At 70.8% G+C, this 115,343-nt stretch carries 88 protein-coding genes and 6 pseudogenes (2 of these 94 only partly in view); 53 read left to right on the top strand and 41 right to left on the bottom strand.

Translation table 11 applies throughout. The features are described from left to right. Positions 1–680, bottom strand: the beginning of a protein-coding gene (gene eccB / locus K3769_RS01010) for a type VII secretion protein EccB (protein WP_267024488.1). It extends 898 nt beyond the left edge of the window; 680 of the gene's 1,578 nt are visible here — the first part of the coding sequence; it begins with the start codon at positions 678–680; its stop codon lies off the left edge, out of view. A 57-nt stretch (positions 681–737) separates the two neighbouring features. Continuing rightward, on the bottom strand, positions 738–2,144 hold the full coding sequence (gene eccD, locus K3769_RS01005; RefSeq protein WP_267024487.1) for a type VII secretion integral membrane protein EccD: 1,407 nt from the start codon (positions 2,142–2,144) through the stop codon (positions 738–740). 475 nt (positions 2,145–2,619) lie between these two features. Here eccD and eccCa point away from each other — a divergent pair, with 475 nt between their 5' ends. Further along, positions 2,620–6,657, top strand: a complete 4,038-nt coding sequence (eccCa, locus tag K3769_RS01000; RefSeq protein ID WP_267024486.1) for a type VII secretion protein EccCa — start codon at positions 2,620–2,622, stop codon at positions 6,655–6,657. A 124-nt stretch (positions 6,658–6,781) separates the two neighbouring features. On the opposite strand, the gene K3769_RS00995 is transcribed toward eccCa, so the two are convergent. The 4 genes from K3769_RS00995 to K3769_RS00980 all read right to left on the bottom strand — a co-directional run bounded on the left by K3769_RS00995 (position 6,782) and on the right by K3769_RS00980 (position 13,673). Next, positions 6,782–8,047 carry a S8 family serine peptidase gene (locus K3769_RS00995; protein WP_267024485.1) on the bottom strand — a complete coding sequence of 422 codons (1,266 nt, stop codon included), beginning with the start codon at positions 8,045–8,047 and terminating at the stop codon, positions 6,782–6,784. After that, positions 8,044–11,361: a right-handed parallel beta-helix repeat-containing protein gene (locus K3769_RS00990; protein ID WP_267024484.1), complete on the bottom strand. Its 3,318-nt coding sequence runs from the start codon at positions 11,359–11,361 to the stop codon at positions 8,044–8,046. The genes K3769_RS00995 and K3769_RS00990 overlap by 4 nt, the downstream gene beginning before the upstream one ends. 165 nt (positions 11,362–11,526) lie before the next feature. Further along, the gene (locus K3769_RS00985; protein ID WP_267024483.1) at positions 11,527–12,897 is read right to left on the bottom strand and encodes a ricin-type beta-trefoil lectin domain protein; all 1,371 of its coding nucleotides are present in this window, start codon (positions 12,895–12,897) and stop codon (positions 11,527–11,529) included. Next, on the bottom strand, positions 12,894–13,673 hold the full coding sequence (locus tag K3769_RS00980; protein WP_267024798.1) for a type VII secretion system-associated protein: 780 nt from the start codon (positions 13,671–13,673) through the stop codon (positions 12,894–12,896). The genes K3769_RS00985 and K3769_RS00980 overlap by 4 nt, the downstream gene beginning before the upstream one ends. 405 nt (positions 13,674–14,078) lie before the next feature. On the opposite strand from K3769_RS00980, the gene K3769_RS00975 reads away from it, so the two are divergent. Both K3769_RS00975 and K3769_RS00970 read left to right on the top strand, forming a co-directional pair. Continuing rightward, positions 14,079–15,203, top strand: a complete 1,125-nt coding sequence (locus K3769_RS00975; RefSeq protein ID WP_267024482.1) for a mannose-binding protein — start codon at positions 14,079–14,081, stop codon at positions 15,201–15,203. A 193-nt stretch (positions 15,204–15,396) separates the two neighbouring features. Next, positions 15,397–16,317 (top strand): Sco1979 family transcriptional regulator, encoded by a 921-nt coding sequence (locus K3769_RS00970; protein WP_267024481.1) that lies wholly within the window; start codon positions 15,397–15,399, stop codon positions 16,315–16,317. A gap of 15 nt (positions 16,318–16,332) precedes the next feature. Here K3769_RS00970 and K3769_RS00965 read toward each other — a convergent pair whose 3' ends face one another. The 6 genes from K3769_RS00965 to manD form a co-directional block, all read right to left on the bottom strand. Further along, a complete protein-coding gene (locus K3769_RS00965) occupies positions 16,333–17,148 on the bottom strand; it encodes an SAM-dependent methyltransferase (RefSeq protein ID WP_267024480.1) in 816 nt (271 codons plus the stop codon). Positions 17,149–17,371: 223 nt separating this feature from the next. After that, positions 17,372–18,415 (bottom strand): sugar kinase, encoded by a 1,044-nt coding sequence (locus K3769_RS00960; protein ID WP_267024479.1) that lies wholly within the window; start codon positions 18,413–18,415, stop codon positions 17,372–17,374. A gap of 51 nt (positions 18,416–18,466) precedes the next feature. Then, complete coding sequence (locus K3769_RS00955) at positions 18,467–19,519, bottom strand: L-idonate 5-dehydrogenase (protein WP_267024478.1); 1,053 nt, start codon at positions 19,517–19,519, stop codon at positions 18,467–18,469. After that, positions 19,516–20,910, bottom strand: a complete 1,395-nt coding sequence (locus tag K3769_RS00950; protein ID WP_267024477.1) for an MFS transporter — start codon at positions 20,908–20,910, stop codon at positions 19,516–19,518. Before K3769_RS00950 ends, K3769_RS00955 begins: the two co-directional genes overlap by 4 nt. Positions 20,911–21,004: 94 nt before the next feature. Next, on the bottom strand, positions 21,005–22,501 hold the full coding sequence (locus tag K3769_RS00945) for a mannitol dehydrogenase family protein (RefSeq protein ID WP_267024476.1): 1,497 nt from the start codon (positions 22,499–22,501) through the stop codon (positions 21,005–21,007). Then, positions 22,498–23,706 (bottom strand): D-mannonate dehydratase ManD, encoded by a 1,209-nt coding sequence (gene manD / locus K3769_RS00940; protein WP_308216242.1) that lies wholly within the window; start codon positions 23,704–23,706, stop codon positions 22,498–22,500. Before manD ends, K3769_RS00945 begins: the two co-directional genes overlap by 4 nt. Before the next feature lie 90 nt (positions 23,707–23,796). Here manD and K3769_RS00935 point away from each other — a divergent pair, with 90 nt between their 5' ends. Beyond that, positions 23,797–24,507: a GntR family transcriptional regulator gene (locus K3769_RS00935; protein WP_267024475.1), complete on the top strand. Its 711-nt coding sequence runs from the start codon at positions 23,797–23,799 to the stop codon at positions 24,505–24,507. An 83-nt stretch (positions 24,508–24,590) separates the two neighbouring features. Here the strand turns inward: K3769_RS00935 and pgm are convergent, their stop codons facing one another. The 3 genes from pgm to K3769_RS00920 all read right to left on the bottom strand — a co-directional run bounded on the left by pgm (position 24,591) and on the right by K3769_RS00920 (position 27,723). Next, positions 24,591–26,231: a phosphoglucomutase (alpha-D-glucose-1,6-bisphosphate-dependent) gene (gene pgm / locus K3769_RS00930; RefSeq protein WP_267024474.1), complete on the bottom strand. Its 1,641-nt coding sequence runs from the start codon at positions 26,229–26,231 to the stop codon at positions 24,591–24,593. Between the two features lie 219 nt (positions 26,232–26,450). Beyond that, positions 26,451–27,101, bottom strand: coding sequence for a CHRD domain-containing protein (locus tag K3769_RS00925; RefSeq protein ID WP_267024473.1), 651 nt, complete (start codon positions 27,099–27,101; stop codon positions 26,451–26,453). 199 nt (positions 27,102–27,300) lie between these two features. Further along, a complete protein-coding gene (locus K3769_RS00920; protein ID WP_267024472.1) occupies positions 27,301–27,723 on the bottom strand; it encodes a secondary thiamine-phosphate synthase enzyme YjbQ in 423 nt (140 codons plus the stop codon). A 167-nt stretch (positions 27,724–27,890) separates the two neighbouring features. Here K3769_RS00920 and K3769_RS00915 point away from each other — a divergent pair, with 167 nt between their 5' ends. Continuing rightward, complete coding sequence (locus K3769_RS00915; RefSeq protein ID WP_267024796.1) at positions 27,891–28,994, top strand: NAD(P)-binding domain-containing protein; 1,104 nt, start codon at positions 27,891–27,893, stop codon at positions 28,992–28,994. A gap of 137 nt (positions 28,995–29,131) precedes the next feature. Here the strand turns inward: K3769_RS00915 and mltG are convergent, their stop codons facing one another. Then, positions 29,132–29,980: an endolytic transglycosylase MltG gene (mltG, locus tag K3769_RS00910; protein WP_267024471.1), complete on the bottom strand. Its 849-nt coding sequence runs from the start codon at positions 29,978–29,980 to the stop codon at positions 29,132–29,134. Between the two features lie 43 nt (positions 29,981–30,023). Continuing rightward, the gene (locus K3769_RS00905; protein ID WP_267024470.1) at positions 30,024–31,823 is read right to left on the bottom strand and encodes an ABC transporter ATP-binding protein; all 1,800 of its coding nucleotides are present in this window, start codon (positions 31,821–31,823) and stop codon (positions 30,024–30,026) included. Positions 31,824–31,918: 95 nt separating this feature from the next. Here K3769_RS00905 and K3769_RS00900 point away from each other — a divergent pair, with 95 nt between their 5' ends. Both K3769_RS00900 and K3769_RS00895 read left to right on the top strand, forming a co-directional pair. Beyond that, entirely contained in the window at positions 31,919–32,437 is a 519-nt protein-coding gene (locus tag K3769_RS00900; RefSeq protein ID WP_267024469.1) for a MarR family winged helix-turn-helix transcriptional regulator, read from the top strand. 155 nt (positions 32,438–32,592) lie between these two features. Then, complete coding sequence (locus tag K3769_RS00895) at positions 32,593–34,059, top strand: Gfo/Idh/MocA family protein (protein WP_267024468.1); 1,467 nt, start codon at positions 32,593–32,595, stop codon at positions 34,057–34,059. A gap of 43 nt (positions 34,060–34,102) precedes the next feature. Here the strand turns inward: K3769_RS00895 and K3769_RS00890 are convergent. Beyond that, positions 34,103–35,791, bottom strand: a pseudogene (locus tag K3769_RS00890) (peptide-N4-asparagine amidase); the annotation flags it as partial. Between the two features lie 587 nt (positions 35,792–36,378). Between K3769_RS00890 and K3769_RS00885 the strand changes: the two are divergent. After that, on the top strand, positions 36,379–36,657 hold the full coding sequence (locus K3769_RS00885) for a TnsA-like heteromeric transposase endonuclease subunit (RefSeq protein WP_267024795.1): 279 nt from the start codon (positions 36,379–36,381) through the stop codon (positions 36,655–36,657). Positions 36,658–37,384: 727 nt separating this feature from the next. Here K3769_RS00885 and K3769_RS00880 read toward each other — a convergent pair. Continuing rightward, positions 37,385–38,278, bottom strand: a complete 894-nt coding sequence (locus K3769_RS00880) for a helix-turn-helix transcriptional regulator (protein ID WP_267024466.1) — start codon at positions 38,276–38,278, stop codon at positions 37,385–37,387. A gap of 223 nt (positions 38,279–38,501) precedes the next feature. Here K3769_RS00880 and K3769_RS00875 point away from each other — a divergent pair, with 223 nt between their 5' ends. The 18 genes and pseudogenes from K3769_RS00875 (at position 38,502) to K3769_RS00795 (ending at position 56,563) form a co-directional block, all read left to right on the top strand. Continuing rightward, on the top strand, positions 38,502–39,518 hold the full coding sequence (locus K3769_RS00875) for a zinc-dependent alcohol dehydrogenase family protein (protein WP_267024465.1): 1,017 nt from the start codon (positions 38,502–38,504) through the stop codon (positions 39,516–39,518). A 43-nt stretch (positions 39,519–39,561) separates the two neighbouring features. After that, a complete protein-coding gene (locus K3769_RS00870) occupies positions 39,562–39,972 on the top strand; it encodes a (R)-mandelonitrile lyase (protein ID WP_267024464.1) in 411 nt (136 codons plus the stop codon). 148 nt (positions 39,973–40,120) lie between these two features. Next, positions 40,121–40,804: an SDR family NAD(P)-dependent oxidoreductase gene (locus K3769_RS00865; RefSeq protein WP_267024463.1), complete on the top strand. Its 684-nt coding sequence runs from the start codon at positions 40,121–40,123 to the stop codon at positions 40,802–40,804. 185 nt (positions 40,805–40,989) lie between these two features. Further along, on the top strand, positions 40,990–41,340 hold the full coding sequence (locus K3769_RS00860; RefSeq protein ID WP_267024462.1) for a cyclophilin-like fold protein: 351 nt from the start codon (positions 40,990–40,992) through the stop codon (positions 41,338–41,340). Positions 41,341–41,398: 58 nt separating this feature from the next. After that, positions 41,399–42,649: an MFS transporter gene (locus K3769_RS00855; protein ID WP_267024461.1), complete on the top strand. Its 1,251-nt coding sequence runs from the start codon at positions 41,399–41,401 to the stop codon at positions 42,647–42,649. 47 nt (positions 42,650–42,696) lie between these two features. Then, positions 42,697–43,470 (top strand): glucose 1-dehydrogenase, encoded by a 774-nt coding sequence (locus K3769_RS00850; RefSeq protein WP_267024460.1) that lies wholly within the window; start codon positions 42,697–42,699, stop codon positions 43,468–43,470. Positions 43,471–43,528: 58 nt separating this feature from the next. Then, complete coding sequence (locus tag K3769_RS00845) at positions 43,529–44,296, top strand: SDR family NAD(P)-dependent oxidoreductase (protein WP_267024459.1); 768 nt, start codon at positions 43,529–43,531, stop codon at positions 44,294–44,296. A 165-nt stretch (positions 44,297–44,461) separates the two neighbouring features. Further along, positions 44,462–45,109, top strand: coding sequence for a (2Fe-2S)-binding protein (locus K3769_RS00840; RefSeq protein WP_267024458.1), 648 nt, complete (start codon positions 44,462–44,464; stop codon positions 45,107–45,109). A 12-nt stretch (positions 45,110–45,121) separates the two neighbouring features. Then, a complete protein-coding gene (locus K3769_RS00835) occupies positions 45,122–46,102 on the top strand; it encodes an FAD binding domain-containing protein (RefSeq protein ID WP_267024457.1) in 981 nt (326 codons plus the stop codon). Continuing rightward, positions 46,099–48,285, top strand: a pseudogene (locus K3769_RS00830) (xanthine dehydrogenase family protein molybdopterin-binding subunit). The gene K3769_RS00835 and the pseudogene K3769_RS00830 overlap by 4 nt, the downstream one beginning before the upstream one ends. A gap of 143 nt (positions 48,286–48,428) precedes the next feature. Beyond that, positions 48,429–49,586, top strand: a pseudogene (locus K3769_RS00825) (XdhC family protein). A 449-nt stretch (positions 49,587–50,035) separates the two neighbouring features. Beyond that, positions 50,036–50,470: a VOC family protein gene (locus tag K3769_RS00820; protein WP_267024456.1), complete on the top strand. Its 435-nt coding sequence runs from the start codon at positions 50,036–50,038 to the stop codon at positions 50,468–50,470. A 351-nt stretch (positions 50,471–50,821) separates the two neighbouring features. Continuing rightward, entirely contained in the window at positions 50,822–51,580 is a 759-nt protein-coding gene (locus K3769_RS00815; protein ID WP_267024455.1) for a TnsA-like heteromeric transposase endonuclease subunit, read from the top strand. Beyond that, positions 51,580–52,671, top strand: a complete 1,092-nt coding sequence (locus K3769_RS40830; protein ID WP_308216241.1) for a hypothetical protein — start codon at positions 51,580–51,582, stop codon at positions 52,669–52,671. The genes K3769_RS00815 and K3769_RS40830 overlap by 1 nt, the downstream gene beginning before the upstream one ends. Positions 52,672–52,674: 3 nt before the next feature. Next, on the top strand, positions 52,675–53,709 hold the full coding sequence (locus tag K3769_RS40825) for a TnsB C-terminal domain-containing protein (RefSeq protein ID WP_493660835.1): 1,035 nt from the start codon (positions 52,675–52,677) through the stop codon (positions 53,707–53,709). Beyond that, the gene (locus K3769_RS00805) at positions 53,703–54,770 is read left to right on the top strand and encodes an ATP-binding protein (RefSeq protein ID WP_267024454.1); all 1,068 of its coding nucleotides are present in this window, start codon (positions 53,703–53,705) and stop codon (positions 54,768–54,770) included. The genes K3769_RS40825 and K3769_RS00805 overlap by 7 nt, the downstream gene beginning before the upstream one ends. Beyond that, the gene (locus K3769_RS00800; protein WP_267024453.1) at positions 54,767–55,900 is read left to right on the top strand and encodes a TniQ family protein; all 1,134 of its coding nucleotides are present in this window, start codon (positions 54,767–54,769) and stop codon (positions 55,898–55,900) included. The genes K3769_RS00805 and K3769_RS00800 overlap by 4 nt, the downstream gene beginning before the upstream one ends. 144 nt (positions 55,901–56,044) lie before the next feature. After that, positions 56,045–56,563 carry a hypothetical protein gene (locus tag K3769_RS00795; protein ID WP_267024452.1) on the top strand — a complete coding sequence of 173 codons (519 nt, stop codon included), beginning with the start codon at positions 56,045–56,047 and terminating at the stop codon, positions 56,561–56,563. 77 nt (positions 56,564–56,640) lie between these two features. On the opposite strand, the gene K3769_RS00790 is transcribed toward K3769_RS00795, so the two are convergent. Next, entirely contained in the window at positions 56,641–57,384 is a 744-nt protein-coding gene (locus K3769_RS00790; RefSeq protein ID WP_267024451.1) for a hypothetical protein, read from the bottom strand. 188 nt (positions 57,385–57,572) lie between these two features. Between K3769_RS00790 and K3769_RS00785 the strand changes: the two genes are divergently transcribed. The 4 genes from K3769_RS00785 to K3769_RS00770 all read left to right on the top strand — a co-directional run bounded on the left by K3769_RS00785 (position 57,573) and on the right by K3769_RS00770 (position 62,359). Further along, the gene (locus K3769_RS00785) at positions 57,573–59,399 is read left to right on the top strand and encodes an ABC transporter transmembrane domain-containing protein (protein WP_267024450.1); all 1,827 of its coding nucleotides are present in this window, start codon (positions 57,573–57,575) and stop codon (positions 59,397–59,399) included. Beyond that, a complete protein-coding gene (locus tag K3769_RS00780; protein WP_267024449.1) occupies positions 59,396–61,186 on the top strand; it encodes an ABC transporter ATP-binding protein in 1,791 nt (596 codons plus the stop codon). Before K3769_RS00785 ends, K3769_RS00780 begins: the two co-directional genes overlap by 4 nt. Before the next feature lie 365 nt (positions 61,187–61,551). Further along, complete coding sequence (locus K3769_RS00775) at positions 61,552–62,022, top strand: DUF5709 domain-containing protein (RefSeq protein WP_267024448.1); 471 nt, start codon at positions 61,552–61,554, stop codon at positions 62,020–62,022. A gap of 55 nt (positions 62,023–62,077) precedes the next feature. Next, positions 62,078–62,359, top strand: coding sequence for a type B 50S ribosomal protein L31 (locus K3769_RS00770; RefSeq protein WP_267024447.1), 282 nt, complete (start codon positions 62,078–62,080; stop codon positions 62,357–62,359). A gap of 101 nt (positions 62,360–62,460) precedes the next feature. On the opposite strand, the gene K3769_RS00765 is transcribed toward K3769_RS00770, so the two are convergent. Further along, on the bottom strand, positions 62,461–63,255 hold the full coding sequence (locus tag K3769_RS00765) for a metal-dependent hydrolase (RefSeq protein ID WP_267024446.1): 795 nt from the start codon (positions 63,253–63,255) through the stop codon (positions 62,461–62,463). Positions 63,256–63,400: 145 nt separating this feature from the next. Between K3769_RS00765 and K3769_RS00760 the strand changes: the two genes are divergently transcribed. Beyond that, positions 63,401–65,914, top strand: coding sequence for a DEAD/DEAH box helicase (locus K3769_RS00760; protein WP_267024445.1), 2,514 nt, complete (start codon positions 63,401–63,403; stop codon positions 65,912–65,914). A gap of 19 nt (positions 65,915–65,933) precedes the next feature. Further along, a complete protein-coding gene (locus K3769_RS00755) occupies positions 65,934–66,806 on the top strand; it encodes an acyl-CoA thioesterase (protein WP_267024444.1) in 873 nt (290 codons plus the stop codon). A gap of 523 nt (positions 66,807–67,329) precedes the next feature. Here K3769_RS00755 and K3769_RS41275 read toward each other — a convergent pair. Together K3769_RS41275 and K3769_RS00745 are read right to left on the bottom strand one after the other, a co-directional pair. Further along, positions 67,330–68,103, bottom strand: a pseudogene (locus K3769_RS41275) (DUF6397 family protein); the annotation flags it as partial. Between the two features lie 342 nt (positions 68,104–68,445). After that, on the bottom strand, positions 68,446–68,859 hold the full coding sequence (locus K3769_RS00745) for a roadblock/LC7 domain-containing protein (protein ID WP_267024443.1): 414 nt from the start codon (positions 68,857–68,859) through the stop codon (positions 68,446–68,448). Positions 68,860–68,954: 95 nt separating this feature from the next. Here K3769_RS00745 and K3769_RS00740 point away from each other — a divergent pair, with 95 nt between their 5' ends. The 4 genes from K3769_RS00740 to K3769_RS00725 all read left to right on the top strand — a co-directional run bounded on the left by K3769_RS00740 (position 68,955) and on the right by K3769_RS00725 (position 71,667). After that, a complete protein-coding gene (locus tag K3769_RS00740) occupies positions 68,955–69,383 on the top strand; it encodes a PPOX class F420-dependent oxidoreductase (protein WP_267024442.1) in 429 nt (142 codons plus the stop codon). A 207-nt stretch (positions 69,384–69,590) separates the two neighbouring features. Then, a complete protein-coding gene (locus tag K3769_RS00735; protein ID WP_267024441.1) occupies positions 69,591–70,190 on the top strand; it encodes a class I SAM-dependent methyltransferase in 600 nt (199 codons plus the stop codon). A gap of 98 nt (positions 70,191–70,288) precedes the next feature. Next, positions 70,289–70,606, top strand: coding sequence for a hypothetical protein (locus K3769_RS00730; RefSeq protein ID WP_267024440.1), 318 nt, complete (start codon positions 70,289–70,291; stop codon positions 70,604–70,606). 182 nt (positions 70,607–70,788) lie between these two features. Next, positions 70,789–71,667 (top strand): hypothetical protein, encoded by an 879-nt coding sequence (locus K3769_RS00725; protein ID WP_267024439.1) that lies wholly within the window; start codon positions 70,789–70,791, stop codon positions 71,665–71,667. Between the two features lie 205 nt (positions 71,668–71,872). Here the strand turns inward: K3769_RS00725 and K3769_RS00720 are convergent, their stop codons facing one another. Continuing rightward, positions 71,873–72,055 carry a tail-anchor membrane protein gene (locus K3769_RS00720; RefSeq protein ID WP_210891122.1) on the bottom strand — a complete coding sequence of 61 codons (183 nt, stop codon included), beginning with the start codon at positions 72,053–72,055 and terminating at the stop codon, positions 71,873–71,875. 386 nt (positions 72,056–72,441) lie between these two features. Between K3769_RS00720 and K3769_RS00715 the strand changes: the two genes are divergently transcribed. From K3769_RS00715 to K3769_RS00705, 3 genes are all read left to right on the top strand, one after another. Next, complete coding sequence (locus tag K3769_RS00715) at positions 72,442–75,309, top strand: SCO1167/SCO6262 family helicase (RefSeq protein WP_267024438.1); 2,868 nt, start codon at positions 72,442–72,444, stop codon at positions 75,307–75,309. Further along, positions 75,306–76,589, top strand: a complete 1,284-nt coding sequence (locus K3769_RS00710; protein WP_267024437.1) for an SWIM zinc finger family protein — start codon at positions 75,306–75,308, stop codon at positions 76,587–76,589. Before K3769_RS00715 ends, K3769_RS00710 begins: the two co-directional genes overlap by 4 nt. Before the next feature lie 191 nt (positions 76,590–76,780). Next, positions 76,781–78,121: an esterase-like activity of phytase family protein gene (locus K3769_RS00705; RefSeq protein ID WP_267024436.1), complete on the top strand. Its 1,341-nt coding sequence runs from the start codon at positions 76,781–76,783 to the stop codon at positions 78,119–78,121. 45 nt (positions 78,122–78,166) lie between these two features. On the opposite strand, the gene K3769_RS00700 is transcribed toward K3769_RS00705, so the two are convergent. Beyond that, on the bottom strand, positions 78,167–78,718 hold the full coding sequence (locus K3769_RS00700) for a hypothetical protein (RefSeq protein WP_267024435.1): 552 nt from the start codon (positions 78,716–78,718) through the stop codon (positions 78,167–78,169). A 456-nt stretch (positions 78,719–79,174) separates the two neighbouring features. Continuing rightward, entirely contained in the window at positions 79,175–80,341 is a 1,167-nt protein-coding gene (gene xylA / locus K3769_RS00695) for a xylose isomerase (protein ID WP_267024434.1), read from the bottom strand. Positions 80,342–80,530: 189 nt separating this feature from the next. Here xylA and xylB point away from each other — a divergent pair, with 189 nt between their 5' ends. The 5 genes from xylB (at position 80,531) to exaC (ending at position 87,403) form a co-directional block, all read left to right on the top strand. Further along, on the top strand, positions 80,531–81,976 hold the full coding sequence (xylB, locus tag K3769_RS00690; protein ID WP_267024433.1) for a xylulokinase: 1,446 nt from the start codon (positions 80,531–80,533) through the stop codon (positions 81,974–81,976). A gap of 104 nt (positions 81,977–82,080) precedes the next feature. Then, positions 82,081–83,295, top strand: a complete 1,215-nt coding sequence (locus K3769_RS00685; RefSeq protein ID WP_267024432.1) for an ROK family transcriptional regulator — start codon at positions 82,081–82,083, stop codon at positions 83,293–83,295. Positions 83,296–83,713: 418 nt separating this feature from the next. Continuing rightward, positions 83,714–84,325: an N-acetylmuramoyl-L-alanine amidase gene (locus K3769_RS00680; RefSeq protein ID WP_267024431.1), complete on the top strand. Its 612-nt coding sequence runs from the start codon at positions 83,714–83,716 to the stop codon at positions 84,323–84,325. 153 nt (positions 84,326–84,478) lie between these two features. Next, positions 84,479–85,747: a GAF domain-containing protein gene (locus tag K3769_RS00675; RefSeq protein WP_267024430.1), complete on the top strand. Its 1,269-nt coding sequence runs from the start codon at positions 84,479–84,481 to the stop codon at positions 85,745–85,747. A gap of 132 nt (positions 85,748–85,879) precedes the next feature. Then, entirely contained in the window at positions 85,880–87,403 is a 1,524-nt protein-coding gene (gene exaC / locus K3769_RS00670) for an acetaldehyde dehydrogenase ExaC (protein WP_267024429.1), read from the top strand. Between the two features lie 373 nt (positions 87,404–87,776). Here exaC and K3769_RS00665 read toward each other — a convergent pair whose 3' ends face one another. Beyond that, entirely contained in the window at positions 87,777–88,412 is a 636-nt protein-coding gene (locus K3769_RS00665) for a hypothetical protein (protein ID WP_267024428.1), read from the bottom strand. 348 nt (positions 88,413–88,760) lie between these two features. Between K3769_RS00665 and K3769_RS00660 the strand changes: the two genes are divergently transcribed. The 5 genes from K3769_RS00660 to K3769_RS00640 all read left to right on the top strand — a co-directional run bounded on the left by K3769_RS00660 (position 88,761) and on the right by K3769_RS00640 (position 93,695). Then, positions 88,761–90,011: a lactonase family protein gene (locus K3769_RS00660; protein WP_267024427.1), complete on the top strand. Its 1,251-nt coding sequence runs from the start codon at positions 88,761–88,763 to the stop codon at positions 90,009–90,011. 300 nt (positions 90,012–90,311) lie between these two features. Further along, entirely contained in the window at positions 90,312–90,530 is a 219-nt protein-coding gene (locus K3769_RS00655; RefSeq protein ID WP_267024794.1) for a contact-dependent growth inhibition system immunity protein, read from the top strand. 263 nt (positions 90,531–90,793) lie between these two features. Then, complete coding sequence (gene thpR, locus K3769_RS00650) at positions 90,794–91,471, top strand: RNA 2',3'-cyclic phosphodiesterase (RefSeq protein ID WP_267024426.1); 678 nt, start codon at positions 90,794–90,796, stop codon at positions 91,469–91,471. A 203-nt stretch (positions 91,472–91,674) separates the two neighbouring features. After that, positions 91,675–92,895, top strand: a complete 1,221-nt coding sequence (locus tag K3769_RS00645; RefSeq protein ID WP_267024425.1) for a metallophosphoesterase — start codon at positions 91,675–91,677, stop codon at positions 92,893–92,895. A gap of 314 nt (positions 92,896–93,209) precedes the next feature. Continuing rightward, positions 93,210–93,695 (top strand): hypothetical protein, encoded by a 486-nt coding sequence (locus tag K3769_RS00640; RefSeq protein WP_267024424.1) that lies wholly within the window; start codon positions 93,210–93,212, stop codon positions 93,693–93,695. A gap of 92 nt (positions 93,696–93,787) precedes the next feature. On the opposite strand, the gene K3769_RS00635 is transcribed toward K3769_RS00640, so the two are convergent. The 4 genes from K3769_RS00635 to K3769_RS00620 all read right to left on the bottom strand — a co-directional run bounded on the left by K3769_RS00635 (position 93,788) and on the right by K3769_RS00620 (position 98,746). Further along, positions 93,788–95,005, bottom strand: coding sequence for a cobalamin B12-binding domain-containing protein (locus K3769_RS00635; protein WP_267024423.1), 1,218 nt, complete (start codon positions 95,003–95,005; stop codon positions 93,788–93,790). A 5-nt stretch (positions 95,006–95,010) separates the two neighbouring features. Beyond that, positions 95,011–96,690: a PP2C family protein-serine/threonine phosphatase gene (locus K3769_RS00630; RefSeq protein WP_282565997.1), complete on the bottom strand. Its 1,680-nt coding sequence runs from the start codon at positions 96,688–96,690 to the stop codon at positions 95,011–95,013. A 164-nt stretch (positions 96,691–96,854) separates the two neighbouring features. Next, positions 96,855–97,499, bottom strand: coding sequence for a LuxR C-terminal-related transcriptional regulator (locus K3769_RS00625; protein WP_267024421.1), 645 nt, complete (start codon positions 97,497–97,499; stop codon positions 96,855–96,857). After that, positions 97,484–98,746: a sensor histidine kinase gene (locus K3769_RS00620; protein ID WP_267024420.1), complete on the bottom strand. Its 1,263-nt coding sequence runs from the start codon at positions 98,744–98,746 to the stop codon at positions 97,484–97,486. The genes K3769_RS00625 and K3769_RS00620 overlap by 16 nt, the downstream gene beginning before the upstream one ends. Before the next feature lie 288 nt (positions 98,747–99,034). On the opposite strand from K3769_RS00620, the gene K3769_RS00615 reads away from it, so the two are divergent. Then, positions 99,035–100,312: a serine hydrolase domain-containing protein gene (locus K3769_RS00615; RefSeq protein WP_267024419.1), complete on the top strand. Its 1,278-nt coding sequence runs from the start codon at positions 99,035–99,037 to the stop codon at positions 100,310–100,312. Between the two features lie 6 nt (positions 100,313–100,318). Here K3769_RS00615 and K3769_RS00610 read toward each other — a convergent pair whose 3' ends face one another. From K3769_RS00610 to K3769_RS00590, 5 genes are all read right to left on the bottom strand, one after another. Further along, positions 100,319–101,146 (bottom strand): aldo/keto reductase, encoded by an 828-nt coding sequence (locus K3769_RS00610; protein ID WP_267024418.1) that lies wholly within the window; start codon positions 101,144–101,146, stop codon positions 100,319–100,321. A 118-nt stretch (positions 101,147–101,264) separates the two neighbouring features. Further along, positions 101,265–102,680, bottom strand: coding sequence for an NAD-dependent succinate-semialdehyde dehydrogenase (locus K3769_RS00605; RefSeq protein WP_267024417.1), 1,416 nt, complete (start codon positions 102,678–102,680; stop codon positions 101,265–101,267). A gap of 199 nt (positions 102,681–102,879) precedes the next feature. Beyond that, positions 102,880–105,243, bottom strand: coding sequence for an ArnT family glycosyltransferase (locus K3769_RS00600; RefSeq protein ID WP_267024416.1), 2,364 nt, complete (start codon positions 105,241–105,243; stop codon positions 102,880–102,882). A gap of 121 nt (positions 105,244–105,364) precedes the next feature. After that, entirely contained in the window at positions 105,365–105,568 is a 204-nt protein-coding gene (locus K3769_RS00595) for a hypothetical protein (RefSeq protein ID WP_267024415.1), read from the bottom strand. A 38-nt stretch (positions 105,569–105,606) separates the two neighbouring features. Next, a complete protein-coding gene (locus K3769_RS00590; RefSeq protein ID WP_267024414.1) occupies positions 105,607–106,212 on the bottom strand; it encodes a helix-turn-helix domain-containing protein in 606 nt (201 codons plus the stop codon). An 812-nt stretch (positions 106,213–107,024) separates the two neighbouring features. Here K3769_RS00590 and K3769_RS00585 point away from each other — a divergent pair. Next, positions 107,025–107,489, top strand: a complete 465-nt coding sequence (locus K3769_RS00585; protein WP_267024413.1) for a cold-shock protein — start codon at positions 107,025–107,027, stop codon at positions 107,487–107,489. Between the two features lie 9 nt (positions 107,490–107,498). Next, positions 107,499–108,641, top strand: coding sequence for a prephenate dehydrogenase (locus K3769_RS00580; protein WP_267024412.1), 1,143 nt, complete (start codon positions 107,499–107,501; stop codon positions 108,639–108,641). A 210-nt stretch (positions 108,642–108,851) separates the two neighbouring features. Here the strand turns inward: K3769_RS00580 and dpgC are convergent, their stop codons facing one another. From dpgC to dpgA, 3 genes and pseudogenes are all read right to left on the bottom strand, one after another. Further along, positions 108,852–110,264: a (3,5-dihydroxyphenyl)acetyl-CoA 1,2-dioxygenase DpgC gene (gene dpgC, locus K3769_RS00575; RefSeq protein WP_267024411.1), complete on the bottom strand. Its 1,413-nt coding sequence runs from the start codon at positions 110,262–110,264 to the stop codon at positions 108,852–108,854. Further along, the gene (gene dpgB / locus K3769_RS00570; RefSeq protein WP_267024410.1) at positions 110,261–111,028 is read right to left on the bottom strand and encodes an enoyl-CoA-hydratase DpgB; all 768 of its coding nucleotides are present in this window, start codon (positions 111,026–111,028) and stop codon (positions 110,261–110,263) included. Before dpgB ends, dpgC begins: the two co-directional genes overlap by 4 nt. Positions 111,029–111,039: 11 nt before the next feature. Beyond that, positions 111,040–112,196 (bottom strand): annotated as a pseudogene (gene dpgA, locus K3769_RS00565) (3,5-dihydroxyphenylacetyl-CoA synthase DpgA). Between the two features lie 201 nt (positions 112,197–112,397). Here dpgA and K3769_RS00560 point away from each other — a divergent pair. Next, complete coding sequence (locus tag K3769_RS00560) at positions 112,398–112,937, top strand: GNAT family N-acetyltransferase (RefSeq protein WP_267024409.1); 540 nt, start codon at positions 112,398–112,400, stop codon at positions 112,935–112,937. A 39-nt stretch (positions 112,938–112,976) separates the two neighbouring features. On the opposite strand, the gene K3769_RS41040 is transcribed toward K3769_RS00560, so the two are convergent. Continuing rightward, positions 112,977–114,203 (bottom strand): aminotransferase-like domain-containing protein, encoded by a 1,227-nt coding sequence (locus K3769_RS41040; RefSeq protein ID WP_372514854.1) that lies wholly within the window; start codon positions 114,201–114,203, stop codon positions 112,977–112,979. 288 nt (positions 114,204–114,491) lie between these two features. Then, positions 114,492–115,343: pseudogene (locus K3769_RS41035) on the bottom strand (alpha-hydroxy acid oxidase) (its annotated part continues 180 nt past the right edge of the window); the annotation flags it as partial.

The following is a 115,343-nucleotide window of genomic DNA, read 5'->3' as shown; positions in this document are numbered from 1 at the left end:
GCGTTGCGGGCGTCGGAGGCGCGGTCGAGGGGCAGCCTGCTGCCCCGCCACACCAGGTACTCGGTGTCGTCCGGGCCGCTCACCAGCACCCCGCGGTCCCGGCCGATGGCGCGTGAGTCCAGCGGCATGCCGGCCGCCACGGTGGTGGCTCCGGGCTTGTCGACGCCGGTGGTCGCCACGACCCCGGAGGTGTTGGGCAACGCCCCGTCGGTCCCGGTGACGCACATGTGCCAGGCGCCGTCGTCGAGCTGCCCGGTGGCGGGTACGGCGTCCGGGGCGCCGGGGATGCCGACCGGGGAGCCCACCGGGACGCCCTGCAGCGAGGGGGTGTGCACATCGGCGGTCGCCAGGTCGGAGCCGCCGATCAGCTTCGCCGAGGCGTAGTTGCGCACCGGGTGCAGGACGCCGTCGGTGCCGGTCCACAGATACCGGGCGCCGGTGTCGCGGTTGACCACGAGGTGCTCACCGTCGCGCCAGCCGTCGTTCCCACCGGGGCGCAGCAGACCGTATACGGTGGCGCCCGCGCCGATCAGGACGGTGACCAGGACGCCGAAGACCACACCGCGGGTGGTGCGCCCCAGAGGGCTCTCCGGGGCGTCCGGGTCGGCCATCAGCAGGCCCGAGCTGAGCCTGCCCATCATGAAACTGTGGGCGTGTACCTGGTCTCTCTTGGACTGCACGGCGTCTCCTCAACTCCTTCTGCGTGCCGGGCGTGCGGGGGTGTTCAGCGGGTGTGCTCAGCCGAACAGGCCGCGCAGCCAGCCGAAGAGGCCCGCGGCCCAGAGGGCGAGCGGCAGCAGTGCCACGGCGAGGCCGGTGTGCGCCAGTTCGGCCGCGCGGCCCCAGTACGGCAGCACCCGGCGGCCGGGTACGGTCCAGGCGGCGAGCACGAGGGCGGCGGCGGCGCCGAGCAGGACCGCGAAGACGACCGCGCGTCCGGTGCCGTCGTGGTCCGCAGCCCAGGCGCGGGCCATCAGCAGGAGCCCCAGGACGCCGGGCACGGCCAGGGTCAGCCGCTGTGAGATGTGCACGAGACCGCGGCAGTGCAGGAGCAGCAGCAGGGTCAGTGCGAGGGCCGTCAGCGCCTCGGGCAGGTTCGGGCCCTGGCCGAGGACGATCAGGGCGGCCAGGGCGATGACGCCGGTGGCGGCGAAGAGCGCGGTGACCCAGCGCCCGGCCAGCATGGTGCGCTCGGCGACCTCGTCGCCCGCGTAGGGCTCGATGCCCTCCTGGAGCTGGGCGGCGGAGGACGGCAGCGCGGGCAGTCGCATCCCGGCCAGTTTGAAGGCGAACGGCGCGACCGCTCCGGCGGCGAGCGCGACCACGGTGGCCACCAGCGCCACCGCGGCCTGCACGGCGAGGCCGGTGTAGCCGATGAGGCCGCCGGCGATGGCGGTGGCCACCGAGACCAGCGCGGTGGCGAACAGGGCCGGGGCACCGACCGCGGTGGCGGCGAGCGCGAGGACCGCGCCGCCCGCGCCGGCCGCGCCGGCGGCGAGCAGCCGAGCGCCCACGACCTGCCGTGCGTCCGCGCCGGTCAGGTCGCCGCCGGGCAGCAGCCAGCCGGCCAGGGCCAGGCAGGGCGCGACCAGCAGGCCGAGCGCGGTCGCGGAGAGGCGGTCGCCGACCGCTCGGCTGGCCGAGCCGGCGCCCGCGAGGAGCAGCAGGCCGGTCACGGCGGCGAAGGCGACACGGGAGAAGCCGGAGTTGGGCGTGCCGGGCCACAGCACCAGTGCGAGGGCGGCGACCACGGTGGCCGCGGCGGCGCCCACCAGGAGCGCGCGGGCGGCTTCGGGGTGCCAGGTGTTCAGGCGCCGTCCCGCGGTGTCGGCTATCCCGTCCACCAGGTCGTCGAGCCGGGCCTCGGGCAGTGCCTCGGTGTGCGGGCGCAGATAGAGCACGGCGCCGTCGGAGAGCCCCGCGTGGGCGAGGGTGGTCTCCTCGTCGAGCGGTGCGTCGCCGAGTTGCTGGAGCACCCAGCCGGCGTGGTCGAGACCTGCTTCTTCCGCCTCTTCGCCGACATAGCGCAGTAGCGTGGGCAGCAGGTCGGCGACCGGCACGTCGGCCGGCACGGCCAGATCGACGGAGACGCTGGGCGCCCGTACGGTCAGGCGGCACAGTTCGGCCACAGCGCTGTCGGTCATCAGCGTAACTCTCGTCTTCCGTGGGGGCTTTGACAGGAAAACTTCCCCGGGGCAGCGGGAGGGCCTCCCCGGGAGAGGATGTGCGAAGAGTACGGAAGCCTCGCGTGCGGTCGGGAACGGGGGTGCCCGGCCGGTGAATTTCGTCCGCACGGCCGGCGACCGCCCCTCCCGCGTGGACAGGTCGCGTTCCGTGAATGCAGACTACTGCCTACGCCCGGCGGATCGTGCTGCGGACCGGACTCATTGTCCGGTATGGAGTTGTCCAACACGGGAGTTGACCGTCCCCGCTATCCGCTCGAAACATTCACCCGGCGTTCCCCGGATCATGGGGGACCCGGAGAATGGGCTCGGTGCGGTCTTTCCCACTGCCGGGTGCGCCGGTATTCGGTGCGGGCCGGAAAGCCAGTAAAACCGGAGGTTCTGTTCCTTGAGTGTCGTGCTGTTTCGCCGGCCGGCCCGCAGACGCGGACCGCAGATGCCCGAGGGGCAATTGACCCTTCAGGAGCCACCGGTCCTCGCCGAGACCGTGCCCGACACCTCGGCGATCTGGACCTATTTGCCGATGGCGCTGATGTCGGTGTCGATGATGCTGATGTTCCTGCGCCCCGGCGGCGGCAACGGCGTCTTCATGTATCTGGCCATGGGCGTCATGGCGCTGTCCGCCGGTGCGATGCTGCTGGGGCAGCTGATGCGCCGCTCCAGCGAGCGCAAGCAGCGCCTGAAGGGCGAGCGGCGTGACTACCTCCGGTATCTGGCGCAGACCCGCAAGCGGGTCCGGTCCACCATCACGGAGCAGCAGCGGGCGCTCGCCTGGCGCCACCCGGACCCCGCCTCACTGCGCTCGCTGGCCCGCACCTCCCGGCTGTGGGAGCGCCGTCCGGCCGACGAGGACTTCGGCGAGGCGCGCCTCGCGGTCGGCGAGCAGCAGCTCGCGCTGACCCTGCAGCCGGTCTCCACCCGCCCGGTGGAGGACCTGGAACCGCTGTGCGCGCACGCTCTGCGCCGTTTCATCCGGGCCTACTCCACCATCCCCGAACAGCCGCTCGGCCTCTATCTGCGCTCCTCGGCCCGGGTTCTGCTGCGCCCGGCGGAGGCCGTGAGCCGGGCCACGTCCGGCGACCCGGATCTCACGCCGGACGGAAGCGGCGCCGAGACGGAGGGCGGCGCCCTCACCGAGGGCCCCGGCGCCGAGGCCGTACGTGCCCTGGTGCGTGCGGCGCTCGGCCAGCTCGCGGTGTTCCACGCGCCGGAGGAGCTGTGGATCGCCGTCTGTGTCAGTGACGAGCGGCGGCCCGACTGGGAGTGGGTCAAGTGGCTGCCACACGCGCTGGACCCGCACGAGGAGGACGGCGCGGGCCAGGTCCGCCGGATCACCGCCGAACTCACCGAGCTGGACGACCTGCTCGGCGCCGAGTTCGCCGAGCGGCCCGGCTTCGACGCGGATGCCCGCCCCGGGCGTGACGAGCCGTACACCGTCGTCGTCCTGGACGGGGTCACTGTTCCCGAGGGGCATCGCTGGGAGGGGCACGGCTACCGCAACGCCGTGGTCCTCGACGTGTCCGGGGCGCTGCGCTGGAAGCCCGGCCGCAACACGCTGCGGCTGACCGTCGGTCCCGACCGGGTGAGCCTGGTGCGCACCGACCGCAGCCGCAAGGAGCGTTCCGTGGCGCTCGGCCGGCCCGACCGGCTCGGCCCGCTCGGCGCCGAGTCGCTGGCCCGGCTGCTCACCGCCCGCCGGATCAGCCTCGGCACCGACATCTCGCAGCCGCTGGACACCGACGTCGAGCTGACCACCCTGCTCGGCATCCCCGACCTGCACCGGCACGACCCGCAGACCCTCTTCAGCAAGCACATCGGCGCCGCCCGGCTGCGGGTGCCGGTCGCGGTCGGCGTGGACGGGCGTCCGGTGGAGCTGGACATCAAGGAGTCCGCGCAGGGCGGTATGGGCCCGCACGGCATGCTCATCGGCGCCACCGGTTCCGGCAAGAGCGAGCTGCTGCGCACCCTGGTCCTCGGCCTCGCCCTGACCAACTCCTCCGAGACCCTGAACTTCGTCCTGGTCGACTTCAAGGGCGGCGCCACCTTCCTGGGCCTGGAGGAACTGCCGCACACGTCCGCCGTCATCACCAACCTCGCCGACGAGGTCGCCCTGGTGGAACGTATGCAGGACGCCCTGCACGGTGAACTCATGCGCCGCCAGGAGCTGCTGCGCTCGGCGGGCAACTACACCTCCGCCCTGGAGTACGAGCGGGCCCGCGCCGCCGGGACCGACCTGGCCCCGCTGCCCAGCCTGTTCGTGGTGGTCGACGAGTTCAGCGAGCTGCTCTCCACGCACCGGGAGTTCATGGACCTGTTCGTGATGATCGGCCGCCTCGGCCGTTCGCTCGGGGTCCATCTGCTGCTCGCCTCGCAGCGCCTGGACGAGGGCCGTATGCACCAGCTGGAGAGCCATCTCTCGTACCGCATCGGTCTGCGTACGTTCTCCGCCATGGAGAGCCGCGGCGTGCTGGGGGTGCCGGACGCCTACCAGCTCCCGGCCTCGCCCGGCAACGGCTATCTGAAGTCCGGTGTGGAGGCCCTGACCCGGTTCCGCGCCGGTTACTCCTCGGGCATCTACCGGCGGCGCACCGGCGCCGTCGTCCAGGCCCGGGTGGCCAGCCAGGTGGTGCCGTGGACCAGCGGCTGGGTGGTGCCCCGCACCCTGGAGGCCGCGCCCGAGCCGGAACCGGAGACCGAGGAGAGCGACGAGGACGAGGAGACCCTGCTCGCCGTCGCCCTCGACCGGCTGCGCGAGTCGGGCCCCGCCGCCCACCAGGTGTGGCTGCCGCCGCTGGACGAGCCCACCCCGCTGGACGAGCTGCTGTCCGGCCTCGCCCCCGACCCGGTACGCGGCCTCACCGCCGTCAACTGGTCCGGCACGGGCAGGCTCCGGGTGCCGGTCGGCCTGGTGGACAAGCCGTTCGAGCAGCGCCGTGACCCCCTGGTGGTGGATCTCTCCGGGGCCGGCGGCCATGTCGCCATCGCGGGTGGTTCGCAGAGCGGCAAGTCCACCCTCATGCGCACCCTGATCGGCGCCCTCGCCCTCACCCACACGCCCGCCGAGATCCAGTTCTACTGCCTCGACTTCGGCGGTGGCGGTCTCTCGCAGCTCGCCGCGCTTCCGCACGTCGGCGGCGTCGCGGCGCGGCTCAACCCGGAGCGGGTGCACCGGGCGGTCGCCGAGGTGATGACGCTGCTCGCCCGGCGCGAGCAGTTCTTCGTGGACCACACCATCGACTCCATGCAGTCCTACCGCAGGCGCCGGGCCGCCGGGGAGTTCCCCGACGAGCCGTTCGGCGACGTGTTCATGGTGGTCGACGGCTGGTCGACGGTCCGCCAGGACTACGACGACCTGATCCAGAAGTTCAACGAACTGGCCGCCCGCGGCCTCAACTACGGCATCCACCTGCTCATCACCACCACCCGCTGGGTGGAGCTGTCCGCGCAGGTCCGCGACCAGGCCGCCACCCGTCTCGAACTGCGGATGGGTGACCCGATGGACTCCGAGATCGACACCCGCAAGGCGCGTTCGGTGCCGCGCAGCGGTGGTCGCGGCATCACCGCGGACACCAAGATGCACTTCCTGGCCGGGCTGCCCCGCCTGGACGGCAGCGGCTCCCTCGAAGACCTCGGCGACGGTGTCGGCCATCTGGTCTCGGAGGTCGCCAAGCACTGGCCGGGCGCGCCCGCCCCGCAGGTGCGGATGCTGCCGCACCGGCTCCCGCTCGCCGAACTCCCGGCGCCGGAGTCCACCGAGGGCGACGGTATGCGGCTGCCCCTCGGTATCGACCAGGACGCCCTGGAACCGGTCTGGCACGACTTCAGCCGCACTCCGCACCTGGTGGTGGTCGGCGACACCGAGAGCGGCAAGACCAACCTGCTGCGCCGCATCACGGAGGGCATCACCACCCGGTACTCGCCCACCGAGGCGAAGATCATCGTGGTCGACTACCGGCGCACGCTGGTGGACACGGTCCCGGAGGAGTACCGCATCGGGCATGTGATCTCGCTGGACAACCTCAAGGAGACCATCGAGGGCGCGGCGCGGGCCATGAAGACCCGGGTGCCGGGGGCCGACATCGCCCCGGGCCGGATGCGCAAGTGCGACTGGTGGACAGGACCGCGGTTGTTCATCCTGGTCGACGACTACGACATGGTGTCCGGCAGCTCCTTCCAGAGCCCCATGGAGCCGCTCTTCGAGTACCTGACGCTCGGTTTCGAGATGGGCCTGCACCTGGTGGTCGCGCGCAGCGCCATGGGCGCGGGCCGTGGTCTCAGCGACGGCCTCATCCGCCGACTCGACGAGGCCAACAACCCGGCGGTGCTGTTGTCCTGCCCGCCCACGGAGGGCCGCCTCTTCGGCAACGCGAAGCCGCGGAACCTGCCGCCGGGCCGGGCGCTGCACATCGCGCGCCGCCGCGAGCGTCTTATGCAGACGGCACTGGTGGACGAGGCTCCGGCGCAGACGGACTGAGCAAAGGATTGCGCCGTTCCCCGCGCCCCTTTTCAGGGGCGCGGGGAACGGCGCAATCCTTTGCTTTTAGGGGCGCGGGGAGCTGCGCGGCCAGCCCCCGGCGGCCCGCACCGGACGAACGACGTCAGTCCCCATCCGCTTCAGCGGCAACCGACCGCGCGGAAGCGGAGGCAGAGGCCGGTTTCCATCCCCGCGCCCGAGCCCTCGGCAGAGCGAACGCGCCCCACAGCACGGCGAGTACGCCGCCGGTGCCGAGGACCACGAAGAGCGTGGCCCGATCGGTCGCCCGGTCGGCCGCGGTCGTGTCGCGGACGGTCACGGGATCAGCGGCCCGCTCCACCCCACCGGCCGCGTCGGAGCCACCGAGGACCGTCGTGACCGCGGCGTAGGGATCGAGCTGCGGAATGTCCGCCGGATACGCCGTGGCGGTCAGCCGCCGGGCGACCTCGTCCGGCGAGTCGTCGGGCCGGGCGGCCCGGACGGCCGCCGCGGCCCCCGCCGCATAGGCGGTCGCCACCGACGCGCCCGCGCCGAGGTAGTGCCCGTCGCCGCGCGGACCACCGGAGACCACCCCGGCGCCGGGGGCGACCAGATCGATACCACTGGTGGCCAGGGCGTTGTCCGGGCGGACCCCGGCGGGAAGCATGTCGGCAACCGACAGGACGCCCGGTTCGGCGGCCGGCCAGTAGCTGCGAGGCGGAATCTCGTCGGAGTTTCCGGCCCCCCGCGGCGGATCCGGCGTGGCCGCGGCCACCACCACGGCGCCCGCGCGCCGCGCGTCGGCGACCGCGCGCGTCAGCTCCGCGTCACGGCGTGGCAGCGCCACCGAGACCGCGATGACCTCCGCGTCCGCCTCGGTCGCCGCGCGCAGCGCCGCCACGACCAGGGCCGAACTCGCCTCACCGCGCTGGTCGGTACCGCGCAGCGCCAGGATCTCGGCGCCCGGCGCGACACCGGTCAGCTGCGCACCGCCCCCGCCGGCCCCGGCGATCAGGCCCGCCAGGAAGGTCCCGTGGCCGACACAGTCGTCACCGGCCGTGCCCTCGGCGGTGACCCGGCCGCCGAGCCCCTCGGCCCCGGTGTCGACACCGGTGTCGATCAGGGCGACGGTCACCCCCGCCCCGGTGCTGTACCCGTGCAGCCGGTCCAGATCGAGGCGCTGGCGCGACCAGTCCTGCTTCTTCGCCTTCTCGCCGGAGGCTGGCGTGCAGGCCGCGTCCGCGTCGATCGAGGAGGGCATGCCAGGCAGTTCCTGGCCCTTCTTCCCGTCGGCCGCCGGTACGCGCGACAGGGGGGCCGCCTGGGCCGTGACGGCCGTGGGCAGCAGCAGGGCGGCGACGCAGCCGACGCCGGACAGCATGCGGGCGGCCTGGCGGGCGGACGATCTCATCGGGGAGCCGCCTTCGGTGCCACCGCGACGACGTCGCCGGGAAGGAGGATGCGCAGGTCGTCCAGGGTGGGCGCGGCCAGCGAACTGAGCCGCCCCGCCTGCCGGGTGACCATCGACTCGACCACCTGGCGGGCCAGGCGGGCGTTGCCGAAGGACCGGTCCCGGGGCAGCGCCTCGAAGTACTCCTTGAGCAGCGGACCGGTGCCGGGCCCGCACTCGTACCCCATGTTGGCGGCCTGGGTCCTGACGATGGTGACCAGTTCCTCGGAGGAGTAGTCGGAGAAGGCGATCCGGCGCGGGAAGCGCGAGGACAGGCCCGGGTTGGAGGCGAGGAAGCGCTCCATCTCGTCGGTGTAGCCGGCGACGATGACGACGACCTCGTCGCGGTGGTCCTCCATCAGCTTGAGCAGGGTGTCCACCGCCTCCTGCCCGAAGTCGGCGCCGTTGCCGCGCGGGGTGAGGGTGTACGCCTCGTCGATGAACAGCACCCCGCCGCGGGCCTTCTCGAAGACCTCGCGGGTGAGCTGGGCGGTGTGGCCGATGTAGCGGCCGACCAGGTCGGCCCGGGCCGCCTCGATCAGCTGGCCCCGCCGCAGGACGCCGAGCTGGGTGAGGATCTCGCCGTAGAGGCGGGCGACGGTCGTCTTGCCCGTACCGGGCGGGCCGGTGAAGACGAGGTGGTTGCTGAGCGAGGGCACCGGCAGCCCGGCGGCGGCACGGTGGCGGGCCGTGGTGATGAGGTTGACCAGGTCCGCGACCTCGCGCTTCACCTCGGACAGGCCGATCATGTCGCCGAGGCGGGTGAGCGGGTCGTCGGCCGGGGCCGCGGTGTCGGCGGCGCCCGCGACGGCGGTCGCGGAGACGTCTTCGGGCAGCAGCAGCCGCAGATCGCGCTCCCCCACCTGCTGCTGGGAGGCGAGCCGGACCGCCTGTCTGTCGACCATCTCCTCGAACACCCCGCGCGCGGCACGGCCGTTGCCGAAGCCCTCGTCCCGCGGCATCGCCTCGAAGTGCGCGGCGAGCGCCGCCTCGGTGCCCTCACCCAGCTCGTACTGGTGCTGGGCGCACATGTTCTCCATGATCGCGACCAGTTCGGGCACCGAGTAGTTCTCGAACTCGACGGTCCGCGAGAAGCGCGAGGCCAGACCCGGGTTGGAGGCGAGGAAGGAGTCCATCTCGCGGGAGTAGCCTGCGGCGACCACCACCACGTCGTCGCGGTGGTCCTCCATCAGCTTGAGCAGGGTGTCCACCGCCTCGCGGCCGAAGTCGGCACCGCCGTTGTTGCTGTCCGAGGTCAGCGTGTACGCCTCGTCGACGAACAGCACGCCGCCGAGTGCCCGTTGGAAGGTCTCGGTGGTCTTGATCGCGGTACCGCCGACGACCTGCGCGACCAGGTCGGCGCGGGAGACCTCCACCAGGTGTCCGCTGCGCAGCGAACCCAGTTCGGCGAGGATCGCCCCGTACAGGCGGGCGACGGTCGTCTTACCGGTGCCGGGCGGGCCGGCGAAGATCAGGTGGCGGCTCATCGGCGGGGCCGACATGCCGAGTTGTTCGCGGCGCTGGGCGAGCTGGGTCAGATTGACCAGCGTACGTACCTGCTGCTTGACGTTCTCCAGGCCGATCAGCGCGTTCAGGGCGCCGAGCGGGCCCTCCGGGCGGTCCGCCGGGGGCGCGTCCGCGGCGCCGGAGCCGGCCGGGTCGGTGTTCTCGGCGCTGCCGGAACCCCAGGCGTCCCGTTTGCCGTTGCCGGTGCTGTTGAGGCCCTCCACGGCCAGCCGCTCGCCGGGGGTGGTCTGCACCAGGCCGCCGCCCTCGTTCTCCCGGGCCAGGCAGTTCACCAGGGAGACCGGCGCGGTGGACTCCACCCGGAAGCCGTCCTGGGTGCCGCCGGACACCTCGCAGCCGCTGAGCGAGGCGAGCGCGCCCTCGCGGAGCAGGAAACCGTGGCCCTTGGGGGCGTGCACGGAGGTGCGGTTGGCGGTCAGTTCGCCGCCCGCGGCGACGATCACGCCCTCCTCACCGGATATCTCGACGCGGAAGTCCCGGACGGTGACGTTGCCGCCGTCCTCCACGACCAGGCCGTTGGTGGTCGTGTCGGAGACTCCGCCGCCGGCCAGGTAGAGGGTGCTGCCGGAGGCCACGCGTACCCCCGCGCCCTTCGGCCGGACGATCTCGCAGTCCTCGGCACGGCCGCGCGCGTCCTTGCTGACCACGATGCCGTCACCGGAGGGCTCCACCAGCCGGGCCCGGCGCAGCAGCGGGTTGGCACCGCCGCGCACCGCGATCGCGGGCGAACCGCCGATCACCTCCAGGTGGTCGAGCTCCGCCGCCGAGTCCTCCTCCAGGAGCAGCCCGGTCTGGTCGCAGTCGCGGACCGTCAGGCCGGTCACGGCCGGGGAGGCCGCCCCGGCGACCCGCAGGGCCGCGCCCTGCGCGCCGTCCACCCAGCAGTCCTCGAAGGTGCCGCGCGACCGGTCGGTGACCAGCACGCCGTGCCCTCGGGTACGCGAGACGCGGCAGCGGCGCACCACCGGGTCGGTGCCCTTGGCCAGCACGATCCCGTTCCCCGAGGAGCCGGTGACGCGGACGTCCTCCAGTGTCGTACGGCCCGCGGTGCTCAGGTGCACACCGGTGCTGGTGTCGTGCACCACGGTGCGGATCACCGAGAGGACGCTGTTCTCCTCCAGGGCGATGGAGGGTTTGTCGGTGGAGGAGATGTCGCAGTCCTCGACGGTGCCGCGCGACTCGCCGTTGGCCAGCAGGCCGTTGCCGCGGGCGTCGCGCACCGTGCAGCCGCGGATCCGGGCCTCGCCCTGCTCCGCGAGGACCAGGCCGCTGGTGCCCAGATGCTCGAAGGTGCAGGACTCCACGGTGGTGGGCGTGGTCGAGGTCACCACGATGCCCGCGCCCTGCGAGTTGCTCACCCGGCACTCCCGCAGCGCGATCGAGCCGGTTCCCCCGGCCAGCAGCGCGGTCCAGGCGGAGCCGATGACCTCGCAGCCGTCGAGCGCGGCCTGTCCGCGCCGCACGTCCACGGCCGGCTGCTCGGCGTCGCCGCCGCGCAGGGTCAGCTCGGAGAGCATCACGGCGTCGGCGCGCAGCGCGAGCACACTGCCCGAGCGCGGCCGGATCTCCACGGTGCCCCGGCCCTCTTCGGCAGTGAGGGTGACCCTGGTGTTGATCACCAGGTTCTCCGCATACGTCCCGGGCCGGACGCTGATGAGCGCGCCGGTACGGGCAGCCGAGAGTGCCTCACCGATCGTCCGGTAGCGATCCCGGTCCCCCGGACCGACCGTCAGTACCTGGCGCGACACGCACCAACCTCCTTGCCACGGGGGCTTCAGCTACGGGCGCCCCCTCACCGGGGGCGCGTGTCGGTGAAACCGACGGTGCCATCATGCCTCGCCCTGGGGCGGGCGGGTGCCGAGAGGGGTGCTCCCGGGCTCTTCGGGGGCTCTCTCGGCTTGGGGCGCCTTGCCTCAGACGCTCCACTTCTGGTTGTCGGTGCCCGCGCAGCTCCACAGCTGCAGCCAGGCACCGCTGCTCCGGTTGTTGTCCTTGATGTCGACGCACTTGCCGACGACGGTGTTGACCAGGTCGTGGGCGTTGTTCAGCACGAACTTCTGGGCGGCGTTGCCGCTGCAGCGGGCGATCTGGATGGGCGTGCCGTCGTTGTAGTTCGCATTGGCCACATCCAGGCAGAGGCCCTTGATACGGACGGTGCCGTCGGAGGCGAACTGCCATTTCTGGGCGGCGCCGCCGTTGCAGTCCCACACGAACAGCTTCTTGCCGTCGCCGAAGTCGCTGCCCGGTACGTCGATGCACTTGCCCGAGAGGTGACTGCGCAGGGAGACGGGTGAGCTGAGAGTCACACCCGAACCGGCCTTGGAGGACTGGCTCTTGCCGCCGCCGGACGACGACGCCTTCTCGCCGCTCCGCTTCTTCGGCTGGTCCTTCTGACCGGTGTCCTTCTTCGCGGCGTCCTTCTTCGAACCGCCGTCACCCTTGTCCTTGCCCTTGCCCTCGCTGTCGGCCGGGGCGGACGTGGCGGCGTTCTGCGCCGACTTGCCCCGCTGTACGGGGTCCTTGTCTCCGTTGCCCGCGGAGCCCGCGTCGGGCGAGGTCTCCGCGAACTGGCCCGGTACGTCCTGGGCGTTCCCACCCAGCACGGTTCCGGCCGACGCCGGTCCCCTGCGGTCCTCGTCGTCGTCCCCGCCGAGCATCAGCAACGGCACGGACACGAGCAGCGCCCCCGCGACGGCGGCCCCGGCCAGCACCGCCTTGCCGGGCCGGCCGACGGGTCCGGCCTGCTGCTGCGGCTTGTCGATCGCGGTCGCCGTCATGGTGCGTACGAGCGCGGGGAGCCGGCTCTTGGCCGCGGCGGCGGCACCGGGGTCGGCCTCTCCGCCTTCGGAGTCGGCCCCGGCCGCGGAGTCGGCCCCGGTGGTCGGATCGGTCCCAGTCGCGGAGTCGGTCCCGACGGCGGACCTGTTCCCGACGGCGGACCTGTTCCCGGCCTCGGACCCATTCCCGGTCTCGGCTTCGGGAGCCGGCTCGGTCTCGGCTTCGGGCTCGGTTCCGGTCGACTCGGGGGCCGCCTTGCCCTGGGCGGCCACCTTGCCCGGTGAGGTCGGCTTCGCGGCCTCACCGGTCTCCGGGCCGGCCTTCACCGCCGCGGGGGCGGGCGCGGGTTCCGGCTTCGACGGCAACTCGGTCTGCGAGTCCGGCCGGTGGCCGGGCTCGGCGCCGGCGGCGGCGGCAGTCGCGGCCGTCTCCTCACTGCCGGAGCCGGAACCGGTGTCGGTGTCCGCACTCGTGGAAGCAGGGGGCTGCTGGGCCGAACGTGTCACGGGGTCCTCCCTGCGGTGTGGGGGTGGTGGGGCTGGGTTTCGACGGAGTTGCCGACCGGTGGCGACGACGCGGCCCCGGCGTCCGCCGAGGAAACCCCCTCGGCGGCTCCCTCCGCTCCCGGTCCCCGTCCGGGACCGAGAAGGCTGTCCGCCGGGACCAACAACGGAGCCGCGGCTCCGGCGTTGACCATCAGCCGGGTGCCCGAACCGTCCAGCGACCGGGCCAGTTGCCGCGCCGGAAGCCTGCCATGACGAAGTACCGGGGACATGAACTCGTGTGCCGCTGAGGTGAACACCAGCACCACCGGCGTGCCGTCCTGCCCGGTGGCCGTGAGCGGCCCGCCGTCCGGTGCGCGCACCACGGTCACCTCCGCCTCGGCGAGCGCCGCGAGTGCCTCGTCCACCGATCCGTAACCGGTGGCGGCCCGTTGCGCCGCCGCGTCCACCGGGTCGGTGGGCTCCGGCCAGCCGAGCATCTGGGCGGAGGGCCGGTACGCCGGGTTGGCGCGGTACTCGCCCACGCCCCCGCTCTCGTCCGACTGCCACTCCCCCAGGACCGCCCACTCCGGCGGGGCCGACTCCTCGGTCCACTCGGGGTCGGTCACCCCGATCCAGTGACCGGGGGCCTGGCGGGCGGCGGCCCGTACGGCCTCGGGTATCTCGGGGGCGTCCGACGGGTCCGGGGTGTCCGACGTGTCGGCGGTCGGGCCGGACCCGTCGGGCACCACGGGCAAGGCATCGTCATGCCTGCCCTCTTGCCGTTCTCCGGGCCGCATCTTCACCTGAACTCTTCGGTCCGTACGGATTGCTGGGTGCCGCACCACACGCGCGCACGCCGATACCGATATTGATCAGATCGGGGAGCCAACAGGATGCCACACGTGCCCCGCGCGTGGGGCTTCGGGGCAGACCCGTATCCGGCGACCGCGTGCCCGTTTGCTGCCCGGATACTGCCCGGACGGAGAACTTTCCGGGAGCAGTGAGGCGTGGCTGGACAAAGCGGTGGGGTCGTTGGGACTGAGGGTGCTGCTGTCGCCGCTGCGACGGGCTAGGTTGGGTCTGCCATCGGACACGTCCATGTCAGGGTCGAGCCGGACTGGCTCCCCTCGGCCCGGCACCTGCCCACGCCTGCCGAGCCGGTGCCCATCACCGACAGCTCCGCCACCGAGGAGGAGTACCGCATGTCCCCCCAGCACCACACCCCCGGCGCTAACGCGGAGGGGGCCGCCGCCGGCGCGGAGGAGGCCGAGTCCGCATCCGCGTCCTCACCCGCGTCGTCGTCGGCACCGGACGAGCGAGCGCCCGCCTCCGCCAAGACGCCTGAGGCTTCCGAAACCCCTGAAGCCGCTGAAGCTCCTGAAGCCCCGAAGGGCTCCGAGCCGAAGTCGGGCGCCGCCCCGGCCGGCGAGACGGCCGAGGGCTCGGCGGCGAAGACCGCCGGCACTCCCGCCACCCCGGCCACCCCTGTGACGCCCCCGCCCGCGCCTTCACCCTCACCCTCGTCCTCGTCCACGGCGGCCACCGCCGAGGCACCTGAGACGCGCTCGGAGGGCATCGCCGTGGCGGCGGCCGTCGCGACGACCCCGCCAGGCACGAAGACCGGCACCGGCGTCACCAGCGGACGCCCCCGCAAGCCGGTCCTGGCAGGGGCCGCGATCGCCGGCGCCGTTCTGATCGCCATACCGCTGCTGCTGGCCGGGAGCGCCCAGGACGACGGGCGCCCGGACAACAAGGGCCTGGCCGCGGACGGTTCGGACACCGTCCTGAACGCGAGCTCCGCCCCGGCCGGCCTCGAAGACTACGTGGCCGAGACGCCCAGTTCGTCCCCGCGCAAGGAGAAGCCGAAGAAGACCGAGGCTCCGCAGGTCGTCCCCAAGGCCGTCGAGCCCGCGCCGGAGACCAAGACCAGCAGCAGCCCGACGGCGAAGAAGTCGAAGTCCGCGGCCAAGGCCAAGGCCAAGCCGAAGGCGGACCCGAAGCCGAACTGGGGCACCAAGACCGTCTACGCGACCTCTGTTCTGCGGGTCAACCAGTCCTGGCGCACCAACCGCATCCGCATGGTCATGCAGGGCGACGGCAACCTCGTCGTGTACAACGAGAAGAACAAGCCGATCTGGGCGTCCATGACCTTCGGCAGCAACCACCGGGCGATCTTCCAGGAGGACGGCAACCTCGTCATCCACAACGGCGACGACCGACCGATCTGGGCCTCCAAGAGCCACGGCCACGCGAACGCCCAGCTGATCCTCCGGGCCGACGGGAAGGTGGTCATCCTCCACAACGGCGGAGTCATCTGGTCGACCTGACCCCGCCCGTCGATCCGCCCCGCCCCCAGGCCCTTGCGCCCGACCCCGACTTCAGCCCGGGGAACGGTGCGGGGGCCTGTGGCGTCCAGGGGCATGTCGGCGCGTTCAAGATCATGTACAGGACAGCCCCTAGGATGGCGGGGCACAGTGTTCGGATGCGCGCAGAGGTGCGTACACCGCAGGGAGACCGCCCATGGGCACCGCAGACGCCGTTGGTTCACCGATCGACAGTGAGGTCTTCGACCGCAGAGTCCCGGACGGCCAGTCGGCCGGTCCCGTGCTGCCACGTCTGGTACTGGGCGCACGGCTGCGCGCGCTGCGGGAGGAGAAGGGGATCTCCCGCGAGGCCGCGGGGGATGTCATCCGCGCCTCCCGGTCCAAGATCAGCCGTCTGGAAGCCGGCCGGCACGGGTGCAAACTCCGTGACGTGGCCGATCTGCTCACGCACTACGGAGTCACGGACGAGGCCGAGCGCGCCACCTTGCTGGCGCTGGCCGAAGAGGCCAACGCCCCCGCCTGGTGGCAGTACTACAGCGATGTGGTGCCCCCGTGGATGCAGACCTGCCTCGGCGCCGAACAGGCGGCGAGCGTCATCCGCTGCTTCGAGGTGCAGCGCGTGCCCGCCCTCCTGCAGACCCCCGCCTACGCGCGCGCCTCCCTCCGCCTCGCCCACCCGGGCGCCGGCGCGCAGGAGATCGAGCGGCGCGTCACCCTGCGCATGGAGCGCCGGCGGGTGCTGCGCCGGAAGCCGCCCGCCCAGCTGTGGGCCGTCATCGACGAGGCCGCACTGAGGCGCCCGGTGGGCGGCGTCGACACGATGCGCGCCCAGCTCGCGCATCTCATCGAGGTCTGCCGGCTTCCCCAGGTCTCCGTCCAGGTCATCCCGTTCACCGCAGGCGGTTACGCGGCGGAGGCCGGTCCGGTCACCCTCGTGCGGCTGCCCGGCGGCCAACTGCCCGACGTGGTCTGCCTCGAACAGCTGGCCACCGCCCTGTATCCCGACAAGCAGGCGGACATCGAGCGCTACTGGGATGTCCTGAACCGCCTGGGCCTCGAAGCCGAGCCGCCGGAGGAGACGCCCACGATCCTCCACCGCATCCTCCAGGAGACCTGACCAGCTGGGGCGGCCTCAGCGCTTGAGGGCGACACCGCCGTACTGGTGCACCTCGGCGGGCAGCCCCAGGGCCTCGGTGTCGGGACGCCAGCGCGAGCACGACGCCACACCCGGTTCGAGCAGCTCCAGCCCCTCGAAGAAGCCCTCGATCTGCTTCGGGCTGCGCAGGATATACGGGATCGAACCGCCCTCGTTGTACTGCTGGATGGCCTCGACGTACTCCTTGCTGGTGTCGGTGCTGTCGTACTGCACGAGGTAGCTGCCGGACGGCAGCGCGTCCACCAGCTGCCGCACGATCGAGCGCGCCTCGTCGTAGTCCTCGATGTGTCCCAGGATGCCCATCAGCATGAGGGCGACCGGCTGGTCGAAGTCGAGCGTCTTCGCGGCTTCCCGCACGATCGTGCGGGGGTCGCGCAGATCGGCGTCGACGTAGTTGGTGACACCTTCCGGTGTGCTGGTGAGCAGCGCGCGGGCGTGTGCCAGCACCAGTTGGTCGTTGTCGACGTAGACGATGCGGCTCTCGGGCGCCACCCGCTGGGCGATCTGGTGGGTGTTGTCCACGTTGGGCAGTCCGGTGCCGACGTCCAGGAACTGCCGGATGCCCTCCTCGGCGGCCAGCTGACGGACCGCGCGGGCGAGGAAGTACCGGGCGGCACGCGCGCCGGTCTCGATACCGGGGAAGACCGCGCGGAACGCGTCGCCGGCCAACCGGTCGACCTCGTAGTTGTCCTTGCCGCCCAGCCAGTAGTTCCAGATCCGGGCCGACTGCGGCACGGAGGTGTCGATCTTGCGGAGTCCCGCAGGTCCGGAGTTCTCTGCCTCGTCAGTCATGGACGCTCCTGTGCGTACGTGTGCGTGGGTGGTAAGCGGACCACGGAACCGTCGAACGCCGGTCGTGGGCGCCCACGTTATTCCTCACGTCTCGGCCCGTGTGCGACACCGGCCCCCAACACACCGTGTTCGGCCACTCGTTGGCTCGAATGCCGTCTTGTGCCCGGTCCCGGCGCACCGCCCGCCCTGTCGCCGCGCCCGGCCGGGGACATGACACAGGCTCTCAGCGGCGTGCCGTGGCGGCCCAGGTGCCCTCGTCCAGGATGAGGCAGCGGTCGGTCTCCGTACGCGAGGGCATGACGGGCACGTCGTCCCTGGTGCGCAGCGCGGCGGCGGCCGCGAGGTGGCCGAGGCGCAGCCGGGAGCCTTCGTCGCGGTCCTCCAGCACTCCCGTCAGGTAGCCGGCCGCGAACGCGTCGCCCGCACCGACCGGTTCGACCACCTTGGTGGGCAGCGAGGGCACGAACGTCCGCAGACCGCCGGCGTACGAGGTCGCTCCGTGCTCGGCGTCCTTGACGACGACGACGGCGGGTGCGGGCGCGGTTGCGAGCAGGTGCGCGATGTCGTCCGGACGGGCGGTGCCCCACAGCTCCTCGGCCTCGTCGCGGCCGACGAACACGATGTCCGCGGCGCGGGCGAGCGCCAGCAGAGCGCGGGCGGCGTCCGTGCCGTCGTGACCCGCGCGGCGCCAGAGGGCGGGGCGGTGGTTCACGTCGAAGGAGACGAGCGGTCCGGACGTGGCACCGTGCTCCCGTCGGACGAGCAGCGTCTCCAGCAGGCGCGCGCAGCTGTCGGAGAGGGCCGCGGCGACCCCCGACAGGTGCAGGATCCGGGCTCTGCGGAGCGCGGGATGCCGGGCCAGCTCCGGACCCATCGCGGACGCCGCGGACCCGCGTCGGTAGTAGTACGTACGGGTGTGGCCGACGCCGGAGTCCGGCGCCGGGTCCTTGAAGTAGACGCCGGTCGGGCGCTCCGGATCGGTCTCCACGGCGCTCACGTCCACGCCGCGCGCGGTCAGTTCGGCCAGGATGCGTCGGCCGAAGGGGTCGTCGCCCAGCCGGCTCAGCCAGGCGGCCCGGCGTCCGAGTCCGGCGAGTGCGCAGGCGACGTTGGACTCGGCACCGCCGACGGCCATGCTCAGCAGGGACTGCTCGGCGAGCGGGCCGCCGTCCGGCGGACCGAGCACGGCCATCGTCTCGCCGACGCACACGACGTCGGCCGTCCGTTCATGACCGTCGGCGGCGCGGGGAGGGGGCGGCAGGGGCACGGGCTTCTCCAAAGAACTGTCAGAGCTGGTGTGACGATCGGCGCCCACGCTTCAGTCGGCGTGCAGCCGCAGCATGACCTTGCTGCTTCCGGCGGTCGGGTCGGCGGCGACGGCGAGCGCCTCCCCGGCCCGTTCCAGCGGGAAGCGGTGGGTGATCAGCGGCGTGACGTCCAGCCCGTCCCCGAGTGCGCGCAGCGCGTCGTCGATCTCCTCGACGAAGCGGTACGAGCCGATCCACGTGATCTCCCGGGTCACCAGGTCACCGAGGGCCGCCGGCGCGGCCGTACCGGGCAGGTTGCCGACCTGGACGAGGGTGCCGCCGCGGGCGGTAGCCCGCAGGACCGGGCCGAGCGCGGCCGGGGCGCCGGACGCCTCGAAGACCACGTCCACGTCCTCGGGCAGCCCTTCGCCCGCGGAGAGGTCGCGGATCTCGTCGGCGCCCATGGCGCGGGCGACGGAGAGCGAGGACGGCGACAGGTCCGCGGCGATCACCCGCCCCGCCCCGCGGTACCGGGCGGCGGCGGCGACCAGGGAGCCGATCGGACCGCAGCCGTTGACCAGGACCGTACGGCCGCGCAGCTCCGGGGCCCGGCCGACGGCGTGCAGCGCGACGGCCAACGGCTCGGCGAGGGCGCCCTGTTCGGTGCTCACGCCGGGCGGCAGCGGCCGGATCTGGTCCGCGTGGACCGTGCGGTACTCGCTGAACCCGCCGTCGGTGTGCGGGTCGAAGGCCGCCGAGCCGAAGTAGCGGACGCGCGGGTAGAGGTTCGTCCGGCCGGCCAGCCGTTCGGGCAGGACGCCGTCGCCGACCGGCCGGGCAGGGTGGACGGTGACCGCACGCCCCACGTCGAGACCGGTGACTCCGTCGCCGAGTGCGGCGATCCGGCCGGCGAACTCGTGCCCGAGGACCAGCGGATGCGCGAGCGAGGCGGTGCCGGAGGCCCCCTTCTTCCAGTACGCGATGTCGGATCCGCAGATGCCGCCCCACTCAACGGCCAGCAGCACCTCGCCCGCGGCGGGCACGGGCCGGGCCCGCTCGTCGACGCGTACATCGTCGGGACCGTGCACCACGACCGCCCTCATCCAGGGGGTGAGCGTCCTCATACGGCGTCCTCCAGCCGGACCAGGTCGCGTCCGCGAGTCTCGGGCGCGAGGTACGCGCTGACGAAGGTGATGAGCGAGTAGACGATGAGCATGGCGGCGATGGGCCACCAGCTGTCGGTGACGGCGGTGAGCGTGGCCGCGAGGACCGGGCCGATCGCGGTGGCGAGGATGCCGCCGATCTCCTTGGAGAGGGCGAGCTGGGTGAACCGGGTGCGGGAGCCGAAGAGTTCGGCCATGGTGACGCTTTCCAGCGAGAACAGTCCGAGGACTCCGACGTTCAGGCCGAGGACCATGCCGAGCATCACGCCCGAGGTCGATCCCGAGGTGATCAGGAGCATGACCGGGAAGGCGAGGACGACGGTCAGGGCGGAGAGCGCGAGGTAGACCGAGCGGCGTCCGAAGCGGTCGCCCAGCAGACCGATCAGCGGCACGGTGGCGAAGCCCGCCAGTGAGCCGTACACGATCGCGTCCGTCGGTACGGACCGGCCGACCGCGAGGTTGGTGGCGATGTAACCGACGAGGAACGTCTGCATCAGGCCGGAGTTGCCCGCCTGGCCGAAGCGCAGGCCCAGCGCGAGGAAGAACGCCTTGCCCTTGCGCTGCCGAATACCCGCCGCCAGCACGCTGCCCTGGTGCTCGTCGGCGGTGGCGATCACGGACTCGACCTCGTCACGGGCCAGCGCCACGCCGTCGACGACGTCGGGGCGCTCCTCGAAGACCGGGCTCTCCTTGAGGCTGCGGCGCACCCAGACCGCGAAGATCATCAGGCCGAAGCTCAGCAGGAAGGGCAACCGCCATCCCCAGGAGAGCAGTTGGTCCTCGCTGAGCACGGCGAGCAGGATGGCCCACAGGCCGGACGCGGCGAGCGTCCCGGAGTTCGTGCCGAGCGACACCAGCGAGGAGATCAGGCCGCGCCGTTTGACGGGCGCGTACTCGGCCAGCATGACGGTGGCCCCGGCGATCTCGGCGCCCGCGCCGAAGCCCTGCACCAGCCGCAGTGCGACGAGCAGGATCGGCGCGAGGATGCCGATGGTGGCGTAGGTGGGCAGGGCGCCGATCAGGGTGGTGGAGGCGCCCATCAACAGGATGGTGATGTAGAGGACCTTCTTGCGGCCGAGCCGGTCGCCCATCCGCCCGAAGTAGACGGCTCCGGCGAGCCGGGCGACGTATCCGACGCCGTAGGTGGCCATCGCGGCGATCAGTCCGATGGCCGGGCTGACGTCCGGGAAGAAGATCTTGTTGAAGACGATCGCGGCGGCCAGCGAGTAGAGCTGGAAGTCCATGAACTCCATGGCCGTGCCGAGCCAGCCCGAGACGGCGGCGCGGGTCAGATCGCGGGTGCTGCGCTGGGCGGAAGGCGTCTGCTGAGCGGCTATGACGCTGTCCTTCATCGTGAACTCCGTTGTTCGGAACCGAGGAAGCTGTGGGGGACGGGCGGCAGGTACGGGGGTGGGTACGAAGGCAGGTACGGGAGCGGGTACGGGGCTAGATCTCGACGCGTCCGGCGTCCAGGGCGGGGAGGCGGTCCGCGACGGCCGCCGTGAGGGTGTCGTCGTCCGCCAGATCCGTCGCGCCCAGGACACGCAGCAGCGCGCGTACCGTCTCGGCGGGCCGGGTCGCGGACCCCCAGCAGGCGGCGAGCGCCTCGGCGGCGGGATCGCAGGGGGCGACGGAACCGGCGGAGGCGCGGGAACCGGAGGTCCGGCGGGTGCCGTGCGCCCAGCCGGCCAGGGCGAGTTCCAGTACCGGGGTCACCGTGCCGGCCGGCGCTCTCGCGGGGCGGGAGCGCAGTTCGCGCAGTGCGGGCAGCCACCGCTCCGTGATCTTCAACGACGCGTCGGAGCCGATCTGCCGCAGCAGATGACGCATCGCGGGATTGCGGAAACGTACGACGAGATCGTCGGCGTAGGCGACGGGGTCTGGGCCGCCCGCGGGGAGCGTGGGGGCCACCTCCGCGCACAGCGCCCGGACGAGACGCTCGCCCCAGTCCGTCGCCATGGTCTCGGCGATCGTGGTGAGGCCCGCGGCCAGGCCGAGGTGGGCGAGGGCGGAGTGGGCGCCGTTCAGCAGCCGCAGTTTGGTGAGCTGGTAGGGCGCCACATCCGGGACGAACAGGGCACCGTCGAGTTCCCAGGGCGGCCGGGCCGCGGTGAAGGAGTCCTCCAGGACCCACTGACGGTACGGCTCAGCCGTCACGGCGAGCGCGTCCCGGACGCCGAGCGCGGCGGCGGCCGTCGCCAGGTCGGCTTCGCCGGTGGCGGGCACGATCCGGTCCACCACGGTCGCGGGGAAGACGACGGCTTCGGCCGTCCGGTCCAGGATCCGCGAGCGGTCAGGCCAGGCGGACGCGCGGACGAAGTCGTGGACGGCCCGGCTCAGGGCGGCGCCGTTGCCCGCCATGTTGTCGCAGGACACGACGGCGACCGGGGGCGCACCGGCCCGCATCCGGGCGGCGAGGCCGGCGGCGAGCCGCCCGACCACCGTGGTGAGCGGCCCGTCGGGGCCGGCCGCGAGGTCGGCGGCGACGGGCCCGGCCGTGAGGTCGAGACCGCCGGTCGACGCCGAACGGTGATAGCCCTTCTCCGTCACGGTCAGCGTCACGACCGTCACCTCGGGATCGGCGAGCAGGGCGTCGACGGCTGCGGCGTCCGGGCTCATGGCCAACGCGCCGACGACCGAGCCCACGACGCGGGTGCGGTGTCCGTCCGGGCGGCGTTCGGTGAGCGAGTACAGACAGTCCTGGTCGCGCAGGGCGCGCACGGTCCCGGCCGAGCGGGGCGCGACCGCGGTGATGCCCCACGGCTCACCGGAGCGGGCGGCGGCCTGCTCGGTGTACACGGCCTGGTGGGCCCGGTGGAAGGCGCCGAGGCCGAAGTGGACGACACGGGTGCGCAGTGCGGCCGGGTCGACGGCGGGCCGCAGTGCGGGTGCGAGCCGGGGAAGGGCCCCTCGGTCCAGGCCCAGCGGGTCGTCGGCGCTCACCAGTCGTGCACCGACCCGTCGAGCCGACGGGCGACCGGGAGGTAGCGCCGCCGGTAGGGGAAGCGCTCGGCCGCCTTCTCGTCGTACTCGACTCCGAGGCCTGGCTCGTCGGAGGGGTACAGCATGCCGTCGGCGAACGTCACCCCCGTACGGAACACCTCGGCGGTCTCGTCGGGGTGGCCCATGTGCTCCTGGATGCCGAAGTTCGGCACGGCGATGTCCAGGTGGACGGCGGCGGCCATGCTCACCGGCGAGAGGTCGGTCGCCCCGTGGGAGCCGGTGCGCACCTGGTGGAGCGCGGCGAGGTCGAAGATCCGGCGCAGATGCGTGATGCCGCCCGCGTGGACGACGGTGGTGCGTACGTAGTCGATGAGCTGCTCGGTGATGAGGTGCTGGACGTCCCAGATCGAGTTCATCACTTCGCCGACCGCGATCGGTGTCGTGGTGTGCCGCCGGATCAGCCGGAACGACTCCTGGTTCTCGGCCGGGGTCGGGTCCTCCATCCAGAACAGCCGGGAGGCCTCGACGCTCTTGCCGAACCGGGCCGCCTCGTTCGGGGTGAGTCGGTGGTGCACGTCGTGCAGGAGATGGAAGCCGAAGCCGAAGCGTTCGCGCACCGCTTCCAGATACCTGGGGGCGAAGTCGAGATAGGCCTCGGTGTCCCAGGGCTGTTCGTCGGGCAGCTCGGTCGCGGCGGGCTCGTAGACCTTGCCCTTGCGCACTCCGTACGTGCCTCCGACCTCGGGTACGGCGGCCTGGGCGCGGACGGCCTTGTAGCCCAGCTCCAGATAGCGCTGGACGTCGTCGAGGAGCGAGGGCACGTCGGTGCCGCTGGCGTGCGAGTAGACCAGCACGCCGTCGCGGGACCGGCCGCCGAGCAGCTTGTAGACGGGCAGTCCCGCGGTCTTGCCCAGGATGTCCCACAGGGCGGTGTCGACGGCGGCGATGGCGGTCATCGTGACGGGTCCGCGCCGCCAGTAGGCACCCTTGTAGAGGTACTGCCACATGTCCTCGATCCGGGACGGGTCCTTGCCGATCAGCAGCGGGACCAGGTGGTCGCGCAGATAGCCGGCGACGGCCAGTTCCCTGCCGTTGAGCGTGGCGTCGCCGAGGCCGGTCACCCCGTCCGTGGTGGTGATCCGCAGCGTGACGAAGGTCCGGCCGGGGGAGGCGACGAACACCTCGACGCTCTCGATCCTGCTCACAGGCACTCCTTGGTCGTGAAGTACTTGTATACAAGCATCCGTATCGCAGTGCGGCAATACTTGTGCCGCGGTTCTACGTACGATGGGCCCATGGCTCAAACGAACGGGCGGACGAACCGGCGCGACATCTATCTGAAACTGCGCCAGATGGTCCTGACCCTCGAACTCGCTCCGGGCGCCGCCCTCTCGGAGAACGAACTCGCCGCGTCGATGGGCGTCAGCCGCACGCCCGTGCGCGAGAGCCTGATCCTGCTGGCCCAGGAGGGGCTGGTGCAGGTCTTCCCCAAGATCGGATCGTTCGTCTCCCGGGTCGATCCGGGTCAGGTGGCCGACGCCCAGTTCCTGCGGGAGGCGGTGGAACTGGCCTCACTGGACGATCTGCCCGCCGAGCTGGACCCCGCGGTCGTGGCACAGCTGCGGGACAACCTCGACCGGCAGCGGCGGGCGGACCTCGGCCTGGAGGAGTTCTTCGACCTGGACGAGGCGTTCCACGAGGGTCTGATGCGGCTGAGCGGGCACGGGAACGTCTGGACGACGGTCGCCGCCGCCAAGGGCCACCTGGACCGGGCCCGCCGCCTCGGTCTCCACGAGAACGTGTCGCCGGCCGTGTTCGTCGCCCAGCACCGGGAGATCTTCGACGCGATCGCCGGCGGGGACGTGCCGCTCGCCCGCACGGCCATGCGTACGCATCTGCGGGCCGTCTTCGACGACATCGAGCGCATCCGCGCGCACTCCCCCGAACTGTTCGCCACCGACGCGTCGTCCGTGCCGGTGCGGCGCAACATCGTGGTCTGGGAGTGAGCGCGACACCCACGCGGCCGGAGCCGGGGTCAGGTGGTCAGCCCGGGTCAGGTGGTCAGCCGGGGTCAGGTGGTCAGCCGGGATCAGGTGTTCAGGGCCGCGAGCACCATGGACCTGGCCTCCTCCTGGATCTGCCGCAGGTGATCCGGTCCTGAGAACGACTCCGCGTAGATCTTGTAGACGTCCTCGGTGCCCGAAGGGCGGGCCGCGAACCAGGCGTTGGCCGTGGAGACCTTGACCCCGCCGAGGGCTGCGCCGTTGCCGGGGGCCTCGGTGAGGACCGAGGTGACCGGCTCGCCCGCCAGGGTGTCGGCGGTGACCTGGCGCGGGGACAGCTTCGCGAGCAGCGCCTTCTCCTCGCGGGAGGCCGGGGCGTCGATGCGCGCGTAGGCGGGGGCGCCGAAGCGCCCGGTGAGGCGCGCGTAGTGCTGGGAGGGCGTCTCGCCGGTGACGGCCGTGATCTCGGAGGCGAGCAGGGCCAGGATGATGCCGTCCTTGTCGGTGGTCCACACCGAGCCGTCGCGGCGCAGGAAGGACGCGCCCGCCGACTCCTCGCCACCGAAACCGAGCGTCCCGTCGGACAGGCCATCCACGAACCACTTGAATCCGACGGGGACTTCGACCAGCTTCCGGCCGACGTCCGCCGCGACCCGGTCGATCATCCCGGACGAGACGAGGGTCTTGCCGATCCCTGCCTCGGCGGGCCACTCCTTGCGGTGCGAGAAGAGGTACGAGATCGCCACGGCCAGGTAGTGGTTGGGGTTGAGCAGACCGCCGTCCGGGGTGACGATGCCGTGCCGGTCGGCGTCGGCGTCGTTGCCGGTGGCGATGTCGAACCGGTCGCGCTGCTCGATGAGCGAGGCCATGGCGTACGGCGAGGAGCAGTCCATCCGGATCTTGCCGTCCCAGTCCAGCGTCATGAAACGCCAGGTGGGGTCGGCGAGTGGGTTGACCACCGTCAGGTCCAGCCGGTGCTGCTCGGCGATCCGGCCCCAGTAGGCGACCGAGGCGCCGCCCAGCGGATCGGCGCCGATGCGCACGCCGGCCGCCCGGATCGCGTCCAGGTCCAGCACGCTCGGCAGGTCGGCGACGTAGGCGCCGAGGAAGTCGTGGCGGCCGGTGCCGGGCGCGGTCAGGGCACGGGCCCAGGGGATGCGGCGTACGTCCTTCAGGCCCGCGGTGATGATCTCGTTGGCGCGGTCCTGGATCCAGGAGGTCGCCTCGGAGCCGGCCGGGCCGCCGTTCGGCGGGTTGTACTTGAAGCCGCCGTCGGCGGGCGGGTTGTGCGAGGGGGTGACCACCACACCGTCGGCGAGGCCGGAGGTGCGGCCCCGGTTGTGGGTGAGGATGGCGTGCGAGACCGCGGGGGTGGGCGTGTAGCCGTCGCCCTGGTCGATGAGGACGCTCACGTCGTTGGCGGCGAACACCTCGAGTGCCGTGACGCGCGCGGGCTCGGACAGCGCGTGGGTGTCGGCGCCCAGGAAGAGGGGGCCGTCGGTGCCCTGGGCGGTGCGGTACTCGCAGATGGCCTGGCTGGTGGCCGCGATGTGGTCCTCGTTGAACGCCGTCGCGAGTGACGAGCCGCGGTGCCCCGAGGTACCGAAGGCGACCCGCTGCCCGGGCTCGGCCGGGTCCGGGTGCAGCGCGTAGTACGCCGTGACCAGGCGGGCCACATCGACGAGGTCACCGGGTCCGGCGACCTGTCCTGCTCGCGCGTCCTGCATGTCCCGCTCCTTAAGCCTTCAGCAAGGTCGACCATCGGGGCCGTTGCGTACCGACCCATTCTCCCCTGCCCGGCCCCACGGGACGCACACCGCACGAGACGTGATGTCGGCGTCCTCCGCGCCCGGTCGGCGGGGGCCCGGGCGCCTCGCGGCATCCCGGGCCCCCGCCCCGCGCACTCGTCGTCTCTCGGTGTCCGGACTGCTCTTTCGGTCTCCGGACTACTCGACGTCCTTGACGACGGCGGTGAGGGTGTCCTCGTTCATGGTGTCGGGTACGTCGACACCGGAGGGAAGCTTGTAGGCCTGGCCGCGGACGGCCCCACCGGGGAACTCACCCGTGTGGATGTTGAAGTACCAGTTCCCGGGGTTGGCCTTGATGCCCTTGAGCAGGTCCTTGTCGGCGACGGTGACCGTGCCGAAGACGAACTTCTTGCCGTCCGCCAGCTTCTTCGTGAAGAAGGGGATCTTCACATCGCCGTTGACACCCTTGACCCCCTTGTGGAGGTGGCCCAGGGTCGGCGTCCCGACCCCGCTGAAGGTGAACGCGTAGGACACCCGGTCGCCCTGGATCCGCATCAGGGCGAGCGCGTGCCCGTCCTTGTCCCCCACCGCGGGGCCGCCTTCGACGGGGACCTCGTCGGCACCGGTGAGGACCGAACCGAAGAAGGCCGCGTCCGCCTCGTTCTTCTCCCACTGGCCGACGCCCCGCGCACCGGCGTGCTCCGTGCCGGACGACGCGTGCCCGCCGCCGGCCCCGGCGCTCGCGGCGGAGCCGGTGCCGGTCGCGGCGTCCTCGCCGTTGCAGGCGGTCAGCAGAAGCGCCCCCGCGACGGCGGATACGGCGATCGTTCCAAAGCGCTTGCTCTTCATGTCGGTGATGACCTTCCCCGTGCTGCGACCGCGGCTGTCGCGCGGTCCGTCACCCACAACACGGAATGCCCCGACGACACCCCTCACCCCATGACAGGCCTGAGACATTCCTGAGACGGCCTCCCATCACTCGCGACGCGACCGGGACACCGGGCCCGCCCCGAGGGGCCTCGGAGCGGCCTCGCTCCCCCGGCCCCACTCAGCCCAGGAAGCTCAGCCGGACCGTGCGGTCGGGGTTGTCCCTGTTGGTGTCGACCAGGCACACCGACTGCCACGTACCGAGCTCCAGCCGCCCGGCGAGTACCGGCAGCGTGGCGTGCGGCGGGACGAGCGCCGGAAGGACATGGTCGCGGCCGTGCCCGGGGCTCCCGTGGCGGTGCTGCCAGCGGTCGTCCGCGGGGAGGAGGGTGTGCAGGGCCGCGAGCAGGTCCTCGTCGCTGCCCGCCCCCGTCTCCAGGACGGCCACGCCGGCAGTCGCGTGCGGCACGAAGACGTTGAGCAGACCGTCACGGCCGCCCGCCGCCTCACGGAGGAAGGCCTCGCACTCACGGGTGAGGTCGACGACCGCCTCCCTGGATCCGGAGGTGATGTTCAGGACACGGGTGGTGAAGACATCGGACATGCACCCATCCTCACCCGTACACCGGGATCCACACCCGCCGACGGCCCGGCTGGGGGCACGGCGGTTCCGGCCCGGCCGGGAAGATCCGCGCCGCCCGCACAGTTGGTAGAAGCGTGAACGACACCGGAGCGCAGGTACAGGAACGGGCACGGGAACTGGCGCGGGAACTGGCACGGGAACAGGTACGGGAAGTCGAGGTCGTCGTCGTGGGCGCCGGCCAGGCCGGTCTGTCCAGCGCCTACCACCTGCGGCGCACCGGCTTCGAGCCCGAGCGGGACTTCGTGGTCCTGGACCACGCGCCGCGGCCGGGCGGCGCCTGGCAGTTCAGGTGGCCGTCCCTGACGTACGGCAAGGTGCACGGCATGCACGCGCTGCCCGGCATGGAGCTGACGGACGCGGATCCCGACCGGCCGTCCTCCGACGTCGTCACCGAGTACTTCGACGCCTACGAGCACGCCTTCGACCTGCGCGTACGCCGGCCCGTCGACGTGAAGGCCGTACGCGAGGGCGACGCGGGCCGGCTCCTCGTGGAGACGTCGGACGGTACGTGGTCCACGCGGGCGCTGATCAACGCGACGGGCACGTGGGACCGGCCGTTCTGGCCGCGCTATCCCGGTCAGGAGACCTTCCGGGGCCGGCAGTTGCACACCGCCCAGTACGCCGGCCCGCGGGACTTCGCCGGGCAGCGCGTGGTCGTCGTGGGCGGGGGCGCGTCCGGTACGCAGCACCTGCTGGAGATCGCCCCGTACGCGGCCGGAACCACCTGGGTGACGCGGCGACCGCCGGTCTTCCGGGAGGGGCCGTTCAGCGAGGACGTGGGCCGGGAGGCGGTCGCCCTCGTGGAGGAGCGGGTCCGTCAGGGGCTGCCGCCGAGGAGTGTCGTGTCGGTGACCGGGCTGCCGCTCAACGACGCGATCCGGCAGGGTCTCGCGGACGGGGTCCTGGTCCGGCTGCCAATGTTCGACCGGATCACTCCGGACGGCGTGGAGTGGGACGACGGGCGTCGCGTGGCCACGGACGTCATCCTGTGGGCGACCGGCTTCCGCGCGGCGGTCGATCATCTGGCCCCGCTGCGGCTGCGCGAGCCCGGCGGGGGCATCCGCATCGAAGGAACCCGGGTGGCCGCCGATCCGCGGATCCATCTGGTCGGGTACGGGCCGTCGGCGAGCACCATCGGCGCCAACCGCGCCGGGCGGGCGGCGGTACGGGACATCAGGCGGCTGCTGTCGGACGCTCCGGCCGGTCCCGTCACGGTGGAAACAGCCGGCTGACGCGCGGGACGCGTGCACGGGACGGCCGCGCCCGTGCGACGACGAGAGCGATCTCGTCTCCCGTACCGGTCTTCCGCGCCCCCGGAGGGGCGCGGCGGGCCCCGGCAGCGTCTGCCGTGCCGTGGTCGCGGCCCGGCTCAGCCCGATGAGGACGCCGAGGCGCCCTTGTGCGCGCGGTTGAACTCGGCGACGTTCCTCTTGTGCTCCTCGTAGTCGGCCGTGAAGCGCGTGTCGCCCCGCTTGACCGTCACGAAGTACAGCCAGTCGCCCTGGGGCGGCGCGACCGCGGCACGCATGGCCTCCTCGCCGGGATTCGCGATCGGCGTCGGCGGCAGCCCCATCCGCGCGTACGTGTTGTACGGGCTTTCCAGCCGGGTGTCGTTCTCGCTGGTCCGCAGGGTGCTGCGGTTGAGCGCGTAGTTGATGGTGGAGTCCATCTGCAGCGGCATGCCCCGGTCGAGCCGGTTGTAGATCACCCGGGCCACCCTGCCCATGTCCGCCTTGGTGGCCGCCTCCGCCTGCACGATGCTCGCCACGGTGACGGTCTGGTAGACGTTCATCGCGTTGCGCTCGGCCCCGGCCGTGACCGTACCGCCGCCGAACTTCTTGTTCGCCGTGTCGACCATGTACGAGAGCAGGGAGACCGGGGTCGACTTCTTGTCGATGGGGTAGGTCGCCGGGAAGAGGAAGCCCTCGGGGTTGCCGCTCGCGTCGTTCGGCAGCTTGAGGCGGGCCTTGTCCAGGGACTTCTTGCTGGAGCCCGCGGGCAGGGCGAGGGCCTTGTCCATGGCCGCGTAGACCTGGCCGGTGCGCCAGCCCTCCGGGATCACCAGGGCCTGGGGCTCCTTCTTGTCGTCCGTGCTCAGCAGCGGCACCGCCACGGCGGCTGCCGCCACGACGGCGCCGGTCACGATGAGGGCGGTCCGGCCCCGACGCGTCAGTCGGATCGTTCTCCGGGGCGGAGTGGGCGGAGTGTAGTTCTGCATGCGGGCACGTTAACCTGCATATCGTCCTAAACTCGACATATCTTCATCTTGTTGGCTCCAGTTGGGCGTCCCTGCGGACCAGGGCGGCGTACTGCCCGTCGCGCTCCAACAGTTCCTCGTGCGTGCCCCGTTCCGCGGTGCGCCCGCCGTCGAGGACCACGATCTGGTCGGCGCCCCTGACGGTGGACAGCCGGTGCGCGATGGTGATGGTCGTCCGGTTGGCCGACAGCGTGTCGATGGCCTCCTGCACGGCTCGTTCCGTGCGGGTGTCCAGGGCGCTGGTCGCCTCGTCGAGGATCAGGACCGGCGGGTCCCGGAGGACGGTGCGGGCGATGGCGAGGCGCTGCTTCTCACCGCCGGAGAACCGGTGTCCGCGCTCCCCCACCACCGTGTCGTACCCGTCGGGCAGGGACATGATGTGATCGTCGATCTGCGCGGCCTTCGCGGCGGCCCTCAGCTCCTCGTCGGTGGCGTCCGGTTTGGCGAACCGCAGGTTGTCGGCGACCGTCGCGTGGAAGAGGTACGTCTCCTGGGAGACGACGCCGATGCCGCGCGCGAGGGTGTCGAAGTCGAGGTCGCGCACGTCCACGCCGTCGAGGGTGACACGGCCGCCCGTGACGTCGTACAGCCGCGGGACGAGGTGGCTGAGCGTGGATTTTCCGGCGCCGGTCCGGCCGACGACGGCGAGGCTGCTGCCCGCGGGGACGGTGACGTCGATGCCGTCGAGGATCGGGCCGCTCTTGTCGTCGTACCGGAATTCGACGCCCTCGAAGCGCACTTCGCCCTTGACCCGGTCGAGGTGGACCGGACGCTCGGGCTCGGTGATGTCGATGGGCAGGTCCAGGTACTCGAAGATGCGCTGGAACAGGGCGAGCGAGGCCTGGATCTGGACGCCGGTGGACAGCAGGCTGACGGCCGGGCGGAACAGCCCCTGCTGGAGCGAGACGAACGCCACCAGGGTGCCGATGGAGACCGCGGGGCCGCCGAGCTGGAGGGCCATTCCCGCGGCCCAGTAGATGACGGCCGGCATGGCGGACATGACGATGCCGATGACGGCCATCCGCCAGCGCCCGGCCATGTTGGACCGGACCTCCAGGTCGACGAGGCTCTCGGACTCCTCCGCGAAGGAGCGGGTGAGGGAGTCGGAGCGGCCCATCGTGCGGCCGAGCACGATGCCGCTCACGGAGAGCGACTCGGTGACCGTGGCGGCCATGACCGCCATCTGCTTCTGGCGCTGGGTGGTGATCTTCTTGCGTTCGTTTCCGACGCGACGGCTGATCCACACGAACACCGGCAGCAGGAGCAGCGAGACGACGGTCAGCCGCCAGTCGAGGGCGACCATCGCGACGATCGTGGCGACGACGCTGGTGAGGTTGGAGACCAGCGAGGTGGCGGTCGAGGTGACCGTCGCCTGCATCCCGCCGATGTCGTTGGCGATGCGCGACTGGACCTCGCCGGTACGCGTCCTGGTGAAGAAGGCGAGCGACATGCGCTGCAGCCGGTCGTAGACGGCCGTGCGCAGGTCGTGCATGACGCGCTGGCCGACCGTGGTGGAGATCAGGGTCTGCAGGACACCGAAGACACCGCCGAGTACGGCGCTGAGGATCATGCCCAGTGCGAGCAGGCTCAGCAGGCCCGTGCGGCCCTGCGGGATCGCGGTGTCGAGGATCTCCTTGAGCAGGAACGGTGTGGCGACCGAGACCAGGGAAGCGGCGCCGACCAGCAGGCCGACGACGGCCAGCCGGCCTCGGTAGGGTCGGAAGAGTGCGAGGATGCGGCGCACCTGCCGGGGCTGTCCTGCCTCGACGGGTGGCGGCGTCCAATTGATGTCGTCGCGGGGCAATGGGCTCCTACGGATGTGAGAAGAAGAAGGTTGACGGAGCATAGCTCATTGTTACCTATCCTCACAATGAACTAGGTCCTGATATTGTTCCCCGCATGGACACCCCCGACGCCGACACCGACGGCCTGCTCGCCGAGCAGCTGCTGCGGTTGACCCGCCGCGTGCACCGCATCCAGAAGCGCCATCTGCAGACGCGGGGGCTCGGGGTCACGCCGGCCCAGTCCCGGCTGCTGCGCACCCTCGCGCACTACGGCTCACCGCCGCGCATGGCCGATCTGGCCGAGCGGCTCGAGGTGGTGCCGCGGGCCGTGACCACCGTGGTGGACGGCCTGGAGGCGAGCGGCAAGGTACGGCGCGTACCGGACCCCACCAACCGCCGGGTCATCCGCATCGAGCTCACGGAGGACGGCGGGCGGGTGCTGCGGGAACTGCACGGCGCACGCCGGGCAGCCGCCGAGGACATCCTGGCGCCCCTCACCGACGAGCAGCGCGCGGTGCTGGGCGGGCTGCTGGACACGCTGGTCGACGGTGCCAGCGCCCCGGACGGCGATTCCGCCCCGGCCGAAGGTGCCGATACCGAGACCGCCGCCCGAGGGGCGGGGCGCGACTGCTGACGGGGTCCGGACGGGCACGGAAGTCCGAACGGAAGTCCAAAGGTCCGGTGCCGGAAGTCCAACTCCCTGGCCACTTCCGCCCCTTGTCTCACCGGTCCGCCTCCTAGGAGGGTGACAGCGCGGCGAACCCGCGCTCCCCCCACCGAGGAGGTCCGATGCACGACGAGAACGCGACACCGGAACCCGAAGCCACCGAGAACCCCGATAACCCCGAGGGCCACTCCCGGCGCTCGGTACTGCGCACGGCGGGCGTCACCGGAACGGGACTGGGCCTGGGCCTGGGGCTCGGTGTGTTCGCCGACGGGGGAACGGCCCGCGCCGCCGAACCCCAGGCGCCGGTGGACGCTCCCGTGGACACCGGCCCGGCCGCGCGGGGCCGGACCATGATCGGCGTGCCGTTCGAGAGACGCGGCACCGTGCGGGTCGGGATCATCGGACTCGGCAACCGCGGCGGCGGCATGATCGATCTGTTCCTGGCCCTCGACGGCGTCCGTGTCGTCGCGCTGTGCGATCCGGTCAAGGACAAGACCGCGGCAGCCGCGGCCAAGGTGGTGGCCGCGGGACAGCCCGCCCCGGCGACGTACACCAAGGGCGAGCACGACTTCGCCGCTCTCTGCGCCCGCGGCGATCTCGACTTCGTGTACGTGGCGACGCCCTGGGACCTGCACTTCGAGATGGCGCGCACGGCGCTGCTCAACGGCAAGCACGTCGGTGTGGAGTGTCCGATCGCGATGCGGCTCGACCAGCTGTGGGAACTGGTCGACCTCTCCGAAAGCACCCGCAGACACTGCATGCAGCTGGAGAACTGCTGCTACGGCCGCAACGAGATGCGGGTCCTGCGCATGGCGCACGCGGGGAAGTTCGGCCGGCTGCTGCACGGCGCCGGGGCCTACAACCACGATCTGCGCGGCCTGATGTTCGACCCCGACTACTACGAAGGCCCCTGGCGGCGGCTGTGGCACACCCGGCTGCGCGGCGACCTCTACCCGAACCACGGCTTCGGTCCGGTCGCCAACTACATGGACGTCAACCGCGGCGACCGCGTCACCCACATCTCCAGCTTCGGCACACCCTCGCTCGGCCTCGCCGAGTACCGCGCGGAACACATGCCGCCCGGCGACCCGAGCTGGAAGGAGACGTACATCGAGAGCGACCGGACCATCAGTCTCGTACAGACCGCCAAGGGGCGGGTGATCCGGCTCGAACACGATGTGTCGACGCCCCATCCGTACTCGCGGATCAACAGCCTCGGCGGTACGAAGGGAGTCTTCGAGGACTACCCGGAGCGGATCTACATCGAGCCGGACCACACGGACGACGCCTGGGGCGACTTCTCGGCGTACGCGGAGTGGGACCACTGGCTGTGGAAGGAGCACTCCGACCCGCCCGGCGGTCATGGCGGGATGGACTACATCATGCTGTTCCGGCTGATGCAGTCCATCCGCCTCGGCCTGGTACCGGACTTCGACGTCTACGACGCCGCCACCTGGACCGCGCCGGTGCCGCTGAGCCACGCCTCGATCAAGGCGCACGGGGCACCGCAGGCGATCCCGGACTTCACCCGCGGGCTGTGGAGGAAGGAACGGCCGGGCATGGACTCACCGAAGCCGCAGGAGGGGTGAGGGCGGGGGAGGCTGCGGGGGCCATGGAAGCTGTGGGCGTGACGAGGGTGCCCTGGACGGTCGTCAGGCGCCGGTCGTAGCACCCCGCCGAGCCGTACAGCCGGTAGCGCTCGCTCGTCGTGGCGACGGCGTGCCGCTGGTCGCGCGGCACGTTGGCGGTGTAGGTCGCGTCGCCCGTGTAGCTGTCGTCGAGCCGGGACCACGCGGTGCGCCGCCCGCCGCGGGTCTCCACGACGGACGCCCGGTCCCCCAGGGAGAGGACGGTCCGCAGCCGGTCGCCCGAGCCGAGCGTCGTGGCGCCGTCCATGGTGTACGTGCGCTCCGTACGGGTCGTCACGGCGGGCCCGCGCCCGTCCACGGTGACCTTCTCGTCGTCGGTCCAGGTCCCGTCGAGCACGTCCGTGGTCTCTCCGTCGGTCCAGCGGTGCACGGAGGAAGCGGCCAGCTCACGGTCGATCGTGGTGACGACCCGGCCGTGCGAGGTGTCGACGTACCCGGACACGGTCAGCCGGTGCCCGGCGTCCGTGTCGAGCCGGTGCTCGGAACCGGGCGTGTACGTGGCGGAGTTCGTGAGGTCGCCGCTCCTGTGGGCGGTGAGCTCTCCGGTGACGCGCTTGCTCTTCGCGTCCTGCCACACGAGGACGTTCACCGGGGTGCTCCAGCCGCTCTGCCCCTCGGGAACGCCCACTACGGAGACGTCGATCCGGTGCGGGCGGCCGTCGTTGAGCAGCCCCGCGAACGGGGTCAGGTCGTACTCGACGGGCTTGATGTCGAAGGCGCGGGGGCCCGGGATCACGTACCAGAGGAAGGGGTTGGACCAGCCTCCGGTCCATACGGTGGGGAACGGCGCGGCGATGCCGGCCAGTTTGCCGTCGACCTCTATCCGCACCTCGCGGTAGGGGCCGTCACCGGCCTTGCAGGAGTAGGGAGCGGCATCGGGCACCGTCAGATACCAGTACTCCTCGCAGCCGCCGCCGGATCCCGTGGCGTACACCTCGGCGACGATGCGTTCGCTGTTGCGGGGTGTGGTGAGGGTGCCGTCCTGGAGGGTGAGGACGCGGTCGGGGGCCGCGGGGGCCTTGGCGGCGGCCCGCTTCCCGGCCACCTCGGTCGAGCGCGCCGGATCCGCCGAGTTCGCCGGGTTCGCCTGGTCCGCAGGGTTCGCCGGGTTCGCCGGGTAGAAGGTCAGTGTCACCTTGACGTCGATGACGCCCGTGTAGGTGTCGTCGACGACGTTCCCGATCAGCATCTCGACGTCGTGAGCGGCGCGGAACGTGTCGCTGTAGCGCGTGACATCCTTCTCCACCGACCACGCGATGCCGTCGGGCGAGGGCTGCGGAGTGGACGTACGGAAGACCTCGACACCGCCGACGTGCAGATACCCGAGCCGGTCGTACTGCCGCCCCTTGACCTTGCCGTCGAGGCGCAGCACGACCTTGCTCCAGCGGTCACCACAACCGCGCGGGGGCGTGTACGTGCCCTTGTACGGCGTGAAGTCGCGGAACTGCGCCTCGGCGACCGTCACTTCGCACGACGCACCGGCGGGCCTGGCGACGGGCGGGGCGGCGGTCAGCGGGTCGTGCCAGTCGGTGCCGAACTCGGCGGGCGGGGATGCGGGCTGGGCGGCCGGCGGGGCGGCGAGCCCGGCGGCCTGGGCCGGGTTCGCGCCGAGGAGGGTGCTCGCCACGAGGGTCACTCCGGCGAGCATGGACATGATGATCCGTCTTCTCATGAGCGGTGTTCTACGGGGAGTCGGCCCGGGCCGCAACGCTGCCTCGGGCCCAGGCGGGACCCTCGACCGGACCGGGCCTCGTCAGCACCGTGGTGCGACCGGTTGGCGACGGGGGGCGCTACGGATCGGGAACGGGAACGGGAACGGGAGGACGCTACGGCTGCTGCGCACGTACCCGGTGTTGTGCGTGCTGGTCCTGGCGCTCGGCGACAAGGAGTACTACGTCGTAACTCTGTTGCTCGTACTACTCGTACTGCCCGTCGCGGGCTGCGAGCTAGGTGTGTCGAATGTCGGTATCGACAGGAGTTGAGAGCACTACCCCGTACGTGGAGGCGTCGTGTCGTGTGGACGACAAGCGCGGGAGTAAGCGGCGTCGTCCGTTGCTTGACTGCGCGACGGCCAGGTTCGAAGACGCCGTGCCTGTCCGGCCGTTTCGGTGGTCGTGGGGTGGACGCAATTTCCCCGGGTGATACTGGGCGGCGACTACAGGGCAGCACGTCGGTTTCGAGTCTTGGTTGGAGCGGGACCGGCTGGTGCTCATGGACTTCGATCCTGCTGTGGTGGGGATGGCGTCCCAGCCGTTCTGACTGCACTGGCACGACGGGGAACGCGAGCGTCGGCATGCCCCGGACTCCTTCGTGCGTCGGGGCGACGGCTCGGCGATGGTCGTCGATGTCCGTGCCGACGACTGGATCGCTCCCCGGGATGCCGAAGCGTTCGAACTGACGCGCAGGGCCTGCGCGGAAGTTGGGTGGTGGTTCGAGCGGGTGGGGACACCGGGGGCAGTGCATCTGACGAATGTCCGGTGGCTGTCGCGCTACCGGCATCCACGCTGTCGACGGGAGTTGTTCGCACTCGGCTGCTGAAGGTCTTCTCTCAGCCGGGGCCTGATGGCCGGGGCTGATGCGGCTGGCGACCGGCTCGCGACGCTGCCCGTGTTGTTCCACCCTTTATGGGCGCACGAGTTGTCGGCCGAGCAGATGGACATCGAACTGCTCGGGCCGCGCACAGTCGTGCGCCGGGCTGGCGGGAGTGTCGGATGACGAGCGAGGAGCGTCGGGTCCCGCCGACGGCGCGAATCGCGGAGTTCCCTATAAAGGCTGCTGAACAGGCCCGTTGGCGGGAAGGACACATCCTGGAAGTGCTGCACGGGTTACCGCCGGATGCTCCCTACGGGGCAGTGCCGCGACCGGAGTTCGACCCTCGGCAATACTGTCTGGCCGAGCGGGAGCGGGCCAAGGCCGCCGAGCTGACAGCAGCGGGCCATCGGATGACGGCCAGTGGCGTCAAGCAGCGGCGCCGGCGATATCAGCGCGACGGGCTGGTCGGGCTGGCGGACGGCCGGTCGGTCGGCCGAGAAACTGGTCGAGGACATGATCGGCAGAGAGCTCAACAGTAGGCAGATCTGGGCCGAACTCATCGATCAACACGACTACTTGGTCACCTATGACCGTATCCGCCACTACCTGAGACACATACGCCCCCGAACGGCGCCACCGCCAGCAGCCTCGCTGCCCTCCAACCTCTTCGTCCCAGGACAGCAGGCTGCACACCCGAGATTGCCGAGCCCCATGGGGCCGGCCCAGTCGACGGTCAGCTGGTCGCCGACCGTTTCGTGTCCGGGGCGGTTTCCTGGGTGGCGGCCCAGGTGGCGAGCAGACGCAGTCTCTCTTCGGAAGCTGAGCCGGGTTCGGCGGTGTAGATGGTGAGGGTAAGGCCGGGGGCAGCGGCCATGTCCAGGCCCTCGAAGGCGAGGGAGAGGTCACCGACGGCGTGGTGGTGGAAGTGCTTGGTGCCGGTGCCGTGGTGGCGGACGTTGTGCGCACCCCACCGGGTACGGAACTCGTCACTTCGGGTGCACAGCTCGCCGACCAGGTCGTGCAGCTCCTTGTCGTGCGGGTTGCGGCCGGCTTCCGCACGCACGATGGCGACGGTGACGTCGGCGAAGGTGTCCCAGCCGGGGTAGAAGCGGCGGGCGGCGGAGTCGAGGAAGGTGAAGCGGGCGAGGTTCTGCTGGTTGCCGGGTGTGGCGTAGACGTCGGTGTAGAAGGCGCGGAAGAGCTGGTTGGCGGCGAGGATGTCCATGCGGCCGTTGCGGACGAAGGCGGGTCCGGCGGTGATCGCGTCCAGGGTCCATTGCAGGCTGCGGTGCGGCTTCCACTGCTCCTTGGTGCGTCGGCGGCGGGGGCGGGTAAGGGCGTCGGAGCCGTCGGCTGCGTGGGCGAGGTTCACCAGATGGGCGCGCTCGGCGTCATCGAGCTGGAGGGCGCGGGCGAGGGCTTCGAGGACGGCCGGGGAGACTCCGGCGAGGTTGCCGCGTTCCAGTTTGGAGTAGTACTCGACGCTCATGTCGGAGAGGGCCGCGACCTCGCTGCGGCGCAGGCCCGGCACCCGGCGGCGGGATCCGGAGGGCAGTCCGGCCTGGTCGGGGGTGATCTTGGCGCGCCGCGAGGTGAGGAACTCGCGGACCTCCTCGCGGTTGTCCATGTCTTCGACGGTACGTCCCGCACGCCGCCATAGGGATGTACTGCCGGTACACCCCTTGCCAGTGACTCGCTGCGCACGTGAAGAGGGGGTTATCTGGAAGGCGTGGTGCTTCTCCTTCCGGCCGCGAAGGCGGCGAAGGGGCAGGCCCTCGCCCGGCTCGGGCGGTCCGCCGTCCGAGGCTCCGGGGTCCGCACCCTGTAACCGGTACGCGAAGGAACCTCTCATGCGCGGCGCAGTGATCCACGCCCCTGGTGATATCCGCTTCGAGACTCTGGAGGAGCCGAAGATTCTGAAGCCGACCGATGCGATCATCCGCACGGCGGTGACCTGTGTGTGCGGGTCGGACCTGTGGCCGTACCGCGGTGCGGAGCCGACGGACGCGGCGCATCCGATGGGCCACGAGTACGTCGGCTTCGTGGAGGAGGTCGGCTCCGAGGTAACCTCGGTCCGGCCCGGCCAGTTCGTCGTCGGCTCGTTCGCCACCTCGGACAACACCTGCGCGAACTGCCGCAACGGTTTTCAGTCGAACTGCCTGAACCGTGAGTTCATGTCCACCTGCCAGGCCGACTACGTCCGTATCCCCAACGCCCAGGGCACCCTCGTGGCCACCGACGGTGTGCCGGACGAGCGGTTCTGGCCGGGGCTTCTGGCCGTCTCGGACGTGCTGGGCACCGGCTGGTGGGCAGCCGACGCCGCCGAGGTCGAGCCCGGGGCGACCGCCGTGGTCGTCGGCGACGGCGCGGTCGGCCTGTGCGGCGTGATCGCGGCCAAGGAGATGGGTGCGGAGCGCATCATCGCCATGTCCCGCCACGCGTCCCGGCAGAAGCTCGCCCGTGCGTTCGGCGCCACCGACATCGTCACTGAGCGCGGCGCGGAAGGTGTCGCCCGGATCAAGGAGATGACCGGCGGGATCGGCGCGGACTCCGTGCTGGAGTGCGTCGGCACCGCCCAGGCCATGCAGCAGGCCCTGCATTCCGCCCGCCCCGGCGGCAACGTCGGCTTCGTCGGCGTCCCGCACGGGGTGGCCGTCGACGGCCAGGAGCTGTTCTTCTCCCACGTCGGCCTGCGCGGCGGGCCCGCCCCGGTACGCCGCTACCTGCCCGACCTGATCGACCGCGTCCTGTCGGGTCGGATCGACCCGGGCAAGGTCTTCGACCTCACTCTGCCCCTGGACCAGGTCGCCGAAGGCTACAAGGCCATGGACGAGCGCCGCGCCATCAAGACGCTCCTCAAGCCCTGATCCCCCTGTCCCTCGTACCCCCCACCCGTACAAGGAACTTTTCGTGCAGATCACCCGCAGCTCGATCGACACCGTCAAGGGTCCGGCGGACTGGTTCACCGGCGACGTCTACATCGACGCCGTCGCCGCGGCCCCCTCACCGTCCCGGGTCACCGCGTCCCTGGTGCACTTCATGCCCGGTGCCCGCACCCACTGGCACCGCCACCCGCTGGGCCAGACCGTCTTCGTCACCGAAGGCGTCGGCCTGTGCCAGCGCCGTGGCGGACCGGTGGAAGTCATCCGGCCCGGCGACCGCGTCCTGTTCGAGGCCGATGAGGAGCACTGGCACGGTGCCGCGCCGAACCGGCTGATGGTCCACGTGGCCATCAACGAGGGCGACGACGATCACGATGTCGTGCACTGGCTGAACCCTGTTACCGACGAGGATTACGCCGCAGCTCCGGCCACCGGCTGAGCACGGGCCCCCTGGTTCAGGTCGTCAAGGGCTGCGCGGCGTCGACGAACGCGCGCCATCCAGAACCACCCCTCGCGAATCGCACCGCTCTTTCCGCGGGCCCCCTGATGCGCCCCGCCCGCCCCCCACGCTGTTGAGGAGAACTACCGTGACCACCTTCGCCCTCGTCGGCGCCGGCCCCGGCCTGGGTCTGGCTGCCGCCCGTCGCTTCGGCACAGCGGGCCACAGCGTCGCCCTCCTCTCGCGCAGCGCCCAGCACCAGGACAACCTGGCAGCCGAACTGGCGAGGGAGAACGTCCACGCCCGCGGCTTCACCGCCGACGTCCTCGACCCCGCCTCCCTCGCCGCTGCCCTGCGTGAAGCCGCGGACACGCTGGGCACCGTCGAGATCCTGCAGTTCAGCCCGGTGCCCCGGGGCGACTTCATGAAGCCGGTCCTGGACACCACCGCGGCCGACCTGGACGACCCGCTGGCCTTCTCCGTCAAAGGGCCACTCACCTGCGTGAACACGGTCCTGCCCGGCATGCGGGAGCTGGGCCGGGGCACGCTGCTGTTCGTCAACGGCTCCAGCGCGGTACGCCCGCACCCCGACCGGGCCGGCACCTCGATCGCGTTCGCCGCCGAGAGCGCCTACGCGGCGATGCTCCACACCGCGCTCGCACCGGAGAACATTCACGCCGCGCAGCTCATCGTCCCCGGCGCGATCAGCCCCGACTCCGCGACCTCCAGCCCCGAGGCGCTTGCCGAGCTGCTGTACGGCCTGCACACCGACCGCAAGGGTTTTCGCCACTACGCCGAGCCCATGCCCGACCCGCAGGCCAGCACCCCATGACCCACACCTTTCGCCAGGCCCTGACCACCATCGCCATCACCGGCGTTCTACTGCTGGCCGCGACCGCCTGCTCCGACGCCCCGCCTGCGGGGTCGACCCCCGCCACAACAATCTCTGCCGCGTCGTCCGGGCAGCCCCGGGCCTCGGCGTCAGCAGGCGCGTCGGGATCGGAGAGGAGCACTGCGATGGATATCCGCCTCACCATCGATGGCCGGCCCGTCAATGCCACCCTGAACGACAGCCCTCCCGCCCGCGACTTCGCCGAGCTGCTCCCGCTCACCCTGAAAGTGGAGGACTTCCATCAGGCCGAGAAGATCGTCGATCTTCCTCGTCGGCTGTCCACTTCCGGTGTCCCGGGGGGAGCCGCCCCGAAGGCCGGGGACCTCGGCTACTACGCGCCCTGGGGCCAGCTGGTCCTCTACTACCGCGACGTCCCCTACGCCGACGGCATCGTCATCCTCGGCCATCTCGCCGACGACGGTGACATCGGCCGGCTGGCCACCGCCTCCAAGGTGACCGTCGACACGGTCCGCTGACCGGCCCGTACCGCCGCTGCCTCGCCCGAACCCCGTATCTCCGAGCAAGGACCCCCGCATGCCCCCCGCCTCCGGTACCGCAACCGGCAAGCTGCCCTTCGTCGTCTGGGTGCTCGCCGCCGGCACGTTCCTGATGGGTACCACCGAGTTCGTCATCGCCGGACTGCTGCCCGAGATGGCCGCCGACCTGAACGTGAGCGTGTCGCACGCCGGCCTGCTGATCACCGCGTTCGCCGTCGGCATGATCGTCGGCGGGCCCGCGATGGCCATGGCCACCCTGCGCCTACCCCAGCGCCACACCCTGATCGGCGCACTCGCCGTCTTCGCCCTCGGCCACGCCGTCGCCGCGCTCAGTCCCTCCTTCACCGTCGTGTTGACCGCCCGCGTGGTGACCGCCCTGGCCACCGGCGCGTTCTGGGCCGTCGGCTTCGTCATCGCCACCACCGCCGCCGGGTCCGCGAGCGCCACGCGTGCGGTCGGGGTCATGATGGGCGGCCTCACGCTGGCCAACGTGATCGGTGTGCCGATCGGCTCGTTCGTCGGCCACTACACCGGCTGGCGCGGCCCGTTCTGGGCACTGGCCGTCCTCGCCGCGCTGGCCGCCGCGTCCGTCGACCGGTTCATCCCCCGCACCGAGCAGCGGGCCGAGACGTCGATGCGGGCCGAGGTCCGGGCCCTCAAGCAGGGACGGCTGTGGCTGGCGCTCGGCGCGGCCGTGCTGATCATGGGCGGAGTGCTGGCGACGTACACGTACATCACCCCGCTGCTGACCGACCGGGCGGGCATCCCGGCCGGTGCCGTACCGCTGGTGCTGATCGCCTTCGGTATCGGTGCGCTGGGCGGCACCGCGATCGGCGGGCGTCTGGGGGACCGCCGCCCGATGGTCACGACGATCACCGCGTCGGCGGCCACCGCCCTCATCCTGCTGGCCCTGATCCCGGCCTCCAACAGTCCGGTGGCCGCCGTGGTCCTGGTCTTCGGCATGGCCCTGGCCGGGTTCACCGTCAACCCGGTCGTCACCTCCCTCGCCGTCCGCTTTGCCGGGGACGCCCCCACCCTCACCTCGGCGCTGACCACCTCCGGCTACAACACCGGCATCGCCGCCGGCTCCCTCGTCGCGGGTCGGGCCCTGGACTCCTCGCTCGGCCTGACCGGGCCGGCCCTGGTGGGCGCCGTCTTCGCCGCGCTCACCCTGCTGCCACTGATCGCGCTCGCACTCAGCGGCACCGGCCACCGCACGCGGATCGTCGCCCAGCGCGCTGCTGCGGACCCCGTGAGGGACGACGCGTCCACACCGGCACACCACTGACATCCGCCCGGACGAGCCGTCGTTCCGCCGTCGAAGGAGAGACTCACATGACCGTCACCTACGACTTTCGCGGTCAGAGCGCGTTCGTCACCGGCGCAGCCTCAGGCATCGGCCGTACGACCGCCCTGGCCTTCGCCCGCGCCGGCGCGCAGGTCGCCCTCGCCGACCGGTCCGCCGGGGGCCTGCGCGAGACCACCCGCCTCATCGAGGCCGACGGAGGCACGGCCATCGCCCTGACCTGTGATGTCACCAGCGAGGCAGATGTCCAGACTGCTGTCGAGCGGACAGTCGAGCGTTTCGGGAGTCTGGACGCCGCGTTCAACAACGCCGGGGTAGAGCAGCCCGTCCAGACGGCCGCCGATACCGCCAAGGACGACTGGGACCGCATCCTCGCTGTCAGCCTCACCGGTGCGTTCCTGTGCACCCGGGCGCAGGTCCGTCAGATGCTCCGGCAGGACGGCGGCGGGGCGATCGTCAACGTCTCCTCCGGCGCCGGCGCCGGCGTCAAGGGGTTCAAGGGACAGGCCGCCTACGCCGCCGCCAAACACGGGATCATCGGCTTCACCCGCTCCGCGGCCCTCGACCACGCCGCCGAAGGCATCCGCATCAACGCTGTCTGCCCCGGCATCATCGACACCGAGATGATCCGCCGCTTCGGCGACACCCGCCCCGGCGGACGCGAAGGACTCATCGCCGACGAACCCGTCGGCCGCCTGGGCAAGCCCGAGGAGATCGCCTCCGCCGTGCTGTGGCTGTGCTCCGACGCCGCCGCCTTCACCACCGGCACCGCCCTCGTGGTCGACGGCGGCCAGACCGTCTGACCCGCCGGAACCCCCAGGGAACACCAGTCGCCGAAACTCGACGTGAGGAGTCCACTCCATGAACCCCACCTACGACTTCACCGGCCAGGTCGCCTTCGTCACCGGAGCCTCCTCCGGCATGGGCCTGGCCACCGCCCGCGCCTTCGCCGCCTCGGGGGCCGCCGTCGCTCTCGCCGATATCAACGAAGACGCCGTCAACGATGCTGCCAAGCAGCTCGCCGAGGAGGGCCACCGAGTCCTCGCGCTGGTCTGCGACGTCACCGACGAGGACCAGGTCGCCGCCGCCGTCGACCGCACGGTCGAAGCCTTCGGTCGGCTCGACATGGCCTACAACAACGCCGGGATCATGCCCCCGCCCACCGATGCCGCAGACGAGAGCGCCGAGCAGTTCGACCGTGTCCAAGGCATCAACCTGCGGGGCATCTGGGCGAGCGTGAAGCACGAGCTGCGCCACATGCGTGAGCAGGGCAGCGGGACGATCGTCAACTGCTCCTCGCTCGGCGGCCTGGTCGGCAACCCCGGCCGCGCTGCCTACCACGCCACCAAGCACGGCGTGATCGGCCTGACCAAGAGCGCCGCCCTCGAATACGGCTCCCGAGGTGTCCGTATCAACGCCGTCTGTCCCGGCACGATCAGCACCCCGATGGTCGACGCCATGGTCGAAGGCGGAGAACTCGACCGCAGCCAGGCCGAAGCGGGCCAGGCCATCGACCGGCTCGGCACCGCCGACGAGATCGCCCAGGCCGTCCTGTGGCTGTGCAGCCCCGGCGCCAGCTACGTCACCGGCATCGCCCTGCCCGTCGACGGCGGCTACACCGCCCAGTAACCCGCTCCCGGGCCGGGTACGACACGACGTCCGGACCCCGCTCTCCTACCGAACCCGATCCTCGTAAATCTCCTGGCCACCAGAGCAGGCCCATCGGGCCAGCCCTCCCGCACGGGCGCCACCGCTGTGCTGTTGACCCTGTCCACGACGCGAAGGTCTCCCCACATGCCCACCGAACCCGTCCCGCAAGAACCCGTCGCCATACCCGACGAGCCACACTCGCGGATAGCGCCGACCCGGCGCACCTTCATCGCCTCCGGCACGGCCGTCGGGACCGCCGTGGTCGCCGGCACCGTCCTCGGCACCGACCTGCTGTCCGAGTCGGATGCGGCAGCCGCCCCCTCGGCGCCCACCAGCCGCCTCACCGTGACCGTAAACGGCACCCGCCACACGGTCACGGTCGACAACCGCACCTCACTGCTGGACCTGCTGCGCGAGCACCTCGATCTGACCGGGGCGAAGAAGGGCTGCGACGCCGGTGCCTGCGGGGCCTGCACCGTCCTGGTCGACGGACACCGGCAGAACGCCTGCCTCACCCTCGCGGTCCGTCTGGAGGGGGCCGAGGTCACCACGGTCGAGGGCCTGGCCGACGGCGACCACCTCCACCCCTTGCAGCAGGCGTTCATCGATGAGGACGCCTTCCAGTGCGGCTACTGCACCCCCGGCCAGATCGTCTCCGGCGTCGGCTGCATCAAGGAGGACCATACCGACTCCCCGGAGGAGATCCGGGAGTGGATGAGCGGCAACCTGTGCCGCTGCGGCTGCTACGTCAAGATCGTGCGCGCGGTGGAGCAAGCCGCGGGCCGGAAGTGAGGGCCCGGCATCATGTATCCCTTTGACTACTCCCGTGTCTCCGACACGGAAGAGGCCCTCGCCGCGGGCCGTCGCGGTGGCCGCTACATCGCCGGGGGCACCACCCTGGTCGACCTGATGCGCGAGACCGTCGAGCGCCCCGAGACTGTGGTCGACATCAGCGGCCTGCCGCTGGACGAGGTCACCGCCACCGAACGCGGCGGCCTGCGCATCGGCGCCCTGGTCACCATGTCGAAAGCCGCCGCTCACCCCAAGGTACGCACCCTCTTCCCCGTCGTCTCCCAGGCGCTGGAGCTGAGCGCGTCGGCGCAGCTGCGGAACATGGCCACCATCGGCGGGAACATCATGCAGCGCACCCGCTGTACCTACTTCCGCGACGTGACCGCCAACTGCAACAAGCGCGACCCGGGTTCGGGCTGCGCCGCCCGCGAGGGCTACAACCGCTCCCACGCCATCCTCGGCACCTCGGATGCCTGCGTGGCGACCCATCCTTCGGACGTCGCGGTGGCGTTCGCCGCCCTGGAAGCCCAGGTTCATGTGCTGGGCGCCGACGGGCAACGGCAGATCCCGTTCGCCGACTTCCTGCTGCGCCCCGGCTCAACCCCGAACCGGGAACAGGCACTCGTGAGCGGCGAGTTGATCACCGCAGTGGAGATACCCGCTCTGCCCCGCCCACTCGGGTCCGGGTATCTGAAGGTCCGTGACCGGCAGTCCTACGAGTTCGCCCTGACGTCGGCCGCCGTCGCCCTGCACGTGCGCGGCGGAGTGATCCGCGAGGCCAAGGTCGCGGCCGGCGGCGTGGGCACCGTCCCATGGAAACTGCCCGCCGTCGAACAGCACCTCCTCGGCGAACGCCCCTCCCCATCCCTGTGGGCCGCCGCAGCCGCGAAGGCCGCGGACGGGGCCCGCCCACTGGCCCACAACCGGTTCAAGACCGACCTGTTGAAGCGGACCGTCGAACGCCAGCTGCGCATCGTAGGAGGTACGAAGTGAGCCCTCAGCCGCAGGCAGCCGTCGGCGCCCCGCTCTCCCGCGTGGAGGGCCGGCTCAAGGTCACCGGAAAAGCCCCCTACGCCGCCGAGCACGACATCAAGGGCGTCGTCCACGCGGTCATCGTCGACGCGAGCATCGGCCGTGGCCGCATCACCTCCATCGACACCGACGACGCTTTGGCCCAGCCGGGCGTGCTGGCGGTGATCCACCACGGCAACGCGCCGAAACTCCCCTACAAGGACGACCCCGCCTCCAACAACCCGCCCGGCGGGCGCAGGCTGCGGGTCTTCCAGGACGACAAGGTTCTCTTCCACGGCCAGCCCGTCGCCGTCGTCGTCGCCACCACCGTGTAGGCCGCGCAGCACGGCGCAAGCCTGGTCAAGGTCGCCTACGACGCCCAGAAGCCGTCCACCGACCTGACGAAGGCGAAGGCGGACAAGCCGACCGAGTACGCGCGGGGTGACGCGGCGGCGGCGCTGCGTTCGGCGCCCGTGCGTATCGATGCGACCTATCAGCTGGCGCGCAACCATCACAACGCGATGGAGCAGCACGCCACCATCGCCCGCTGGAGCGGCAGCAAGCTGACCGTGTGGGACAAGACGCAGTGGGTGGTCGGCACGCAGACCGAACTGTCCACCGTCTTCGGCCTGCCCGCCGACGCCGTGCGGGTGATCTCGCCGTACGTCGGCGGCGCGTTCGGCAGTGGGCTGCGCTGCTGGCCGCACACCGTCGTCGCCGCCCTGGCCGCACGCGTGACGCGCCGCCCGGTCAAACTCGTCCTGAAGCGCCGGCAGCAGTACTTCAACACCGGCTTCCGCCCCTCGTACACCTACCGGCTGAAGCTGGGCAGCGACCGGCAGGGCCGTCTGACGGCGATGGCTCACGAGATGGACGCCGAGACGTCCTCGTACGAGACGTTCACCGAATCCATCCTGCTGCCGGGGCAGATGCTCTACAGCACGCCGAACGTCGGCCAGGCGTACCGGACGGTGCCGCTGGATGTGAACACCCCGCTCTACATGCGCGGCCCCGGCTTCGCCACCGCCTCGTTCGTCATCGAATCGGCCATGGACGAACTCGCCGCCAAGCTCGGCATCGACCCGATCGAGCTGCGCCGCCGCAACGAACCATCCGAGGACGAGTCCAAGAACCTGCCCTTCTCCACCCGCCGGCTGCGCGAGTGCTACACCACCGGTGCCCGCCAGTTCGGCTGGGACCAGCGCCGAGCCAAGCCCCGCTCGCGCCGCGAGGGTGACTGGCTGATCGGTATGGGCATGGCCGCCGGCGTCTACGACACCGCCCGGATGCCCGCCCAGGCGCGCGTCCGGCTGAATGCTGATGGCACCGCGGTGGTCGAGACCGCCGCCAGCGACATGGGGCCGGGCACCTACACCTCCCAGACCCAGGTCGCCGCCGACGCCCTCAGCCTGACCATGCGCACCGTCACCTTCCGCCTCGGCGACTCCCTCTTCCCGCCGACCCCGCCGCACGGCGGGTCGATGACCATGGCGAGCGTCGGTTCCGCCGTCCTCGACGGCTGCAACCAGGTCCGCCGCCAGGCCATCAAGCTGGCCGTCGAAGACCGCCAGTCACCCCTCTACGGGGTGGATGCCGAGGACATCGTCGTACGGGGCGGGCGGCTGCACACCAAGGACAACCCGGCGCGCGGCGAGACGTACAAGAGTCTGCTGACCCGGAACAGGCGTTCCCACCTGGAAGCAGACGGCGCGTACGCCGGGCCCGCGGCGAAGGAGCGGCACTCCTTCTACGCCTACAACGCCACCTTCGCCGAAGTCGCCGTCGACGCCACCCTCGGACTGGTACGCGTGCGGCGCATGCTCGGCGTGTACGACGCGGGCCGCATCATCAGCCCAAAACTCGCCGACAGCCAGGCGATCGGCGGCATCGGCACCGCCCGGCTGGAGCACACCGTCACCGACCACCGCGACGGCCGGATCGTCAACGCCAACCTGGCCGACTACCTGGTGCCCGTCAACGCGGACGTCCCCGCCATCCAGGCCATCTACCTGGACGGCGAGGATCGCGAAGCCGACCCGCTCGGCGTCAAGGGACTCGGCGAAGTCGTCCACGTCGGCGTCGCACCCGCCATCGCCAACGCCGTTTTCAACGCCACCGGCCGCCGCGTACGCCAACTCCCCATCACCGCCGAAGCACTCCTGTGACCCGTGCACGCCGATCCGTCCGTCAGACAGCCAGTCACACAGCGTCTGCCGGATCGCCGGGCCGCCGCCGCTCCGTCCCCCGTCGGACGGCGGCGGCCCACCCACCTCGTCCGATGACCGTGCTTCACCTGCGGAGAGAGCCCATGCTGAACATCGCGGCCCCACTGCACCACTGGTGCCATGAGCAGCGCCCCTTCGCCCTGGCCACGATCGTCGGTGTCACCGGCAGCGCGCCCCTGCCCGTCGGAACCTCGGTCGCGGTCGGCGAAGACGGCACGGCCATCGGCAGCATCTCCGGCGGATGCGTCGAAGGCGCCGTGTACGAGCTGTGCCGACAGATCCTCGAGGACCGCACGGCTCCGCAGCAGGCCCGGTTCGGCTACTCCGACGAGGACGCCTTCGCCGTCGGCCTGACCTGTGGCGGTCAACTCGACGTCCACGTGCAGCGCATCGCCCCGGCCGCACAGCCGTACCTGGCCACCGCCCTCGCCGACGCGGCGAACGGTGGGCCCACCGCCGTGGCACAGGTCGTGAACGGCCCCACGCACATCCTCGGCGGCCTCCTCGCTCTGGACAGCGACGGCCGCCTGACCGGCACCGACCTGGACGCGGACACCAGCCGCGTCGTGACCGACCACGCCCGGGCGCTGCTGCGGGCCGGGCGTACAGTTGCTGGCCGTCTCGGCGGTGACGCCTCGACCTGCCCCGAGCAGCTGACCGTCCTGGTGCACGTGGCGGCCACCCGGCCGCGCCTGCTCATCTTCGGCGCCGTCGACTTCGCCGCCGCTCTCGCACAGGCCGGCCGTTTCCTCGGATACCGGGTCACCGTTTGCGATGCCCGGCCCGTGTTCGCCACTGCCGCCCGGTTCCCGCACGCAGACGAGGTCGTCGTCGACTGGCCCCACCGCTACCTGGCGCAGACCGCCGTCGACACCCGCACGGCCATCTGCGTCCTCACCCACGACGCCAAGTTCGACATCCCGCTGCTGCGACTGGCTTTCGCCCTGCCCGCCTGCTACGTCGGCGCCATGGGCTCCCGCCGCACCCACAGCGAGCGCCTGCGCCTCCTGGACGAGGCCGGCATCACGGCAGAACAGCTGACCGCACTCCCTCGCCGATCGGTCTCGACCTCTGTGCACGCACACCCGAGGAGACCGCCGTGTCCATCACCCGCGGAGATCATCGCCCACACCAACGGCACCAGCGGCCTGCCCCTGTCCCAGCGCACCGGCCCCATCCACCGGACTGCACCGCACCACGGTCCCGACAACCGGCCCACCCGACAGGACGCGGCGGCCTGACCTGCCGCCGACCGCTCCGCCCCCTTGCCCACACCACCCCCCGCAGGGCGCGCCGCCACTTCAGCGCCCGGTTCTCGACGCGGAGCGTCCAGTGGTACCAACTCGGAGGTGGACCACTACGGTTTGACATCCAACCTAGTCGGCCCAGGTCAGCAGGCCACATACGACCAACTTCGCCGTCAAAGGACACCGCTCTCGGCCGGGCGCGACGGCACGGCCGTTGTCCCGTCTCTGATGATCTGGTCCGTGTCTCAGTTGGTCGGGTCCGATTCGCTCGTTGTCTCAGAAGATGTGGTTCACCAGGTTGTTTGAGTCCTGTCTCCTCGAAGGCGGCACAATCTCGCTGAGTCTGGCGAGATTCAACGCCGGATGCGACCCGGCCCAGAGCGTCACCAACTCATGTCACGCGAGCCCTCGACCCGTGCGGCGGTGATCGTTACGGTGGCCCGATGGCGTCGATCAAGCAGTTCCAGGTCACCTTCGACTGCGCAGAACCTGAGCGCGTCGCTCGTTTCTGGTGCGAGGTGTTGGGGTACGTCGTACCGCCGTCACCGGAGGGGTTTGCTACTTGGGGCGATTACGATCGCTCGCTGCCGCCTGAGCGTCAGGGTGCAGCGTTCGCTTGCAGTGATCCCTCAGGTGTGGGCCCGCGACTGTTCTTCCAGCGCGTTCCCGAAGGCAAGGTCGTCAAGAATCGGGTGCATCTTGACGTGCGGGTCGGCACCGGGCTCGTGGGTGAAGAGCGCTTGGCCGCACTTGAGTCCGAATGCGCACGACTGGTCGCGCTTGGCGCGGTACACGTGCAAACACTGCGTGCCGATGGCGTCAACGAGTCGTGCATCCCGATGCAGGACATCGAGGGCAACGAGTTCTGTATCGACTGAGGGGCCGCGAATCTGTCCTCGTTCAGCCCCCATGGCCCGAGACGAAGAACGGCCTCCGACCTGTCAGGTCGCTGTGGCGCAGATCGCCGGATCAGGCGCTCGGGTCGGGCGAGCCGTCCGGCCGGTTCGACCGGTTCGACAAGTCCGGTGAGACGGACCCGGCGGTCTGCGTCTCACTGAATCTGACGCACTGCAGCCCAGCGGCGACGACCTTCGTCAGGTCGGATGCGAGAGGGCATTCGAGATGGGTTGTCATTCTTTCGAGTGACATCTCTTGTCTCTGGGGCACGGGGCTCCACGGCACGTTCCACGCTCGCAGTACGGGGCGGAACGCGGCTGGCGGAGGTGTATGTGGGCGAGGCTGCGGCCGCTGCGTCTTCCTGGGGGTACGCGGCGGATGTCGATGTGGGATTCGTCGACGCTGATGGTGTCGAGCGTCTTGGTTCACTGGACCGGCACTGGGATGAACCCTTCGAATTCGCCTTGCCAGTCCGGCCGTTCACCTCCTTCAAGGGGCAGAAGAACTTCACGGGCGAGTACTGGGCAGCGACGTCGCGGGCCCAGGTGGGCTACGAGTCATGGGTCGAGCGGGATGCAGCGGTTGCCCTGGACTTCGACCCTGCCGTCGTCTCTCTGGCGTCTCAGCCCTTCCAGTTGACCTGGACGGACGGCCGGCGAGAACGCGAGCACACCCCGGACTACTTCGCCCGGCTCGTGGACGGCACAGGTGTCGTCGTGGACGTCCGTCCTCAGGACCTGGTCGACGAGGACACCGCCGAGGTCTTCGCGTTCACCGCACGAGTATGCGAGGCGGTGGGCTGGCAGTTCCGCCATGTCGGCGACCTGGACCAGCCCTATCGCGTGAACTTGCGCTGGCTGGCCCGCTACCGCCACCGCCGCTGTTTCCGGGCACCGGTGGCGGATGAGTTGAGGGAGGTGTTCGCCGAGCCCCTGCCGCTGTTCGCCGGGGCTGACCGGGTCGGGGACCGCCTGGCTGTGCTGCCGGTGCTCTATCACCTGCTCTGGCGCCACGAACTGCTCACCGACCTGACCTCGGCCCCGCTGGGCGGCGACTCGTCGGTCCAGCTGGCGGCCCGGCGGCGGGCGTAATGTCCGCGCGACCGGGACGGCTTCGGCTGGGTGACCGGGTCCGTTTCCAGGAGCACACCTACACCGTCGTCGGCCTGACCGGGATGCAGGTCCGGCTGGCCGACACCCACGGCAGCGGCATGCTCGTGGATCAGGTCCATCTCCAGGCGGCCGGGGACTTCGCGGTGATCGGCGCCGGCGACCGCACCGCGCTGGCATCGGCCGCGCTGCTGGAACACCTGCCGGAGAAGGTCGCCGAACGTGCACTGTGGTGGCAGCGGCACCTGGTCGAACTCCTCACCGGCCTGCCCCCGGATGCTCCCGCCGGGACCCGGCCCCGGCCCGAGTACGACCCGGCGAACTGCTCGCTGGCGGAACGCGAACGGGCCAAGGCCGCCGAACTGGCCGCGCTGGGCGAGGAGATCACCGCACGGACCGTCAAGCGCAAGCGGCAGCGTTACGAGGCAGGCGGCATCACGGCAGTCGTGGACCGCCGGCTCGCCCCGCACGCCACGCTGCTGGGCCGGGCCGATCCGCGCGTGGTGGCGGCGATCCGCCAGGCGATCAGCGAGAGCGTCCCGGCGTCGACCCGCACGATCGAGCATGCACGCTGGCGGACCGAGAGGATCCTGGCCGCTGAGCACGGCGAGGGCACGGTGGAGATGCCGTCACGGGCCACGTTCTACCGGATCTTCGACAAGCTGTCGCACGGCGTCCACGTGACCGGGTCGGCCCGCACCCGACGCTCACTCGCCGACCAGCCCGAGGGGCCGTTCCGCTACGAAAGCGTCGCGGCTCCGGGCGAGTTGATGCAGATCGACTCCACCCCGCTGGACGTGCTGGTGCGGCTGGATCGCGGTGTTCCCGGCCGGGTCGAGCTCACCGCCTTGGTCGACCTGGCCACCCGCACCATCGCGGCTGCGGTGGTGCGGCCCACCACCAAGTCCGTGGACGCCTCGCTGCTGCTGGCCCGCACCCTGACCCCGGAGCCGATGCGGCCGGGCTGGGTCCAGGCGCTGGCGATGTCCCGCTCGGTGCTGCCGCACCGCCGACTTCTGTCCCTGGACGAGCGGCTGGAGCACGCCGCGGCCCGGCCGGTCATCATCCCCTAGACCATCGTCTGCGACCGGGGCAAGGCGTTCATCTCCGAGAACTTCCGCTCCTCCTGCCGCGCCCTGGAGATCACTTTCCAGCCCTGCCATCCACGATCCCCGGCGGAGAAGCCCCATATCGAACGCACACTTGAATCAGTGGCCACGATGTTCTGCCAGTTCCTCCCCGGTCACCTGGGCCGCACTGCCGAACACCGCGGTCGCAACGTGGAGGACGAGCCGCTGTGGTCGATGCTGGAGATCCAGGAGCTTCTCGACGAATGGCTCGTCGCCAAGTGGCAAAACAGGCCCCATGACGGACTGCGCGACCCTGGCGTCCCGGGACGGACCTTCACGCCGAACCAGAAGTACGCCAGCCTCGTCGAGACCGCGGGCTATGTTCCGCTCGCCCTGAGCGGCGACGACTACGTGGAGCTGCTGCCTGCGGCCTGGCGGGCCGTGAACTCCTACGGCATCAAGGTCAACAACCGGATCTACGACTGCCCCGACCTGGGGTCTTTCCGGCGCCAGCCCTCGGGTGTCACCCGCAAGAGGAACCTGTGGGAGATCCACCGAGACCCCTACGACGCCAGCTGGATCTGGATGCGCAACCACTGGGAGACCGGCTGGATCGCCATCCCCTGGAAGCACCTGGGCAGCGTTCCGCAGCCCTTCGGTGATCTGGCCTGGGACCACGCCGCGGCCGACCTGCGCCGGAAGGGCGAGCCCAATCCCACCGAGGAAGAGATCGCTGGAGCGGTCGCCGCGCTGCTGATCAAGGCCAGCCAGGGGCCGGCCGATGCGGACGGGCCGTCGACTCGGATGTCCAAGCGCGACCGGCGCGTCGCCGCCCGGACCCGTGCTGCCGCCGAAAGCCCCGGGCTGCGGCCTCCGCAGCCCGAAGCACTGGCCCTGCCCGATGCTGACGGCCCACTCGCCGCCGCCGCCGACGACGACGACGACGAGGAGGCGGTGGCCGGCACGGACGACGAGCCGATCGCGAAGGTCATCCCACTCGGCGTCTTCGACCCCTTCAAGGAGGCCGACAAACGATGGTGACCGCGACCGGACCCGCCTCTGCCCAGCAACCGGACCCCGACCGCCGGCACAGTTGGCGACGCGCCCTGGACCGCGAGGACCTGCACCGCTACCTCACCACCCTGGAGGGCTGGCGGGAGTTCACCGTCCAAGATCCGATTCCGCCGGAACTACTTCCCGATCACGCGCTCGCCGACCTGGACGACGATGCCCGGGAGGACTACGACGACGGCCGACTCGACTACCACACGCGTCTCACCGTCGCCGCGACCTCCACCTTGCGCACGGTCGTCACCTCGGGCAGGCGCCTGACCCTGCTCAACCGTCATGCGATCAGTGCCCGCCGGGGTCTGATCCTCTCCGGTCCGGCCGGGACCGGAAAGACCACCGCGCTCACCCAGTTCGGCAAGACCATCGAGGCCATCGACCGGCGTCGTCACCCTGGGGCCGACGATCGGATCCCGGTCGTCTACGTCACCGTCCCGCCCGCGGCGACCTCACGCATGCTCGCCGTCGAATTCGCCCGCTTCCTGGGCCTTCCCGTCACCACGCGCGCCAACATCACCGACGTCATCGAAGCAGTCTGTGGCGTCCTCATCGACGCGAGGGTGAGCGTTGTGTGTGTCGACGAACTGCACAATCTCTCGCTGGCAACCCGCAACGGAGCCGAGGTCTCCGACACCTTGAAGTACTTCTCCGAGCGCATCCCCGCGACCTTCGTCTATGCCGGAGTCGATCTGGAGGCCGGCGGACTGTTCGACGGAACCCGTGGCCGGCAGATCGCCGGACGCTTCGCGGTCATCGACACCGTCTCCTTCCCCCGCACCAAGGAATGGACCGGGCTGGTCAGCACCTTCGAAGACGCTCTCAGGCTCCATCGCCATCAGCCCAAGTCCCTGGAAGGGCTGGCCCATTACCTGCACGACCGGACCGGCGGAATGATCGGAAGCCTGTCCCACCTCATCCGCGGAGCCGCGATCGACGCCATCCTGGACGGCACCGAACAGATCACCCGAAAGTCCCTGGAACGCGTCAGACTCGACCGCGCAGCCCAGAACCGCAAGACCAAACCTTCCTCGTGATCATCGATGGAAGCGACAACGGCGACCGGCTCCGCCGGCTGCCGGTCCGTCCTCGCCCCAGGGCCGGGGAGAGTACGGATTCCTACGTCCGTCGCCTGGCCCGCGCGAATCACCTCAAGCCCAGCTACCTGCGTGGATACCTCGTCGGACCACCGGACTACGGCCGAGGAAAACGTCCCCGGGGCGACCGGCTCGCAGCAGTCACCGGACGTCAGCAGGACGCCCTGGAGCGGGCATTGACCGACCTGGTGAGACAAAAACGTACGCAGCCGGAGAAGCCCCGGCGTCGCTTCACAAGGAGCGCGGACAAACCCGCACTCTTCGCGGCGATTCGCCGAGACGCGCAAGCCGAGAAGCTGCCGGTCTCGCAGCTGGCGAAGCGCCACCACGTCAGCCACGCCACAGTCCGGCAGGCGCTGAATTCGCCCACGCCGCCACCCCGCAAACAGCGCGCCCCCATCCTGGCGCCCGCCAAGGAACGTGTCGGACCCACCATCGACACCATCTTGGACGAGTACGCCGCCCTTCATACAAACCAACTCCCCACCGTGAGGGAGGTCTGGGAGAAGTTGCTGGATGAACACGATGCCACCGTCTCCTACGGCACCGTTCATCGCTACATGTCCAGCCGCCGACCAACTCCGGACACCTTGACCAGACACCTCGAACACACCTCGGGAAGCTACCTCGCCATCCGCCAACAGACCTTCCACACCAACCTGTTCAAGCACTACCGCACCCTGCTGACCACGGTCCGCCGAGAGCCCGCCCGGCATGGCCTCGACGGCACCTATGCCACGGCCACAGCCTTCGTCCTCGGTCTGGACGCCGGCACCTCGTGGAACATGCTCACCGGCTTTCAGGAGTGGCTCGTCGTCCGCCTCGACCGAGGCCACGACTTGACCTGGCCCGTTCTGATTCGCCACCTCACCCCGGGAGGCTGGGTTCACCCGCTCACGCCCGAGGCCGACACCAAGAGCGTGATCACCCTCTACCAATCCCTTGGCGAGTTCTTCGATGACCGCGAGCAGCCCGATGGACTCCCTACGGTCTTCAAGAACTACCAGCGGTGGCTGAGCACCCAAGCCTGGTATCAGTTCGAAACAGCAGAGACGGACCAGATCAACTGAGACGGCCCCCAGACATCCGCGCGTCCGGACCAGATCAACTGAGATTTCCGACGTCACGGCGTCTCAATTCTTCTGGTCGCCGCAGGTCACAGCTGTCACCACGGACCAGATCGTCAGAGACGGGACAGCCGTACCTGGCCCGTGGTGGCCGTCGCGATCGACGCTGCGGTGACCCTGCCCGTGCTGCCGCCCAGCGTGCTCGCAGTGCCGCTGGCACTCAACAAGGAGCAGGGCGCGCAGATGGGCTGGCCCGCGCCGGCCGACGCGACCGAGGACGGGTGGTCCGGCGATTCCCTCGCCCGAGCGGGCACGGACCGTGGTGTTCACCCAGGACTGCGGCGAGGCAGGCGCCTGGACCGCTACGGACCCGCAGCACGCGGGCTGCCTCGCCCCTACTCGGGCCATATGAGCTACGCCGACCGGGGTCCGCCGCCCGACTCGATGGACGGACCGGTGCTCGTCGTCCGTAAGGAGGACGCGGGCGGTACGGAGCGGTACTTCACCGATTGCCGACGGACCGCACGCGTGGACAACGCAGACGGGGACGGGGACGGGGACGGGGACGGGGTGGAGAACGAGGAGCAGGGCGCGGCGGTACCGCTGTGCTCCGGGACCACGAAGCCGTGGTCCCGGCTGTGGCCTTCGCTGCGCCACTACTACTGAGGCCGATGGGACTGGATGCCGATGAGGCTGAAGCAGAGGGCTGAAGCAGGGTAACCGGGGCCGGTGGTGCGGAGCCGTCAGGCTTTGAGGTCCGCCTTGTCGCCCATCACCACGACCGGGTGCCGGTCCGGGTCGAGGGTGCGCAGCAGGTACTCCATGCCCGACTTGGACAGGCTCACGCAGGCCGACGTACCGCTGCCGTGGTCCATGTGCAGCCAGATGCTCCCGCCCTTGGACTGGCCCTCGGGACGCGTCGGGTCGTTCGGCGAGGTGCCCTTGACGCGGTTGTAGTCGATGGCGATGACGTAATTGAAGTCGTTCCAGTGCGACTTGGCCCAGTAGTGCGGGGCCTGGAAGCCCGAGGACTGCGTGTACGGGAGCTTGGCGCCGGGGTCGGCGAGGACACCGCCCGAGTCGCTGAGCGTGAACACTCCGACGGGGCTCCGCTTGTCGCCCTCGTTGTGGTCGGTCGTCCAGCCCTTCTTGCCGTTGTGCCCTTCCCAGCTGCGGGTCTTGTCCCAGGTGGAGCCCGACTTGGTGTACAGGACGATCGTGGAGTCCGCCGAGTCCTTGCCCCGTCCGTAGACCGCGACGACCTGCCGGGAGTTCGCGGGGATCTGCCTCTGCAGCTTGTCCCCCACATCGGGGATCCGCTTGAGGTCGACCGTGCGCGCCTGTCCGGGCCGGGACCCGTCGCCCGCCTGTCCCTCGCTCTTCTTCCCGCTTCCGTCGTCCGAACCGCCGCAGGCCGTCAGTGGCATGACCAGAGCGCCCAGGACCGCGGCCACGGCCGTCGTGCGCATCCCTCCGCGTATGTGCATACCGTCCATCGTCGCACCACGACACGGTGGACCGCCGCCACCCCCGCCGCGTGCCGGTCATATCCGGGCGGTCCGGGCCGAATCTTTGCCACACGCCGGAAAAGCGTTTGCCTGCGGACACGCTGCGACGCGAACCTTGCACGGTTTGCTGCCTCCTCACCTCCGTACCACGAGCCCTTTGGAACGTCATGCAGATTCAAGACCTTCCGTATCCCGACCCGGGTGTGCCGGACGCACGCTCGGGGCCCCGATTCCTGGTATGGCTCGGCCGGAATCAGCTCGGTGGACAGGTGAAGGCCCTGGTCTGGGGGCTGCTCCACTTCCTGTCCGTGTCCGCACTGCCCTTCTGCGTCGGTTTCGCCGTCCAGGCCGTCGTGGACCACTCCGGGGCGCGACTGGCGCTCGCGGGCGGGCTGCTCGCCCTGTGCGGCTGCGGTATCGCGCTGGGCGACACCATGCTGCACCGGGCCGCGGTCACCAACTGGATCACCGCCGCGGCGCGCGTGCAGCAGCTGCTGGCCCGCAGGACCGCCCTGCTGGGCTCCGCGCTGACCCGTCGCGTCGCGGCCGGCGAGATCGTGGCGGTTTCGACGGGCGACGTCGAGAAGATCGGCTGGTTCGTGGAAGCCGTGTCGCGGTTCACGGCCGCCGCGGTGACCGTCGTGCTCGTCTGTGTCGCCCTCGTCGTCTACCAGCCGGCCCTCGGCGTCGTCGTCGCCGTGGGCCTGCCCGTCCTGGCGCTGTCCGTACTGCCACTGCTCCCCCGGGCGACCCGCCGCGCCGACTTCCAGCGCGAGAGGGCGGGCCGCGCCACCGAGCTGGCCTCGGACACCGTCGCGGGTCTGCGTGTGCTGCGCGGGATCGGCGGCGAGGAACTGTTCCTCGACCGCTACCGCCGTGCCTCGCAGGAGGTCCGGCACGCCGCCGTGCGCAGTGCCCGCATGTGGGCGCTGATCCACGCGATCCAGGTCTTTCTGCCCGGCCTGCTGCTGATCGTGGTCGTCTGGCACGGCGTGAACCTGGCCCGTGAGGGCCGGATCACCGTCGGCGAGATGGTCACCGTCTACAGCGCGGTCATGATCCTCACCTATCCGCTGCGCCACTTCACCGAGATCGCGATGGCGTACTCCTTCTCCCGGCCGTCCGCCAGGCGCGCGGCACGGGTGCTGTCGCTCGAACGGGCCACCGACGGCGAGGGATCGCGCGAGGCCGTCGTACCGACCGGGGACCTGTACGACCCCGCGACCGGCCTGCTCGCACCCGAGGGACGCCTCACCGCCGTGGTGTGCGGTGACCCGGACGCCGCAGGTGAACTGGCCGAACGCCTCGGCGGTCATACGGCGGAGTCCTCGGAACTGCCGTCCGCGCTGGTCGGCGGGGTACCGCTCGACGAACTGCCCCTCCGCTCCGCCCGCAGCGCCGTCCTCGTCCAGGACAAGGATCCGGTCCTGCTCTCCGGAACGCTGCGCGAACTGCTCGACGTGCCCTCGTCGGGAGACGTCAGTCCCGAGGAGGCGCTGGCCGCCGCCCAGTGCGGCGACGTCCTGGACGCGCTCACCCAGGGTTCGCTGGACGCCGACGACCCGATGGACGCCCGGATCACCGAACGCGGCCGGTCCCTGTCCGGCGGCCAGCGCCAGCGACTCGCACTGGCCCGGTCGCTGGTCACCGCCCCGGGTGTGCTGGTCCTGGACGAACCGACGTCCGCGGTCGACTCGCACACCGAGGCGCGGATCGCCGACGGGATCCGGTCCCTCCGGGCAGGACGCACGACGGTGGTCTTCACCTCGTCGCCGCTGCTCCTGGACCACGCGGACCGGGTCGTGCTCGTCCACGAGGGCGAGGTGGCGGCGGTCGGCGTGCACCGCGAACTGCTGCACGGCGACGCGCGATACCGCGCCGTGGTGACCCGCGAGACCGACGACGAGAACGCCGAGCACGAACTGAGTCGGTTGCACAAGCTCGAAGACCTGGAAGACCTGGAAGACCTGGAAGAAATCGAGGAGACGGCATGATCGGCGTGGCGCCACCGGCCTACGATCCGGCGGCCCCGACGACCGCAGAGACCCTGCCCGTCGGCGCCCCCGCGACCGTACGCGCCTACGTGGCCGAACTGTTCCAACGGCATCGCCGGACCTTCCTGGTACTCGTCACCGTCAACACGGTCGCCGTCGTCTCCTCGATGGTGGGCCCTTATCTGCTGGGCTCCCTGGTCCAGCACGTCTCCGAGGGCGCCACCGCCGCTCGCGAACTGCACCTGGAGCGCACCGCCGCGCTGTTCGCCCTCGCCCTGGTCGTCCAGGCCGTGTTTGTGCACCAGGTACAACTGCGCGGGGCCATGCTCGGTGAGCGGATGCTGGCCGACCTGCGCGAGGACTTCCTCGTACGGGCCGTGGGGCTGCCGCCCGGCGTCCTGGAGCGGGCCGGTACGGGCGATCTGCTCTCCCGGATCACCACGGACATCGACCGGCTGGCCAACGCCATGCGGGAGGCCGTGCCGCAGCTGGCCATCGCGGTGGTGTGGGTGGCGCTCCTGCTCGGCGGCCTGGTCGTGACCGCTCCGCCGCTCGCCCCCGCGGTACTGGTCGCCGTCCCGATCCTGGTAGTCGGCTGCCGCTGGTACTTCAAGCGCGCGGCGTCCGGCTACCGCTCCGAGGCCGCCGGCTACGCGGCCGTCGCCGCCGTGCTCGCCGAGACCGTGGACGCCGGGCGCACCGTCGAGGCTCACCGCCTGGGCCAGCGGCGCATCGACCTGTCGGACCGGCGGGTCAAGGAGTGGACCGCCTGGGAGCGATACACCCTCTGGCTGCGGTCGGTGCTCTTCCCCGCCATCAACGCCACCCACACCACGGTCCTCGGTTCGGTCCTCATGATCGGCGGATACTTCGTCCTCCAGGGCTGGATCGACGTCGGCCAGCTGACGACGGGCGCCCTGATCGCGCAGATGCTCGTCGACCCGGTGGGCCTGATCCTGCGCTGGTACGACGAGCTGCAGGTCGCCCATGTGTCGCTGGCACGGCTGGTGGGCGTCCGCGAGATCGAGCCGGACGCGGGTGACGGGGCCCTCGCCCCCGACGGGCGTGACGTGCACGCCGACGAGGTGCACTTCGGCTACCGGGCGGGCGTCGACGTGCTCCGCAAGGTCTCCCTGGAGGTCGCGCCCGGCACCCGGCTGGCTCTGGTCGGCCCGTCCGGCGCGGGCAAGTCCACGCTGGGCAGGCTGCTCGCCGGGATCTACGCGCCCCGTACGGGCCAGGTGACCCTCGGCGGCGCCGAACTGTCCCGGATGTCCGCGGAACGGGTCCGCTCCCACGTGGCCCTGGTCAACCAGGAGCACCACGTGTTCGTGGGCGCGCTGCGCGACAACCTGCTGCTCGCCCGCACGGGTGCCGGCGACGCCGAGCTGTGGGCCGCCCTCGGCGCGGTCGACGCCGACGGGTGGGCGCGGGCGCTGGACGACGGTCTCGACACGGAGGTCGGCTCGGGCGGTGTCGCGCTCACACCGGCCCAGGCCCAGCAGATCGCGCTCGCACGCCTGGTGCTCGCGGACCCGCACACGCTGGTCCTGGACGAGGCCACGTCGCTCCTGGACCCCCGGGCGGCCCGTCACCTGGAGCGCTCCCTGGCCCGGGTCCTCGACGGCCGCACCGTGGTCGCCATCGCCCACCGGCTGCACACCGCCCACGACGCGGACGTCATCGCCGTCGTCGAGAACGGCCGCATCAGCGAACTCGGCAGCCACGACCAGCTGGTCGCCGCGAACGGCCCGTACGCGGCGCTGTGGCGGTCCTGGCACGGGTGAACGACCACGCGAGGGCACTACCCGGGCCCGACCCGCCGTCGACCGACCCGTCACGGGGCTGGAAGCGGCCGGGCCGGGCCCGCTGCGAAGCCAACTCGTAACCGGTGCGGTCCACCGCGGCGCCGCGCTCGCCGACCGGCCCTCCTCCGCACTCCCCCAAGCGGACCGCCGCGCCCGGCCGGGCTCCGTGACGTTGCGCGGTGTCGCAGGTGGGTGGAAGTGTGGAGGTCGGCACCGGCTCGGGAAGCGCCCGGGAACCGCCCGGTTCCACGTGTTCCGTACGGGCGAGGCCTGGGCCGCGAGGTCCGCGTCCCCGCCCCCGAACGCGGTGACAGCAGGCCGGCCCGCACCACCTGGAGGTACCCGTGGACAGCGCCGACGGTTGGGGAGACGATGTCTACCAGCCCGACGGATCCGAGGTTCAGGACGACGCCGGACTGCTCGACGGCGAGGACACGCTCGAATCCGACGGAGTGAGCGACCCTCTGGACCGCGGCTGGTCACCTCCGGAACGCCCCTGGGCGGTGGAACGCAAAGACGTGACAGCGGCCGAGCGCCACCGGGGCGAGACCCTCGACGAACGACTCTCCGAAGAACTCCCGGACATAGCGGCACCCGACGGCGACGGCATCGGAGACTGCCCCGACTCGGACGGCGAACCCCTGGACAACGAAGTGGGCGCCCTCCGCTCCGGTCGTCTCGTGGCCCCCGGAGAAGGAGCGCACGAGGACGGGGAGAGCGGGCTGATCGCCACCGACGTGGGCATAGACGGAGCGGCAGCCTCCGCGGAAGAGGCCGCGATGCACATCGTCGACGAGGACTCCCTGTCCGGCTGACCGCGTCTCCCCCGCTGCCCGGTCCGCGCACCCCTCCCCCACGCAAGGAGCACTCATGCAGCAGGACAAGCACCCCGACTACCACTCCGTCGTCTTCCGTGACCGAGCCGCCGGGTACGCCTTCCTGACCCGGTCCACCGCCGCCAGCGATCAGACCATCGAGTGGGACGACGGCCGGACGTACCCCGTCGTGGATGTGGAGATCTCCTCGGAGAGCCACCCCTTCTACACGGGCACGGCCAGGACCGTGGACACCGAGGGCCGCGTCGCCCGCTTCGAGAAGCGGTACGGCGGTGGAGCCCAGGACAAGGCGTCCGGCGGGAGCGACGCCTCCTGAGCCGGCCGGGGCGCGTACCCCACGACGACGGGTGACCGCTGTGAGGTGTCCGTCGACGCCGCCGCTCGTCCCGGTGCCGTGCCCGCTCGGCCCCGGCGGGGTCAGATGAAGTTGAGCGCTGCCGCGCCGCCCACTCCGCCCAGCACCATGAACGCGGGCATCAGCACCTTCAGCTCCACCCAGCTGCCCGCCCTGAACCGCAGCACCTTGGGCGGTCCGATCGGGTACCAGCGCTTGCGGCCGACCGGGATCGGCCACAGAATCGGGCAGCCCGACACCGTCAGCGCGTCCCCGATGTCGTGCACCAGCGCCCCGAGAACGATCGGCAGTCCCAGCCAGAGGTACTCCTGACCCGGCGCGGTGAAGAGCCAGTCGGCTCCGTTGCCCGGCTTGTCCAGCACTCCCGCGACGATCCACGCACTCGTCGCGGCCAGCAGCCAGACCAGGACATCGGAACTGGAACCACGCGTCGCCCGCCAGAGCAGCCCTTCGATGGCGAGCACCATGTGCACGAACAGCAGTGCCAGAACCCCCCAGCGGTCTCCCAGCACCGCGATGACCGAAGACCCCGCACCGATCAGCACCGCCCACAGCCAGGTGTGCGTCAGCGTGCGGTGCCCACCCGAGCGCCGCGGGTCGCCGGGCTTCCTCGTCCCCTTGTAGACGGCGTACGAGAGCTTGTCGACGATCTCGCACAGGCCCCGTGACACCGGTCCGAAGGCCCGCGAGATGGTGGCGGCCTTGTGGTCCAGATCCGGGGCGAGAGCGGCGCCCGCGCAGATCAGCGCCCCGGTCAGGAGCACCGGCCACGGCATCGTGTGGCCGGCGGCGGCCGCCGCCGCTCCGACGCCCAGCCAGGCCGCCGCCCCGGACAGTGAGTGTGCTGGTCCCATCATGGCCGTGCCCCGCCCCATTCCTCTTGTACTGACCGCCAGTTGCCGAAGTGAACTGACACCTGGTCGGCGACACAGCGTAGCGTTCGTGATCTTCGGCCTCGCATCCGATTCCCTCATCGGGCGGGATGACAGGCAAGATGGGTGTGTGACCCTTATCGATCAGCTGCCGCAGACCGCAGATCCCGACGCCCTCTACGAAGCCTTCGAGTCGTGGGCCGGGGAACGCGGTCTCACGCTCTACCCCCACCAGGAGGAGGCGCTGATCGAGGTGGTCTCGGGTGCGAACGTGATCGTGTCGACCCCCACCGGGTCCGGCAAGAGCATGATCGCCGCGGGTGCGCACTTCGCGGCGCTCGCCCGTGACGAGGTCACCTTCTACACCGCGCCGATCAAGGCGCTCGTCTCGGAGAAGTTCTTCGAGCTGTGCAAGATGTTCGGCACCGAGAACGTCGGCATGCTGACCGGCGACGCGTCCGTGAACTCCGACGCCCCGGTCATCTGCTGCACCGCCGAGGTCCTGGCCTCGATCGCGCTGCGCGACGGCAAGCGGGCCGACGTCGGCCAGGTCGTGATGGACGAGTTCCACTTCTACGCCGAGGCCGACCGCGGCTGGGCGTGGCAGATCCCGATCCTCGAACTGCCGCAGGCCCAGTTCATCCTCATGTCGGCGACCCTCGGCGACGTCTCCATGTTCGAGGAGGACCTGACCCGGCGGACCGGCCGCCCCACCTCGGTGGTCCGCTCGGCGACCCGTCCCGTCCCCCTCTCCTACGAGTACAAGCTGACTCCGCTCACCGAGACGCTCACCGAGCTCCTGGAGACGAGGCAGGCGCCCGTCTACATCGTGCACTTCACTCAGGCGCAGGCCGTGGAGCGGGCACAGGCGCTGATGAGCATCAACATGTGCACGCGTGAGGAGAAGGACCAGATCGCCGCGCTGATCGGCAACTTCCGCTTCACCACCAAGTTCGGCCGCAACCTCTCCCGCTACGTACGGCACGGCATCGGTGTGCACCACGCCGGCATGCTGCCGAAGTACCGCCGCCTGGTCGAGAAGCTGGCGCAGGCCGGTCTCCTGAAGGTCATCTGCGGCACGGACACCCTCGGTGTCGGCGTCAACGTCCCCATCCGCACGGTGCTGTTCACCGCTCTGGCGAAGTACGACGGCACGCGTGTGCGGACGCTGCGCGCCCGGGAGTTCCACCAGATCGCCGGCCGGGCCGGTCGGGCCGGCTTCGACACGGCGGGCTTCGTCGTGGCGCAGGCCCCCGAGCACGTCGTGGAGAACGAGAAGGCGCTTGCCAAGGCCGGCGACGACCCGAAGAAGCGTCGCAAAGTGGTGCGCAAGAAGGCCCCGGAAGGTTTCGTGGGCTGGACGGACAGCACGTTCGAGAAGCTGATCTCGTCGGATCCGGAGCCGCTGACCTCGCGTTTCCGGGTCACCCACACGATGCTTCTGTCCGTGATCGCACGGCCCGGCAACGCCTTCGCCGCGATGCGTCATCTGCTGGAGGACAACCACGAGCCGCGCAAGCAGCAGCTGCGGCACATCAGGCGGGCGATCGCCATCTACCGCTCCCTCCTCGACGGCGGCATCGTGGAGAAGCTCGACACGCCGGACGCCGAGGGCCGCATCGTGCGCCTCACCGTCGACCTGCAGCAGGACTTCGCGCTCAACCAGCCGCTGTCGACCTTCGCTCTCGCCGCGTTCGAGCTGCTGGATCCCGAATCGCCTTCGTACGCCCTGGACATGGTGTCCGTCGTGGAGTCCACGCTGGACGACCCGCGGCAGATCCTCGCCGCCCAGCAGAACAAGGCCCGCGGCGAGGCCGTGGCGGCGATGAAGTCCGACGGCGTCGAGTACGAGGAGCGCATGGAGCGGCTCCAGGACGTGTCGTACCCCAAACCGCTGGAAGAGCTCCTCTTCCACGGATACGACACCTACCGCAAGAGCCACCCGTGGGTCGGCGACCATCCGCTCTCCCCGAAGTCCGTAATCCGCGACATGTACGAACGAGCCATGACCTTCACCGAGTTCGTGTCCCACTACGAGCTCGCCCGCACCGAGGGCATCGTGCTCCGCTACCTGGCGAGCGCCTACAAGGCTCTCGACCACACCGTCCCGGACGATCTGAAGTCGGAGGACCTGGAGGACCTGATCGCCTGGCTCGGCGAGATGGTACGTCAGGTCGACTCCAGCCTCCTCGACGAGTGGGAACAGCTCGCCAACCCCGAGGTGATGACGGCCGAGGAGGCCCAGGAGCGGGCCGACCAGGTCAAGCCGGTCACGGCCAACGGGCGCGCCTTCCGGGTCCTGGTCCGCAACGCCATGTTCCGGCGGGTGGAACTCGCCGCCCTCGACAACGTCGCCGAACTCGGAGAGCTCGACTCCGAGGCGGGCTGGGACGCCGACGCCTGGGGCGAGGCCATGGACGACTACTGGGACGAGTACGACGACCTCGGCACCGGCCCCGACGCACGCGGTCCCAAGCTCCTGCTCATCGACGAGCAGCCGGAGAACGGTCTGTGGCGGGTCCGGCAGACGTTCGCCGACCCGAACGGCGACCACGACTGGGGCATCAGCGCGGAGATCGACCTCGTGGCCTCCGATGCCGAGGGGCGTGCCATCGTCAAGGTCACCGCCGTCGGCCAGCTGTGAGCACAGGAGAACGCGACACATGACGAACCCAGCGGAACGACTCGTCGATCTGCTCGACCTGGAGCAGATCGAGGTCAACATCTTCCGTGGCCGAAGCCCGCAGGAGTCCCTGCAGCGGGTCTTCGGCGGACAGGTCGCGGGCCAGGCCCTCGTCGCCGCCGGGCGCACCACCGAATCGGAACGGCCCGTGCACTCTCTGCACGCGTACTTCCTGCGTCCGGGCCGGCCGGGGGTGCCCATCGTGTACCAGGTCGAGCGGGTACGGGACGGGCGGTCGTTCACCACGCGCCGCGTCACCGCCGTGCAGCAGGGCCGCACGATCTTCAATCTGACCGCCTCCTTTCACAAGCCCGAGGAAGGGAGCTTCGAGCACCAGCTGCCGCCGGCGCGTGAGGTCCCGGATCCCGAGTCGCTCCCGAGCGTCACTCAGGAGATCAAGGAACATCTGGGCGCACTCCCCGAGACACTGGAGCGCATGGCCCGGCGCCAGCCCTTCGACATCCGCTACGCGGACCGGTTGCGCTGGACACCGGAGGAGATCGAGAACGCCGAGCCGCGCAGCGCCGTATGGATGCGCGCCGTCGGACCTCTGGGCGACGACCCGTTGGTCCACACCTGCGCGCTCACCTACGCGAGCGACATGACTCTCCTGGACGCCGTCCGTATCCCGGTCGAACCCCTCTTCGGCCGGCGCGGTTTCGACATGGCCTCCCTGGACCACGCCATGTGGTTCCACCGGCCGTTCCGCGCCGACGAGTGGTTCCTGTACGACCAGGAGTCCCCGATCGCGACGGGTGGCCGCGGGTTGGCCCGGGGTCGGATCTACGACCAGGAGGGACGCCTGCTCGTCTCCGTCGTCCAGGAGGGACTGTTCCGCAAGCTGGAGGGCTGACCCGGCACCGGCCGGGTCAGACGCTTCTGCGCCGCAGCCAGCCGAGGAGGCGACCGGGGCGTCCCGGTTCATCCATCGCGGGCCGCACCTCGGCGGGTCGTCGTGCTCCCGCCCGAGATGGCGCGCCAGCCACCTGCCGCCCCTCGGCCAACTGCGGCGTTTCGGCCGGGTGTCGCTCCGCGGCCGACCGTCGCACTGGGGCCGGGCGCGCCGCTTGGGCCGGGTGTGGCGCTGGGGTTGGGAGTGGCGCTGGGGTTGGGTACGGCACTGGAGTTGGGTACGGCGCTACGGCCGGATGCAGTGCTCCGGCCGAGAGCCGTCCGTCGACCAGATGCCGTCCGGCCAGATGCCGTCCGACGGGATGATGCCGTACGTCGGCCGGACGTCGCTGCCCGGTTGGGTGTCGTACTCCGGCCGGGCGCCGTGGCTTGGTGGCCTCCCGCAGTTCGACGGGTTGCCGGTGGTCGGCCGACGTGCGGTGTCCCCCAAGAAGCGTCGGCCTGTCGTGCCCCGCGTCCGGAAATCCGGTTGCCGTTGCCGGCCGCGGGGCGGCCCGGCGTTCGCGCGCTTCCTGCAGCCCGTTCGCCAAGTCGGCCCGCAGCCAGCCGATCTCATCCGGATCCGTCGCGGTCGTGATCCGGGCCGTGATGTCGGCGGCAGGCGTGTCGGGTGCAGCGTGGCTGGTCTGTTCGGGACGGTAGCGGTCCATGTAGGCCCGCTCGTAGGGATCGGGCACGATCTCGGCGACCTGCACGGGGTCGAGCAGCGACGCCACGACTGCGGCACGCGCCCACGGATCGTCGTTCTGCCGAAGCAGGAACCCGAGGTGCCGGCCTCGCCAGTTCCGGGCCCGCAGGTCCAGTCCTGCCTCAAGTTGGTCACGCAGGCCCTCGGGAACACGGCCGTTCAGCAGCGTCGCATGCTTCTTGTCGTCGGCGAACTGCCGCAGTTCCTCGGCCAGATACAGCCAGACCACGGCGCGATAGCGGTTCAAATAGAATTTTACGGGCACTACGAGGCCCAGACGGGCGAAGCGCGTGAACCGGGCGGTCGAGACTTCCATGAGGGCCGCGCCCTCTGAGGTGCCCACGGCTTTCACGCGTTCCCGCAGAGCCTCGGGGAAGCCTTCCTCGGCCCGCACCCTGTCGATCTCCGCGCGGGTGACGCGGTGGGCTCCGCCGCCTTCGTCAGGCACCGTGCGGATGCGCCCGAGCCGTACGGCGAGGTCGAACTCGCCCCGCTTGAACCCCAGCTCTCGCGCGGCGCGGCTCTGCGCGAATGTCGAAGCCGGTGCCAGTGCCGGTGCCGGTGCCGAAGGCGAAGCCGTCGTCGGTGGCGATGGCGGTGGCGGTGGCGGTGGCGGTGGCGACGCGTGAGCGTCGGTCGCACTCGTGGTGCTCGTGACACTCGTGGTGGTGGCGGACGCGTCCCTGGCAGCGACGGGCCCGTTCGAGGCAGCGACAGCCTCGCTCGAACCGGACATGACGGACTGCGTGACGGTGTTGCCGGACATGATGGTTCTCCCCCGTGCGGCGAGCTGCGCTTTGCTTGCGCTTGCTTCGAGAAAAACCGTAGCCGGTTCACCGTGTCTCGCGCCGAGCCCTGTGGATAACTTCGATGGCGACGACGTCTCTGCAGGTCAGAGATCTATGGAGGAAGAGTGTTCCGGATGTCGGGCATCAACGTGCAGATGCTCGCCGACGCGATTGACGAGCAGCGTCATCTCGTACGCGACCTGGCCGATGTCGGCTTCGGCCGCACTCAGCACACACAGACAGCTGCCGGTCCCGGCCGCCGTGACGAAGAGCACCGCGTCATCGAATTCGATCATGGTCTGGCGGACCTGGCCTGCGCCGAAGTGCCTGCCCGAGCCCTTGGCCAGGCTGTGCAGGCCGGACGAGACGGCGGCGAGATGTTCGGCGTCCTCCCGCCTCAGACCTGTGCTCGCCCCGGTCACCAGCCCGTCGTTGGACAGCACGAGTGCGTGGCGTATGTGCTCGACACGCTGGGTCAGGTCGTCGAGCAGCCAGTCGAGTCCCCGGTTCTCCGCCATGATCCGTCTCCCCGTGATGTGTGGCTCCCCCTGGCCGGAGGATCCGATCGACCAGCCTTCCCCACCGTCGCCCTCCGGGCAAGGAGGATAGGGGCATGGCACACAAGATGACCGATGAGGAATGGCGGGCGTTCGTCTCGCACGGAACCCGCACTGGCAAGCTGTCGACCGTCCGGGCCGACGGGCGCCCGCATGTGGCACCGATCTGGTTCGTGCTGGACGGCGACGACCTGGTCTTCAACACGGGAAAGGACACCGTCAAGGGGCGAAATCTCGCTCGGGACGGCCGGGTGGCCCTGTGTGTGGACGACGACCGGCCGCCGTTCGCGTACGTCGTCGTACAGGGGCGGGCCCGGATCTCGGAGGACCTCGATGACGTCCGGCTCTGGGCGGGACGGATCGGCAGCCGGTACATGGGCGAGGAGCGCGCCGAGGAGTTCGCGGCCCGCAACGGCGTACCCGGCGAACTCGTCGTACGCGTGAGGATCGAGAAGGTCCTGGCGGAGGGCTCGGTCTCCGACTGACCCCTCCGGTCCCCGTCCGACCCCCGGAACGAGACGGGACGGACCGGCGCAGGCCGAGCGTCCGGTCGGCTGGAGGGCCCATTGGCCGACCGACCCTCCAGCCGACCGGTCCGTCAGCCGACCGAATCACCGCTCGGTCGCGTCGCCGTTCGAACGCGTCGCCGTTCGAACGCGTCGCTCGCCGTGCGATGCGAGACCATGCGGTGCATGAGCGACGACCACACGCATGTCCAGGAATTCTTCTCGGCCCGCGCGGCCGGCTGGGACGACCGGTTCCCCGACGACGGCCCGGCGTACGCGGCAGCCGTCTCCGAGCTGGGGCTACGGAAGGGTGATCACGTGCTGGACGCGGGTTGCGGCACGGGACGGGCCCTGCCTGCACTCAGAGGGGCCGTGGGGCCTTCCGGCACGGTTCTGGGCGCCGACCTGACACCGGCCATGCTGGCGGCGGCCGTACGGGCAGGCCGTGACGGGGCCGGGCAGTTGCTCCTCGCTGACGTGTCACGCCTGCCGCTGCGCGCGGAGTCCCTCCACGCCGTCTTCGCGGCCGGCCTCATCGCGCATCTCCCGAACCCCGCCGAGAATCTGCGGGAGTTGGCGCGGGTCGTACGACCCGGCGGAGTCCTGGCGCTCTTCCACCCGATCGGCCGGACCGCCCTCGCGGCGCGTCAGGGACGGCGGGTCACCCCGGACGACCTGCGGGCGGAGGCCAACCTCGGCCCGCTCCTGTCCGCCTCCGGCTGGCGCTTGACGTCGTACGTGGACGAGGACGCCCGTTTCCTCGCACTGGCCGTACAGCGACCCTGAAGGCGCCGCCCCCTTCTGGTGTCGAAGTTTCAACTCTACGTTGAACAGAGACAGCTGGGCGATGACCGAAGAAGCAGCACGCGGGGAAGGTGGCCCGAATGTCCGGCACGATGGCTCGACTCCGGAAGCTCTTTGCACGCCCGCGGCCGACTGGGGCCGGGCGCCCTACGTCATCGGCCGAGTCCCGTCCGAAGAAGCAGACGCACAACCTGTTCGAAGCCGCGGCGGCCTACGTGGCAGCGGGGGTCGAGGACGACCAGGACGGGGTCGACGAGGCCGCGGCCTGGGTGTCGCCGGAAGCTCTTTCGTTCGGCGTGAACGAGCTGGCGTGGAGGGCTGTCATCGCGCTCGCACGAGAACGCGACGAGTCGCCCACCGCGGTGGCCCGAACGCTCCTCGGCCTGCCGGCCGCCTGACAGTTGAGGGGGGAAGGGCGGGAAGGACGGGGGCGGGGAGAAAGCGGAATCAGCGCGACCCCCGGGGGCCGTTTAACCCCGGCCCTGATGGAGGGACGCAGCTCCGAGCGTGTTCCGGCCTCGTGACAACGGCCGCAGCGCGCATTAGGGTGCGCCGACGGATGTAGCGAGGGGAGGCTGGGATGGACGGGACGGACGGCGAGGCCGTTGCCACCGGGGACGACGACGCACTGTATGTACTGACGGCGGTGCTCTTGACGCCGGCGCAGTTCCCCAGCGTGCTGGGCGACGACTATCCGGAAGCGTGCGCCGCACTCGGCCTCGCGCCCCTGGCCGACGGGTACGGGCTCGTACTGGGACAGGACGGCGACGGCGCGCGGTGGACCGTTGTCATCGACGACGTCTCACTGGTGGCCGTCGCCATCGCTTCCTGGGACTGCGGCATGGAGTACGACCTGTCGCCCGACGACCGCTCGATGGTGGCCGCGCTGCCCGGGTGGCCGCTGGCCGTGGCGGTCGCGGCGCCCGGAGTGCCCGCGCCGCACGATCCCGCACCCGAGATCGCGGAGCAGGCGCCACTGTCTCCCCCGGACGCGTCCGCCTGGGGAGCGGCCCAGCGGCGCCTCGGTGCGGACGAGATCGCGCTGCAGTGGGCCGCCTGGCGTGAACAGATCGACGAGAGCGAATTCGCCGCTTCGGGCGACGAGAAGCCCGCTTCCGGTGACGGGACCGCCCGGACCGGCGGGGGCCATGCGGACGAAGACGTCGGCGACCGGGCCGCCGGGCGGGCGCCGCTCAGCGGTGTCCAGCGCGTTCTCTCCGAAGCACACTCGTACGTGAAGACTCCTCCGCCGCTCGGCCGTGTGCGCTCGTCCTTCGCTCCGGGGGACGCACGGACGCTGCGCGCCGACGGTCCCGGCTGGTCGTTGGTGGCGCGGACCGACGACATCGCCTTCGTACTGCTCGACGAGAAGCCAGGAGAGATCCTTCCGGTCGGCCGCGGGCCCGAACTGCCCGGCCTTCTGGAGGCACTGGACAAGATGGCCGTACGCCCGAACTGAACCCGGCACCCCGCAGTAGTACCAGCCGATATCGCCGTCGCCGGCCGTGGGCCACACCGTCGGGAAGCCCACGAGCGGCGACGAGGTCAGTTCCCGTGCGCCGGAGAGGAACTGTCCAAGAGGAAGCGTCCGAATGGGAAGTGTCCGAAAGGGAACTGTCCCAAGGGGAAGTGCTCGAAGGGGAACTGATCCAGCAAGTGGTCCCTCAGCGGCCGAGTTCCTTGCGGCCGACGCGGCGCAGCCTGCGCCGCTGTGAGGGGTCCAGCGTCAGATATGCCGCCGCGGGGACTCCCAGGACGATCAGCAGGGCGGCCCACCAGGGCAGCCAGAAGAGCAGGATGATGCCGACCGCGACACCGCCTGCGGCTATTTTCGCGTTCCTTGACATGTGCGTAGCCTCCTTAGCGGCCACTGCCGCTCTCTGTTCTGAGAACGGACCCGCGTTCCCCCCGGTTCCGAACCCCGACCCTGATACGACCCTGAGGTGTACCCCTACTCGCCCCTGAGGGGTTCTCCGACCTCGTACGTGCTCCTCGGGGCCTCAGGTCCACCCCCACGGTCGGGCTTTCCCTCGCGGGCCCGGGAGGTGGCGCCATGGTCGCCGACGGTCTCGGTACCAGATCGAGCACCATCTGTTCCTGAGCATGCCTCACATTACGACGAACGAGAAGTGACCGGCATCACCAGGTTGGACGCTTGGCTCAGCCATCGCCGCACTGTATCCTCGGCGACTTCCACCCCAGGTAGTCAAAATTGAGGAACACGCTCATCCCTGTGCAGAGGATTCCTGCCCCCACTCCCTCCGAGATCTCCGAACTGGCGCGCTGCCGCGCCGTCTTCGTTCCCGCCGATCCGGCCCGCACGGGCAGCGTCGCCTTCTGGTTGCCCGACGGTGAGGAGCTCCCAGCGATCGGTTCCGGCTTCGGCCACGACGCCGTGGAGGAGTTGTCCGTCGTCCTTCCCTGCGAGGGCGGGGTCGAGTTGGTGACGGTACCGGCCCTCGTCCTGCCGGTGCGGATGGCGCTCCCGGTGCTCACACGCGCGCGTACCGCCGCGCGGGCCCACGGTTCGACCGTCTTCTGGGGTGCCGCGGCCGTACTGGCGCTGCAATTCGCCGCGCGTGGACTGCTGCTGCCCGGCCTGAGCTCCGGGGACCACGATGCGTGGCGTGCGGGCCCCCTGGGCTCGCCGGATCTGGAGCGGATCCGCGAGTTGGCCGCCGCGATGCCGCCGCACGCCCACGCGGTGCCCGTCGACGTGAGCGAACCGCTGCGGCTGCCCGATCCGGAGTGGCTGCTGCGCGCCTTCCTGGACGCTGTCGCCGACACCCTCCCCCGCTCACCCGCGGCGCCACTCGCCGCGGGTGGCCGGGCCTTCGCCGCCGCCGAGCCGCAGCACGTGCCCGAGCACCGCGCGTGGGCGGCCGACGTCGCGGCGGGACACGACGCCGGCGTACGGATCTCGCTGCGCGTCGAGGTACCGGGCCTCGCGTCGGCCGTGTCCGACGAGGACCGGCTGCCGTTCCGCGCGGTCCTGCAACTGCACAGCGTCAGCGACCCGGCCCTGCTGGCGGACGCGGCCGAGGTGTGGAGCGGGACGAGTCAGTCCTTCGGCCCGCGCGCGCGGATGGACGCCCTGCTCGCGCTGCGCCGCGCCGCCAGGGCCTGGACACCACTCACGCCCCTGCTGTCGGCGAGCGTGCCCGACTCGATCGAACTCGCCGACGACGAGGTCACCGAACTCCTCGGGGAAGGGGCACGATCCCTCACGGCGGCCGGTGTGGAGGTGCACTGGCCCAGGGAACTGTCACACAAGCTGACGGCCCGCGCCGTCATCGGCCCCCCGGACGACGAGCAGACCGGTCGCGGACCCTCCTCGGACACGCCCTCCTTCCTGTCCGCCGACGCACTTCTCACGTTCTCCTGGTGGTTCGCCCTCGGGGACCAGCAGTTGACGCGTGCGGAGCTGGACCGGCTCGCCGAGACGAACCGCCCCATGGTGCGGCTGCGTGACCAGTGGGTCCTCGTCGATCCGCAGGAGGTGCGCCGCGCCCGAACCCAGCAGGACCGCAAGCTGACACCCGTCGACGCGCTGAGCGCCGTCCTCACGGGCTCAACGGAGGTCGAGGGCCGCAGGGTCGACGTACGGCCCACGGGATGGCTGGCGACGCTGCGGGACCATCTTGCGGACCCGGAGGGGCAGGAGCCGGTCGGACAGCCGCCCGCGCTGGCCGCGACCTTGCGCGACTACCAGCTCCGCGGGCTGAACTGGCTGGCCCGGATGACGTCCCTGGGGCTGGGCGGCTGTCTCGCGGACGACATGGGTCTCGGCAAGACGATCACGCTCATCGCGCTGCATCTGCACCGGCAGAGCGACGAGTCGGCGGCGGGCCCCACGCTCGTCGTCTGTCCGACGTCCCTGATGGGCAACTGGCAGCGCGAGATCGAGAGGTTCGCTCCCGGCTTTCCCGTCCGCCGCTTCCACGGGGCCCGGCGGAGCCTGGAGAACCTGGCCGATGGCGAGTTCGTCCTCACGACCTACGGCACCATGCGGCTCGACACGGCACGTCTGGCGGACGCCTCCTGGGGCATGGTCGTCGCGGACGAGGCACAGCATGTGAAGAACCCGTACTCGGACACCGCCCGGCAGCTGCGGAGGATCGACGCACGCGCGCGTGTGGCGCTCACCGGCACTCCGGTGGAGAACAACCTCTCCGAGCTGTGGGCGATCCTCGACTGGACGACACCGGGTCTGCTGGGCAGGCTCGGCACGTTCCGCACCCAGTACGCGAAGGCCGTCGAGGGCGGGCGGGATCCGGGGGCGGCGGACCGGCTCGCCCGGCTCGTGCGGCCGTTTCTGCTGCGCCGCCGCAAATCCGATCCCGGGATCGCGCCGGAGCTCCCGCCGAAGACGGAGACCGACCGCGCGGTGTCCCTCTCCACGGAACAGGCGGGTCTGTACGAGGCCGTGGTCCGCGAGACCCTCGCGGAGATCTCGGGCGCCGACAGTATGGCGCGGCGCGGGCTGATCGTGAAGCTGCTCACCGGGCTGAAGCAGATCTGCAACCACCCGGCGCAGTACCTCAAGGAGGAGCGGCCGAAGATCGCCGGGCGCTCCGGAAAGCTGGAGCTGCTGGACGAGCTGCTCGACACCATCCTCTCCGAGGGGGCGTGTGTTCTGGTTTTCACTCAGTACGTGCGCATGGCCCGCCTGATCGAGCGGCATCTGAACGCGCGCGGTGTGCACTCGCAGTTCCTGCACGGGGGTACGCCCGTTCCCGAGCGCGAGGCCATGGTCGAGCGCTTCCAGAACGGCGAAGTGCCCGTCTTCCTGTTGTCGTTGAAGGCCGCGGGCACCGGCCTGAACCTGACGCGGGCCGAGCATGTCGTGCACTACGACCGCTGGTGGAACCCGGCCGTCGAGGCCCAGGCCACCGACCGCGCGTACCGCATCGGCCAGACGCGGCCGGTACAGGTGCACCGGTTGATCGCCGAGGGGACGATCGAGGACCGCATCGCGGACATGCTGCTGCGCAAACGGGAGTTGGCGGACGCGGTGCTCGGAGCCGGGGAGTCGGCCCTCACGGAACTCACCGACGCACAACTGGCCGACCTGGTGGAACTGCGTGGAGGCGCCCGATGAGCGATCCGTACGAGAACACCGCGGAGCGCGTTTTCGCCGCCCTGCTGCCCGCGCAGGGCCGGAGCTTCGCCCAGAGCTGGTGGGGGCAGGCTTGGCTCAAGGCGCTGGAGGACGCCACGCTGGACCTGAAGCAGTTGAAGGCGGGCCGCCGTCTCGCGCGCGCGGGAGCCGTGGGCGCCGTGTCGGTACGCCCCGGGCGCGTAACCGCCGTGGTCAACGACCGCGACCACACAGCGCATCGCGCGGACGTCCTGCTCCCGGAGCTGTCCGAGGAGCAGTGGGACCGGTTCCTCGGCATGGCGGTCGAACGGGCGGGGCACATCGCGGCGCTGCTCGACCGCGAGATGCCGCCGCATCTGGTCGAGGACGCGGCCACAGCCGGTGTCGAACTCCTGCCGGGCCTCGGCGATCTGGAGGCGGAGTGCGACTGCGACGCGTGGGACCACTGCGGTCACACCGCCGCGCTCTGCTACCAGGTGGCGCGACTGCTCGACCAGGACCCCTTCGTGCTGTTTCTCCTGCGCGGCCGTGGTGAGCGCCAACTCCTCGACGAGTTGCAACTGCGCAGTGTCTCCGGGTCCACCGCCGCCGCGGTGCGGCAGGAGACGGTGCGAGAGGCGACCTACGCGGGCGTGGACGCCGCTGAGGCGTACGCGGCGGGAGAGATTCTGCCGCCGCTGCCCGAGGCGCCTGAGGTGCCCGTGGAGCCGGGTTTGCCGCCGTCGCTGGACACGGAGACGGATCCCGGGGCCGGGGTCGATCCGGCCGCCCTGGAGTTCCTGGCGGCTCAGGCGGCCGTTGAAGCACACCGGCTGATTGTCGACGCGCTCAGCGCGGGCCACGAACAGCGCGCCCCGGAGGCCGAACTGACGCCCGCGCAGGATGCCGTACGGCTGGCCTCGGGCGGGCCCGAGGTCCCGGTGGCCGCCCGGCTCGCCGAAGGGTCGGGGCGCGATCGTGAGGGCTTGGCGCTCGCGGTCCGCTCCTGGGAGTACGGGGGTGCGTCCGCACTCGACGTACTGGAGTCGGACCGGCCGGCGGACGCGGAACCGCTTGCACGCGCGCGTGCCGCCCTGGAGTCGGCCTGGGAGGAGGACGAGCGGCCTGTCCTGCGCGCGTCCCGCAGTCGCTGGACCGCCGCCGACGGGCAGAGCCAGCTGCGGCTGGGGCCGGACGGCCGTTGGTGGCCGTACCGCAAGGAAGGGGGCCGCTGGGCTCCCGTCGGCCCGGCCTCCCAGGACCCGGCGACGGCCCTGGCCCTGGCCGACGGGCGGGAGTGACGCCTGGCAGAGGGGCGGAAACGGTCACGCGTCGCGGGAGCGGCGGGGCAACGGTTCGCGGGGCGGGCAGGACGTGGTCCGCGCTCACCGGATGAGCGCTGGACGCCCGGCGTTCATCCAGCGGCCGTACGGTGTTCGACGCGAGGGCGAAATCTGGCGACAGTCATCGAACTTGTGCACCAGGAGGCCCCATGTCCCCGTACGCCGCAGGCCGGCGCCGTGTCCACCGTTCCGTCGCCACGGGTGTCCCTCTCGCCGTGCTGGCCGCTCTCGTGGTGGCGGGTCCCGCGGTCGGGGCGCCCTCGGGGAACGCGCGGGTCACGGCCTCCGCGACGCTCGGCGACATTCCCCTCGGCTCGTTCAGCAACGGGCTGCTGTCGGGCACGGTGGCCGATGACCGGGGTGTGGACCTGGGCGGTATCGGGAGCGATATCTACCCCTCGGGCCGCAAGGGAGAGTTCTGGACCGTCACCGACCGCGGCCCCAACGGCCAGATCAAGGTGGACGGCAAGAAGCGCCGGACCTTTCCCGTGCCCGGCTTCGACCCGGCGATCGTGAAGATCCGGGTGTCCGGTGACTCGGTGAGGGTACTGGACGCGATTCCGATAACCACCGGTTCGGGCAAGCCCGTCACCGGCCTGCCCAACCAGCAGGCCCGCGACGAAGCTCCGTACTCCTACGACGCGCAGACCCCGCTCCCGTACAACCCGAACGGTCTGGACACCGAGGGGATCGTGCGCTCCAAGGACGGTAGTTTCTGGCTCGTCGACGAGTACGGGCCGTCCTTGGTCCACGTCTCCGCGCGCGGGAAGGTACTCACCCGGTACGTTCCGAAGGGGCTGAACCTGACCGGTGCCGGCTATCCGGTGGTCGAGGCGCTGCCCGCGGTCCTGCTGCACCGGAAGATCAACCGCGGCTTCGAAGGGCTCGCCCAGCTCCCGGGCGGCGACCTGGTGCTGGCCGTGCAGAGCCCGCTGTCCCTGCCGGACACCGATGCGGGCGAGGAGTCCATGACCGCGCGGCTACTGCGCTTCTCGCCGAAGAAGCGGGCCGTCACCGCCGAGTACGCCTACCGGTTCGACCCGGTGGGCACGGTCGACCCGGGCGAGGACGACACCTCCGAGCTGAAGATCTCGTCCGTGGTGGCCGTCGGTCGTGAGGAACTGCTGGTCGAGGAGCGGACCGACAAGGCCGCCCGGTTGCAGGTCGTGAAACTGAGCCGCGGTGCGGACATCCTCGGGCAGGCGTGGGACGACAGCACGACATCGCCCTCCCTTGAGCAGTTGGAGGACCCCGCCGCGTCCGGTGTCCCCGTGCTACGCAAGCGTCTGGTCGTCGACCTCGGAATGGTGGAAGGGGTGCCCGGGAAGATCGAGGGCGTCGCGCGCGTGGACCGTGACACGCTCGCGCTGATCAACGACAACGACTTCGGGATGAGCGACGGGACAGAGGCCTTCGACGCCCAGGGACGCCTGGTGGACAGCGGGATCGAGACCACCGTGACGTACGTACGCCTGCCGCACGGGATCTGAGCGGACGGCTCCGCCCGCCGCTTTCGCCCTCCACGCGCGCGTGGCTCACCTCAGTGGCTTGGTGAGCTTGCGTTTTCCGTCGGTGGTGTCGGCGGCCAGACTGCACGCGATGTTGTCGATGCCGATCTTGAATCCCGCGGGGTCCGGGTACTGGACCAGCGTGCCGCGGACCGTGCCGGCGGGTTGCTTGGCGGCCTTGCTGTCCAGGGGATCCCGGCAGAGGCCTGCTGCCGCCTTCTTGAGGGCGGCATCGGTCGTGTACGCGCCCTCCAGTTCGGTCACCGTCACGACCTCGGCGTCGTGCCTCCGGTCGCACCGGCGCTTCACCGCCTGGCCCGGCCGACTCCCGTCGATGTCGAAACAGTCGCCGGTCCGCAGCATGTAGTACGGCACTTCGTCGCTCGCGAGGGACGGGAGAAGCGACTCCACGCCGCTGGGCAGCTCGGAGGGCAGCGAGGAGGGCAGTTCGCTGGGGAGCTGCGACGGAATGCTCAGTGAGGGCGACGGCAGCCGTCCCTTGGTGGAACTGCTCTCCGTCGGGGACTTCTTGTCCGACGAGCCGTCGCCACTGGTGACGACCAGGGCGACCGCGGACACCGCGCCGATCCCGAGGATGACGGCCAGCAGGATCAGGAGCGTCCTGCGGCGTCCGCCGGGGCCGCCCGGCGGTCCTGGTGGTGGCGATGACGGTGGCGGCGGCTGCCAACCTCCCCCTCCCCCGCCGTTCCACGGCGGCTCGCCGCCTCCTGGTGGTGGACCGTATCCGTCAGGAGGAGGACCGAAGCCTTCGGGTGGGGGACCGTACCCGCCACCACCGTAGGGCGGCGTGTTGTCCGGCGGCCGAGGAGGCTCGGGCGGTAAGGGCGGCGTGGCCATACCGTCAAGAGTCGCCTCGAACCGGTCACGAAGCGACCCCTGCGCGGAACTTGCTTCCGGAACTCGGTGCGGACCCATGGCGTGGACCGCATGATTCCGGACGCTTCCGCGCAGAGGTCTTTCGGTGACCTCCGCGCTGTCAGCAGCGCGGTGAGCCGTGCCTTCGACCGTGCACGATCAGCCGCGGGCGCCCAGCAGGTGGTCCATGGCCAGCTGGTCGAGACGCTCGAACGCCATCCCGCGCGCGGCGGCCGCCTCGGCGTCGAAGCCCTCGAAGGAGTCGCGGTCCGCGAGCAGCGCCTGAAGGCCGTCCGCAGCGGTGGGCTGTGCCAGTTCGTCCAGGCGCGAGGCCCGCAGGGCTTCCTGGACCTCGGGGTCGGCCCGGAACGCTTCGGCCCGCTCCTTCAGGATCAGGTAGTTGCGCATGCAGCCCGCGGCCGAGGCCCACACGCCGTCGTAGTCCTCGGTCCGCGGCGGCTTGAAGTCGAAGTGCCTCGGGCCGGCGTAACCGGCCGTCTCCAGGAGGTCGACCAACCAGAAGGCGGAACGCAGATCGCCCGCTCCGAAGCGCAGGTCCTGGTCGTACTTGATGCCGGACTGGCCGTTCAGGTCGATGTGGAAGAGCTTGCCCGCCCACAGCGCCTGGGCGATGCCGTGCGTGAAGTTCAGCCCGGCCATCTGCTCGTGGCCCACTTCGGGGTTGACGCCGTACAGCTCCGGCCGCTCCAGGCGCTCGATGAAGGCCAGCGCGTGACCGACGGTCGGCAGGAGGATGTCGCCGCGGGGCTCGTTCGGCTTGGGCTCGATCGCGAAGCGCAGGTCGTAGCCCTGGGAGGTGACGTATTCACCGAGGAGGTCGAAGGCCTCCTTCATGCGGTCGAGTGCGACGCGTACGTCCTTCGCGGCGCCGGACTCGGCGCCCTCACGGCCGCCCCACGCCACATAGATCTTGGCGCCCAGCTCGGCCGCCAGGTCGATGTTGCGGATCGTCTTGCGCAGCGCGTAGCGGCGGACGTCCCGGTCGTTGGCGGTGAACGCGCCGTCCTTGAAGACGGGGTGCGTGAACAGGTTCGTGGTGGCCATCGGCACGGTCATGCCGGTTGTGTCGAGGGCCTGCCGGAAGCGCTTGATGTGTGATTCGCGCTCGGTCTCCGAGGACCCGAAGGGGATCAGGTCGTCGTCGTGGAAGGTCACTCCGTGGGCGCCGAGTTCCGACAGGCGCTGTACCGACTCGACCGGGTCGAGGGCGGCCCGGGTGGCGTCGCCGAACGGGTCCCTTCCCTGCCAGCCGACGGTCCACAGGCCGAAGGTGAACCTGTCCTCGGGGGTGGGCTGGTAGTTCATGCCGCGGCTCCTTGCTTGCTCCGACTATTTCGTCATGGCGCTTAACAAATTAGTATGCGGAGGCATCCCTGGGAAGGGACAAGATGTCCCGGAAGAGGGGCAGCGGGCGGAATCCGGGCTGTGCCACCCTGGACGAAACCTGAAAACACCAGGTCAGACCCCGCGGAGCCGCGGAAGAGGGAGAGCTCGATGTCAGCAGCCGAGGGTCCGCTCGTCGTCGGCGTGGACACGTCCACCCAATCCACCAAGGCCCTGGTGGTGGACGTGGCCACCGGTGAGGTGGTGGCGAGCGGTCAGGCGCCGCACACCGTGTCCTCCGGAGCGGGCCGTGAGAGCGACCCGCTCCAGTGGTGGGACGCGCTGCGCGAGGCGCTGCGTCAGTGCGGGGACGCGGCCCGTGAAGCCGCGGCGGTCTCCGTCGCCGGTCAGCAGCACGGGCTCGTCACTCTCGATGCCCAGGGCGCTCCGGTGCGCCCCGCGCTCCTGTGGAACGATGTACGGTCGGCGCCGCAGGCCGCCCGCCTCGTGGAGGAGCTGGGCGGGCCGAAGGCGTGGGCCGAGCGCACCGGCAGCGTGCCGGGTCCGTCCATCACCGTCACCAAATGGGCGTGGCTCGCCGAGCACGAGCCCGAGTCCGTCCGTGCCACCAAGGCCGTGCGGCTGCCCCACGACTACCTCACCGAACTCCTCACCGGGCTCGGCACGACCGACCGGGGCGACGCCTCCGGTACGGGGTGGTGGGCGTCCGGTACGGAGGCGTACGACGAGGAGGTCCTCGGCCGTGTAGGGCTCGACCCCGCCCTGCTGCCCCGGGTGGCCCGGCCCGGCGAGGTCGTCGGGACCGTCCGCGACGGTGCCGGTCTGCCGTTCTCGAAGGGCACGCTGGTCGCCCCCGGCACCGGTGACAACGCCGCCGCCGCTCTGGGCCTCGGGCTGCTCCCGGGCACCGCGGTACTCAGCCTCGGCACGTCCGGCACCGTGTACGCGGTGTCGACACGGCGGCCCGTCGATCCCACCGGGACCGTGGCCGGTTTCGCCGACGCGCGAGGCGACTGGCTGCCGCTGGCCTGCACGCTCAACTGCACCCTGGCGGTGGACCGCGTCGCCGCTCTCCTCGGAATCGACCGCGAGGCCGTCGAGCCCGGTACGGGCGTGACGCTGCTCCCCTACCTGGACGGAGAACGCACCCCGGCCCTGCCGCACGCCTCGGGCCTGCTGCACGGACTGCGGCACGACACGACAGCGGGGCAGTTGCTCCAGGCCGCGTACGACGGTGCGGTCCACTCCCTGCTCGGCGCCCTGGACCTGGTGCTCGACGAGGACGCGGACCGTTCGGCGCCGCTCCTGCTCATCGGCGGAGGCGCCCGGGGCAAGGCGTGGCAGCAGACCGTACGGCGGCTTTCGGGGCGTGCTGTCCAAGTCCCCGAGGCCAAGGAGCTGGTCGCGCTCGGCGCCGCCGCGCAGGCCGCGGGAGTGCTGACCGGTGAGGATCCGGCGGCGGTGGCCCGGCGCTGGAACACCGCGCGCGGGCCGGTCCTTGAGGCCGGAGAACGCGACGAGGCGGCGCTCGCGCGGATCGCCGGGGTACTCTCCGACGCGGCCCCGTTGCTGGAGCGGGAGGCCGATCAGCGCTGACGGCCTCGCCCCGGGGAGCCGGGCCGGTCGCCGCCGGCTTCCCGGGTGCCGGCACGACAGGACAGCCCTCAGGGGACCGGCCGGACGAGGACCGACTCAGGAACATGACCGCACCGCTCCACGAGGCCCATCCGAGCAGTCCCGGCCGACGGCTGCCGGATACGCAACAGGGCATGCGCCGCCGCAACCTCTCACGGGTGCTGCACACCGTGAACGCCGAGGGGCCGCTGTCCCGTGCCGCCGTCGCCTCGCGCATCGGGCTGACGCGGGCGGCCGTCTCGACCCTGGTGGACGAACTGATCCGCGCCGGGCTCCTCGACGAACTGGGTCCCGAGCGGCCGGGGCGGGTGGGGCGGCCCGGTTCGGCGCTGGCCCTCAGCGGAAGCGGCCCGGCGGGGATCGGCGCGGAGATCGGCGTCGACCACCTCGCAGTGTGCGCGGTCGACCTGCGCGGCAAGGTGCGCGCGCGGGTCGTGCGGCACGGCACCAACCGCGGCCGTGCGCCCGAACCCGTCCTCGGTGAACTCACCGCGCTGGTACGCCGGATCGTCGCGGAGGCGGAGCAGGAGGAGTTGTGGCCCGCGGGGCTGGCCGTCGCCGTGCCCGGTCTGGTGGCGCGTGACGCACGAACCGTGGTGCGCGCCCCGAACCTCGGCTGGCTCGACACGGACCTCACTCCCCTGCTGCCGGACGTACTGCCGCTGACCGTCGACAACGAGGCGAACTTCGGCGGACTGGCCGAACTCTGGCTCAACGAGGACGCACCGCGCGACTTCCTGCACGTCTCCGCGGAGATCGGTATCGGCGGTGCGGTGGTCGTGGACGGGCGGCTGCTGCGCGGGACGCGTGGTTTCGCGGGCGAGTTGGGGCATGTGCCGGTACGGCCCGAAGGGCCCGCGTGCGCCTGCGGCGGGCGCGGCTGTCTTGAGCAGTACGCCGGCGAGGAGGCCGTGCTGCGCGCGGCGGGCCTGGAACAGAGCGAGGACCGGGTCGGACTGCTGGCCGAGCACGCCGCGGGGGGCGACAAGAACGTCCGGCGTGCTTTGCGCGACGCCGGTACGGCGCTGGGCATCGCGCTGACCGGCGCGGTCAATCTGCTGGACCCGCAGGCCGTCGTGCTGGGCGGGGCTCTGTCCGGTCTGGCGCCCTGGCTGCTGCCCTCGCTGGAGCGGGAACTGGCCCGCAGGACGGCGGGGCCCGCCTGCTCGGTCTCGGTCTCCCGGCTTGGCCCGGAAGGCCCGCTGTTGGGCGCCGCGCATTCCGTCGTGCGGGCCGTGCTGGACGATCCGGCGGCGGTGGGGGGCGGGGCGTCGGCCTGACGTCCGGGCGGGGACGCCCGGGCAGGGAACGCCTGGGTGGGGAACGCCTGGGTGGGGATACGCCTGGGTGGGGACGGGCGGAGGGCGCATGTGCGGAGGCCGCATGGGCAGCGGCGGGCGTCTGGAAACACCCTTTCGGGTGGTCGAGTTGTCCACAGTCACAGCGCTGTCCACTGACCTGGGCGGGCCTCTCCTCTCCAACCGGCAAGGCCCGTACCGTGTTTCACGTGAGGACCCGGGCGACCACGAGTTCGTGCACGAAACCGGCGCGGCCCGTACTCGTTGAGCCCTGTCCCCACGCTCCGAACCGCATCCGCCGTCCGTTCCGACCGCCGTCCCGAGGCTCGGGCGTGTCCCGCGCCCGAGGGCCATGCGTCTCCCGCCCCACCGAGCACGTAGTCCCTCCGAGAGGAATCCTGTGGACCGACCCAAGTATCTGCCAACCACCCTGCCCAGCCGGCGGCGCCTGCTCCAGAGTGCGGCCCTCGCCACGCTCTCCACCGCGCTGCTCCCCACCATGCGGGCGGGCGCCGCACCCCGGGGGCTCGACTACCCCCAGTCCGAGTGGTCCCCCGCGAGCACGTCCAACTACACGGTGGCCGACCGTCCGGCGAGCCACCCCGTCGACTTCGTCATCATCCACGTGACCCAGGCGACGTACCCGGACACCCTGGCCATCTTCCAGAACCCGAAAAAGCAGGTGTCCGCGCACTACGTCGTCAGGTCCGCCGACGGCCACATCGCCCAGATGGTGCGTGAGCGCGACATCGCCTGGCACGCGGGGAACTGGGACTACAACACCCGCAGCATCGGAATCGAGCACGAAGGATGGGTGGACAAACCGTCGTACTTCACGAACGCCCTGTACGAGGAGTCGGCGAAACTCACCGCGGCGATCTGCGCCAAGTACGCGATCCCCAAGGACCGCTCACACATCCTCGCCCACTACGAAGTGCCGGGCAGCGATCACACCGACCCGGGTCCGAACTGGGACTGGACGCGCTACATCAGACTCGTCAACTTCGCCTGACCGAACGAGGAGCAGGCGTCACGGACGCTTGTCCGCATCCGCCACCCGAGTGACGATGTCCCAAGCCGCATCACATCCAGTCCTCGTCACGTTCAATCCTCGTGACGTCCAGTGCTCGCCACGTCCAGTCCCATCGCTCTACGGGAGGCCGGGTTGACCGATCCATGGGTGGCCCTGAATCCGGGCGCCGACCCTGTCGAGCGGGTTCGCGTGCTGCGCCGCGCCCACGAGACGTTCACCGAGGCGGGTACGGTCTCGCGACCGGTGCGGTCCGTGGTCGCCGACTCCTGGCGGCGTTCGGCGCGGGCCGGGGTCGGACCGGACGGTTCGGCGCGGGTGGAGCTCACCGACGCGGACCTCGGGTCGTACCGGGCGGAGCACCCGCTGGCCCCGGTGATGCCGCTGTTCCGTGAACTCATGGGTACGTTCGCGTCGGACGGCGAGCACCTCCTCGCGGTCTGCGACGCGCAGGGCAGACTCCTGTGGGTGGAGGGCCATCCCGCCACCCGGCAGAAGGCGGACGGGATGAACTTCGTGCCGGGGGCACGGTGGGCGGAGTCCTCCATGGGAACGAACGCACCGGGTACGGCGGTCGCGCTCGACCGGCCGGTGCAGGTGTTCGCGGCCGAGCACTTCATCCGGCGCGTCCAGCCGTGGACGTGCGCGGCGGCCCCGGTACACGATCCGCGCACCGGACGGCTGCTCGGTGCCGTCGACATCACCGGCAGGGACGGACTGGCGCACCCGCACAGCCTGGGGTTCGTGCAGGCCGTGGCGCGCGCCGCCGAGTCCCAGCTGGCGCTGCTCACCCCGATACCGGCCGCCACCGACGCGCTGCAGTTGACCGCTCTGGGCCGGGACGAGGCCCTCCTCGTGGCGGGCGGCCGAAAACTGCGCCTGAGCCGCCGACACAGCGAGCTCCTGGTGCTCCTGTCGCGGCATCCGGACGGTCTGACCGGCGACGAACTGCTGTGCTCGCTGTACGAGGACGAGTCGGTGACACCGGTGACGCTGCGTGCGGAACTGGCCCGTCTGCGACGGCTGCTCGGGAGCGGGGTCCTAGGTTCACGGCCCTACCGGCTCGCGGTTCCGGTCGAGTCCGATGTCTCGGTCGTGGAGCGCAGACTCGCCGCCGGCGCGATCACGGCGGCTGTGGCGGCGTACGCCGGTCCGTTGCTGCCCGGTTCACAGGCCCCGGCGGTGGTGCGGCTGCGCCGACGGCTCGCGGACGGACTGCGTGCGGCCCTCATATCCGGTGGCGACCCCGACCTGCTGGCGTGCTGGGCCCAGGCGTCGTGGGGTGAGGACGACCTCGACGTGTGGAGGGCCCTGGCCGCCGTCCGCCCGACGGCTCCGGTGCGGGCGCGCCTGGCAGATCTGGAGGCAGAGCAGTCGGCGTACCCGTGGCGGGCACGGCACTGACGAGCGCGACCGGATCCGCCCGCGCGTTCCACCACGCGGTCCGCCACGCAACGTATCTGCAACCTCTCCGTCCCTACGCTCGCCGCGAGAGCTGTCCAACGGTGGGCGGCCCTTCCTCGGGAGGCAGAGCACATGACCCGTTACGCAGCGCCCGGCACCGAAGGCGCGATCGTCTCCTACCAGTCGCGGTACGACCACTTCATCGGCGGCGAGTACGTGGAGCCCGCTCGTGGGCAGTACTTCGAGAATCCAAGTCCGGTGAACGGGCAGCCGTTCACCGAGATCGCGCGGGGCACGGCCGAGGACGTGGAGCGGGCCCTGGACGCGGCGCACGCCGCGGCGCCCGCCTGGGGCCGCATGTCGGTGACCGCTAGGGCCGACATCCTCCTCAAGGTGGCCGAGCGGATGGAGGCGAACCTGGAGAAGCTCGCGGTCGCCGAGAGCTGGGAGAACGGCAAGCCGGTCCGGGAGACCCTGGCCGCCGACATCCCTCTCGCCATCGACCACTTCCGCTACTTCGCGGGGGCGGTCCGTGCGCAGGAGGGCTCGCTCAGCGAGATAGACGACGACACGGTGGCGTACCACTTCCACGAGCCGTTGGGCGTGGTGGCCCAGATCATCCCGTGGAACTTCCCCATTCTGATGGCCGTGTGGAAGCTGGCGCCGGCGCTCGCGGCCGGCAACGCCGTCGTGCTCAAGCCCGCCGAGCAGACACCGGCGTCCATCCACTACTTGATGAGCCTGATCTCGGACCTGCTGCCGCCGGGTGTCGTGAACATCGTCAACGGCTTCGGGGTCGAGGCGGGCAAGCCGCTGGCGTCCAGTGCGCGGGTGGCGAAGGTCGCGTTCACCGGCGAGACCACGACGGGGCGGCTGATCATGCAGTACGCCTCGGAGAACATCAAACCGGTCACGCTCGAACTGGGCGGCAAGTCGCCGAACATCTTCTTCGACGACGTGTGGGCGCGGGACGACGACTTCCGGGACAAGGCGCTCGAAGGTTTCACGATGTTCGCGCTGAACCAGGGCGAGGTGTGCACCTGTCCGTCCCGGGCGCTCGTCCAGCAGGGCCACTACGACGAGTTCCTCGACGCGGCGGTCGCCCGTACCGAGCTGATCAAGCCCGGTCATCCGCTCGACACCGAGACGATGATCGGTGCTCAGGCCTCCAACGACCAGTTGGAGAAGATCCTCTCCTACTTGGACATCGGCCAGCAGGAGGGCGCCAAGGTGCTTACGGGCGGCCACCGTATCGAGTACGACGGGGAGTTGGCGGGTGGGTACTACGTACAGCCGACGATCTTCCAGGGCGACAACAGGATGCGGGTCTTCCAGGAGGAGATCTTCGGGCCGGTCGTGTCCGTCACATCGTTCGCGGACTTCGACGACGCCATCAAGATCGCCAACGACACGCTGTACGGGCTCGGCGCCGGGGTGTGGACGCGGGACATGAACACGGCGTATCGCGCGGGGCGTGCGATCCAGGCGGGACGGGTGTGGACGAACTGCTACCACGCGTACCCGGCCCACGCGGCGTTCGGCGGCTACAAGCAGTCGGGCATCGGCCGTGAGAACCACAAGATGATGCTGGAGCACTACCAGCAGACGAAGAACATTCTTTGTTCTTACAGCCCTCAGAAGCTTGGCTTCTTCTAGAGCCTGAAGTCGGGTGCCTGGGGCATCGTTGCCCTCCAGACAGCCGCCGTAAAAGGTATCCACCGTAATCGATTGAAATCTTAAAGCTACCGCCTGGCATCCAAGGAGGTTCCCGCCGGACCATTCGCGGACCAAAGAGCTCCGAAGGACACAACCCACGAGCCGCCCGCCGACGAGCGCTGCGATCCGTCGATACCCGTACGCAGCGCCGAACCGTCGATAGGGCTGTCGCCGTCGGCGGTGACGATATTCACTGGTCGCGCGATCGTAGTGTCGGCGCCGGGCGGCTGCCGAACCCGGCACCGATCTGGTGCGCAGCATGCGGCAGCCGTTCGGCGGGCAAGGCCGACCTGTCACCCGCCCGCCCGCCTCGTCAGCGGCCACCGGACGGCGGGGGAGCCTGCCGCCGGCTTCGGTGGCTTCGCTCCCCCGCGGCCCCCCAGGCGAGCAGCGCGAACCCCACGGCGAAGCCGAGCATCGTCCATACGCCGCGTGGCCAGAAGATGTGGCTGTCGACGAAGGACCAGCCGGCTGCGAGGAGCACCACCGTGCCGGGAAGGATTCGGGCGCCGTGCTTCGGGAGCAGCACGACCGCGGTGGCCGCGATGGCGCCGATGAGCGCGTATGCACCGACCTGCCCCAGCGCCTCACCCGTGTCGTAGAGCGGGCGCTTGACCGGTCCGAGGCTGGCTGTTGCGCCGGTGTGCTCGACAGCGGTCCCTGCCGCTATACCGGCGACGGCGTCGAGACCGGTGTAGAAGGCCGCGTAGACGAAGGCGCCCGCCCAGGCCACCACGGTGGCGAACCCGGCAAGGTCGAATCGGGGCCGATGCCACAGACGGACCAGAAGACCGACCGTGAGCAGCGGAAAGACCGGCAGCAGCGCGATGTGCAACTGCACCCAGTCCGAGGCCGTCGATCTGGACAGCCCGTGCGGATGCGCGATGCCCGCCGCAGCCAGTACCAGTGGGGCGACGGTGACGAGGGCGATGTTTCGGATGGTCAACACCCTTGCGAGCGTAGGCGGGTGATGTCCTCCAACAGGACCGCGTAAGGGTTCCGTAAGACTCTTGCCGCCTTCAGGCGGGACGGCTCGGACGACTCGGGACGACTCCATCGCTCAGGGCATCCCGAGCCAGGGCCCGCGCCGTGGCCAAGTGGGCGCGGGCGTCCCTCATTGCGTTGCCTGCCGCATGCAGGCCGCCCCGGGGCCCGCCCCGTCTCTGCCGCCAGGAGCCGTCTTACAAGAGTCTGACGCGACGACAGTTCCACGTCGTCACACCGCTCCCTCAAACCACACTGATGCAGTCCACAGCACGTAGGCCGCATCGACAGACACAAAGAACGGGACGCGAACATGCGCAACAGCCACCAAGACCACCTCCGCACGAGCCGGCCCGCCAGCACGCGTGGCGGCCACCGGGCGAAGTCCAGGACTCGGCGCATCGTGATCAGCGGCGGCGCCCTCGCCGTCGCCGGAGCGGCCACGGTGGCCGTGTCCCTGGCCTCGGCCAGTCAGCACTCCGGGAGCACCACCGGGGCCGACCACGCCGTCTTCGTCCAGGGCAACGAGCTGGACGGCAACACCATCCACGTGTTCGCACGGGGCGACGACGGCAAACTCAGTCCCTCGGGGACCTACGCGACCGGCGGCAACGGCGGGGACCAGGTTGACGCGCCCACCGACTCGCTCGCCTCCCAGGACTCGCTCGTCTACGACGACGACTCAGGGATGCTGCTGGCCGTCAACGCGGGCAGTGGCACGGTGACCTCCTTCCGCGTCGAGGGGCAGCGGCTCGGCCAGCGGAAGATCGTGAGCTCCGGCGGGCGGTTCCCCTCGAGCATCACGGTGCACGGCAGGGTCGCGTACGTCATGAACGCGGGCGGGGAGGGCAGCGTCCAAGGCTTCAGGATCACCAGTGAGGGACTCAAGCCACTGCACGGGTCCCACCGCTCCCTGGGCCTGAAGAACAAGGACATACCCCGCTTCGACACCTCACCCGGCGAGGTCGAGTTCACCCCGGACGGGCGCAACCTGGTGGTCACCACCAAGGGCAACAACACGGTCGAGGTCTTCCCGATGAAGCGGAACGGTCTGCCGGCCGTCGCCGAACCGGTCGTCAACAAGTCGGCCGGCGGCGTCCCGTTCGCGATCAGCTTCGACGCGACCGGGAAGCGGATGCTGGTCGCCGAGGCCGAGAAGTCCACGGTCACCACGTACAAGGTGAAGCGAGACGGCAAGTTGAAGATCCTGCAGCAGCCCCTGCCCAGCGGCCAGGAGGTCCTGTGCTGGCTGGTGCGTGCGGGCAACTACTTCTACGGCGGCAACACCGGCAACTCCACGGTCACCGGCTACCGCATGGACAAGCACGGCAAGCTGTCCCTGACCAACGAGGTGGGCATCGCCACCCCACCCTCAGCCAACTCACAGGGCGTGATCGACCTCGCCGTGACCGAGGACGAGAGGTTCGTCTACGTCCAGAACGCCGTCTCCGGCACCGTCGACGGCTTCCGCGTCGAGGCGGACGGCTCCCTCACCAAGGTCACGACCGCCAAGGACCTGCCCGTCTTCGACGAGTCCGGCATGGAAGGCATCGCCGCCGTCTGACCCGCACCGACCGCCACCGAGATCCCTCCCGGGGTGCCGTGGCGGACACCGAAGTGGCACACAGCGACAGGGCTGTGCGCCGGGCGGCCAGCGCCTTACCTCCTCTTCCGGAGCCAGTTCCCGCTTCCCGGCCCCTGCCCCGGCGAGGGGAACGGCGAAGGACCGGAAGTCGTGTCGGCGCAGGATGTGAGGCACCACCAGGATCATGGCCTCGCCGGCGCGGGCTGTGGTGGTGTCGGCGGGGGATGCGCCAGGAAGAGGCGTCTGACCTGGACTCTGGCCATCAGGCGCCTCTCGCGCATGGATTATGAACGCTCCCTTGAAGAGATTGAACGCGACCGCTGGCCGGCTCCTCCGCAGGACGCCACTCGTCTTGTCGCTACTGCACATGCCTTGCGGCGTCGGCCGATCGGTGAGCTGGCGGTCGAGGACATGCGTCTGTTGATCGGGCAGGACATAGGACTGCCCTGCCTCCTGCCACTGGCCCTGGAGGTGCTGCGGGGCGATCCGATGGCGTAAGGAGACATGTACCAAGGTGATCTGCTGTCTGCGGTCCTCACCAGGAACCCGTCGGTGTGGACCGAATCTCCCGAACTTGGCCGCGAGCTTCGCGCAATCGTCTCGACGTTGACCGACCCGCCACTTGATCTGCGACAGAGGGTTGAACGGTTCCTGACGCCGTAGCCGGACGCCGTAGTGCATCGAGGCGAAACGCAGATGAAGGCGCGCAGTGGGGCTTCGGCGCCGTGTGCATCCCGGGTGCATGAGGTAAGAAGACATCCGTGACCGAGCCGCCTCAGACCGCCACCCAGCACGCGTTTGTCGCCCTCGCGCCGCCCAACGACGCGAAGAACGAGTTGGCGCGCGCACTGGGCCCGGCCTACGCCGCCCATCCCGAGCTGCGTTGGAACCGCATCGAGGACTGGCACATCACTCTGGCCTTCCTGGGCGAGCTGCCGGTGCGGGCCGTCCACCTGCTTCGTTCCCCGCTCGCCGATCTCGCGGCTGCCCACCCCCCGTTCGAACTGACACTGAGCGGTGGCGGACACTTCGACGAGCGAGTGCTGTGGAGCGGTATCGAGGGCGATCTCGGCCAACTGCACGCGTTGACCGAGGCGGTACGGGCGCGGGTCAGGGACTGCGGCGTCGCCTTCGTCGAACGTCCGCTGCGGCCCCACCTCACGCTGGCCCGCGCTCGCCGTTACGACACCGCGTCCATAACGGCGGCGACCGCCTGCCTCGACGGCTTCACCGGACACCCTTGGCAGACCGAACGCCTCCACCTGGTCGGCAGCACGGTAAGAGGCCATCCAGGTCCACGGCGTTATCAGGACATCGACGCATGGGCCCTGGCCACTGGGCATGGGCGTCCTGATCCGCAACCGTCCCGAGCTGCGGCGCATGAGCGCCAGGACGGTTCGGGTTCCACGTCGAGGTCGGCCCGGCCCCATACGTCCTGAACCAGCCCCACGTGCCCTGAACCAGTCGGACGGCTGTGCCGCCGGTCGAAGAGGTCAGGAGTGTAAGAACGTGGGGCCTTCGTGTGCGCCTCCGTACGCACATTGCCCGCTGGTGCCTGCTGGTGCCTGCGCACCGCGTCGGACCGGTGCGAGGACCACCGGATACAGTGCGCGGGACGGCCGTCCGGCCAAGGAGGGGAAGCGTGACCGACACCAGCGACACCCGGCCCACCGACAGTGAGGCGCAGGCCGAGCGGCGGAGCACGCTGCACCGCCTGATGCGCTACCTCCCCCTGATCGCACCCGTCCTGTTGTGGGCGGTGCCGTGCTGGGTGCTCCTGTACGCCGGACAGCAGTGGCCGTTGCCCGTCACGCTCGCCGGCACGGGTGTGTTCGTCCTCGGCCTCATCGGTATGCCGCTCGCGATGGCGCGGGGCCATGGCCGACGCCAGCAGGACGGGGCGGCGATCGTCGGTGACAGCCTGCTGGGCGCCAGTTGGGTCCTGTTCACCTGGTCCGTGCTGCTCGGCGTCCTCCTGCGGCTCGCCCTGACCGTGGCCGGTGTCGGCGAGGGCCAGGACCGGGCCCGGATCGTCACGTGGGCCGTCCTCGGTGTGACGGTCGCACTGCTCGGCTGGGGGTACGCCGAGGCCCGCCGGGTGCCGCGGGTGCGTAGTCTCGACGTACAACTCCCCCGCCTGGGGCCCGGGTTGGACGGACTTCGCGTCGCCCTCATCACCGACACGCACTACGGCCCCCTCGACCGCGCCCGCTGGTCGGCACGGGTGTGCGAGACGGTGAACGCCCTGGAGGCCGACCTGGTCTGCCATACCGGCGACATCGCGGACGGCACGGCCGAACGCCGTCGCACCCAGGCCACCCCCCTCGCCACCGTGCGGGCGACCCTGGCCCGGGTCTACGTCACCGGCAACCACGAGTACTACAGCGAGGCCCAGGGCTGGGTCGACCTGATGGACGAACTGGGCTGGGAGCCGCTGCGCAACCGCCACTTGCTGCTCGAACGCGGCGGCGACACCCTCGTCGTCGCCGGCGTGGACGACGTCACCGCGGAGTCCTCCGGCCTGGCCGGACACGGCGCCCACCTCGACGGAGCGCTGAACGGCGCCGACCCCGACCTGCCCGTCCTGCTCCTGGCCCATCAGCCGAAGTTCATCGACCAGGCCGCGGCAGGTGGCGTGGACCTCCAGCTCTCGGGCCATACCCACGGCGGCCAGATCTGGCCCTTCCACCACCTCGTCCGCCTCGATCAGCCCGCCCTCGCCGGCCTCAGCCGACACGGCCTCCGCACCCTCCTCTACACCAGCCGGGGCACCGGCTTCTGGGGCCCGCCGTTCCGCGTCTTCGCCCCCAGCGAGATCACCCTGCTCGTGCTCCGCGCCCCGCAGCGGCCCAGCTCGACGTAACGACGTAATGACGTAACGACGTACCGACGTGAAGGCGTGTCACCTCAACGGCGTGTCGGCGTGACGGCTCGGATCGGCTCGGATCGGATCGGATCGGCTCGGATCGGCTCGGAGGAGTCGAGCCAGAAGCTCGCCAACTCGGCGTGGCCGTGCGCCGGCCTTCACACCCGGCCCTTCAGCACATCCTGACAAGTGTCAGGACGGTGGCGCTTTCTCCCGTGGTTGCCTTACAGCGGCGCCGCCGGGTTCGGTAGACGCGGCGCCGACAGCTCGCGTTGTACTCGCTGTTCGTCGCCCGAGGGGAAGGCATCGTCATGACCAGACGCGCAATTGCCAAAGCAGCCTGCACTGCTGCCGCCGGTGTACTGCTGGCAGGTGGAGTCACCGTCGCCATGCCGGGTACGGCACTGGCGTCCGCATCCGATTGCGAGCGTGGAACCAACGGGTTCCGCGACATCTCCGACAGTCTGGTCGGTGTCGCGGCCGGCCCCGGGGACAAGTTGTTGCGCCCGTCCGACCCGCAAGGTCTCGTCGGGCGCATCGGCCTGCGAGCTGTCACCATCGACGACAAGGTCTACGGATTCGCCGCGCTCACGGTCCCGCGCGCGGGAGACGACGTGTGGATGGACTGGACGCTGGACGGCAGCACGGTCCACGTCCAGTGCGGACCGTTCAAGGCAGGCCGTGACGGCTTTCAGCTGACCAGCGCGGCGAAAGTGACGGACAACAGCCCGAACTACCGTTTCCGTGCCTGCGGTGGCGGGGGCGGCCAGGCGGTGCAGTGCACGGACTGGTGGTAGCCGACGACCCCGCGGACAGACCCGCGCGCTCCGGCACCCGCACGCTCCCGCATCAGCGGGTGCCGGAGCGCGCGGGTGCCCCCGCCACGCGGTCAGTCGCGAGGGCCGGATGCAGGGCCGGGTGGCGGGGCGAGTGGTGGGTCGAGGACGTCGTGGGCGGCGGTGAGGATGCCGATCGCTCGGGGGAAGTCCTTGAGCTGGTTCCGCAGCGAGTCCAGAGCGGGGAGCAGGCACCGCGGTGGGACGTCGCGGGCCGCCAGGATGTCCGCGGTCCACGTGATGAACCTCGTGAACAGGTCGGGGTCGTCGACGTAGAGGGCGGCGGCTAGGTAACCGACGATGAAGTCGATGTCCTCGACGGTGCGTTCCCGCTGGTACTCGCTGTAGTGGCGCGTCTCGGGAAACCCCTCCTCGACGTCGGCGAGGGTCTGCTTGACCAACTGGAGCTTGGTCCGGCGGACCATGGTGTATTCCTGGTCGGCCAGGTGCGGCAGGTCCAGGTCGGGGAGGCGGGCCGCGTGTGCGCCGGGCGGCGTCAGGTGCCGGTCGAGCAGGGTGGCCGCGTCGGACGCGTCCTTGGCCCACTCGGCCCGCATGAGCCGGGCGTAGCGGCCCTGCGGACCGAACGCGGCACCTCCGGCCAGTACCGGAATGCCGGCCCCCTGGCAGGAGCTGATCGCGTTGTGGGCGCCGGGCAGGAGTGTCGGGATGGACGAGGACAGCAGGACCGCCTGTGCCTGGGTGCGGCGCGCGTGCTCGACCAGATGCTCGGTGGGGACCTGTGCTCCCAGATAGTCGACCCGCCAGCCCCGTAACCGCAGCACCTCGCCTACCAGCCGTGCGGGCAGGGAGTGCCACTCACCGTCGACGCACGACACCAGAACCCTCCCCGCTCCTCTTCCCTCTCCACTTCCCTCTCCTCTTCCGCCTCGTCTTCCGTCCCCTCCTCCCCCTCCCCCTCCCCTTCGCTCTTCCGTTCCCGCGAACGTGCCTGTGCGGGGGTGCGCGAGGGCTGGAGCGGTGGCGTCGGCGACGGCCGCGACGCACCGTTCGCTGATCGCCGTGGCCGCGTGTTCCTGCGCCACCGTGATGTCGTTGGCCGCCCAGGCCACGCCCACCCGTTCCTGCGTCGGCGCGATCAGTTCGAGCAGAACCCGCTCGCCCGCGGCACGCGTCCGTTCAGCGGCCCCTGTCGTGCCGAGCGCGTCCCGCACGATGGCGACAGCGCGCGTCTCGTCGTACTCCCCCAGCGCCTGCCACAGTTGCTCACGCGGCTCGGCGAGAGAGTGGGCCTCCTTGCCGTCGGTCACGCGTTTCACCTTCCTCCGGTTGGTTCGTTCTCCGTTGTCGTACGGTCGGCCGGTTGGTTCTCCGTCGTCGGACGGTTGTCCCGGGGCGCGGCGATCGCCAGGACCGCCATGTCGTCGTGCGGGCCGTCCCCCACCCACTGGGCGATGACCATCTGTACGCGTTCGGTCACCGCCTCGGCCGGCATCCCGGCGCACTGGGCCAGTACGGCGCGCAACCTGTCCTCGCCGAACATCACGTCACCCTGCGGCCCACCGCGCGCCTCGGTGATTCCGTCGGAGTAGAGCAAGCAGGTCTCACCGGGGCGCAGAGCGACCTCGGCGGTCCTGAACTCGATGTCGGCGAACACGCCGACCAGCGTCCCGTCGGTCCTGACCTCTTCCACCTGGCCGGTGGCGCGCACGATGAGCGGGGCGGGATGGCCCGCGCTGGAGACGCGCAGCCGCACCCGTGCGTCCTGGCGCACGGCGGTGACCAGGACGAGTGTCACGAAGGGTGTCCGACGTGAGGACAGCAGTGCGCCGTTGAGGAGGGTCAGCAGGCGGGTGTGGTCGGCGGCGAACGGGACGAGTGCCCGGAGTGCGTGGCGGACTCCGCCTGCCACGACCGCGGCTTCCAGCCCCTTGCCGCACACGTCGCCCAGTACCGCGACGGTCTCGGCCGTCGGTGTGTCGGCCGGGTACAGGTCGTAGAAGTCACCGCCGACGCGTTCGCCCGCCACCGAGGCGCGGTAGCCGCCGGAGAAGCAGATGCCGTGCACCCGGCCGAGCGAGGGCGGCAGCAGGTCGCGTATCAGCACCTCGGTGCTGTGCGCCTGGCGGCTGTGGCTGCGGGCCACTGACAGGGCGGCGCCCGCGCGTGCGGCGAAGAGCTGGGCGAAGGACTCCTCGGCGAGGGTGAACGCGGCTGCCTGTCGGCGGCGCAGCAGGATGAGGCCTCCGATAGGCGCCCCGTGTCCCGGCAGCGGCACCACGACGACCGAACCGATGTCGGCGACATCGCCCACGAATCCCTCGGGCACGGCCCACGGCGGCACTTGCCGGGGATCGGTCCAGCGGGAGGACACCGTGGGGAGCCCCTGCAACGCCTCCGCCAGGCCGGGCAGTTGCCCGGGATCCAGGGCGACCCGCTCCTGCGCCACGGGCCCGTCGGTGGTGCACCGCGTCACCGGGAACGTGCATCCGTCGCCCGTCCCGACGACGACCGCCGCGTCCGCCAGATGCCGGGCGGCCTGTCGCACGGCCATCGCCGTACAGCGGTCGACGTCCAGCGAGGCGAGCAGTTCGCAGGAGAGCTCCTGCAGCAGTCCGGCTCTCGCCCGTTCGCGCGCGAGTTCCCGCGCGGCACTCGCCGGAGCGCTGTCACCGACCAGCCACCAGGCCACCGCACCGTTCCGGTCCGGTACGGCGAGCGCCTTCACGCGGTGCCCGCCGATCCGGCCGTCGGCCCAGGCCGGTGATCCCTCCCCCGCACCGCCGACCTGCCGCAGATGGGCCTCGGCCAGCCAGCCGGGCGCGACCTCGGCCAGCGCGGCACCGACGGCGACGCGGCTCAGCAGAACAGCGGCCCGGGCGTTGTGGGACAGCACGATGCCCGACGCGTCCACTGTCACCGACGGAAACGGCTCACAGTGCTGCGCGGCGGGACCCCCACCCCGAGTGCTCTTCTGCTCCGGCAAGGAGACCATCGATCGTGGACCCGCTGGTGCGGATCCCCCTCACCCCATCTACTCGACGGCAGGAGACCCGCAGATTACCGACGGCATATGACTACATGCCGTATTTCGCGATACCTCCGGCATCATCTCCTCCGTTACTGGACAATGCGCCCCCGTTACCGGACCCAGGCCGCTCAGCCCTCCAGGTAGCGGAGTACCGCCAGAATTCGGCGGTTGTCGTCCTCGGACGGTTCGAGGCCGAGCTTGGCGAAGATGTTGAAGCTGTGCTTGCCGACGGTCTTCTCGCTGACGAACATCCGGTCGGCGATGGCGGCGTTCGAGCGGCCCTCGGCCATCAGCGAGAGGACTTCGTGCTCACGCGGGGTCAGTTGCCGCAGTCGAGGGTCCGCGGAGCGGTGGGTGAGGAGCGCGCCGACCACGTCGGGATCCATGACCGTACTGCCGGCTGCGACCTGGCGTACGCCCGCGACGAACCGGCCGACATCCAGCACCCGGTCCTTCAGCAGATACCCCACCGCTCCGGCCCGGTCCGACAGCAACTCCCGCGCGTACAGCTGCTCGACGTACTGCGAGAGCACCATGACGGGCAGGCCGGGGAGCCGCTTCCGTACGTCGATCACGGCGCGCAGGCCTTCGTCGGTGAAGGTCGGCGGCAGCCGCACGTCGACGACCGCGACATCGGGCCGGTGGGTCGTCAGCGCCCTGACGAGGGAGGGGCCGTTGTCGACGGCTTCGACGACCTCGAACCGGTTGGCCTGGAAGATCCGGATCAGCCCCTCGCGGAGCAGGGCGAGGTCCTCTGCTATGACGACGCGCACGGCAGCGACATCCTTATCTCGGTGGGCCCGCCGGGCGGACTGTCGGCGGTCAGGGTGCCGTCGAAGGCCGACAGACGCCGCGCGATGCCCCGCAGGCCGGTACCGCCGTCAAGTGTGGCGCCCCCGCGGCCGTCGTCGGACACCCGCATCGTCAGCAGACCCGCCGTGGTGCCCGGGTGGGGCGTGAACTCCACGGTGATCCGGATGTGCCGGGCCCCGGCGTGCTTGATGGCGTTCGTCAGGGCCTCGGCGACGGCGAAGTAGGCCGCGGACTCGACGGGCGCGGGCAGCCGGCCGGGCAGCCGGGTGGCCAGCGTCGTCGGTATCGGGTTGGCCAGGGCGAGGGCCTGCAGCGCGCCGTCCAGGCCGCGGTCCGCGAGCACCGGCGGATGGATGCCGCGTACCAGGTCCCGCAGTTCGGCCAGGGCCCCGGCCGTCGACTCGCGGGCCTCGGCGAGCAGTTGCCGCACGGCCTGCGGATCGTCGGGCAGGAGTTGTTCGGCCAGCCCCAGGCTCATGCCCAGTGACACCAGACGGGCCTGTGCGCCGTCGTGCAGGTCCCGTTCGATCCGGCGCAGTTCGCCCGCCTGCGTGTCGACGGTCTCGGCCCGCGAGGCGGCCAACTGCGCGACTCGTGCGCGCAGTTGTGCCTGCGCGGTGGGTGCCAGCAGGGAGCGGACCACCAAGGCGTCGAGGTGCGCCAGCCGTTCGGCGGTGGTCCACCAGAGCAGGAGGAACACCGGGCCGAGCGGAACCAGCGCGAACGACTCCTGGACGCTGTGCAGCCGGAATCCGTTGCCCAGCGGTGTGCGGAACACCTCGGGAGGCGTCAGCGCGTAGAGCAGCGGATAGCTCAGGTAAACGACGCCGCAGAGGAAGAACAGGAGCGACAGTCCGTAGGTGAACCACCCGGTGATCGAGTTGGCCCCCAGCCAGGCCCAGTCCCGCCAGGTCGCCGGGTCGCGCAGGATCGCCCACAGCCGTACCGGCCACCTGCCGTCGGGTACCGAAAGGTAGGGCCGGGCCACCGGTTCACCGAGTCGGTCGGCTGCCCATTGGCGGTGCAGGTCCGCGAACCAGCGCACCAGGACGCTCGCGAGCAGGGTCAGCGGGATGCCGACCCCGAGCGCGACGACTGCCACCGAGGTGATCCAGAACGTCAGCAGCCCGAAGCCGAGGACCGCGCCCGGCAGCAGTACGAGTGACCGGCCCAGCAGACCCAATCGCAGGACCACATTTCGTTTCATCGTGCTCCGTAGTCGTGGGCCGGAAATCGATGATGACCGGGCGGCGTGGGTCCGCGCACTGGGGTTACCTCCACCATCTCGGGGGTCCAGCACCCGTGTTCCCGGCCCTCCTCGCCGTGAGGCTGGAGTGGCAGGACGACGTGGTGCGGCAGACCGTGCCCCACGTCCCAACTCCCGAACCCGAAGTCCAGGAGGACACCCATGCCCCGGAACACCGCCCACCCGCGGCCCGCTCGACAGGCCTCTCCGACACAGACATCGACATTGGCGGCGACACTGACCCTGGCTTTGGCGCTGACAGGTGCGCTCACGGGCTGCGAGGCGTCCGCGGTGGCGCAGGGCACCGCCCCCACCCCGACCGCGCGGCCCGGCACGGCGACGCCCCACTCGGCCCGGCTGACCGCGCTCGCTCACAAGGACGTGGACGCCGGGGCCCCGGGCGTGGTCGTACGCGTCGACAGAGGGGACGGCCGAGTGACCGAGATCGCCCGGCAGGCACCCTGGACCACGGCCGACCACACGCTCACCGCGAGCGACCGGTTCCGGATGGGCTCCAACACCAAGACCATGGTCGCCACCGTGGTTCTGCAACTGGTCGCCGAAGACCGTCTCCAGCTGACCGACCCGGTGGAGAAGTGGCTGCCCGGTCTCATCCCGGACGGGACCGCGATCACCGTGCGGACGCTGCTCAACCACACCAGCGGGCTGTTCAACTACACCAACGACCCGGCCGTCCTCAAGGCGTTCACCGGGCAGGACACCCGGCAGTGGACCCCCGGGGAACTGCTCGCCGCCGGCGTCCGGCACGACCCGCTGTTCGACCCCGGCACGGACTACTCCTACAGCAACACCAACTACATCGCGCTCGGCCTGGTCGCCGAGAAGGCAACCGGACACAGCCTGGGTGACCTGATCCGGCGACGGATCGCCGGACCGCTGCACCTGAAGAACACGTACCTGGACACCGGGGCCGGGACGGGGTCGGACACCGGGCCCAAGGGCGGGTCCGGGTCCGCGGCCGTCAAGGGGTCCGCACTCGCCCACGGTTACGAACCCGATGCCGCCCGCATCGGTCCGCTGCTCCCCGCGGGCACCCCCGAAGGCACCGCGTTCGCGGGCCCCGCCCGGCCCGCGGGCTATGTCGACACCACCTCGATCAACACCAGCACGCAGTGGGCCGCCGGCGGCATCGTCTCCACCGCGCGGGACTGGGCCCGCTTCTCCGGCGCGCTGCTGTCCGGCGCACTCCTGCCGCCCGCCCAGCTGAAGGCGATGCGCACCACCGTCGCCGAGGAGGCCCAGTTCCCGAACCGCCGGTACGGACTCGGTCTGGAGGAGGTGGTCACGCCCTGCGGCACTGTCTGGGGCCACAGCGGGCAGGTCCCCGGGTACTCCAGCGAGAACTACACGGATGCCACCGGCCGCCGTACGGTCTCGGTCCTCACCGGCACGATCTTCGGCCTGGTCCCGCCGAAGGCCGGCGCCGCCAACAAGGCCCTGGTGGACGCGGCCGTCTGCGCGATGCTCGGCAAGCCGGTCCCCGCGACGTCCACGCCGACCGGCTGAACGGGCTCAGCCGTTGAAGCGGTCCGGGTCGGGGCCTGTGCGTTCGTCGCGGTTCAGGGCGCTGATCTCACCGATGTCGCCTTCGCTGAGCTCGAAGTCGAAGAGGTCGAAGTTCTCCTCGATCCGCTTCTGGGTGGCCGACTTGGGGAAGACGATGTCGCCGCGCTGGATGTGCCAGCGCAGCGTCACCTGCGCGGGCGTCTTGCCGACCCGGTCCGCGATGCGGTTGATGGTCGGATCGTCGAGCACCTTGCCCTGCGCGATGGGAGACCAGGCCTCGGTGGCGATCTCGTGCTCGGCGTCGAAGGCCCTGACCTCGTCCTGGGTGAGGTAGGGGTGCACCTCGATCTGGTTGACGGCGGGCACCACGTCGCTGCCTTCGAGCAGCCGGCGCAGGTGACGCGGCTGGAAGTTCGACACTCCGATGGCCTTGGCCCGGCCGGAGCGGTAGACCTGCTCCAGCGCCTTCCAGGTCTCCACGAATTCACCCTTGGCGGGCAGTGGCCAGTGGATGAGGAAGAGGTCCAGGTAGTCGAGGCCCAGTGCCTCCAGGCTGCGGTCGAACGCCCGGAGAGCGTTGTCGTGGCCGTGGGCGTCGTTGTTGAGCTTGCTCGTCACGAAGACATCGCCGCGATCGAGCCCGGAGTCCCGGACCGCCTGGCCGACCTCCTTCTCATTGCCGTACATCTGTGCCGTGTCGATGTGCCGGTAGCCGGTGTTCAGGGCCGCCAGCGTCGTCTTGACGGTGTCCTTCGGCGGGATCTGGAAGGTGCCGAAGCCGAGCTGCGGGATCTGCACTGCGTTGTTGAGGGTGATGGCGGGTACGTCGGTCACGGTGACTCCAGCTGTCGCGGTTTCTAGGGCAGAGGGGGGTTGGAGCGGGGGCGGGGATCGGGGTGGGGATGGGCGGAAGCCGGGGCGGGGTGGCCGAGGCGGGGCCGGGTGTGGTCGCTCAACCGGCGATTCCGTGGAGTCTGGCGTCCGGCGGCAGGACCCGTACCAGCTTGCGGTTCACGAACTCCCGCATGCCGAGCTTCGAGAGCTCGCGCCCGTAGCCGGAGCGCTTGATGCCGCCGAAGGGCAGGTCGGGCTGGGTCGAGGTCGGGTGGTTCACCCAGACCATGCCGGTCTCGACACGCTCGGCCACCCTTCGGCCCCGCTCCACATCGGCGCAGAACACGGAGCCGCCGAGACCGTACTGGCTGTCGTTGGCGAGCGCGACGGCCTCGTCCTCGTCGGCGACGCGGTAGACCACCGCGGCCGGCCCGAAGAGCTCTTCGGCGTAGGCGCGCATCCCCGGCTTGACGCCGGTGAGGATCGTGGGTTCGACGAAGGCGCCCGGCCGGTCGATCCGGTGACCGCCAATGACGAGTTCAGCGCCCTGTCCGACCGTCTCGCGGATCTGGTCGGCCAGGTCGGAGGCCGCCTGCTCCGAGGAGAGCGGCCCTACGGTGGTCGTCTCGTCGGCGGGGTCGCCGGGCCGCAGCGCCTCGAACGCGCGGCGCAGCCCGTCCACGAAGTCGTCGTACACGTCCTCCAGCACGATGAACCGCTTCGAGGCGACGCAGCTCTGGCCGGTGTTCGCCATCCGGCCCGCCACCGCGGCCCCGACCGTGCGCTCCAGGTTCTCGCCGTCGAGGACGATGAACACGTCACTGCCGCCGAGCTCCAGCAGACTGGGCTTGAGGTTCCGGCCGGCGCGTTCGGCCACCTGGGCCCCCGCTCCCTCGCTGCCGGTCAGTGAGGCGCCGCGCACGACCGGGCTGTCGATGATGCGCGAAATCTCCTCGTGGCTCACGAAGAGGTTCGTGTAGACGCCCTCGGGGGCCTGTGCGTCGCGGAACAGCGTCTCCAGCGCGAGTGCCGACTGCGGGCAGATGCCGGCGTGCTTGACCAGCACCGTGTTGCCCAGCACGAGATTGGGGCCGGCGAAGCGGACCACCTGGTAGAGCGGGAAGTTCCAGGGCATGACGCCCAGCAGGACCCCGAGGGGCTCACTGAGGAGGTACGCCTCCCCCTCCTCCGTGTCGAGCGGCTCCGCCGCGGCGAAATCCGGGCCGTGCCGGGCGTAGTACGCAAGGATCGACGCGGCCAGGTCCACCTCACCGCGCGCCTCGGAGATCAGCTTGCCCATCTCCAGGGTGATGAGCTGGGCCAGCTGCTCCTTTCGTTCCTTCATCAGTTCGCCCGCGCGTCCCACGACGGCGGCGCGCTCCGCGATCGGCCGCCCCCGCCACGCGCGGAACGCCTTGTCCGCCGTTTCGAGCGTTCCGTCGACCTGGTCGCCCTCGATGACCGGGAACTCGGCGAGGGTCTCCCCGGTGTACGGGTTCACGGTCGCGAACGAGCTTTTGTGCTGGCCTGACATGGGATCTCCAGAACGACGGGTGGGGGGTGCCGAGAGCGGACGCAGGCGGAATTCCGCGTTCCGATCTCATGCCGAGTACCCGACGTCGACATGCGAAACCGTTCATATGGTCCAAACGGGTGTGTGACGGTGGCTGCCGGGCCCGGAGCTGCTCCGGGCCCCGGGGCCCGGGGCTCGGAGCCCGGCCACGACGGTGTGCTCAGGCGCACCGGAACAGTGTCTGCGGGGGGCCGTCGTCGGAGGTGGTGCCGCCGTAGGTACTGGGGGCGATCTCGGTGCAGGTCGAGTACACCCAGCTGTTGATCTTCAGGGTTTCTGGGGCGTCCTTTCCGAGAGCGGGGGGATTCTTCGGCCTCGGCTCGCCGGTCGCCGGGCCGACCCCGCTGAGCAGGGCGAAGCGCAGCCGGCCGGTCGCCACCAGGTCTTGGTAGTCGGCGAGGGTGACCGACCTGGCCGTACCTGAATAGCCGCGCAGCGGGAGTACGGGCAGGCCCTTCTCGTAGATGTAGGGCGCCGCGGTGCTCCAACTGTCCACGGACATCGTGTAGTCGGCGCCGCCGTTGTGCTTCTCGACGTAGGTGAGAAGTCCGCGTTGCCCTGCGGTGAGTGACGTGGGCTCGGGGCCGTCGGGGGCGCCTGGTGCGGCCGTCGGTCCCGCGACCGCTTCGAAGGCCGATCCCGCGTACCGCTCGTCCAGTACCGACAGCGACCACGTCGTCGGCGCGGCGAACATCGCGACGCATCCGGCGAGCAGCCCGGCGGCTGCAAGTCCCGCGCGCTTGACGGGTATACGCGGGCCACGTCGGTTTCCGACCCGTACGCGCACGGTCCCTTCGCCGTTGGCCGAGAGCCCGAGGGCCAGGACGGCGGCGAGCGCGGCCACGGAGACGAGCGGGATGAGCCAGGGCGCGAAGTCGGTGTAGGCGGAGGCCAGATGGATGGTCCAGGCCGCCTCCGCGGCGACGACCGCGGGCAGCACCCAGCGGGGCCACCCGGCGTTCGCGCCGCGGTGGGCGCGCCAGAGCGCCACGGTGCCGGCGGCGGACAGGGCGGCGATGGCGGGCGCGAGGGTGGCGAGGTACGCGGTGTGGGCGAAGGAGTAGGAACTGAGGACGCCGGCTGTCGTGGCCAGCCAGACACCCCACATCAGGTATCCGGCGCGTGCCTGACCGGTGCGGGGGCCCTTGCGGTGCCGGAGCAGCCCGGTGATCAGGCCGGCCAGCGCGAGCGGATACAGCCAGCCGATCTGCGCCGCGTACAGGTCGACGCGCAGCAACTTGAGCCAACTGCTCGATCCGGGGGCGGCGGCATCGGCCTGCCGTGTGGCCTCACCGTCGCCCGTGTCAGGGCCAGGGCCAGGACCTCGGGTGGCGGTGTTCGAACCCCCGCCTGCCGCACTGGGGCCCTGGGTGGCCGAGTCGGAGCCCCCAGGGGGTGCGCCGGGGGCCCGGGTAGCCGAGTTCGAGCCCTCAGCCGTACCGCCAGGGCCCCGACCGGCCGAGTCCGGTCCCTGCGACCCGCTCGCGGCCCCGGGCGGAGGCGCGGCCTGCCCGCTCGCCGCTGCGGAGGGAGGGGCCGCCTGCCCTGCCCCGGGGTTCCGGTCGCCCCCGGGCGCAACCCCGGGATGCTGGTCGCCCCCGGCGTTCCGGTCACCGCCCGCTTCACGGCCGTCGTCCGCCCCATCGATCAGCCCCGGCTCGAAGCGGTTGAAGCCGTTGTAGCCGAAGACCATCGAGAAGGCGCTGTTGTCGGTGGTGCCGTCGACGTACGGGCGCGCATCCTTGGGGGTGAAGGTCATCAGGGCCACCCAGGACAGCGAGACCGCCACCATCACCGCGCCTGCGGCCAGCAGCTGCCCGGCCCGGCGGCGCAGCGTCACCGGCGCGGCCACCAGGTAGCCGACGAACAGCGCCGGGACGATGATCCACGCCTCCATCATCTTGGCCTGGAAGCCCAGTCCGATCCACAGGCCGCTGAACAGCAGCGGTCGCAGCCGGGCGGTACCGACCGCCTTCTGGTACTGATCGGCGGCGATTATCAGGCACATGACAACCATGCCATCGAGCATCGCGTGCCCGAACATGGAGGCGGCCACCGGCGTGAGCGCGAGCAGTCCGGCGGCGAGCAGTCCGGCCGCGGGGCCCTGCCAACGGCGTACCACCCGGTACATGACCAGTACCGAGACGACGCCCTCGACGCACTGCGGCAGGGTCAGCGCCCAGGCGTGGAAGCCGAAGACACGGGCGGAGAGAGCCTGCGGCCACAGGAATCCACCGATCTTGTCGAGGGTGATCGTGGCCGACGGGTCCAGCGCGGTGAACAGAAAGGCTTTCCAGCTCACCGTCATACTGCGCGCGGCCACCGAGTAGTAACTCGCGTAGCCGCTCTCGGTGATGTTCCAGGCGTACAGCGCGGCGGCGAGAGCCGCGATACCCAGCAACGCGGGCCGGGCCCACGGCGGCTGGTCGGCGGGCGACCGCCATACGGGTCGGCGAATGCGCGATAATCGATCGTCGGACTCGGGAACGGTTGACGTGCCGGATTCGGTCGTGGGGGCGGTCATGATCGCGGTCGGTGCCTTTCGACTGGGGCCTGAGCCGGGCGCGCGAATGCTGTCTTTGCGCGCCCGGCACCGGCGCTCCTACACGAAGTCACTCCTCCAGGCGAGTCAACTCATCGCGAGGTCACACATCACGCGCGGTCACCTCGTCGGTACGACGACCTTCGATGCGAACGCGCTCGTCCAGCAGCTTGGCGAAATTCGCCCAGATCTCCGCGTAGTGCAGTGCGAGATCGACCACGAGGGCTCCGCAATGGCTCGGTACGGCGGCCGTGAGGTCCGCCCACTCCCTCGTCGCGATCTCGTTCTGCTGCAGCAGGCGCAGCAAATGCCGCCCCTCCTCCTTGTGACGTAAGGAGGGATCCCTCAGCAGTTTTCCACCACAGCGGCGGTGTCCGCCGAGGCCTGCCGCTGGATGCGGTCGGCCCGGGGCTTGATGATGCGCGCCATCACCTCGGAGCGCGCCCCTCCGACGGCGACCTCCTGGCGCTCGGCGACCGGAGCCTGACCCGACTCGAGCCGCTTACGGACGTCGCTCACCGTCGCGGGCGAGATACCCGCGTACCGAGCCACCTCGCGCAACGAGGCCTGCGGGCGCTCCGCTATCAGCTCGGCGGCCCGTCGCCTGCCCTCCACGCTGCTCAGTGGGCGCACCTTGCCGTCCCTGCCGACGCGTGCGCCGAGTTGGGGGACGCCGCCGCTCGAACGGCGCCGGATCGCCGCGACGGCCTTGGCCCCGAGGCCGGCCGCGCGTGCGATCGCACGGTCCGACATCTGCGGGTGGGAGGCGATGATGCGGGCCGCGGCGGTGCGACGATCGGCCAGTGACAGGGGAAGGCCGTGCGGGACGTTCGAGGCGACCGCCCGCAGGAACGCGTCTTCGGGGCTTCCGTCGAAGAACTCGACTTCTATCGTCTGCTGGCCGCGCAGCCGGGCCGCCAACAATCGGTGCATTCCGTCGATGACCCTCATGGTATGCCGGTCGACGAGAATTGCGGGAATGGGAGAATCGAGCTCTGCGAGTCGTGCTACGTGCTCTTCGTCCTGCCCCTGGGAGCGAGGGGAATCTGCGGGCTTGAGCGATGAGATCGGAACAGGTAGGGAATTTCCCTTTCGAGTTCTTGGATCCCATGAAGAGCTTTTTCCCGCGGCAGGGCTTCCGGAATTTGACTCCAGTGTGCGGACTGACTGAATCAACGTATTCACCCCGTTGCATTGCGGCTTGCCGTATGCCTTTCGCCCTGTTCGGGCGCGTTCATCACCTTCGGCCTACCACTCCCCCAAACGTCCGTCCTGATCGCACCACACGATGCCGAACCGCCCCGATCGCGGGCGCGGTCGACGACACGCACCCGCTGCAAGTCACCGCACCCCCACGGTCCTGCAGTACCGGTCCTCCGCCATCGTCCGGTTTCCGCTCCGCGCTGTCGACCGGATGAACGAATAAAAACAGTATTGACCAGGCCTTGACTGCAACCACCTGAAGCCTTTAGTCGTCCTTCACCGAGGAGGGAAGCCGGGCAGGTAGAAGCGGGAAACACGGGCGGGACCGGCGGATGATTCAATCCGCGGACAGTAGTCAAATTTTAGCGGAATCTCATATTCCCCTCCGCTTCGCGTGCCCTCCGCTTCGAACGCCCTTCACTTTCCGTGAGGACCGGCCGGGAGGCGCGCCGTGCACTGTCCGCTATCGGCGAAGTTGTGCGGTCGCCCGAACGGCGCGGCTCTGACTACGATTCCCTCAGGTTCTCCGGGCAAGGGGCCCGAGGTTGTAGGGGGTTGGCATGGTTGCTGGTCGTGTTGTGCGCTTCGACAGCTCACGAGGTTATGGATTCATCGCACCCGCCCACGGCGGGGAGGACGTCTTTCTGCATGTGAACGACATGCTGTTTTCCGAGTCCTATGCGCACGCCGGGGCATTGGTTGAATTCGAAATCGAAAACGGGGATCGCGGTCTCAAGGCGGCCGGCGTCCGGCTCGTCCAGGAGGCGGGCGAGGCCGCGCCCGAGCCGGGCAGGACTTCCTCGGAACCGGGAAGGGCACCCTCGCAGACGGGCGGGACACACCCGGCCCGACGCGTGGTGGACGAGGACGACTCCCTGTGCGACGTGCTCAGCACCGAGGAGTTCGCCAGAGAGGTCACCGAGGTCCTGCTCGCGGAGGTGCCCTCGCTCACCGGGGAGCAGATCCTGCGGATCCGTGGCGGGCTGGCGCAGTTCGCCAAGAACCACGGCTGGACCGAGGGCTGACGAGAGCCGATGAAGGCCGTCAGCGTCATAGGAACGGGTGCCGTCGGCACCTCCGTCGCACTGGCCCTGACCCGTCGGGGCATCACGGTGCATCTGGAGGACCTGAGCGCGACCGCCGCCAGGACCGCCGAGGCCATGGGAGCCGGCTCGGTGCATGCACCGGACGGACGCGTGGACCTCGCACTGATCGCCGTACCCCCGGCACACACCGGGGCGGTGCTCGCGGACGCCCAGCGCCGTGGTCTCGCCCGCGCCTACACCGACGCCGCCAGCGTGAAGGCACGGCCGTACGCGGAGATCCGCTCGGCCGGTGCCGATCCGTCGACCTTCATCGGCGGCCACCCCCTCGCGGCCACCGAACGCTCCGGCCCGCTGGCCGGGCGTGCGGACCTCTTCGAGGGGCGGCCCTGGATCCTCACCCCGTCCGCGCACACCGACCAGGCCGTGCTGAACCGCGCTCTGGAGCTCGTCACCCTCTGCGCGGGCGTGCCCGTCATCATGGACGCCGCCCTGCACGACCGTACGATCGCCCTCACCTCGCACGCACCCCATCTGATCTCCACGCTCATGGCGGCGCAGCTGGCGCGGGCGACGGAGGCCGACATCCGCGTGGCGGGGCAGGGACTGCGGAACGTCACCAGCATCGCGGGCGGTGACCGCGCACTGTGGCGGGACATCCACGAAGCGAACGCGGACGCGCTGGCGGACGTACTGGACACCTTCGCCGCCGATCTGAACGTGGCCGTCAACGCGCTGCGCACACTGGGAGATTCGGACCCGGTGGTCCGTGAGCGGGCCGAGGCCGGCCTGGACACGCTGCTCAGGCACGGCGCCCGCGGACGGGACCGGGTGGCGAGCAGGTCGGGTGCGCCGTCGGCGGAGGTCGCCCGGCTCTCGGTTGCGGTGCCGGAGCAACCAGGCACGCTGGCACGGCTGTTCACAGCCGTCGACGAGCTCGGGGGGCGGATCGAGGACGTACGGCTGGAGCAGGCCGGGGAGCCTCCGTACGGACGGGTCTCCCTGTTCGTGCGGGGGACGTCCGCGGCCGAGCTGTCCCGGCTGCTGACCGTGGACGGCTGGGCCGTCACCCTCGCGCCCGCCACGGCATCCGCGGCAGAGCATGCCGCGGTTCCCGCGGCCCTCAATTCCTGAGCACGTGGCCGCCGAGGCTACTCCCATCTCCGGCCGGAACGGCTTCGCGTCGCGGCGGAGGGAACGGCTTCGCGTCGCGGCAGAGACAGAAGAACCCCGCGCGGGGCCGGCCACGAGTGGCGTACGGCTCCGAGCGGGGTTGTTGCGCTGTCGAATCGGAGAGTGAAGGTGTTCAACCGCAGCACCGCCTCAGTTGAACACCGCACCACCTCAGCCGGGCGGCGCGGTACTCTTCGCGGCCGAGAAGCCGCCGACCTTGCCGATGACGTCCGAGCTGTAGAGGCGCAGCGCCTGCTGGAGCGCGAACTCGGCCATATAGCGCCGGAAGTCGTCCACGGACTCCTCGGCGAGGTTCATCATGTGCCGGTTGGCCAGGACGGCGGGGCTTCGCAGCCGCTCCAGACTCCGCTCGACCGCGGCATCCAGTTCCTCGCTCTCGTGGATCTCGTCGAACACCAGCCGCGCCTCCGGTTCGGTCGCCCGCAGGCGCCGTCCGCCCAGGATCAGCTGCCGGGCCAGGCGCGGGCCGACGGTCCGGAGCAGCCGGAAGTCGGAGGCACCGGGAATGATGCCCTCCTTGGCCGCCGGGAGGCTGAAGTAGGCGTCCGATGCCGCCAGCACCTGGTCGAAGACGAGGAGGATCTGCGCGCCGCCGCCGATGGCGAAGGTGTCCACCGCGGCGACCCAGGGCTTCTCGACCGTACGGGACCACCGGGTCGTCCCCTCGTCGGCGAGGATCCCCCGGAAGATCTTGTGGATGTAGCCCAGTTCGCGGCGCAGCAGGAAGTCGACCAGTGAGATGCCTCCGCCGTGGAGGGCCTTGAGGTTCACTCCCGCGCTGAACACCCGGCGACCCCGGTAGCGGGGGTGGGTCATCTCTCCGCCGCGCAGCAGACAGACCTCGACGGAGGGGTCGAGCAGCGCGAGGTCGACGGCGGTCTCCATGTCGTCGATCTGCCGGTCGTCCTCCGCGTTCAGGCAGTCGACCCGGCACATGGTCAGCCGCACCGCGCTCCCGGTCCGCTCCAGGCGCACGGAGCCCAGGTCGGCCGTGCCGGTGCGCACGAACGCGGGGAGCAGTCCGAGCGCGCGCGGGGTAGGGCGCAGCATGGCGTCGAGCAGGTGCCGGCCGGTCGACGGAGAGTTCAGGATCGCCCGGAAGAAGATCCCCTGGTCGATCTCGTGCCCCTCCTTGTCCGACTGCGGGCGGCCCCGCTCGCTCGCGAGCCGCTCGGCGGTGGGCACCAGGCCGGGGAAGGCAGTCGCCGCACGCGACGCGAGGAGGGCCAGCCGCACGTACCGGATGCGGCCGTCGGTGAGTTCGTCGTAGACGGCGTCGGCGTGTACGTCCATGAACGCGGCGCGGCGGATCCGGGCGGCGTCCGTCGCCGACGCGGCTGCGGCGCGTTGCTCGGGCGATCTGAGAGTCGGCTCGGGCAGCGCGGCGAGCAGGTCGTCGGTCCGCGCGGCGGCCTTGGCGAGCGCTTCACGGGCTTCCGCCAACTCACCCCGAACGCCGCCCAGGTCGAGCGCGAGGCCGCCGTCGCCCGCGCTCGTGCTCATGCCGGCGCTCATGCCGGCGCTCATGCCCGCGCTCATGCCTGTGCCCATGCCCGCGCTCATGTCTGTGCTCCGACCACGGCCGCGCGGCGCAGTGCCCGGTCACAGGCGGCGAGATGCGCGCCCAGCGCCTCCTCGAAGGTCGTGGTGGGTGCGTCGAGCAACAGCTGGCGCCGGATGGCGAGTTCGGCGCCGGAGACGGCGCCCGCGCGTACCTCCGCGGCGGTCGCCGCGGCCACCGGATCGTCCGCCAGTTCGTCGACGAGCTGCAGTGCCAGCGCGTCCGCCGCCCCGACGGGTGTACCGAAGAGCACCGCCCGGCGGATCGCGGCAGCGCTCGCCCCGTACCGGGCGAGCCGGTAGAGCGCCATGCCGGGCCAGGTCGCGCCGTCCTCCACGGACACGACCAGGCGCGCCGAACGTGTCGCGACGCGGTAGTCGGTGGTCAGCAGCGCGTCCAGCGCCGCTCCGCCGCAGTCTCCGTCGGCGACCGCGATGGTGGCCGCGGGCAGCCGCTCCAGGCGGCGCAGCGCCCGTTCCCACTTGTTCACCAGCGGCACCGTCAGCTCGCGTGCCCAGGAACCCTCGGGTACGCCGGACACGTGGACGGTCGCGTTGCCGTGCCCGGCGAGGTCCTCTACGCGGTCGCAGAAGGCGCCCACGGCGGCGATCGTCTCGGCGGACAGCAGGCGCCGTCCGTCGATGCGCAGGACGTGCCCCGGGGAGGTCTCACCCGTTTCTGCGGCGCCACTCGTCTCCGCGGTCTCGCTCGCCCTTGTCGTGTTGCTCGCCCTTGTGGTGTTGCTCGTCCCTGTGGTGTTGCTCATCCGATCCTCCGTCACCACTGCACCAGAGCAGTCTCGATGGTCGAGCCGGGGCCCATGGTCATGAGTACGCCGTAGTCGCCCGCCCGGGTCACCCGGTCCGCGAGGAGCCGTTCGTAGGAGAACAGGAAGGAGGAGCTCGACACGTTGCCGTAGTCGCGCAGGACGCCGGTGGTGTGCCGCACGTCGTGGCGGGTCAGGCCGAGATTGACCCGGACCGCGTCGATGACCTTCTTGCCGCCCGAGTGCACCAGCCAGTGCGCGATGTCGCTGCGGCGCAGTCCCGCACCGTCCAGCAGCCGGTCGATCACCTGCTCCGCGTTGGCGCCGACGACGTACGGGATCTGCGGGTCCAGGTAGAAGCTGAACTTCCCCTGGCCGTCGTCCCAGTCGTAGCGCATCGCGTCGATCGCCTCGGTGATGAGATGGCTGGCGAACCCGAGGATGCGGGGGCTGCCCGCCGCGGACGGCGGCCCGCCCGGCGCTTCGGAGGTGACATACGCGGTGTCGGGCGTGTCGGCGACCAGGGCGACGGCCGCCGCGCCGTCGCCGAACAGGCTGTTCACGACGGCGGTGCGCAGTGTCGAGTCCATGACGTACGCCGCCGAGCAGGCCTCGGTGCAGAGCATGACGGCGACCTTGCCGGGGTTGGCGACGGCCCAGCCGGGGTGGCGTTGAGCGCGTTGAGTCCGGCGTTGCAGCCCATGCCCACGACGTCGACCCGGCTGGTCGCCGAGGAGATGCCCATCTCCTTGATGAGCAGGGCGCTGATGCCCGGCGTGAGGAAGCCCGTGGTGGTCACGCAGCACAGGTAGTCGATGTCCGACAGCTCGATGCCCGAGTTCTCCAGGCAGGCCCGCACGGCCCTGGCGCCCATGTCGAGGGCGACCCTCCTGTGCTTGGCGAGGAGTTCGCCCTGGGCCTCAGCCGGGCGCGTGCCGTCGGCCGCCTCGGGCGGAATGGTGAGGTGGCGGCGCTCGATGGCGCTGTTGAGGAAGACGGAGCGGACCTTGGGATCCGTGATGTGGAAGAGGTCGAGCAGTTCCGGCTGACTGTACGAACGCTCCGTGGTCGCGGTGCCGACGCCCGCGATCCGGGCGGTGCCCGTCGTGGGCTTCGTCGCGGGAACCGGGAGGTCCAGAACAGCGGCGTCCGGAAGGCTCGTCGTGATGGTCATCGGAAAGTCCACCCCCACATACGGGTTTTACTGCGAATGAGGCATTTCACTGAGAACACCGCTACTCCTTCTGGCGAGTTGAAGAGCCACCACTGGCAACTAGCAACTATGACGCAGTGCGGCGTGATTGAGAGCGTGTTCAACTGCGGCATTCCCCGACCCTGCTGACGCCTGGAATCGTGGGATCCTGTGCCGGTGCTGATTGACACTGAGCGACTTCGACTTCGACGTTTTCAGCCTGCCGACATACCGGCGTTCGCGGCCTACCGCTCGGACCCCGAGGTCGCCCGCTATCAGGAATGGGATTTTCCGCTGTCCCTGGAATCAGCGGGACGGCTCGTGCGCAGATACGCCCGGAGTGATCCCGCCCGCCCCGGCTGGTTCCCGTACGCGGTCGAACTCAAGGCGGACGGATGCCTGCTGGGGGACGTCGCGGTGCACCGGCAGCCCGGTGGCGAGGCCGAGGTCGGGTTCAGCCTCGCCCGTGAGCGGCAGGGCCACGGGTACGCGACCGAGGCCGTACGCGGCGTGCTGGCGGACCTGTTCGGCGGTGGCCTGCGAACGGTGTGGGCGGAATGCGACGTACGGAATCAGCGGTCCGCCCGGCTGCTGGAGCGGATCGGTTTCGAGTTCGTCTCCCAGCGGACCGTATTCGTCCGGGGAAAACGGGAATGGACCGAACTCCGGATGTTCAGCCTGCCCGCCGAGAAATGGAATGGTCCCGGCGAGGGCTGAACAGCGGAGTCGGCGACTACGGCCGGCCCGGTCATGGCATTACCGCGATGTCACGAAACGGGCCAGCCGCTCAATTCCCTCCTCGATCTCCCGGTGCGACAGATAACTGACCGACAGGCGCAGGCTGGTGCTGCCGCCGCCGCCCGGATAGAAGTACGACATGGGTGTCCAGATGACCCCGAATTCCTCGGCCGAACGGACCAAGGCCGTGTTGTCGGCTTCGAACGGCACGTCGACCGCCAGGAAGAAGCCACCACTGGGCTCGTTCCAGCGGACACCGAGTGCGGCCCGCTCATCCTCCGGGAAGTTCCGTTCGAACTCACGGAGGGTGACACGCATCGCGTCCCCGTAGTACGCGGCCGTCCGTGTGTTGAGCTCCGAGGTCCGCCCGTCGACGGACAGGAGCATGCCTGCCGTGACGGCCTGGCTGACCGGGGAGGTGTTGACGGTCACCATGCTCTTGATCTTGGTGAGTTCGTCCGCCAGCAGCCCGCTGCCGCCCGCGCCGTCGACCACGGTCTGGTCGGCCACGACGAAGCCCACCCGAGCGCCTGGGAAGAGGGTCTTGGAGTACGAGCCCAGGTGGACCACCCTGCGTGCGTGGTCCAGGGACTTGAGGGTCGGCAACTGGCCGCCGGGGCTGACCATCCGGTAGGGGCTGTCCTCCAGGATCAGGATGTCGTGCCGCTCCGCCAGGTCGAGGAGTTCCTGACGCGTGCTGAGCGGCATGGTGGTGCCGGAGGGGTTCGAGTGGTCCGGGATGACGTAGAAGGCACGCGGGCGCCGGCCGCGGGCCCGCTCGGCGAGGAGCGCCGCCTCCAGGTCGGCGCAGCGGAACCCCTTCTCGCCCTCCTCGACGGCGCGCACCTCGACGTCCAGCAGCCGGGCCGCGCCGGTGATGCCGACGTAGCAGGGACTGGAGACCAGCAGGACGTCGTCGGGATCGGACATGAGCGCCCGCACCGCGAGGAACATCGCCTCCTGGCAGCCGACCGTGACCACGACGGACTCGGCCGGTACGTGGATGTTCTCGTCCTTGCGCAGCGAGTCGGCGATCAGTTCGCGGATCTGGCCGCTGGTGGGGCCGTACTGGAAGAGGGCGGAGCGGATCTCGGCGGGGGACGCGCCACCCGCCTCCAGGTGATCCAGGTAACGGCGGAGGTAGGTGAAGATCTGCTCGGTCTCGAAGAACCCGTCATAGGGGCGGCCGGGCGCGAACGAGATCGCGTCGGGGTAGCGGTGCGTGATCTCGTTGAGGAAGTTCATCGTATCCAGCACGGGGTCGGACACACTGCCGTGCAGATCCTGCTTCCGCAGCGCGGAGGTGTCCGGGCGGGGCTCCGCCGACCCGGGACGCTGCGCCGCGACCGCAGATCCACTCTGTACGGGCTGCGGAGATCCACTCTGTACGAGCTCCGGAGATCCGCTCTGTACGAGCTCCGGAGATTCGCTCTGTACGAGCTGATGGCCGGCGAGCCCGTCCGCCCCGCGGTGTCCGGCGTCCGCGACCGTGGCCGTGCCGGTGAGCAGCATCGCCTCCTTGAGCTCGTCGACGACGATGTCCAGCACCCGCCGCACTCCTTCGGCCTGGCCCACAGCCAGTCCGTGCAGCACCGGACGGCCCAGGAGGACCGCGTCGGCGCCCAGGGCCAGGGCCGCCAGAACGTCGCCGCCGCAGCGGACCCCGCCGTCCATCAGGAGTGGGCGCGCGCCTGCGACCGCGTCCGCGATCTCGGGCAGTGCGTCCAGTGTGGCCGCGGCGCCGTCCAGCTGTCGGCCGCCGTGGTTCGACACGATGATGCCATCGGCCCCGGCCGACAGGGCGCGCCGTGCGTCGGACGCGGTGAGCACGCCCTTGACCAGGACCGGGAGGGAGCTGACCGAGTGCAGCCACTTGATCACCGACCAGTCGAGGGCCGGGTCGAACTCGGCCAGCGCATGTCCGCCGGGCGAGGCGAAACCGGCCTCGCCCCCGGGTACGGGCCCGGATCCCGCCCCGGGAAGGGGCAGATTGGCCGGAGCGATGCCCTCGGGCAGGCGGAAGCCGTTGCGGATGTCCCGCAGCCGGCGGCCCAGGCGGGGCGCGTCGGCCGTGAGGACCAGCGCCTCGAAACCGGCCCGCTCGGCCCGTTCGACCAGTGCACGTGTCACCTCGCGGTCCCGGAAGCAGTACACCTGGAGCCACAGGGGGGCGGTGCCGGCCCGCGCGATGTCCTCGAAGGTCCGCCCGGCGAAGGTGCTGACGACGAGGGGCAGTCCGGCAAGGCCGGCGGCCCGGGCGGTGGCGACCTCTCCGGCCGGGTCCGCCAGCGTGTGGTAGGCGAGGGGCGCGACACCGACGGGCGCGGCCCAGTCCCGTCCCAGGATGCGGGTGCCGGTGTCGGGCCGGCGCACTCCGGTCAGTAC

It is taken from the genome of Streptomyces ortus, assembly GCF_026341275.1.
GTDB classification, from domain to species: domain Bacteria; phylum Actinomycetota; class Actinomycetes; order Streptomycetales; family Streptomycetaceae; genus Streptomyces; species Streptomyces ortus.
This window is presented reverse-complemented; position numbering and strand designations above follow the sequence as displayed.

Excerpts from the sequence above, each read along its gene's own strand:
- eccD (WP_267024487.1), bottom strand. The coding sequence starts at position 2,144 with ATGACCGACAGCGCTGTGGCCGAACTGTGCCGCCTGACCGTACGGGCG.
- eccCa (WP_267024486.1), top strand. The coding sequence starts at position 2,620 with ATGCCCGAGGGGCAATTGACCCTTCAGGAGCCACCGGTCCTCGCCGAG.
- K3769_RS00995 (WP_267024485.1), bottom strand. The coding sequence starts at position 8,047 with ATGAGATCGTCCGCCCGCCAGGCCGCCCGCATGCTGTCCGGCGTCGGC.
- K3769_RS00980 (WP_267024798.1), bottom strand. The coding sequence starts at position 13,673 with ATGCGGCCCGGAGAACGGCAAGAGGGCAGGCATGACGATGCCTTGCCC.
- K3769_RS00975 (WP_267024482.1), top strand. The coding sequence starts at position 14,079 with ATGTCCCCCCAGCACCACACCCCCGGCGCTAACGCGGAGGGGGCCGCC.
- K3769_RS00970 (WP_267024481.1), top strand. The coding sequence starts at position 15,397 with ATGGGCACCGCAGACGCCGTTGGTTCACCGATCGACAGTGAGGTCTTC.
- K3769_RS00965 (WP_267024480.1), bottom strand. The coding sequence starts at position 17,148 with ATGACTGACGAGGCAGAGAACTCCGGACCTGCGGGACTCCGCAAGATC.
- K3769_RS00955 (WP_267024478.1), bottom strand. The coding sequence starts at position 19,519 with ATGAGGACGCTCACCCCCTGGATGAGGGCGGTCGTGGTGCACGGTCCC.
- K3769_RS00950 (WP_267024477.1), bottom strand. The coding sequence starts at position 20,910 with ATGAAGGACAGCGTCATAGCCGCTCAGCAGACGCCTTCCGCCCAGCGC.
- K3769_RS00935 (WP_267024475.1), top strand. The coding sequence starts at position 23,797 with ATGGCTCAAACGAACGGGCGGACGAACCGGCGCGACATCTATCTGAAA.
- pgm (WP_267024474.1), bottom strand. The coding sequence starts at position 26,231 with ATGCAGGACGCGCGAGCAGGACAGGTCGCCGGACCCGGTGACCTCGTC.
- K3769_RS00925 (WP_267024473.1), bottom strand. The coding sequence starts at position 27,101 with ATGAAGAGCAAGCGCTTTGGAACGATCGCCGTATCCGCCGTCGCGGGG.
- K3769_RS00920 (WP_267024472.1), bottom strand. The coding sequence starts at position 27,723 with ATGTCCGATGTCTTCACCACCCGTGTCCTGAACATCACCTCCGGATCC.
- mltG (WP_267024471.1), bottom strand. The coding sequence starts at position 29,980 with ATGCAGAACTACACTCCGCCCACTCCGCCCCGGAGAACGATCCGACTG.
- K3769_RS00900 (WP_267024469.1), top strand. The coding sequence starts at position 31,919 with ATGGACACCCCCGACGCCGACACCGACGGCCTGCTCGCCGAGCAGCTG.
- K3769_RS00895 (WP_267024468.1), top strand. The coding sequence starts at position 32,593 with ATGCACGACGAGAACGCGACACCGGAACCCGAAGCCACCGAGAACCCC.
- K3769_RS00880 (WP_267024466.1), bottom strand. The coding sequence starts at position 38,278 with ATGGACAACCGCGAGGAGGTCCGCGAGTTCCTCACCTCGCGGCGCGCC.
- K3769_RS00875 (WP_267024465.1), top strand. The coding sequence starts at position 38,502 with ATGCGCGGCGCAGTGATCCACGCCCCTGGTGATATCCGCTTCGAGACT.
- K3769_RS00860 (WP_267024462.1), top strand. The coding sequence starts at position 40,990 with ATGGATATCCGCCTCACCATCGATGGCCGGCCCGTCAATGCCACCCTG.
- K3769_RS00855 (WP_267024461.1), top strand. The coding sequence starts at position 41,399 with ATGCCCCCCGCCTCCGGTACCGCAACCGGCAAGCTGCCCTTCGTCGTC.
- K3769_RS00850 (WP_267024460.1), top strand. The coding sequence starts at position 42,697 with ATGACCGTCACCTACGACTTTCGCGGTCAGAGCGCGTTCGTCACCGGC.
- K3769_RS00845 (WP_267024459.1), top strand. The coding sequence starts at position 43,529 with ATGAACCCCACCTACGACTTCACCGGCCAGGTCGCCTTCGTCACCGGA.
- K3769_RS00840 (WP_267024458.1), top strand. The coding sequence starts at position 44,462 with ATGCCCACCGAACCCGTCCCGCAAGAACCCGTCGCCATACCCGACGAG.
- K3769_RS00835 (WP_267024457.1), top strand. The coding sequence starts at position 45,122 with ATGTATCCCTTTGACTACTCCCGTGTCTCCGACACGGAAGAGGCCCTC.
- K3769_RS00820 (WP_267024456.1), top strand. The coding sequence starts at position 50,036 with ATGGCGTCGATCAAGCAGTTCCAGGTCACCTTCGACTGCGCAGAACCT.
- K3769_RS40830 (WP_308216241.1), top strand. The coding sequence starts at position 51,580 with ATGTCCGCGCGACCGGGACGGCTTCGGCTGGGTGACCGGGTCCGTTTC.
- K3769_RS00805 (WP_267024454.1), top strand. The coding sequence starts at position 53,703 with ATGGTGACCGCGACCGGACCCGCCTCTGCCCAGCAACCGGACCCCGAC.
- K3769_RS00790 (WP_267024451.1), bottom strand. The coding sequence starts at position 57,384 with ATGCACATACGCGGAGGGATGCGCACGACGGCCGTGGCCGCGGTCCTG.
- K3769_RS00785 (WP_267024450.1), top strand. The coding sequence starts at position 57,573 with ATGCAGATTCAAGACCTTCCGTATCCCGACCCGGGTGTGCCGGACGCA.
- K3769_RS00780 (WP_267024449.1), top strand. The coding sequence starts at position 59,396 with ATGATCGGCGTGGCGCCACCGGCCTACGATCCGGCGGCCCCGACGACC.
- K3769_RS00770 (WP_267024447.1), top strand. The coding sequence starts at position 62,078 with ATGCAGCAGGACAAGCACCCCGACTACCACTCCGTCGTCTTCCGTGAC.
- K3769_RS00765 (WP_267024446.1), bottom strand. The coding sequence starts at position 63,255 with ATGATGGGACCAGCACACTCACTGTCCGGGGCGGCGGCCTGGCTGGGC.
- K3769_RS00755 (WP_267024444.1), top strand. The coding sequence starts at position 65,934 with ATGACGAACCCAGCGGAACGACTCGTCGATCTGCTCGACCTGGAGCAG.
- K3769_RS00745 (WP_267024443.1), bottom strand. The coding sequence starts at position 68,859 with ATGGCGGAGAACCGGGGACTCGACTGGCTGCTCGACGACCTGACCCAG.
- K3769_RS00740 (WP_267024442.1), top strand. The coding sequence starts at position 68,955 with ATGGCACACAAGATGACCGATGAGGAATGGCGGGCGTTCGTCTCGCAC.
- K3769_RS00735 (WP_267024441.1), top strand. The coding sequence starts at position 69,591 with ATGAGCGACGACCACACGCATGTCCAGGAATTCTTCTCGGCCCGCGCG.
- K3769_RS00730 (WP_267024440.1), top strand. The coding sequence starts at position 70,289 with ATGTCCGGCACGATGGCTCGACTCCGGAAGCTCTTTGCACGCCCGCGG.
- K3769_RS00725 (WP_267024439.1), top strand. The coding sequence starts at position 70,789 with ATGGACGGGACGGACGGCGAGGCCGTTGCCACCGGGGACGACGACGCA.
- K3769_RS00720 (WP_210891122.1), bottom strand. The coding sequence starts at position 72,055 with ATGTCAAGGAACGCGAAAATAGCCGCAGGCGGTGTCGCGGTCGGCATC.
- K3769_RS00710 (WP_267024437.1), top strand. The coding sequence starts at position 75,306 with ATGAGCGATCCGTACGAGAACACCGCGGAGCGCGTTTTCGCCGCCCTG.
- K3769_RS00705 (WP_267024436.1), top strand. The coding sequence starts at position 76,781 with ATGTCCCCGTACGCCGCAGGCCGGCGCCGTGTCCACCGTTCCGTCGCC.
- xylA (WP_267024434.1), bottom strand. The coding sequence starts at position 80,341 with ATGAACTACCAGCCCACCCCCGAGGACAGGTTCACCTTCGGCCTGTGG.
- xylB (WP_267024433.1), top strand. The coding sequence starts at position 80,531 with ATGTCAGCAGCCGAGGGTCCGCTCGTCGTCGGCGTGGACACGTCCACC.
- K3769_RS00685 (WP_267024432.1), top strand. The coding sequence starts at position 82,081 with ATGACCGCACCGCTCCACGAGGCCCATCCGAGCAGTCCCGGCCGACGG.
- exaC (WP_267024429.1), top strand. The coding sequence starts at position 85,880 with ATGACCCGTTACGCAGCGCCCGGCACCGAAGGCGCGATCGTCTCCTAC.
- K3769_RS00660 (WP_267024427.1), top strand. The coding sequence starts at position 88,761 with ATGCGCAACAGCCACCAAGACCACCTCCGCACGAGCCGGCCCGCCAGC.
- K3769_RS00655 (WP_267024794.1), top strand. The coding sequence starts at position 90,312 with ATGGATTATGAACGCTCCCTTGAAGAGATTGAACGCGACCGCTGGCCG.
- K3769_RS00640 (WP_267024424.1), top strand. The coding sequence starts at position 93,210 with ATGACCAGACGCGCAATTGCCAAAGCAGCCTGCACTGCTGCCGCCGGT.
- K3769_RS00630 (WP_282565997.1), bottom strand. The coding sequence starts at position 96,690 with ATGGTCTCCTTGCCGGAGCAGAAGAGCACTCGGGGTGGGGGTCCCGCC.
- K3769_RS00620 (WP_267024420.1), bottom strand. The coding sequence starts at position 98,746 with ATGAAACGAAATGTGGTCCTGCGATTGGGTCTGCTGGGCCGGTCACTC.
- K3769_RS00605 (WP_267024417.1), bottom strand. The coding sequence starts at position 102,680 with ATGTCAGGCCAGCACAAAAGCTCGTTCGCGACCGTGAACCCGTACACC.
- K3769_RS00600 (WP_267024416.1), bottom strand. The coding sequence starts at position 105,243 with ATGACCGCCCCCACGACCGAATCCGGCACGTCAACCGTTCCCGAGTCC.
- K3769_RS00590 (WP_267024414.1), bottom strand. The coding sequence starts at position 106,212 with ATGAGGGTCATCGACGGAATGCACCGATTGTTGGCGGCCCGGCTGCGC.
- K3769_RS00585 (WP_267024413.1), top strand. The coding sequence starts at position 107,025 with ATGGTTGCTGGTCGTGTTGTGCGCTTCGACAGCTCACGAGGTTATGGA.
- K3769_RS00580 (WP_267024412.1), top strand. The coding sequence starts at position 107,499 with ATGAAGGCCGTCAGCGTCATAGGAACGGGTGCCGTCGGCACCTCCGTC.
- dpgC (WP_267024411.1), bottom strand. The coding sequence starts at position 110,264 with ATGAGCGCGGGCATGGGCACAGGCATGAGCGCGGGCATGAGCGCCGGC.
- dpgB (WP_267024410.1), bottom strand. The coding sequence starts at position 111,028 with ATGAGCAACACCACAGGGACGAGCAACACCACAAGGGCGAGCAACACG.
- K3769_RS41040 (WP_372514854.1), bottom strand. The coding sequence starts at position 114,203 with ATGAACTTCCTCAACGAGATCACGCACCGCTACCCCGACGCGATCTCG.